General features: G+C 63.7%; 77 protein-coding genes, 3 pseudogenes and 1 riboswitch. Of the genes and pseudogenes, 37 read left to right on the top strand and 43 right to left on the bottom strand.

Going from position 1 to position 81,123, the window contains the following annotated elements; genetic code table 11:
• Both ACQ4MM_RS07005 and ACQ4MM_RS07000 read right to left on the bottom strand, forming a co-directional pair.
• Positions 1-556, bottom strand: a pseudogene (locus tag ACQ4MM_RS07005) (insulinase family protein); the annotation flags it as partial.
• Positions 523-1,689 carry a M16 family metallopeptidase gene (locus ACQ4MM_RS07000; RefSeq protein WP_431476717.1) on the bottom strand — a complete coding sequence of 389 codons (1,167 nt, stop codon included), beginning with the start codon at positions 1,687-1,689 and terminating at the stop codon, positions 523-525. The pseudogene ACQ4MM_RS07005 and the gene ACQ4MM_RS07000, both read right to left, overlap by 34 nt.
• 49 nt (positions 1,690-1,738) lie before the next feature.
• On the opposite strand from ACQ4MM_RS07000, the gene ACQ4MM_RS06995 reads away from it, so the two are divergent.
• The 3 genes from ACQ4MM_RS06995 to ACQ4MM_RS06985 are packed head-to-tail and all read left to right on the top strand — an operon-like array spanning position 1,739 to position 4,132.
• Positions 1,739-2,506 carry an ABC transporter permease gene (locus tag ACQ4MM_RS06995; RefSeq protein WP_431476716.1) on the top strand — a complete coding sequence of 256 codons (768 nt, stop codon included), beginning with the start codon at positions 1,739-1,741 and terminating at the stop codon, positions 2,504-2,506.
• A 4-nt stretch (positions 2,507-2,510) separates the two neighbouring features.
• A complete protein-coding gene (locus ACQ4MM_RS06990) occupies positions 2,511-3,476 on the top strand; it encodes an MlaD family protein (protein ID WP_431476715.1) in 966 nt (321 codons plus the stop codon).
• Positions 3,473-4,132: a hypothetical protein gene (locus ACQ4MM_RS06985; protein WP_431476714.1), complete on the top strand. Its 660-nt coding sequence runs from the start codon at positions 3,473-3,475 to the stop codon at positions 4,130-4,132. The genes ACQ4MM_RS06990 and ACQ4MM_RS06985 overlap by 4 nt, the downstream gene beginning before the upstream one ends.
• Before the next feature lie 125 nt (positions 4,133-4,257).
• Here ACQ4MM_RS06985 and ACQ4MM_RS06980 read toward each other — a convergent pair whose 3' ends face one another.
• Positions 4,258-5,514, bottom strand: coding sequence for a DEAD/DEAH box helicase (locus tag ACQ4MM_RS06980; RefSeq protein ID WP_431476713.1), 1,257 nt, complete (start codon positions 5,512-5,514; stop codon positions 4,258-4,260).
• A gap of 93 nt (positions 5,515-5,607) precedes the next feature.
• Between ACQ4MM_RS06980 and ACQ4MM_RS06975 the strand changes: the two genes are divergently transcribed.
• A complete protein-coding gene (locus tag ACQ4MM_RS06975) occupies positions 5,608-6,570 on the top strand; it encodes a dipeptidase (protein ID WP_431476712.1) in 963 nt (320 codons plus the stop codon).
• On the opposite strand, the gene ACQ4MM_RS06970 is transcribed toward ACQ4MM_RS06975, so the two are convergent.
• Positions 6,571-6,960, bottom strand: a complete 390-nt coding sequence (locus tag ACQ4MM_RS06970) for a VOC family protein (protein WP_431476711.1) — start codon at positions 6,958-6,960, stop codon at positions 6,571-6,573.
• An 18-nt stretch (positions 6,961-6,978) separates the two neighbouring features.
• On the bottom strand, positions 6,979-7,368 hold the full coding sequence (locus ACQ4MM_RS06965; protein ID WP_431476710.1) for a hypothetical protein: 390 nt from the start codon (positions 7,366-7,368) through the stop codon (positions 6,979-6,981).
• A gap of 60 nt (positions 7,369-7,428) precedes the next feature.
• Here ACQ4MM_RS06965 and ACQ4MM_RS06960 point away from each other — a divergent pair, with 60 nt between their 5' ends.
• Both ACQ4MM_RS06960 and ACQ4MM_RS06955 read left to right on the top strand, forming a co-directional pair.
• Positions 7,429-7,818 (top strand): MerR family transcriptional regulator, encoded by a 390-nt coding sequence (locus ACQ4MM_RS06960; RefSeq protein WP_431476709.1) that lies wholly within the window; start codon positions 7,429-7,431, stop codon positions 7,816-7,818.
• 3 nt (positions 7,819-7,821) lie between these two features.
• Positions 7,822-8,568, top strand: a complete 747-nt coding sequence (locus ACQ4MM_RS06955) for a Mut7-C RNAse domain-containing protein (RefSeq protein ID WP_431476708.1) — start codon at positions 7,822-7,824, stop codon at positions 8,566-8,568.
• On the opposite strand, the gene ACQ4MM_RS06950 is transcribed toward ACQ4MM_RS06955, so the two are convergent.
• Positions 8,565-10,388, bottom strand: a complete 1,824-nt coding sequence (locus tag ACQ4MM_RS06950; protein WP_431476707.1) for a DUF4153 domain-containing protein — start codon at positions 10,386-10,388, stop codon at positions 8,565-8,567. The genes ACQ4MM_RS06955 and ACQ4MM_RS06950 overlap by 4 nt on opposite strands.
• Positions 10,389-10,477: 89 nt before the next feature.
• Here ACQ4MM_RS06950 and dapC point away from each other — a divergent pair.
• The 11 genes and pseudogenes from dapC to ACQ4MM_RS06895 all read left to right on the top strand — a co-directional run bounded on the left by dapC (position 10,478) and on the right by ACQ4MM_RS06895 (position 21,577).
• Positions 10,478-11,696, top strand: a pseudogene (gene dapC, locus ACQ4MM_RS06945) (succinyldiaminopimelate transaminase).
• Positions 11,693-12,514 carry a 2,3,4,5-tetrahydropyridine-2,6-dicarboxylate N-succinyltransferase gene (gene dapD / locus ACQ4MM_RS06940; protein ID WP_431476706.1) on the top strand — a complete coding sequence of 274 codons (822 nt, stop codon included), beginning with the start codon at positions 11,693-11,695 and terminating at the stop codon, positions 12,512-12,514. Before dapC ends, dapD begins: the two are co-directional and overlap by 4 nt.
• 24 nt (positions 12,515-12,538) lie before the next feature.
• Positions 12,539-13,678, top strand: a complete 1,140-nt coding sequence (locus ACQ4MM_RS06935; RefSeq protein WP_431476705.1) for a PilT/PilU family type 4a pilus ATPase — start codon at positions 12,539-12,541, stop codon at positions 13,676-13,678.
• A 182-nt stretch (positions 13,679-13,860) separates the two neighbouring features.
• Complete coding sequence (locus tag ACQ4MM_RS06930; protein ID WP_431476704.1) at positions 13,861-14,631, top strand: PEP-CTERM sorting domain-containing protein; 771 nt, start codon at positions 13,861-13,863, stop codon at positions 14,629-14,631.
• Between the two features lie 42 nt (positions 14,632-14,673).
• On the top strand, positions 14,674-16,212 hold the full coding sequence (locus tag ACQ4MM_RS06925) for a helicase HerA-like C-terminal domain-containing protein (RefSeq protein ID WP_431476703.1): 1,539 nt from the start codon (positions 14,674-14,676) through the stop codon (positions 16,210-16,212).
• 2 nt (positions 16,213-16,214) lie between these two features.
• Positions 16,215-16,610, top strand: a complete 396-nt coding sequence (locus ACQ4MM_RS06920; RefSeq protein WP_431476702.1) for a hypothetical protein — start codon at positions 16,215-16,217, stop codon at positions 16,608-16,610.
• Positions 16,607-17,050, top strand: coding sequence for an acyl-CoA thioesterase (locus tag ACQ4MM_RS06915; protein ID WP_431476701.1), 444 nt, complete (start codon positions 16,607-16,609; stop codon positions 17,048-17,050). The genes ACQ4MM_RS06920 and ACQ4MM_RS06915 overlap by 4 nt, the downstream gene beginning before the upstream one ends.
• A gap of 104 nt (positions 17,051-17,154) precedes the next feature.
• Positions 17,155-17,508 (top strand): ArsC family reductase, encoded by a 354-nt coding sequence (locus ACQ4MM_RS06910; RefSeq protein ID WP_431476700.1) that lies wholly within the window; start codon positions 17,155-17,157, stop codon positions 17,506-17,508.
• Positions 17,505-18,638, top strand: a complete 1,134-nt coding sequence (gene dapE / locus ACQ4MM_RS06905) for a succinyl-diaminopimelate desuccinylase (RefSeq protein WP_431476699.1) — start codon at positions 17,505-17,507, stop codon at positions 18,636-18,638. Before ACQ4MM_RS06910 ends, dapE begins: the two co-directional genes overlap by 4 nt.
• Positions 18,639-18,648: 10 nt before the next feature.
• Positions 18,649-19,539 (top strand): 50S ribosomal protein L3 N(5)-glutamine methyltransferase, encoded by an 891-nt coding sequence (gene prmB, locus ACQ4MM_RS06900; protein WP_431476698.1) that lies wholly within the window; start codon positions 18,649-18,651, stop codon positions 19,537-19,539.
• A gap of 70 nt (positions 19,540-19,609) precedes the next feature.
• Entirely contained in the window at positions 19,610-21,577 is a 1,968-nt protein-coding gene (locus tag ACQ4MM_RS06895; protein WP_431476697.1) for an ATP-binding cassette domain-containing protein, read from the top strand.
• Here the strand turns inward: ACQ4MM_RS06895 and ACQ4MM_RS06890 are convergent.
• Positions 21,547-22,017: a chemotaxis protein CheW gene (locus tag ACQ4MM_RS06890; RefSeq protein ID WP_431476696.1), complete on the bottom strand. Its 471-nt coding sequence runs from the start codon at positions 22,015-22,017 to the stop codon at positions 21,547-21,549. The genes ACQ4MM_RS06895 and ACQ4MM_RS06890 overlap by 31 nt on opposite strands.
• Before the next feature lie 127 nt (positions 22,018-22,144).
• On the opposite strand from ACQ4MM_RS06890, the gene ACQ4MM_RS06885 reads away from it, so the two are divergent.
• Positions 22,145-23,170, top strand: a complete 1,026-nt coding sequence (locus tag ACQ4MM_RS06885; RefSeq protein WP_431476695.1) for an HDOD domain-containing protein — start codon at positions 22,145-22,147, stop codon at positions 23,168-23,170.
• On the opposite strand, the gene ACQ4MM_RS06880 is transcribed toward ACQ4MM_RS06885, so the two are convergent.
• The 3 genes from ACQ4MM_RS06880 to ACQ4MM_RS06870 form a co-directional block, all read right to left on the bottom strand.
• Positions 23,167-25,032, bottom strand: coding sequence for a flagellar assembly protein A (locus tag ACQ4MM_RS06880; RefSeq protein ID WP_431476694.1), 1,866 nt, complete (start codon positions 25,030-25,032; stop codon positions 23,167-23,169). The genes ACQ4MM_RS06885 and ACQ4MM_RS06880 overlap by 4 nt on opposite strands.
• A gap of 45 nt (positions 25,033-25,077) precedes the next feature.
• Positions 25,078-26,967 (bottom strand): flagellar assembly protein A, encoded by a 1,890-nt coding sequence (locus ACQ4MM_RS06875; RefSeq protein WP_431476693.1) that lies wholly within the window; start codon positions 26,965-26,967, stop codon positions 25,078-25,080.
• 139 nt (positions 26,968-27,106) lie between these two features.
• Positions 27,107-27,460 (bottom strand): hypothetical protein, encoded by a 354-nt coding sequence (locus ACQ4MM_RS06870; protein ID WP_431476692.1) that lies wholly within the window; start codon positions 27,458-27,460, stop codon positions 27,107-27,109.
• Between the two features lie 185 nt (positions 27,461-27,645).
• On the opposite strand from ACQ4MM_RS06870, the gene ompR reads away from it, so the two are divergent.
• The 6 genes from ompR to ACQ4MM_RS06840 all read left to right on the top strand — a co-directional run bounded on the left by ompR (position 27,646) and on the right by ACQ4MM_RS06840 (position 32,609).
• Positions 27,646-28,410, top strand: coding sequence for an osmolarity response regulator transcription factor OmpR (gene ompR / locus ACQ4MM_RS06865; protein ID WP_055935850.1), 765 nt, complete (start codon positions 27,646-27,648; stop codon positions 28,408-28,410).
• A gap of 13 nt (positions 28,411-28,423) precedes the next feature.
• Positions 28,424-29,770: an ATP-binding protein gene (locus ACQ4MM_RS06860; RefSeq protein ID WP_431476691.1), complete on the top strand. Its 1,347-nt coding sequence runs from the start codon at positions 28,424-28,426 to the stop codon at positions 29,768-29,770.
• A 158-nt stretch (positions 29,771-29,928) separates the two neighbouring features.
• On the top strand, positions 29,929-30,897 hold the full coding sequence (locus ACQ4MM_RS06855) for a cysteine synthase A (RefSeq protein ID WP_431476690.1): 969 nt from the start codon (positions 29,929-29,931) through the stop codon (positions 30,895-30,897).
• Between the two features lie 90 nt (positions 30,898-30,987).
• A complete protein-coding gene (locus ACQ4MM_RS06850; protein ID WP_431476689.1) occupies positions 30,988-31,467 on the top strand; it encodes a VOC family protein in 480 nt (159 codons plus the stop codon).
• Positions 31,468-31,479: 12 nt separating this feature from the next.
• On the top strand, positions 31,480-31,905 hold the full coding sequence (locus ACQ4MM_RS06845) for a YciI family protein (RefSeq protein WP_055935840.1): 426 nt from the start codon (positions 31,480-31,482) through the stop codon (positions 31,903-31,905).
• An 11-nt stretch (positions 31,906-31,916) separates the two neighbouring features.
• Entirely contained in the window at positions 31,917-32,609 is a 693-nt protein-coding gene (locus ACQ4MM_RS06840) for a YciI family protein (protein WP_431476688.1), read from the top strand.
• Here the strand turns inward: ACQ4MM_RS06840 and ACQ4MM_RS06835 are convergent.
• Positions 32,606-33,598: a LacI family DNA-binding transcriptional regulator gene (locus ACQ4MM_RS06835; RefSeq protein ID WP_431476687.1), complete on the bottom strand. Its 993-nt coding sequence runs from the start codon at positions 33,596-33,598 to the stop codon at positions 32,606-32,608. The two genes, ACQ4MM_RS06840 and ACQ4MM_RS06835, sit on opposite strands and share 4 nt — an antisense overlap.
• Positions 33,599-33,669: 71 nt before the next feature.
• Between ACQ4MM_RS06835 and ACQ4MM_RS06830 the strand changes: the two genes are divergently transcribed.
• The gene (locus ACQ4MM_RS06830) at positions 33,670-34,929 is read left to right on the top strand and encodes an RNA polymerase sigma factor (protein ID WP_431476686.1); all 1,260 of its coding nucleotides are present in this window, start codon (positions 33,670-33,672) and stop codon (positions 34,927-34,929) included.
• A gap of 21 nt (positions 34,930-34,950) precedes the next feature.
• Positions 34,951-35,502, top strand: a complete 552-nt coding sequence (locus ACQ4MM_RS06825; protein WP_431476685.1) for a hypothetical protein — start codon at positions 34,951-34,953, stop codon at positions 35,500-35,502.
• Positions 35,503-35,569: 67 nt separating this feature from the next.
• Here ACQ4MM_RS06825 and ACQ4MM_RS06820 read toward each other — a convergent pair whose 3' ends face one another.
• The 3 genes from ACQ4MM_RS06820 to ACQ4MM_RS06810 are packed head-to-tail and all read right to left on the bottom strand — an operon-like array spanning position 35,570 to position 36,788.
• On the bottom strand, positions 35,570-35,983 hold the full coding sequence (locus ACQ4MM_RS06820; protein WP_431476684.1) for a GFA family protein: 414 nt from the start codon (positions 35,981-35,983) through the stop codon (positions 35,570-35,572).
• 10 nt (positions 35,984-35,993) lie between these two features.
• Positions 35,994-36,452, bottom strand: coding sequence for an immunity 26/phosphotriesterase HocA family protein (locus ACQ4MM_RS06815; protein WP_431476683.1), 459 nt, complete (start codon positions 36,450-36,452; stop codon positions 35,994-35,996).
• A 36-nt stretch (positions 36,453-36,488) separates the two neighbouring features.
• A complete protein-coding gene (locus ACQ4MM_RS06810; RefSeq protein WP_431476682.1) occupies positions 36,489-36,788 on the bottom strand; it encodes a ferritin in 300 nt (99 codons plus the stop codon).
• 125 nt (positions 36,789-36,913) lie between these two features.
• On the opposite strand from ACQ4MM_RS06810, the gene ACQ4MM_RS06805 reads away from it, so the two are divergent.
• The gene (locus ACQ4MM_RS06805) at positions 36,914-38,077 is read left to right on the top strand and encodes an iron-containing alcohol dehydrogenase (protein ID WP_431476681.1); all 1,164 of its coding nucleotides are present in this window, start codon (positions 36,914-36,916) and stop codon (positions 38,075-38,077) included.
• Positions 38,078-38,084: 7 nt separating this feature from the next.
• A riboswitch (TPP riboswitch) is annotated at positions 38,085-38,183 on the top strand.
• Between the two features lie 72 nt (positions 38,184-38,255).
• Complete coding sequence (locus ACQ4MM_RS06800) at positions 38,256-40,349, top strand: TonB-dependent siderophore receptor (protein WP_431476680.1); 2,094 nt, start codon at positions 38,256-38,258, stop codon at positions 40,347-40,349.
• Here the strand turns inward: ACQ4MM_RS06800 and ACQ4MM_RS06795 are convergent.
• The 12 genes from ACQ4MM_RS06795 to ACQ4MM_RS06740 form a co-directional block, all read right to left on the bottom strand.
• Positions 40,346-41,050 carry a hypothetical protein gene (locus ACQ4MM_RS06795; RefSeq protein WP_431476679.1) on the bottom strand — a complete coding sequence of 235 codons (705 nt, stop codon included), beginning with the start codon at positions 41,048-41,050 and terminating at the stop codon, positions 40,346-40,348. The two genes, ACQ4MM_RS06800 and ACQ4MM_RS06795, sit on opposite strands and share 4 nt — an antisense overlap.
• Positions 41,051-41,054: 4 nt before the next feature.
• Positions 41,055-41,570, bottom strand: a complete 516-nt coding sequence (locus ACQ4MM_RS06790) for an AAA family ATPase (protein WP_431476678.1) — start codon at positions 41,568-41,570, stop codon at positions 41,055-41,057.
• On the bottom strand, positions 41,567-42,181 hold the full coding sequence (gene pnuC, locus ACQ4MM_RS06785; protein ID WP_431476677.1) for a nicotinamide riboside transporter PnuC: 615 nt from the start codon (positions 42,179-42,181) through the stop codon (positions 41,567-41,569). The genes ACQ4MM_RS06790 and pnuC overlap by 4 nt, the downstream gene beginning before the upstream one ends.
• Before the next feature lie 47 nt (positions 42,182-42,228).
• Positions 42,229-44,373: a S46 family peptidase gene (locus tag ACQ4MM_RS06780; protein WP_431476676.1), complete on the bottom strand. Its 2,145-nt coding sequence runs from the start codon at positions 44,371-44,373 to the stop codon at positions 42,229-42,231.
• A gap of 69 nt (positions 44,374-44,442) precedes the next feature.
• Entirely contained in the window at positions 44,443-45,975 is a 1,533-nt protein-coding gene (locus tag ACQ4MM_RS06775; RefSeq protein ID WP_431476675.1) for a PAS domain-containing sensor histidine kinase, read from the bottom strand.
• Positions 45,972-48,545, bottom strand: coding sequence for a chemotaxis protein CheB (locus ACQ4MM_RS06770; RefSeq protein ID WP_431476674.1), 2,574 nt, complete (start codon positions 48,543-48,545; stop codon positions 45,972-45,974). Before ACQ4MM_RS06770 ends, ACQ4MM_RS06775 begins: the two co-directional genes overlap by 4 nt.
• 47 nt (positions 48,546-48,592) lie before the next feature.
• Positions 48,593-49,966 (bottom strand): efflux transporter outer membrane subunit, encoded by a 1,374-nt coding sequence (locus ACQ4MM_RS06765; RefSeq protein WP_431476673.1) that lies wholly within the window; start codon positions 49,964-49,966, stop codon positions 48,593-48,595.
• Entirely contained in the window at positions 49,963-53,121 is a 3,159-nt protein-coding gene (locus ACQ4MM_RS06760) for an efflux RND transporter permease subunit (protein ID WP_431476672.1), read from the bottom strand. Before ACQ4MM_RS06760 ends, ACQ4MM_RS06765 begins: the two co-directional genes overlap by 4 nt.
• Positions 53,118-56,174: an efflux RND transporter permease subunit gene (locus ACQ4MM_RS06755; RefSeq protein WP_431476671.1), complete on the bottom strand. Its 3,057-nt coding sequence runs from the start codon at positions 56,172-56,174 to the stop codon at positions 53,118-53,120. The genes ACQ4MM_RS06760 and ACQ4MM_RS06755 overlap by 4 nt, the downstream gene beginning before the upstream one ends.
• Positions 56,171-57,571 carry an efflux RND transporter periplasmic adaptor subunit gene (locus ACQ4MM_RS06750; protein WP_431476670.1) on the bottom strand — a complete coding sequence of 467 codons (1,401 nt, stop codon included), beginning with the start codon at positions 57,569-57,571 and terminating at the stop codon, positions 56,171-56,173. The genes ACQ4MM_RS06755 and ACQ4MM_RS06750 overlap by 4 nt, the downstream gene beginning before the upstream one ends.
• A 180-nt stretch (positions 57,572-57,751) precedes the next feature.
• Positions 57,752-59,629: a signal peptide peptidase SppA gene (sppA, locus tag ACQ4MM_RS06745; RefSeq protein ID WP_431476669.1), complete on the bottom strand. Its 1,878-nt coding sequence runs from the start codon at positions 59,627-59,629 to the stop codon at positions 57,752-57,754.
• Positions 59,630-59,655: 26 nt separating this feature from the next.
• Positions 59,656-61,125 (bottom strand): sodium:solute symporter, encoded by a 1,470-nt coding sequence (locus ACQ4MM_RS06740; protein ID WP_431476668.1) that lies wholly within the window; start codon positions 61,123-61,125, stop codon positions 59,656-59,658.
• A gap of 89 nt (positions 61,126-61,214) precedes the next feature.
• Here ACQ4MM_RS06740 and dgt point away from each other — a divergent pair, with 89 nt between their 5' ends.
• From dgt to ACQ4MM_RS06725, 3 genes are read left to right on the top strand one after another with little or no spacing between them, the layout of a single operon-like run.
• The gene (dgt, locus tag ACQ4MM_RS06735; protein ID WP_431476667.1) at positions 61,215-62,438 is read left to right on the top strand and encodes a dGTP triphosphohydrolase; all 1,224 of its coding nucleotides are present in this window, start codon (positions 61,215-61,217) and stop codon (positions 62,436-62,438) included.
• The gene (locus ACQ4MM_RS06730; protein WP_431476666.1) at positions 62,435-63,373 is read left to right on the top strand and encodes an AraC family transcriptional regulator; all 939 of its coding nucleotides are present in this window, start codon (positions 62,435-62,437) and stop codon (positions 63,371-63,373) included. The genes dgt and ACQ4MM_RS06730 overlap by 4 nt, the downstream gene beginning before the upstream one ends.
• Before the next feature lie 4 nt (positions 63,374-63,377).
• Positions 63,378-63,596: a DUF3820 family protein gene (locus ACQ4MM_RS06725; RefSeq protein ID WP_090436981.1), complete on the top strand. Its 219-nt coding sequence runs from the start codon at positions 63,378-63,380 to the stop codon at positions 63,594-63,596.
• A 7-nt stretch (positions 63,597-63,603) separates the two neighbouring features.
• On the opposite strand, the gene ACQ4MM_RS06720 is transcribed toward ACQ4MM_RS06725, so the two are convergent.
• The gene (locus ACQ4MM_RS06720; RefSeq protein WP_431476665.1) at positions 63,604-64,152 is read right to left on the bottom strand and encodes a type II secretion system protein; all 549 of its coding nucleotides are present in this window, start codon (positions 64,150-64,152) and stop codon (positions 63,604-63,606) included.
• Between the two features lie 104 nt (positions 64,153-64,256).
• Here ACQ4MM_RS06720 and ACQ4MM_RS06715 point away from each other — a divergent pair, with 104 nt between their 5' ends.
• Entirely contained in the window at positions 64,257-65,504 is a 1,248-nt protein-coding gene (locus ACQ4MM_RS06715) for a dipeptidase (protein ID WP_431476664.1), read from the top strand.
• Here ACQ4MM_RS06715 and ACQ4MM_RS06710 read toward each other — a convergent pair.
• Together ACQ4MM_RS06710 and ACQ4MM_RS06705 are read right to left on the bottom strand one after the other, a co-directional pair.
• A pseudogene (locus ACQ4MM_RS06710) lies at positions 65,461-65,860 on the bottom strand (PPC domain-containing DNA-binding protein). The gene ACQ4MM_RS06715 and the pseudogene ACQ4MM_RS06710 overlap by 44 nt on opposite strands.
• Entirely contained in the window at positions 65,860-66,240 is a 381-nt protein-coding gene (locus ACQ4MM_RS06705) for a glutaredoxin domain-containing protein (protein ID WP_431476663.1), read from the bottom strand. The pseudogene ACQ4MM_RS06710 and the gene ACQ4MM_RS06705 overlap by 1 nt, the downstream one beginning before the upstream one ends.
• A gap of 311 nt (positions 66,241-66,551) precedes the next feature.
• Here ACQ4MM_RS06705 and ACQ4MM_RS06700 point away from each other — a divergent pair, with 311 nt between their 5' ends.
• Positions 66,552-66,932: a KGG domain-containing protein gene (locus ACQ4MM_RS06700; protein ID WP_431476662.1), complete on the top strand. Its 381-nt coding sequence runs from the start codon at positions 66,552-66,554 to the stop codon at positions 66,930-66,932.
• On the opposite strand, the gene ACQ4MM_RS06695 is transcribed toward ACQ4MM_RS06700, so the two are convergent.
• The 3 genes from ACQ4MM_RS06695 to ACQ4MM_RS06685 form a co-directional block, all read right to left on the bottom strand.
• The gene (locus tag ACQ4MM_RS06695) at positions 66,929-67,840 is read right to left on the bottom strand and encodes a DMT family transporter (protein ID WP_431476661.1); all 912 of its coding nucleotides are present in this window, start codon (positions 67,838-67,840) and stop codon (positions 66,929-66,931) included. The two genes, ACQ4MM_RS06700 and ACQ4MM_RS06695, sit on opposite strands and share 4 nt — an antisense overlap.
• A complete protein-coding gene (locus ACQ4MM_RS06690; RefSeq protein ID WP_431476660.1) occupies positions 67,837-68,445 on the bottom strand; it encodes a glutathione binding-like protein in 609 nt (202 codons plus the stop codon). Before ACQ4MM_RS06690 ends, ACQ4MM_RS06695 begins: the two co-directional genes overlap by 4 nt.
• Before the next feature lie 76 nt (positions 68,446-68,521).
• Positions 68,522-69,454: a LysR substrate-binding domain-containing protein gene (locus ACQ4MM_RS06685; protein ID WP_431476659.1), complete on the bottom strand. Its 933-nt coding sequence runs from the start codon at positions 69,452-69,454 to the stop codon at positions 68,522-68,524.
• Between the two features lie 105 nt (positions 69,455-69,559).
• On the opposite strand from ACQ4MM_RS06685, the gene ACQ4MM_RS06680 reads away from it, so the two are divergent.
• The 4 genes from ACQ4MM_RS06680 to ACQ4MM_RS06665 all read left to right on the top strand — a co-directional run bounded on the left by ACQ4MM_RS06680 (position 69,560) and on the right by ACQ4MM_RS06665 (position 73,335).
• Entirely contained in the window at positions 69,560-70,258 is a 699-nt protein-coding gene (locus ACQ4MM_RS06680; protein WP_431476658.1) for a pirin family protein, read from the top strand.
• 98 nt (positions 70,259-70,356) lie between these two features.
• A complete protein-coding gene (gene ribA, locus ACQ4MM_RS06675; RefSeq protein ID WP_431476657.1) occupies positions 70,357-71,010 on the top strand; it encodes a GTP cyclohydrolase II in 654 nt (217 codons plus the stop codon).
• Between the two features lie 33 nt (positions 71,011-71,043).
• A complete protein-coding gene (locus tag ACQ4MM_RS06670; RefSeq protein ID WP_431476656.1) occupies positions 71,044-72,300 on the top strand; it encodes a S1 family peptidase in 1,257 nt (418 codons plus the stop codon).
• A 57-nt stretch (positions 72,301-72,357) separates the two neighbouring features.
• Entirely contained in the window at positions 72,358-73,335 is a 978-nt protein-coding gene (locus tag ACQ4MM_RS06665) for an FHA domain-containing protein (RefSeq protein ID WP_431476655.1), read from the top strand.
• On the opposite strand, the gene ACQ4MM_RS06660 is transcribed toward ACQ4MM_RS06665, so the two are convergent.
• The 11 genes from ACQ4MM_RS06660 to ACQ4MM_RS06610 all read right to left on the bottom strand — a co-directional run.
• Entirely contained in the window at positions 73,336-73,746 is a 411-nt protein-coding gene (locus ACQ4MM_RS06660) for a VOC family protein (protein WP_431476654.1), read from the bottom strand.
• A 17-nt stretch (positions 73,747-73,763) separates the two neighbouring features.
• On the bottom strand, positions 73,764-74,624 hold the full coding sequence (locus ACQ4MM_RS06655) for a hypothetical protein (protein WP_431476653.1): 861 nt from the start codon (positions 74,622-74,624) through the stop codon (positions 73,764-73,766).
• A 10-nt stretch (positions 74,625-74,634) separates the two neighbouring features.
• Positions 74,635-74,937, bottom strand: a complete 303-nt coding sequence (locus ACQ4MM_RS06650; protein WP_431476652.1) for a hypothetical protein — start codon at positions 74,935-74,937, stop codon at positions 74,635-74,637.
• Positions 74,938-74,976: 39 nt separating this feature from the next.
• Complete coding sequence (locus ACQ4MM_RS06645; RefSeq protein ID WP_431476651.1) at positions 74,977-75,858, bottom strand: cupin-like domain-containing protein; 882 nt, start codon at positions 75,856-75,858, stop codon at positions 74,977-74,979.
• Between the two features lie 4 nt (positions 75,859-75,862).
• Positions 75,863-76,360, bottom strand: a complete 498-nt coding sequence (ispF, locus tag ACQ4MM_RS06640; RefSeq protein ID WP_057259361.1) for a 2-C-methyl-D-erythritol 2,4-cyclodiphosphate synthase — start codon at positions 76,358-76,360, stop codon at positions 75,863-75,865.
• Positions 76,357-77,040 (bottom strand): 2-C-methyl-D-erythritol 4-phosphate cytidylyltransferase, encoded by a 684-nt coding sequence (ispD, locus tag ACQ4MM_RS06635; RefSeq protein ID WP_431476650.1) that lies wholly within the window; start codon positions 77,038-77,040, stop codon positions 76,357-76,359. Before ispD ends, ispF begins: the two co-directional genes overlap by 4 nt.
• A complete protein-coding gene (locus ACQ4MM_RS06630; protein ID WP_431476649.1) occupies positions 77,037-77,744 on the bottom strand; it encodes a hypothetical protein in 708 nt (235 codons plus the stop codon). Before ACQ4MM_RS06630 ends, ispD begins: the two co-directional genes overlap by 4 nt.
• Before the next feature lie 4 nt (positions 77,745-77,748).
• Positions 77,749-78,306 carry an NUDIX domain-containing protein gene (locus ACQ4MM_RS06625; protein ID WP_431476648.1) on the bottom strand — a complete coding sequence of 186 codons (558 nt, stop codon included), beginning with the start codon at positions 78,304-78,306 and terminating at the stop codon, positions 77,749-77,751.
• A gap of 138 nt (positions 78,307-78,444) precedes the next feature.
• On the bottom strand, positions 78,445-78,747 hold the full coding sequence (locus ACQ4MM_RS06620; protein ID WP_431476647.1) for a DUF2818 family protein: 303 nt from the start codon (positions 78,745-78,747) through the stop codon (positions 78,445-78,447).
• Between the two features lie 3 nt (positions 78,748-78,750).
• Positions 78,751-80,238 carry an NADH-quinone oxidoreductase subunit NuoN gene (gene nuoN, locus ACQ4MM_RS06615; protein ID WP_431476646.1) on the bottom strand — a complete coding sequence of 496 codons (1,488 nt, stop codon included), beginning with the start codon at positions 80,236-80,238 and terminating at the stop codon, positions 78,751-78,753.
• Between the two features lie 22 nt (positions 80,239-80,260).
• Positions 80,261-81,123: NADH-quinone oxidoreductase subunit M (locus ACQ4MM_RS06610; protein ID WP_431476645.1), on the bottom strand; the 863-nt coding region annotated here is incomplete at its 5' end.

The raw sequence follows: 81,123 nt of genomic DNA, 5'->3' as shown, positions 1-81,123 counted from the left end.
TATCGCCCTCTTCCGCCAGCGACTGCCCGCCGAAGCGGGTAGACGTCATCAGGACCTGGTCGTTCTTGAAATCGGTCGGCTTCAGCACGACCTTCACGCCGTTCGACAGCAGCAGCTCAGTGGTGCCCAGCTGCTTGTCGGCGGTTTCCTTGACAATGCGGCCGGCTTTGGGCGGCTGCGCCATCAAGCTGGCAGCCAACGCCTTTTCCTCATGCGCCGACATGGTGGCCTTTTCGGCTTCATCCACAGTGGCCAGCATCTGCCCTGCCTGCGGCACCACGGTCCCCGACTTGTCGTTGCCCATGAAGATAACCAGTTTCTTCTGGCCGACCGGGATCGCGCTGCGCACCTGGGCGTTAACCTCCTCCAGCGTTACGCCCGGCAGCAAGTCCTTGTAATAGCCGTATTCGTTCTCGATGCCCGGCATCGATTCGCCATCCAGGAAATGGCGGGTGAACTCGCTCACATAGGCAGAAGACTCGGACTTGTCGCGCTCGTTGTACAGGTTCTCCATGAAGCGCATCATGTTCTTTTTGGCGCGCTCAAGCTCCACCATGTTGAAACCGAGTTGGCGCGCACGTTCGCCTTCCTCCACCAGGCGCGGATGGCAGGTAAGGCGCCAGCCTTGCCCACCACGGCGCTCGATACGAAAGCCTGGTAGCCATGCACCGCCTTGGCCATATTGCTATAGCCTTGCAGGAATGGCGGATTGGATTGCTGCGACAGTTCGGCGATGCGCTGGCTCAGCAACCCGGCCGACAGCAATTCCACCATGCGGGTGCGGTATTCGCCGACAGTTTTCGACTCTGTGCGCTCAATGAAGGGATAGCGGATCGTCACCAGGTTGGACGGCGCTTCGCGGTCGGTCACTACAATGGCTTCCGATTCCTTGCGCTCCGGGATCGGCTGGTAGATGCGCGGACGCGGCTTGGCAGGATTTACCAGCTTCGAGAAATGGCGGGCAACCAGGCTCTCCGCCTCGATCGGGTCGACGTCGCCCACCACAATCACCGCCATCAGGTCTGGGCGGTACCAGTCCTTGTAGAAGCGACGGATCGCGTCCGGCTTGAAGGACTTCAGGACTTCCTCCTTGCCGATCGGCAGCCGGCGCGCATACAGCGAACCGTTGAAGATCTTCGGCAGCAGCACCTTGTTCATGCGATCGGTCGCGCCTTTGCCCAGGCGCAGTTCTTCCAGCACGATGCCGCGCTCACTTTCGACGTCGGCATCGTTAAAGGTCACGCCCTGTGCCCAGTCTTCCAGCACCAGCAAGCCCTTGTCCAGGTTTTCCTTCTTGTCGACCGGGATCGGCAGCATGTACACCGTCTCGTCGAAACTGGTGTAGGCATTCAGGTCGGCGCCGAATTTCACGCCCACCGACTGCAGCCACGAAATCAGTTCGTGGCGCTTGAAATGGGTGGAACCGTTGAAGGCCATGTGTTCGGTGAAGTGGGCCAGGCCAAGCTGGTCCTCGTCTTCAAGCACCGAACCCGCCTTCACCACCAGGCGCAGCTCCACGCGTTTTTCCGGGCGGCGGTTGCGCTGGATATAGTAAGTAAGGCCGTTCGCCAGCTTGCCGGTCTTGATCTGGGGATCAAGCGGCAGCAGCGTAGCGGGATCGGGGGCGGCAAAAGCCGCAAAAGAGCAGCACACCAGGGTCGCTGCCAGCAGCAGTTTTAGTAGTTTCATAACATAGTACGATACACCATAGGTCATCCTTAATGCTAGTATGCCAACCATGAACGCTCACCGCTCTGCAATCGCATGGCTGACCAGCTGGTGGCAGCTGCTGCAGTTCGCCGCACTGCTGCTGACGCGCGCCATGGCGCCCTCCAGCTACCGGCGCGATAACCGGCGCATGCTGTCCGAACAGATCGTCGTTGCCACCACCGTCAACCTGGCCTGGTTCTCCGTGCTCTGGGCACTGATCAGCCTCGTCATCATCCGTATCGTTGTGGTCACGTCGGCCAGCTACGGCCTGTCGCGCTATGCATTGGAAATGGTGGTGCGGGTGCTGGTGCTGGAACTGGTGCCGCTGACGGCAGCGCTGTTCGTGGCGCTGCGCACTACCCTGCCGGCAGGCGTCGAATTCGCGCAACAAAGGCTGGCCGGCCATGCGCCCGATGCCCGCGCGGCCCTGCGCACCCAGTTTTATCCGCGTGCCGCAGCCGGCGTATTTGCGGTATGGATGCTGGCTGCAGTAAGCTGCCTGCTAACCCTGGTGCTGGCCTACCTGGTGATGTATGGCTTCACTCCATGGGCGCTGCCAGGTTATACGCGCGTAGTGGGACAGATTTTCAATCCGGCCGTGAGCCTGATCCTGGTGCTGAAGGTAGTGTTCTTCAGCTTGGCGGTGTCAGTGATCCCGCTGGCTTCTTCCTACTACACCGGCGCTTCCAGCCCGCTGCGGCGCATCGGCATCGCGCACGGCCTGGCCGATATGGTGCGCATGTTTTCCGTGATCCTGGTGGTCGAAGCGGCATCCCTGATGGGTAATTATTATTGACGATATGAGCGAAACGACTCCCCCAACTTCCGGCCCCGACCCAGCGCCGATCCATAACGCGGAAGCCAAGGCGGTGGCCCTGCTGGTGCTGCTGGTCGGCCTGGTGCTGGGCGCGATCATTTACCTGATGTACGCGCGCGGCGCTTTCGAGCCGACGCAAAGGCTGGTGCTGACTGCCGACGATTCCGAAGGCGTGACGGTCGGCATGGACGTGACCTTCGCCGGCTTCCCGATCGGGCGCGTGCAGCGCATCGAGCTGGCGCAGGACGGCAAGGCGCGCATCCTGGTCGACGTGCCGCGCAAGGACGCCCACTGGCTGCGTACCAGCAGTATCTTCACACTGGAAAAGAGCCTGGTGGGCGGCGCCAAGCTGCGCGCCTTTACCGGTATTCCGGCCGATCCGCCGCTGTCGCCGGATGCCGAACGCGCCCTGCTGGTAGGCGATATGGCGGCCGAGATCCCGCGCCTGCTGCAATCGGCCAAGGATTTGCTGAACAACCTGGCGGCGCTGACGGAGGAAGAATCCGCCCTGGGCACCAGCCTGCGCAACGTGCAGGGCGTGACCGAAAAACTGAATGGCCCGGGCGGCGCGCTCGGCGTGCTGGCCGGAGAAGACCAGAAAGCGCGCGAGCTGCTACGCAACGCCAATTCGCTGGTGATCAAGGCCGACAGCCTGGTGGGCAACGCCGACAAGCGCGTGTTCGGCGAAAAGGGCCTGGCCAACGATACCCAGGCAGCGGTGCAGCAGCTGAATGCCTTGCTGGCCGATGCGCGCAATTCGTTGAAGAAGCTCGATGCGGTGCTGGTGGAAGCGCAAGCCGTCGGCGCCAACACGCGCGAGGCCACCCAAGACCTCGGCGCCCTGCGCGCAGAGGTAGACGCCAACCTGCGCAAGGTGGAACAGATGATCAATGAGCTGAACCGCAAATGGCCGTTCAAGCGCAGCGAACCGGAGATCAAGCTCCCATGAGAACGACCATATTCGCCGCAGCACTGGCTGCCGTTTTGGTGACCGCATGCAGCAGCGGGCCGCGCGTGCCGGACTGGCAGTTGAACGCCGCCGGCGCCAGCGAGCGCGCCACGTCGGCCTACATGGAAGGCAAGACAGCAGTCGCCGAGCGCGAATTCAGCCTGGCGCGCAGCCAGGTCGGCAGCACCGCCCAGCCCGCGCTGGCGATCCGGATCGAGTTGCTGCGTTGCGCGGTGCAGGTGGCGGCGCTGGTGTTCGAGGAATGTCCCGGCTTCACGCCGCTACAGCCGGATGCTGCGGCGGCCGACCAGGCCTATGCGCGTTACCTGGCGGGACGCGCCACGCCATCCGATGCCGCCCTGCTGCCCGAGCCGCAACGCGCGGTTGCTGCCGCTACGAGCGACACCGCTGCCGCGTCGGCAGCAGCCGCCATCGGGGACCCGCTGTCCCGAATGGTCGCCGCAGGCGCCCTGATGCGCGCCAACCGCGCCACGCCGGATCTGCTGACAACGGCGATCAACACCGCCTCGGCCCAAGGCTGGCGCCGCGCAGTGCTGGCGTGGCTGAACGTCCAGCTGCAGCGCGCCGAACAAGCCGGCGACAGCACCGAAGCCGAGCGCCTGCGCCGCCGCATCAAGCTCGCCACCACCCCATAACAGCCGAGGCCGTGTCACACCGTGGGGTCACACCCCGAGTGTGACACGGCCTCAAGCATTTCCATGGATGAGAGCGTGTCACACTTCGGGTGTGACCCCAAGGTGTGACACGAGCGCGGCTGTTGTTAGCTGGCGGCTTTGGCGGCGGCTTCGCGCAGCTTGTCTTTTTTGCTCTTGCGCTTGCCCTTGATGCCGCCGGTGCCGTCGTTGGCGCCGGGCGGCAGCGGCGGCGATTCCTCGCTGGGTTCGAATCCGGCCAGGCGTTCGCGCGGGACGCGCACGTCCTGGCGCTTTTCGATCAGGCGGAAGTGCTGTTCGGCTTCGGGCGTGATGAAGCTGATTGCCAGGCCGGAGGCGCCGGCGCGGCCGGTGCGGCCGATGCGGTGGGTGTAGTCGGCCGGGGAGCGCGGCAGGTCGTAATTCACGACCACCGGCAATTGGGCGATGTCGATGCCGCGCGCGGCAACGTCGGTTGCGACCAGCACTTTCAGTTTGCCTTCGCGGAAGTCGTTCAGCACCGAAGTGCGGGCGCCCTGGCTGAAATCGCCATGGAAGGCTTCCGCTGCCACGCCGCCGCGCCGCAGCTTGTCGGCCAGGTGCTCGGAGGCGTACTTGGTGGCGACAAACACCAGCACCTGGCGCCAGCCCTGCTCTTTCAGCAGGATGCGCAGCAACGAGGTGCGCTGCGACTGGTCGACTTCAATTGCGCGCTGGGTGATATCGGGGGCGTGGGCGGCATCGTCCAGCGTGGCGACGCGCACCGGGTCGCGCAGCAGCTTGTCCGCCAGCGCCTGCACGGCCGGCGGGAAGGTGGCGGAGAAGAACAGGTTCTGGCGGCGCGCCGGCAGCAGTGCCATGATGCGGGCGATTTCGTCGGCGAAGCCCATGTCCAGCAGCTTGTCCGCTTCATCCAGCACCAGTACCGAGGTACCGTCCAGCTGGATGGCATTGTGTTCGACCAGGTCGAGCAGGCGGCCAGGCGTGGCAACCATGATGTCGGTGCCGCCGCGCAGCGTCATCATTTGCGGGTTGATCGATACGCCGCCAAAGGCTACCGAGACCTTGACCGGCGACGGCAAATGGGACGCCAGTCCGCGCAATGCCTCTCCAACCTGCGCGGCCAGTTCGCGCGTCGGCGCCAGCACCAGCGCGTACAGCTTGCGCGGGCCGGCACCGTGGCGGCCCGACTCCAGCAAGGCGTTCAGCAGCGGCAGCGCGAAGGCGGCCGTCTTGCCGGAACCGGTTTGCGCCTGCCCCAGCACGTCGGCGCCGCGCAAGGCGGGTGGAATGGCAGCGGACTGGATGGCGGTCGGCGTGCTGTAGCCGGTCTCGGTGATGGCGTTGAGCAGTGCGGGCGCGAGGCCCAGGTTGGAAAATGTCATGGCGTGCTTGGTTTGGAGAAGCCGGCAGTATACCTTGCGCCGGGTTTCGTGCGACTATACGTTTGCTATCAAACTACCAACATTTACAGAAGAATGATCAATTGGGACGCCCACCTCTGCCTGCCGCAGCATCCGCAGGCGGATTTTTCCCCGCTTAGCCAGCTTCATTCCGCTGGCGTGAACTATGTCTCGGTCAATGTGGGCGCCGACATGAATCCGGTTGCGCAGGTGATGTCGGTGATCGCCGGATTCCGCGCCACCATCGCCGCCAGTCCGGATCGCTATCGCCTGGTGTCCGGCGTGGATGAGGTGATCCAGGCCGCGGCCGATGGCGTGCTGGCCATCGGATTTGACCTTGAAGGGGCGATGCCGCTCATGGAGCAGCCGGAAATGGCCGAAGTGTATGCCCGCCTGGGCGTGCGGCAGATGCTGTTCTCCTATAACCGCAACAACAATGTGGCCGATGGCTGCCACGACACGGCGCGCGGCCTGACGCGTTTGGGCCATCGGGTACTGCAAGCGGTGAACGACGCGGGCATCATCGTCGATTGCTCGCACACCGGCCGCTTGTGCAGCCTGGAGATCATGGCCGCGTCCAACAAGCCGGTGGTGTTCAGCCATGCCAATCCTTTCGCGCTGGTGCCGCATGGGCGCAATGTGACCGATGAGCAGATCCAGGCTTGCGCTGCGACCGGCGGCGTAGTGTGCGTGTCGGGCCTGTCCTGGTTCCTGGGTACTGAGCAGCCGACCGCGGCCGACGTGGCACGCCATGTGGCCTATGTGGCGGACCTGGTGGGCGTGGCACACGCCGGGGTCGGCCTGGATCTCTGTTTCAGGGAAAAGGACCTGGACGATACGCCGCCTGGCGGCTTCAATCCGGCGTGGTGGTGGCCGGAGTCGGCCGGCTACCGCGCCGGCCGTTCGCCCTCGTTCGTGCCGATCTATGCCTGGCGCTCGCTGCCGCTGGAATTGCGCAAGCTGGGTATGGCACCCAATGAAATCGAGCAAGTCCTGGGCCGCAATATGCTGCGCGTGGCGCGCGACACCTGGCTGTAACTACATGCCGACGTCGCCGTAAGGCCCGGCCAGCACGACCACATAACCTTCCGGATCGCGCAGCCACAATTCCCTGTGCTGCGCATTGCTGTTTTCCTTCGGTCCTTCCAGCACCGTTGCGCCGGCCGCGCTGGCGCGCTCGACCGCGTCGTCGAAATCGTCGGTCCAGAACCACAGCAGCGCGCCGTTGCCGTAGGGGCGCTGTTCAGGGTTGCCGATGTGCGGATGGTGGTGGGCGTCCCAGCGGTGCAATTGCAACACCATGCGGCCGTCGTGCAGCAATTGCTCGTACTCGTTGCCGCCATGGCCGCTCGTGAGGCCCAGGGTGTTCTGGTACCAGCGGCTGGTCGCTTCGACGTTGCTGACAGCAATTAAAGGTTGCGCTTGCATGTCACTCTCCCCTTTTGCTCAACGGAGGAACAGCATACCACTGGCGACGCCCCATGCGAATTCGGGAACGATGAACAGCCACACCAGCGGCAGGCCGCCGCCGGCCAGCGTCCAGGCAAACCAGGTGCTGAACATGAAGCGTGCGCTGCCGTCATAGGTGGCGAACTGCGGTTGCGGGTCGCGCAGGCGCAGCCAGGACCACACCAGCACGATACTGCCCATCAGGCAGGCGAACAGCAGGTGCATGCTGCCGAAGGCTGGCAGCGGCGGGCCGCCAAGCGCCTGGTTAAGCGCCGACAGGTGGCCGTGGGCGATGGCAAAGGTCCATGGGGTGGCGAATGGTGCTGTGAGCAGCAGGTCGTAGGCGGCGCTGGCGCGCACCAGTTTCCGGATGTTTGGAGTTTTCATGCTGCGCAGCTTAAACCTTGGAGTACACTCCATGGTCAAGCACTTTTTGGGAGCAGCAGGATGCAGATCGGCGAACTGGCCGAGGCCACGGGCCTCAGCCGCGATACCTTGCGCTATTACGAAAGGCGCGGCTTGCTGGCCGCGCGCCGCAGCGACAACGGCTACCGCGACTATCCGGAGGAAGCAGCGGACTGGCTGCGCTATATCCGCATGGCGCAGGCGCTGGGCTTTACCTTGCAGGAAATCGAGGCCGACCTGCCGTTGCTGGCGGCGCCGGCGCGCGACAGCGCGGCCACCGCTGCTGCGCTGCGTGCGGCCCTGCAGGCCAAGCTGGCCGAGATTGACCGCCGCATCGGCGGCCTGCAGGAACTGCGCGGCGAGCTGGCACGCCGCCTCAGCGCACAGATGGAGGACTGCCCGCTGCGCGCCGGCGCGGCAGCCGTATACTGAGCCATGGTCAGCGCCACCTTCCGCTTCTACGAAGAACTGAACGACTTCCTGCCGCGCGCGCGCCGCAAGATCGAGTTCACGGTGCCGTGTGCGCGCGCCGCCACCACCAAGCACATGATCGAGGCGCTCGGCGTGCCGCATACCGAGGTGGAACTGATCCTGGTCAATGGCGAGTCTTCCGGCTTCGAGCGCATGCTGTGCGATGGCGACCGGGTGGCAGTCTATCCCAAGTTCGAGGCGTTCGACGTGCGGCCACTGCTGCGGGTGCGCGCCGAGCCTTTGCGCGTGATGCGCTTTGTGGCGGACGCCCATCTGGGCGGGCTGGCGCGGCTGCTGCGCATGGCGGGATTCGATACGCTGTACGACAACCGGATCGACGATCCTACCGTGGCCTCGCTGTCTGGAGACGAGGGCCGCGTCGCCCTCACCCGCGACCGCGATCTGTTGAAGCGGCGCGGCATCACGCACGGCTGTTATGTACGGGCCTTGAAGCCTGCTGCGCAGTTTGCCGAGCTTTTCCAGCGCCTCGACCTGGCGGCCAGCGCGCGGCCATTCACGCTGTGCCTGGCCTGCAACGCGCCGCTACGGCAGGTGTCGAAGGCCGCTGTGGCGGCGCAGTTGCCGCCATCGGTGCGCGCGTCGCAGGAGGAATTCCTGACCTGCGATGTGTGCCAGGGCATATTCTGGCGCGGCTCGCACTGGCGCCGCATGAAGACGCTGCTGGAGAGCCAGGGCGTGGACGGCGGCTAACGCTGCGCGCAATCGAGCAGCTCGGGTTCCGGCGGTAGCAGGACGATGCGTTGGCCGCCAATTTCGATATCGCGCAAGGCCGTGGTGGAGAGCTTGAACTGGCCAGTGCGCAAACGCTCCTGCAAACCCTGGCAACCGGCCAGCCACATTGGCGGCCGTCCAATGACCTGCCACTTGCCATTTCGCTTGGACAGCAGCGCAGCACCATCGCCGCTTTCCTCGCCCAGCAGCAGCACGTCCGGCCGGCCATCGCCATCGCCGTCAAGCACGATAGCGTCGCAGCGGGTGCCATTGCCGCGCATGCATCCCGGCGGCGGATACGGTTGCCACGTCTTCATCCAGTCCTGCTCGAGGAATCCAGCCGGCAATTGCGCGCCTTGCGGCCACACGCGCAGGCTGGGCGGCCCGCCGGCGGGGGCCGGTGACCGGGCTGCCGTCCTGTCCTCATAACGTTCCTTCAGAGCGTCGGCCGCGCGAATGCGCACCGCATCGGCTTTGGGGCCGGTGCCGCGCGCGGCCAGCGCCTGCAAGGCCTCCATGCCATAACGCGCGCCATGGTAGCGCAGGAATCCGTAATCGAACTTCTCGGCCGGCGTGGTGCCGCGCGCCAGGCGCGCCACCTGGTCGGCCACCGAAATGCGCGCCGGATCGGCCACCGGCGTGAACATGGCAAGCGACACCGCCAGCGCCAGGAATGCTGACGCAATATTCACCTGGCGCAGGCCATCGAGCCAGGGTCCGCCACGGCGCACGGCCGCACGCAGGTAGCCAGCGGCATAGAACAAGGCCACCACCAGGCAAGCCGCCGCAATGACGCGGTCCGGCGTCCAGCCGTAATCGGCCACGCGCAGGCCGAGCGCGTAGACGCCAAGCAGCGCCAGCGGCGGCAACAGGAAGCACGCCATCCGGGCAGCAGGCGCACGATGCGCGCCAGCCCGGCTGCCGCGTCGCCGGCCTGGAAGGCGGCATTCACCAACACCACCAGCACCGCGCAACTTGCCAGCAGCACAGCCGTGGCGTGGCGCGTCTGCCACAGCACTTCCAGGCCGGGTAAACGGCAATGAAGCCAGGAAGCCGCCAACCAGCAGCACGGCGATCGGCAGGATCCACGCTTTCAGCACCAGCAGCAGGCTACGGATGCCGCGCACGATGGCCGGCCGTACGTCGGTGGTGTGCATGGCGCTGGAAAAAGCCAGGCACACCAGCGGCACCGAGAACCAGGACTTCAGCAGCAGCGTCTCGAGGAAATCCAGCTTCAGCAGCCCGAACAGCGCCGCCCCCATCCACATCACCAGCCATACGCCAAGCACAAACAGGGCGGAAAACAAAAGCTGGATGGCGAGCTTCCAGGCGCTTTCAAAGCAGGTGGCGTAATGGGCGACCCAGCGCCGGTCGTGCGCCCCGGCCATCACCAGGCTGTGGGCGACGAAGAAAAAGCCTATACAAAATGGGAACAGCAGGAAGCTTGGCCGCAGCACTGGCGCATGGTCGAATGCGCTGCGCCACGCGTCGTGCATGCCGACCGCGGCAAGCACCACGGCGGCAGCGCCCAGCCACCAGGCCAACGGCCGTCGTTCCAGGTGGCCCAGGCTGGAAATCAGCAGCACCGGCAGCACGATCGCGGCCAGCACCAGCGGCAAATACAGCATTGGATGATTGGCCGGCCAAGCGCCTGATTGCCGGGAGTGATATAAAAAATACAACAGACCGCCTTGCAGCAGGCCGGTGATCAGGCGCAATTGCCCGACTCGGCGGGTTACGGCGGCGTCGCGTACAGCTTCCTGCGCCAACAGGTCGGATTCGGGGGTTGTGGCTTCCATGTATCGATCATATCCTCTTGTCAATTTTGCAGCAACGCCACTGTTGCCCAGTACGGCTATAATCGATGGCTCAACCAGCCGTATGCGCCATGAATCCACATCTCGACAAGCTGCAGTCCTACCCGTTCGAAAAACTGCGCCAGCTCTTCGCCGGCAGCACGCCCAACCCCGCTTTCAAGCCCATCAGCCTGGGCATGGGCGAGCCGAAGCACCCGACCCCGGCCTTCATCCGCCAGGCGCTGATCGATAACCTGGACGGCCTGGCCAATTACCCGGTGACCGCCGGCAGCGAGGCGCTGCGCAATGCGATCGCTTCCTGGCTGGAGCGCCGCTATGGCCTGCCGACGCTGGACCGCGCCACCCAGGTGCTGCCGGTGAACGGCTCGCGCGAGGCGCTGTTTTCGTTTGCACAGACGGTGATCGCACCCGATACCGGCGCGCTGGTGATGTGCCCCAACCCGTTCTACCAGATCTATGAAGGTGCGGCTTTCCTGGCCGGCGCCGAGCCGTATTTCGTCAATTCCGACCCGGACCGCAACTTCTCCCCGGATTACGACAGCGTGCCGGAGGAAGTCTGGCAGCGCGTGCGCCTGCTGTATCTGTGCTCGCCGGGCAACCCGACCGGCGCCGTGCTGACGCTGACCGATTGGGAGCACCTGTTCGCGCTGTCGGAACGTTATGACTTCATCATCGCCGCCGACGAGTGCTATTCGGAGATCTATCATAGCGACGAGCCGCCGCTGGGCGCCATGCAGGCCGCCAATATCCTTGGCCTGACCAAGGAAGGCGAACCATATGCGCGACTGGTGGTGTTTTCCAGCCTGTCCAAGCGCTCCAACGTGCCGGGCATGCGCTCCGGCTTCGTGGCCGGCGACGCGCAAGTACTGAAGAAATTCCTGCTGTACCGCACCTACCACGGCAGCGCCATGGGCCCGCATGTGCAGGCCGCCTCTGTCGCCGCCTGGTCCGACGAAACCCATGTCGAAGAAAACCGCGCGCAATACCGCGCCAAGTTCGCCGCCATCACGCCCCTTATCCAGGAGGTGCTGGACGTGCAAATGCCGGACGCCGGCTTCTACCTGTGGGCCGACGTGACCCGCAGCGGCCTGTCCGACACCGAATTCGCCCCGCCGCCTGCACGCCGAGTACAATGTCACCGTGCTGCCGGGGAGTTACCTGGCGCGCGACGCCCATGGCAGCAACCCGGGCCGCAACCGCATCCGCATGGCGCTGGTTGCCGAGACCGAGGAAGGCCTGGAAGCGGCGCGCCGTATCGTCCAATTCTGCAATCAACTGAAGAAATCATGAGCATCCAGCAAATTATTGAAACCGCGTGGGACAACCGCGCCGAGATCAACCCATCCAACGCCACTGCCGAAGTGCGCGACGCCGTCAACCACGTGCTGGCTGGCCTGGACAACGGCTCGCTGCGCGTCGCCCAGAAAGAGAACGGCGCCTGGGCAGTCAACCAGTGGGTCAAGAAGGCCGTGCTGCTGTCGTTCCGCCTGGAGAACAACGTGGTCATGCCTTCCGACGGCACCATGCAGTTCTATGACAAGGTTCCTACCAAGTTCGCCAACTACTCGGCCGAAGATTTCGCCAAGGGCGGTTTCCGCGTGGTGCCGCCAGCTGTGGCGCGCCGCGGCTCCTTCATCGGCAAGAACGTGGTGCTGATGCCTTCCTACGTGAACATCGGCGCCTATGTCGACGAAGGCGCGATGGTTGATACCTGGGCCACCGTGGGTTCCTGCGCACAGATCGGCAAGAACGTGCACCTGTCCGGCGGTGTGGGCATCGGCGGCGTGCTGGAGCCAATGCAAGCCAATCCGACCATCATCGAAGACAACTGCTTCATCGGCGCCCGTTCCGAGATCGTGGAAGGCGTGATCGTCGAAGAAAACTCGGTGATCTCGATGGGCGTGTACATCGGCCAGTCCACCAAGATTTACGACCGCACCACTGGCGAGGTATTCTACGGCCGTGTGCCGTCCGGCTCCGTGGTGGTTTCGGGCTCGTTGCCGTCGGCTGACGGCAAGTACAGCCTGTACTGCGCCGTGATCGTCAAGCGCGTCGATGCGCAAACCCGCGCCAAAACAGGCATTAACGAATTGCTGCGCGGCGTTTAACCGTAACAAGGAGATATCCAAAAAATGGCTATGGACCGCCTGTTCCAGCTAATGAAGGAAAAAAACGCCTCGGACATGTTTTTTGCCGTAGGCTCGCCGGTGCATCTGAAGATCAACGGTCTTCTGATCCCGATCAACCAGCAAAAGCTCGAGCCCGAGAACCTGGAGGCCTTGCTGGCCGAAGTCTGTTCGCCCGAGCAAGTGGAAGAGCTGGCCACGTCCAATGAGCTGAACATGGGTATCTCCGTGCCCAACCTGGGCCGCTTCCGTCTGTCGGCTTTCCGCCAGCGCGGCAGCATTTCCGCCGTCTTCCGTTTCGTTCCGGCCAGCATCCCGCCGCTGGGCGAACTGGGCCTGCCGCCGGTGCTGGCTGACCTGATCATGGAAAAACGCGGCCTGGTGCTGCTGGTGGGCGCCACCGGCTCCGGCAAGTCGACCACCATCGCGTCGATGCTGGACCACCGCAATGAACTGCGTTCGGGCCACATCCTGACGCTGGAAGACCCGATCGAGTACCTGTTCCGCAACAAGAAGTCAATCGTCAACCAGCGCGAAATCGGCAGCGATGCCAAGGACTTCTACACCGCGCTGCGCAACTCGATGCGCCAGGCGCCGGACTGCATCCTGATCGGTGAGATCCGCGACCGCGAGACCATGGCGTCGGCCATGGCGTATGCACAGTCGGGCCACCTGGTGCTGGCAACCCTGCACGCGAACAACTCGTACAACGCGCTGAACCGTATCATTTCCTTCTATCCGATCGAGAACCGCCCTGCCCTGCTGCAGGACTTGTCCTCGACGATCAAGGCTGTCGTGTCGCAGCGCCTGATCCGCTCGGCCGGCGGCGGCACCCGTACGCCAGCGGTCGAAATCATGGTCAACACCCGCTACATCTCGGACCTGATCGAGAAAGGCGAGATCGGCCAGATCAAGGAAGCGCTGGAGAAATCCCTGTCGCCCGGCTCGCAATCGTTCGAGCAGGCGCTGTACAAGCTGGTGATGGAAGGTGCCATCACCAAGGAAGAGGCGCTGGCCAATGCCGACTCCGCCACCAACTTGCTGTGGCTGCTGAACCACGGCATGGAAGCGCCACCTCCTGTCGAGGAAGAAGAACTGCAATCCCCGTCCGACGCCAACTTCACCGAGTTCACCCTGAACTCCTGAGCTTGGCCGGCGCATGCGGCGGGCATTATTTGCCCGCCGTGTCGCAAATCTTTACACCTACACCCCGTCCCAACAAAGCTGCAACCATAAGTAACTGAATTCATGGAATTTAGTTATTCTGGTGCATTTCTTGCGTCACCTCCAAAAAGCAATCGACTGTCGTGCCCGGACCGGAGGGGATCATGAAATCCTTGCTACGCCTATTCCTGCTGACCTCCTTGCTGTTGAGCGGATCCTTGGCCAAGGCGTCCTTACTGTCGAGTATTTCCTACTTCTCCTGCGGCGCAGCGTGTCCCACCGTCGTCAATGCAACTGGCCAGGACACAACGCCGCTCACCTTCAGCGACCAGTACGGGGCCATCTTTGCGCAAGCCGGCTACGGTGTGCTGAAAGCCAGCGTGGACAGTTCATATAGCGGTACGCCAGGTGGCGGCTTTATCAGCATGAGTACCGGCTCGTCGCTGGCCCAGTTCAGCGATACGGTCACTTTGGGCGGACTTAGCGGTCCGCAGGAAGTCACTGTAGTCCTGCATTTCGAAGGCACGCTGGGGGCCAGGGGGGAGGAAACGCAGGGCACTTCCGCCAGCATGACGGTTTCCCTGACCGTCAACGGGCAGAATACCGCCCTGGTCGCCGACTTTTTCGGCAACCTTCCCGAGCTTCAGGCAAGCGCCGGCGGACCCGCGCTGACGGCAACGTTCACGCTGGATTACGGCGTACCCATTTCGCTCGAAGCCCTGCTGCAAGTCAGCGGTACATTCGGCGGCTTTGCCCATTTCGGCAATACGGCAACGCTGGAATTCCTGGTCCCGGCAGGCACCACCATACTGTCCGGCGCCGGAGCGGAATACCAAGCCACGACGGTAGCGATCCCTGAACCCGCGACATTTGCGCTGCTAGTGCTTGGCCTCGCTGCACTGTCCGCTACCCGGAGTCGATATCGGCATGCCTGATGGTATGATCGGAATTTCATATCAACAAGAAATTCCGCCCCTATGAGCACCGCCCTGCCGATCGCCAAAACCGACGCCCTTTCCCTCGATTTGCTGTCCAGCCTGGTGAACCGCCACGGCTGCATTACCGGCGCCACCGGCACCGGTAAAACGGTCACGCTGCAGCGCATCGCGCAGTCGCTGTCCGACATCGGCGTGCCGGTCTTCATGGCCGACATCAAGGGCGACTTGTCCGGCATGGCGAAGCCCGGCGTGCTGGGCGAGAAAATGGCCAAGCGCCTGGAAGCGCTCAAGCTGGAAACCCCGCAGTGGGCTGGCTGCCCCGTCACCTTCTGGGACGTGTTCGGCGAACAAGGCCACCCGGTGCGCGCCACCATTTCCGACCTTGGCCCGACGCTGCTGGCGCGCATGCTGAACCTGAACGATACCCAGGAAGGCGTGCTGCAACTGGTGTTCAAGATCGCCGACGACAACGGCATGCTGCTGCTCGACACCAAGGACTTGCGCGCCATGCTGCAGCACGTGGGCGACAACGCCGCCGACTACAAGACCAGCTATGGCAACGTCAGCGCAGCCAGCATCGGCGCCATCCAGCGCGGCCTGCTGTCGATTGAAGAGCAAGGCGGCGAGCAGTTCTTCGGCGAGCCGATGCTGAACATCGACGACCTGATTCAAACCGATGCGGCAGGCAAAGGCGTGGTGAACATCCTCTCGGCCGACAAGCTGATGAACGCACCGCGCATCTACGCCGTGTTCCTGCTGTGGATGCTGTCCGAACTGTTCGAAAACCTGCCGGAGGTGGGCGACCTCGATAAGCCGAAGCTGGTGTTCTTCTTCGATGAAGCCCACCTGCTGTTTGCGGAAGCGCCCAAGCCCCTGCTGCAAAAGATCGAACAGGTGGTGCGCCTGATCCGCTCCAAAGGCGTTGGTGTATTCTTCATCACGCAGAACCCGCTCGACATTCCCGAAACTGTGCTGGGCCAGCTCGGCAACCGGGTGCAGCACGCGCTGCGCGCCTATACGCCACGCGACCAGAAGGCGGTCAAATCGGCAGCGGAGACCTTCCGCCCGAATCCTGCGATCGACGTGGCGCAGGTGATCACCGAACTTGGCGTGGGCGAAGCGCTGGTGTCCTTCCTCGACGAAAAAGGCACGCCGCAGATCGTGCAGCGCGCTTTCGTGCTGCCGCCGGCATCGCAGCTCGGCCCGATCACCCCTGCCGAACGCCAGGCAGCGCGCGCCAGTTCCGTTGTGGCCGGCGTGTACGAGAAAGCCGTCGACCGCGAGTCGGCGTATGAAAAACTGACTAGCCGCGTAGCCAACGCCGGCAGCGGCACGACTCCGGCCCCTGGCGGCCGCGCCCCGACCGGCCGCGGCACCGCTCAGGCGCCAGCCGAAGCCCCTGCCGACAGCGGCGGCGGCTCCATCTTCGGCGACGTGCTGGGCGGCCTGTTCGGCGGCAGCAGCAAGCGCGACACCGCCGTGCAGGCAATGGTCAAGTCGGCCGCCCGCAGCATCGGCTCGCAAGTGGGCCGCGAGATCATCCGCGGCGTGCTCGGTTCGATCCTGAAGAAGCGCTGATTGTGCGGGCTGCCGTTCTGCTGTTCGCACTCCTGCCGGCATTGCAGGCGCAAGCCTGCAATGCCGACGCAGCACGGCCTATCGTTTCACTAAGCGACTTGCCGAAGGACGTATTGTCCTTGCTGGGGCGCTTTGAAAAGCCCCAGCCCGCGATCGCCGACATTGGGGAAAAGTTCAATGCATCGGACGTGATTTATGCCAACAGCCCGCCCCACCGTCGCCTTGTGTCTGGAGTCGCTACGAAAGATTGCATTGAATTGAAGGTGGAATTCGGCGGCATCGCTCACTACACGGAGCAGATCGAATTCCAGGATACCTGGCGCGGCTGGGCCAAGACCAAGGGCGGTTACGACACCTACGTCATCAAGCCTGCACTTGTGCTGGCGCCCCGACCATGACGATGCCGCAATGGGACCGGCCGGCTCCCTTCATCTTGCCGGTCACACCGCGAGCCGGCGATATCGACGGACTCGATCACACCAATAACGCGGTCTACGTACGCTGGTGCGAGGAAGCTGGCTGGGCGCATTCCAACTCCCTGGGCCTGACGCTGGCCGATTACAAGCGGCTGGACCGCGGCATGGCGATCCGCCGCAGCGAGTTCGATTACATCTTCGCCACCAACGAGGGCGAAGAACTGCTACTCGGCACCTGGCTGCTCCCTGGCGACAGCCCGCTATCGATGCAGCGCTGCTTCCAACTGGTCCGCCAGCGCGATAACACAACTGTGCTGCGCGCCCGCTGGGACCTGGTATGTATCGAGCTTTCCAGCGGCCGCCCCAAACGGCTGCCGCCGGAATTCAGCGAGGTGTACGTGCCCGCTTTCAGCGCCGGGTAAGAGCAGGAAACATTGCCAAAAGAGACACGGTTTATCGCCCCTGCCGCACGATATAATGTCGTCCTCCGGCCGCAGCGCGGCCACAGCACAACAATATTTTCCGAATGATTACCCTCTACGGCATCCCCAACTGCGACACCGTCAAGAAAGCCCGCGTATGGCTGGCTGGCCAGCAGCGCGACTTCACCTTCCACGACTTCAAGAAACAAGGCCTGGACGAGGCCACCGTGCGCACCTGGCTGAAAACCCTGGACTGGGAAGTGCTGGTCAATAAGAAGGGCACCACCTGGCGCGCCCTGCCCGACGAGCGCAAGGCTGCCATCACCGGCGCCGATGCCGCTGTCGCCCTGATGCTGGAAAACCCGTCCGTGATCAAGCGCCCGGTGCTGGTTGGCGCCGGCCCGAAGGCCCACGTCGGCTTTAACGACGCCATGTACCAGGAAATCTTCGCAGCATGAGCGCGTCCCGCACCCTCGACCTGACCGAAAAGCTGCTGGGCCGCGAATCCGTTACGCCGGACGACAAGGGCTGCCAGGACCATTTGAAATCCTGGCTGGAGCCGCTTGGCTTCCAATGCGAGACCATCGTTTCCGGCGAAGTGACCAACCTGTGGGCGCGCAAGGGTAGCGAGAGCCCGGTGCTGGTGTTTGCCGGCCACACGGACGTGGTGCCAACCGGCCCGGTCGAAAAATGGTCGTCCGAGCCGTTCTACCCGACCCACCGCGACGGCAAGCTGTATGGCCGCGGCGCCGCCGACATGAAAACTTCGATTGCCGCGATGGTGGTCGCCTGCGAGGAGTTCCTCGCAGCGACCCCGAATCATAAAGGCTCGATCGCTTTCCTGATCACCTCCGACGAGGAAGGCCCGGCCACCGACGGCACCATCAAGGTGGTGGAAAAGCTGAAGGCGCGCAACGAGAGCATCGATTACTGCATCGTCGGCGAGCCGACCTCCGACCAGACCCTGGGCGACATGATCAAGAACGGCCGCCGCGGTTCGCTGTCGGGCAGCCTGACCATCAAGGGCGTGCAAGGTCATATCGCTTACCCGCAACTGGCGAAGAACCCTATCCACCTGGCCGCGCCCGCGCTGGCCGACCTGGTGGCGCAAGTCTGGGACCACGGCAATGAGTACTACCTGCCGACGTCCTGGCAGATGTCGAATATCAAGGCCGGCACCGGCGCCAACAACGTGATCCCGGGCGACATGCACATCGACTTCAATTTCCGCTTCTCGACTGCTTCCACGCACGAGAGCCTGCGCGAACGCGTGCACGCCATTCTCGACAAGCACGGCCTGGAATACCAGCTGGACTGGATCTTGTCGGGCCTGCCCTTCCTGACCCCGCGCGGCACGCTGTCTGAAGCACTGTGCCATGCGATCAAGGATGAAACGGGCGTCGACACCGAACTGTCCACCACCGGCGGCACTTCCGACGGGCGCTTCATCGCCCAGATCTGCCCCCAGGTGATAGAATTTGGCCCCCCGAACGCCAGCATCCACAAGATCGATGAGCACATCGAAGTGCGCTTTATCGATCCGCTGAAGAACATCTACCGCCGCACCCTGGAAAACCTCCTGCGCTAAGAAGAACACTATGGATACCACCCTGTACACCACCCCGCGCGACCTGATTCGCCACGCAGTCACCCGTTTCAACAAGGCCAAGCTGTTCTTCGGCCACGGCAGCGCCGAGGCTTACGATGAGGCGGCCTACCTGACCCTGCACACCCTGGCCCTGCCGCTGGACCGCCTGGAGCCGTTCATGGACGCGCGCCTGCAACCGGAAGAAATCGCCGAAGTGCTGGCCGTGATCGAGCGCCGCGCCAATGACCGCGTGCCGGCTGCCTACATCACCAATGAAGCCTGGCTGGGCACTTACAACTTCTACGTCGATGAACGCACCATCGTGCCACGCTCGTATATCGCGGAACTGATCCCGAACTATTTCGCGCCTTGGGTCAACGATGCCGAGAACGTTTCGAACATCCTGGAGCTGTGCACCGGCTCCGGCTGCCTGTCGATCATGATGGCCGATGCGTTCCCCGACGCTGAAGTCGATGCGGTCGACATCTCAGGCGATGCGCTGGAAGTGGCGCGCAAGAATGTCGAGACCTACAAGCTGGAAGACCGCGTGAAGCTGATCCAGTCGGACCTGTATGCCAACGTCCCGGCAGGTAAAAAGTACGACCTGATCATCACCAATCCACCGTACGTGAATTCTTCGTCGATGGCCAAGCTGCCGCAGGAGTACCTGCATGAGCCGCAAATCGCCCTGGACGGCGGCGCGGACGGCATGGACCTGGTACGCAAGATCGTGGCCGGCGCGGCTGAACGTTTGACCGACGATGGTTTGCTGATTGTTGAAATCGGCAACGAGAAAGAGTTTGCGGAAGCGGCTTTCGGTCACCTGGGGCTGACCTGGCTGACTACCAGCCAGGGCGACGATATGGTGTTCCTGCTCACCGCTGACCAACTCAAAATCTAAACCGGCAAGACGGTGTCTGACCCTGCGGGTCAGACACCGTCTTGCCGGTTTTAAAGAAACGACCAAAAAAATGATCCGCTTCATCAACGTCAGCCTTATGCGCGGCCTGAAGCCGCTGCTGGAATCCGCCGACCTGACCCTCAATCCGGGCGACAAGATCGGCCTGATCGGCGCCAATGGCGCCGGCAAATCCAGCCTGTTCGCAATGCTGCGCAACGAGCTGCACCCGGACGTGGGCGACATTGATTTCCCCAAGAGCTGGCGCATGGCCTACGTGGCGCAGGAAACTCCTGCCTTGCCGCGCACCGCCATCGACTACGCCATTGACGGCGACGCCCACCTGCGCCAACTGCAGGTCGAACTGGCGCGCCTGGAAACCTTGCCGGATTCGCAGGAGCACGGCATCGACATCGCCCACGTTCACGCCGAACTGGCCGATGCCGACGCCTACACCGTGCAGTCGCGCGCCGAACAGCTGCTGCTCGGCCTGGGCTTCTCGCTGGAACAGATGCAGCAACCGGTAGCCAGTTTCTCCGGCGGCTGGCGCATGCGCCTGAACCTGGCGCAGGCGCTGATGTGCCCTTCCGACCTGCTGCTGCTTGACGAACCGACCAACCACCTGGACCTGGACGCGATCATCTGGCTGGAAGACTGGCTGAAGCGCTATCCCGGCACCCTGATCATCATTTCCCACGACCGCGATTTCCTCGATGAGATCGTGAACGTGATCGTCCATATCGACGAGCGCAAGCTGAAACGTTACTCGGGCAACTACTCCGGCTTCGAGCGCCAGCGCGCCGCGCAACTGGTGCTGCAAGCTTCAGCCATCGAGAAGCAGCAGCGCGCCCGCTCCCACCTGCAGTCCTTCATCGACCGCTTCAAGGCCAAGGCCACCAAAGCCCGCCAGGCGCAAAGCCGCATGAAGCAACTGGCCAGGATGGAAGAACTGGCGCCGCTGCGCGCCGCTGCCGAATTCAGCTTCGAGTTCCGCGACCCGGTCAGCGCGCCGAACCCGCTGCTGGTAATGGAAGACGTGAACTGCGGCTACCACACCGAGCAAGGCGACAAGACCATCGTGCGCGGCGTGACCTTCTCGCTGGTACAAGGCCAGCGTATTGGCCTGCTGGGCGTGAACGGCGCCGGCAAATCGACCCTGATCAAGACCATCGCCGGCGACATCGACCCGCTGACAGGCACCGCCACCACCGGCAAAGGCCTGGTGATCGGCTACTTCGCCCAGCACCAGGTAGAAATGCTGCGCCACGACGAATCGCCGCTGTGGCACTTGCAGAAAATGGCGCCGACCGTGCGCGAACAGGAGCTGCGCAACTTCCTGGGCAGCTTCAACTTCCCTGGCGATATGGTGACCAGCAAGATCGCGCCGTTCTCCGGCGGCGAAAAGGCGCGCCTGGCACTGGCCCTGATCGTGTGGCAGCGCCCTAACCTGCTGCTGCTGGACGAACCGACCAACCACCTTGACCTGGAAACCCGCGAAGCGCTGACCGATGCGCTGGCCCAGTTCGAAGGCACGCTGCTGGTGGTTTCCCACGACCGCCACCTGCTGCGCGCCACCACCGAACAATTCATCATCGTCGAAAGCGGCCGCCTGCGCGAATTCGACGGCGACCTTGATGAATACAAGGACTGGCTGCTGCAAACCAAGATGGCCAAGCCTGCCGCTGCGGCACCGGCCGCCGCCAATGCCGCCCCGTCCACCGGCGCAGTGGAAGAAACGCCGCTTTCGGCCTCCGACCGCAAGGAACAAAAGCGCTTGGAAGCCGAGCAGCGCCAGCGCCTGTCGGCCCAGCGCAAGCCGTTGGAGAACCGCCTGAAGAAGGTGGAAACCGCCATGGCCCAGCGCAGCGAGCAGAAAGCCAAAATCGACGCTGCCCTCGCAGATCCGGCCATCTATGAAGCGGAAAACAAGCCGAAACTGAAAACCCTGCTGGCCGACCAGGTCGAATGCAGCAAGGAACTGGAGCAGCTCGAAGGCGAGTGGCTCGAGCTTCAGGAGCAGCTCGAAGCGCTGGCCGCCTGACGCGGGCGAGGCATGCCGCGTACCGCCATCAGGCGGTCGATATCGAGCATGATCAGCCGGCGTTCCCCGAGCTGGCCCATCCCCAACAGGTAATCCACCTCCTCGCCCGTATGCGGCAGGGGGTGGACGGCGCTAACCGGCAATGACACCAGGTCGGTGACACCGTCGGTCACCATCCCCATCACACAGGTCGAAAGCTGCAGGATGATCACGTCCGTGCGCGGATCGTGCAGCGGCGGGCGCGGACCGAATGCCACGCGCATGTCGACGATCGGCATGATGACACCGCGCGACAATGCCACGCCTTCGACGATTTCCCCGCCCGACGCGATGCGTTCGAGCGCGCTCAATGGGCGCAACTCCTGCACGCGGCGGTAGTCCAGCGCGTATTCAAGGCCGCCCAGGCGGAACGTCAGGTACTGTCGCAGGTCGGCTTCCATATTGCTCCTCTGATTCCGGTGTTACGCTGTTCCATCGTACCGTTACGCAACAGCAAGCAGTTTGACCATCCTCAAAGATTGCGGCCTGGGCTACAATGCTTTCATAACAATTGCTGGGAAAGCATCCATGTTCCAATGGCTGAAGCGATTGCTCGCCAAACCTGAAAGCCGGCCGCAGTCGGCCGCCCCCGCCGTGCCGGCACGGCCAGCGCCCACGCCGGCGCCGATCCCCATTCTGTCGCCCGCGCTCGAGGGCGGCCCCGATTTCGAACAGAAAGACCTGGTCAACTCCAACTTCCAGCGCTGGCTGTTCGGCTTGCGCGAGAACGAATCGCTCGATACCACGGCGCCCGAAGGCCGCGTGCTGCACGAATTGATCCTGGCCGCGCAAGCGGGCCACAATGCCGCCGACATGCTGCGCCGCATGCCAGGCGTGATCCCGCAACTGCTGCAAAGCCTGCGCAGCGAAAATTTTGCCGGCGCCGAGATCGCGCGCAAGATTTCCAACGACCTGGTGCTGGTGGGCTCCGTGCTGCGCCTGGCCAATGCCGCCATCCAGAACAGCGGCGAAGTCACCACCATCAACAGCGTCGAACACGCCGTGATCGTGGTGGGGCAGGAAGGCTTGCGGCAATTGATCACCACGGTCGCCTTCCGCCCCATCATCGACCTCAATTCGGGCCATTACACCAAGCTGCTCGCGCCGCGCATCTGGGAGCAGTCCGAGAAAAGCGCGGTGGCCTGCCGCATGCTGGCGCCGGAATTCGGCGTCGATCCGTTTGAGGCTTTCCTGGCGGGGCTGGTGCTGAATTCGGGCTTGCTGACGGCCTTGCGTGTAATGGACGGGGCCGGCGCCAAGCCCGGCGAGCTCGGTTCGGCCACCTTCCGTGCCCGCCTGGCGCACGAGTCGCTTGCGATTGCCGCCGGCATCTCGGAGGCGTGGAACTTCCCGCCCTCGATCACGCAGGCGATCCGCGAGCAGGAAACCATGCGCAAGGGCGAAGCGCGAACGCCGATGGCACGCGTGCTGGCGGTGGGCGATTACCTGTCCAAGATCCGGATGTTGCAGGTCAATGGCGAAATCAACGATACCGATCACAACCTGTTCCACGACCTGCCGCTGGGCGCCATGCCCTGCTACGCTGCAATTTAAGCTGCGCTGCCGCTCCAGTCGAACTGGCCGCCGCTGCCGACGAACAGCGGCTGTTGTGCGCCCAGAGGGGCTCGCACGCGCAGCTTGACTTCTTTCGGCGGCAGCAGGTAGGCCGGTCCCAGGTCGGGATTGAAGACCAGCTTGCGCACCACCATGTCGCCTGCCACCTGGCGTACCGTGCAGCGTGCGCCGCCGACCACCATCAGCTTCTGCTGGTAGACATGCGCGCCCAGTTCCTGCTCCTTCTGCTGGGCTGCCTGGGCTTCCTTCATCGCCACCTGCAGGCGCGCCACCATCTTCAGGGAAGGGCCGACTTTCAGCGCCATTTTCTGGAACAGGGCCAGCTGCTCCTGGTTCAGCGTGACTTCCTGCTTGCGCACCTTGCTGGCCAGCTGCAGGTAGTTGCGTACTTCCTGGTCGGCGGTGATGGCGTCCATCTGCGTCTTGCAGCGCTGCGCCTGCTGCTCGTGCCGTTCAGCGCGGGCGGCGCATTCGGCCAGCTTGTCGTCATATTTGCTGGTATCGGGCACCATCACGTGCAGCTGCATTTCGGCTTGCTTGCGCGGGCCGGCGCTGTCGATCTCGATGCGGCGCGCCGCGATGGCGCAGCCGGCGGACAGCTTGATCAGCACCTCGTCGGCCATGATCTCGCAGTTGTAAGCCTCGGTGATGATGACGCGGGAACCGGTGATCACGCAGTTCTGCGCCTTGCCCAGGACCACTTCGCCCGTCTTCGACTGCAGCAGTGCGCCGGAGGCAACGCCGGCCACGCGGATATTGCCGTCCGCATTGGTCGCGCTGCCGCCCATTAAATTCTTTTGCAGCGCAATGGTGCCGCCGCGCGAAACGATATTGCCGAAGACGTCGGCATGCACGGTGATATTGCCCCCTTCCACCGTACGCTGCTCCTGGACCTCGCCGAACTCCTCGTAATCGCCATCGAGCTTGAGGTTGCCGGTGGTGCGTGCGGAGACGCCTTCGCGGCTGACAATCTTGGGCCCGATGGAAATGCGCTTGCTCTTGCTGTCGACGTTGATGAAGCCTTCGCGCGAGGACACCAGGTAATCGACGCCGTCATGGTGCTCCACCAGGGTGCCCTCGCCGGCCACCGTGGTCAGCTCCAGGTCGCGCGCCGGCGGCGGTTCCAGCACGATGCCGGACAGCTCGAAGCCGCGCGTGCCGGCCTGCGGCGGCTCGCGACGCAGCAGCCGTACCTGGGCTTTCACCTGCGGGAAGCGGTTCTGGAAGCTGTGCAGGTCAAAGCGGCCATTGGCCAGCAGGCGCGGGGCATTGGAGCGGTGGATGCTTTCCGATACTTCCACGATGGCGGCATCGCGCCCAGGCACCGGCGGCAGCTTGCGCGCCACGATCAGGCGCGCCACCTTGCCGCTGGCGATGGCCTCGCGCACCACCGGCGCATCGATGCCGAAACGGATGCCCTTGGTCCACATGTCGGCCACGAATTCCCCGAAGTCGAGATATGCCGGCAGCGGCGCCTCGCCTTCGGTCTCGATAAATACGGGTTCGAAATAGTATTCGGCCTCGCCGCCGACGATGCGCACCGCCTTGTACAAATCGCGCCGCCCGACCGGGAATGGCACGATGTCGTCGGCAAAGCGCCACAGGGGCTGCCGCTCCATGCCTTCCGGTAGCCCGGGGCCGGCGCCATACAGGGCGCGAATGAAAATGCCGTAGTCAAGTCCGCGGAAGCAGGCGCCGGACAGGAATACCTGGTTGGCCGCCGCCTGCAGCAAAGCCGCAGGGGCTTCCGCCTTGAAATAGACGCCATCGGCGCGCTGGACCAGCGACGATGGCAGATCGCCAGCCGCCGCGGCGGCCGTGGCAGCATCTGCAGGCACCATGTCTCCCGGGTAGTCTTGTTGCGCCATTGTACGGCTATCGGCCCACTACGCTACGCTCGCCTCGGCCAGGGCCGCGCCATGCCAGTTAACGCCGCCGCTGGAGCCGGCGAAAATGGGCAGGCTGTCCAGCCTCGGGCCGCGCAGCATGGCTTTGTAATCCTTGGGCTGCCCCATGAAGTTGGCTGCCACCGCTTCGCCCAACGGCAAGGTACGCACCAGCACTTCGCCGTCGACCATGCTGATCCGCACCGAAGAACGGGAGGCGGCATCGCGCTTCAGCGCTTCCAGCTCGTCGCGCCGGGCACGGGCGCCGGCGATCGCTTCTTCCCCCACCTTGATCGACTGCAGCAGCTGGCCGATCGCCTTGATATGCGGCGCCACGGCCCCCGCCACTTTCTTCAGGTGCGGCACCTGGGCCGGCGTCAGGTGGATCTCGCCTTTGCGCAGTTTTTCGGCCAGCGTCAGGTAGCTGCGCACTTCGGCCAGGGCATTCAGGCGGTCATGTTCGGCGCGCCAGGCGGCAATCTCCACTTCGTGGACGGCGACCTGTTTCTGCAGCGTTTCCAGCTCGGCGTCGTGGCCGGCGACGTCCTTCACCACCACGTAGACGAACATTTCACTGCTCTTGCGCGGACCGGCGCTTTCCACCAGCACGCTGCGGCCGGCGACGGCGCAGCCGATGGCCAGCTCCATACTCACTTCGTCGGCAAAGATCTCGCAGTTGGACGCTTCCGCAATCACCACCTTGGGCGCGCTGATCACGCAGCTTTCGGCACGGCCGGTAATGGTGACCGTGCCGCTGGCGGTCTGGATGGTGGCGCCGGAAGCGACGCCCTCGATGCGGATATCGCCCTTGGCGTTGATGGCGCGGCCGCCCACCAGGTTGCGCCCGAGGACAATGGTGCCGCCGCTGGAATTGATGTTGCCAAACACGTCGCCGTGCACGGTGATGTCGCTGCCGTTCACGTCGCGCAGTTCCTGCACGTCGCCAAATTCCTCGAAAGCGCCCATCAGCTCCAGGTTGCCGGTGGTGCGGCCGGAGACGCCTTCGCGGCTGATGATCTTGTCGCTCAGCGCCACCTGGCCGCTTTTCGGGTCCACATTCAGGAAGCCCTCGCGTGCCGCCACCAGGAATTCGCCGTCCGGCTCGCGCGCGATGATCGTGCCCTCGCCTGCCAGGCGGCCAAGGTCCACATCGTTCGGCGCCAGCGCCACCAGCGGCTGGCCGGCGATATTGCGGCCCGGTTCACCCGGCACGCCAGGCAGTTTTTGCAGCAGGCGCATGCCTTGCTTGATCTGCGGGAAGCGGTTCTGGAAGCTGGTCAGGTCGACCGTGCCGTCGGCGCGCTGGCGCGGCGCATCGCTGCGGTGCAGCTCGGACGCCACTTCCACCACGCGCGCATCCTGGGCCGGCGTCGGCTCCAGGTCGAGCGCTGCGGCCACGCGTTCGCCCTTCGGCGCAGCCAGGGCGGCGCGCACGGCCGCCACCTGGATGCCGAAGCGCACATTCTTCAGCCACATATCGGCGACGAATTCGTCGAAGTCGAGCTGGGCCAGGCGCTCCGGCAGCAAGGTGCCGTCCGGCAGCTCCTCGGCCGGCAGGTAGATCGGTTCAAAGAAGTATTCCGCCTCGCCGTCGCGGATCTTGACGTTGCGGTACAAGGACTTGCGCCCGGTGGGGAACGGCTCCAGCCGCTCGCCCACGCGCACCAGCAGCTCGGGATTGGGCGCCAGCTCCGGTCCCACGCCATACAGGACACGCGCCAGCACCGGGTAGTCCAGGCCGCGCAGCACATAGCCGCTGCGGAACAGTGCGTCGACCGCTGCGCTCAATTCAGGCGCGAGCAGGCGCACGTCCAGATAGACTCCATCGGGCCGCTGGGCTACGCCGGCCGGCAGGCTGCCGGCGTTCTCCTGTTGTGCAATTTGGGACAAAGCTCTTCCTCCAGTGCCCTGATCATGGGCGCGCCGGGGCGCGTTGTCTTGCGGGCAATCAATATTACACGCAAAACATCAAATTCCGGAGGTTTTTAGGGCTGAAAGTTTTCCTGGCGTTACGTAAACGTCACAAACGTCACCGCTTGCGCGGCAGGGAGTACACTTGCTGGCCCGCTTCATTGATCTGGCGCCGCAGGTCGCGCCGCTCATCGGGGGTCATGCGCCCCCCCATGCGGCGTGCATCTGCATTGTCCCGGTCGTCCATCATGCGCGGCGCATCGTCCATGCGCCCTTCATACTGGCGTGGATAGCGCGCTTCACGGGCATCGTTCATGCGATTGTCGCGGAAGTCGCGCGGCGCTTCACGGCGTTCTTGCTGACGGTTGCGCTGGTCGGACTGCGCTTGCGCGCTGGCCATCATGGCGCAACACAGGCCGGCGCACAGCGCCAAAGCCGCTTTGCCCAATCCTGTTTTCGCACCAAGTTTCATCGCAGTCCTCGTCGTACTTGCCGTATCCATGCCCGCAGTGTATGCGCTCCAACTTCCTATAGTAAGAGCGACCGGGTAAAGTTTGTAAGAATTTGTAATGAGTTTTCACCGGTATGGCACCGGCCATCAATATGACGTTACCATAGCGACATGCATCTGACAATTCAACAAGATCAAACCTCCCTATGAATACCACCACTACCCCTCCAGCCGCGACCGGCGGCCAGCAAGGCCACCAGGCCAAGATCATGGTGGTGGACGATGACGTCCGCCTGCGCGACCTGCTGCGCCGCTACCTGACCGAGCAAGGCTTCAACGTCGTCACCGCTGAAAACGCCACCGCCATGAACAAGCTGTGGCTGCGCGAGCGCTACGACCTGCTGGTGCTGGACCTGATGCTGCCCGGCGAAGACGGCCTGTCGATCTGCCGCCGCCTGCGCGGCGCCGGCGACCAGACCCCGATCATCATGCTGACCGCCAAGGGCGAGGACGTGGACCGCATCGTGGGCCTGGAAATGGGCGCCGACGATTACCTGCCGAAACCGTTCAACCCGCGCGAGCTGGTGGCCCGTATCGGCGCCGTGCTGCGCCGCAAGCAGCCCGACGAAATCCCGGGCGCGCCTTCCGAGCACCCGCAAACGTTCGAATTCGGCCAGTTCGTGCTGGACCTGGGCACGCGCACGCTGAAGAAAAATGGCGAAACCGTGCCGTTGACCACCGGCGAATTCTCGGTGCTGAAAGTGTTTGCGCGCCATGCGCGCCAGCCGCTGTCGCGCGAGAAGCTGATGGAACTGGCACGCGGCCGCGAGTACGAGGTGTTCGACCGCAGCCTGGACGTGCAGATTTCCCGCCTGCGCAAGCTGATCGAGCCTGACCCGTCCAGTCCGCTGTACATCCAGACCGTGTGGGGCCTGGGCTACGTCTTCATCCCTGAAGGCCAGCCACGCTGATTTTGGGCTGTCGATGAAATTCCGCCTGCCGCGCCCGGCGTCGCTGACCAGCGGCCTGTTCTGGCGCACTTTCCTCTTGCTGAGCGTGCTGACCACGCTCTCCATGTCGGCCTGGTTCGGCATGGTCAACTACGTCCAGCGCGAACCGCTGGCGCAGCAGACTGCGGCCCAGGTGGTGTCGGTGGTGACCATCACCCGCGCCGCCCTGACCCACTCGGCCACCGACTTGCGGCGCGAGCTGCTGTTCGAACTGGTGTCGAACGAGGGCATCCGCGTATTCACCATGGAGGATGACGACGAGGTGGCGCCACCGCCAAGCTCGGGGCTGATGGCCGATATCCAGTCCCTGGTGCGCGCCAAGCTGGGCGCCGATACCCGTTTTTCCTCGGAGGTAAACGGCGTGCCCGGCTACTGGGTCAGCTTCAAGATTGCCGACGACCGATACTGGCTGATGCTGGAGCGCGAACGCCTGCCGGGCCCGGTCGAGTGGCTGGGCTGGGCAGGTGTGGTGGCGCTGGTCTCGCTGCTTGGCGCCGCATTGATTTCCAGCCTGATCAACCTGCCGCTGAAGCGCCTGACTGCTGCAGCGCGCGAGATCGCCCAGGGCCGCCAACCAGACCCGCTGCCGGAAGCCGGTCCACAGGAAGTGCGCCAGGCCAACCGCAGCTTCAACCAGATGGTAGATGACTTGCGGCAAGTCGAATCGGACCGCGCGGTGATCCTGGCCGGCATTTCGCACGACTTGCGCACGCCATTGGCGCGCATGCAGCTCGAAGTGGAAATGGCCAACTTGTCGCAGGAGGCGCGCGAAGGCATGCAGTCCGATATTGCGCAGATGGACGCGATCATTGCGCAGTTCCTCGATTACGCCAAGCCGACCGAGGCCTCCAGCTTCATCAACGTGGACATGGCGGCACTGCTGGCCGATTGCGCGCACGAGGCGGGGCGGCATGCGGATATGAAGGTTACGGCTGAGCTGCCAGAACAGGCGCAAGTGCTGGGGAATGCGACCGACCTCAAACGCGTGATTGCCAACCTGGTCGAGAATGCGCGGCGCTATGGCAAGACGCCGGATTCGGAGGTGACCGAGATCGACATCAAGTGCACTGTACGGGGCATGCATACGGCCAAGCGGGTGGTGATCGAGGTGCAGGACCATGGCGTGGGTGTGCCGGAGGGGCAGATTGCACAGCTGTTGAAGCCGTTTACGCGCCTGGATACGGCGCGCGGGCAGGCCAACGGGGCCGGGCTGGGGCTGGCGATTGTGGATCGGGTGCTGTCGCGGCATGAGGCGGAGCTGGAGGTTTCCAATCGTGAGGGTGGCGGGCTGAAGTTCACTATTTCGCTGCGCGCGCTTTAGAACCGGTAAACCGGGGTCTGACCCAAGGGTCAGACCCCGTCTGCTCGACCGCTGGTGGTTTTGGTGGTACGCCTTTGGTCTTCGTCGAAAGTCAACAGCCTCGAACCCACCCCAAGCCGTCAGACCCAGACTTACCGGTTTTAGACTACATTGAAGCCATGACCATCCGCCAAGGCTTCGCCGACACCATCGGCCACACGCCCCTGATCCGTCTCGCCCGCCTCTCGGCCGAGACCGGCTGCGAGATCTTGGCCAAGGCTGAGTTCATGAACCCCGGCGGCTCCGTCAAAGACCGTGCCGCGCTCGCCATCATCCTTGACGCCGAACGCTCAGGCCGCCTGAAACCCGGTGGCACCGTGGTCGAAGGCACGGCCGGCAACACCGGCATCGGCCTGGCCCATCTGTGCGCCGCGCGCGGCTACAAATGCGTGATCGTCATCCCCGAAACCCAGTCCGAAGAAAAATTCGCCACCCTGCGCACGCTGGGCGCTGAAGTACGTCCGGTCAAAGCCGTCCCCTACGCCGACGACAACAATTACCAGAAAGTCGCCGGCCGCCTGGCGCAAGAGTTGCCCAACGCCATCTGGGCCCAGCAGTTCGACAACCTCGCCAACCGCCAGGCCCACTACGAACACACCGGCCCCGAAATCTGGCACGACACGCAAGGCCGCATCGACGCCTTTACCTGCGCCACCGGCACCGGCGGCACCTTGGCCGGCGTGGCCCGCTACCTGAAAGAGCAAAAGCCGGATGTCAAAATAGTTCTGACCGATCCCTACGGCAGCGCCCTCTACCACTGGATCAAGCATGGTGAACTGAAGAGCGAAGGCAGTTCAATCTCGGAAGGCATCGGCAACAGCCGCGTCACCGCCAACCTGCAAGGCACGCCGATCGACGACGCCCTCCGCATCGACGACAAGGCTTGCGTGGACATGGTCTACCGCCTGCTGCGCGAAGAAGGCCTGTACGTGGGCGGCTCCAGCGGCATCAATGTCGCTGCCGCGGTTGAGCTTGCAAAACAGATGGGCCCCGGCCACACCATCGTCACCCTGCTGTGCGACCGCGGCGCCACTTACGCGGCGCGCCTGTTCAACCCGCAATGGCTGGCTCAAAAAAATCTTTTGTAATCGTGTCGATCTGGCGCATCGCCGTTCGTCGTGGGAATATGGAGGCCGCAAAAAGTGTCCTCTTTCCTCAACCATGAATGGAGAACGACCATGACTGTCAAAGCGATTCCAGAAGGCATGCACACTGTAACCCCGCACCTGGTGTGTGAAGGCGCAGCTGCCGCCATCGATTTCTACAAGAAGGCTTTCAACGCGGTAGAGAATGCCCGCATGCCGGGACCGGGCGGCAAGATCATGCACGCCCAGATCAGCATCGGCGATTCGCACATCATGCTGGTCGACGATTTCCCTGACGCCGGCTGCTTCGGCCCGAAACACTATAAGGGCACGCCAGTCACCCTGCACATTTACGTGGAAGACGTCGACGCCGCCTACAAGCGCGCCATCGACGCCGGCGGCACCGCCAAAATGCCACCGGAAGACATGTTCTGGGGCGACCGTTACGGCGTGCTGGTCGACCCATTCGGCCATAGCTGGTCGATCGCCACCCATAAGCGCGACCTGACTCCCGAACAGATGCAGGAAGGAATGAAGGAAATGATGGCCAATTCGCCTGAGTGCAAAGCCTGAGGAGACGACAACATGCGATTCATGCTCATCGTAAAAGCCACTCCGGATTCCGAAGCCGGCAAGATGCCCAAGACCGAACTGCTCGAAGCGATGGGCAAGTTCAACGAGGAACTGGTGAATGCCGGCGTGCTGCTGGCAGGCGAAGGCTTGCACCCGAGTTCGCGCGGCGCCCGCGTGCACTTTTCCGGCAGCAAGCGCACCGTCGTCGACGGTCCGTTCCAGGAAACCAAGGAGCTGATTGCCGGCTTCTGGCTGATTCAGGTAAAGTCGCTGGCTGAAGCCATCGAATGGGTCAAGCGCTGCCCCAATCCGATGGAAAGCGACTCAGATATCGAAATCCGCCAAGTTTTCGAGGCCGAGGATTTCGGCGCCGAATTCACGCCGGAACTGCGTGAACAGGAAGCGCGCATCGCCAGCAAGATCGCAGCGCCAGTCTAAAGGAGGCAGTGATGCAGTACATGGTAATTCGGAAGGCCGACGCCACGTCGGAAAAGGACAACTTCCCGTCCGCTGAACTGGTACAGGCCGTACCGGGTGCCAAATGGCTGCGTTCCAGTGCCGACGGCGGCTTGCGCATGCGGCGCCGCGACGGCCAATGGCTGTACGAAGAAGGCCCGTTCGACGATGTGAGCGTGGCCGGCTTCACCTTCATCGAGGCCGAAGACCGCCGCGCCGCCAGCGAAGTCGCTGCGCGCTGGCCATCGGCCGATGCCGAAGGTAGTGCCGTGGTCGAGGTGCGCGAAGCCGGTTGCCCCGGCGGCTGCGTCGGCTTCGACACCGGCGAGGCGCCCAAGCACGCTGCCTGGGCCATCCTGCTGCGTTCCGATCCTGTGGCGGAGCAGGATGTCGAGCCACCGGCCGTTGTGATCGACATCATGAACCGCGCCAACAATGCCGGTATCGCGGCTGGCATTGCGCTGTCGGGAGAAGGCTTGAAGTCCACCGCCCGCGGTGCGCGCGTCAAGTTCAGCGGCGGCAAGCCCTTCATCACCGACGGTCCTTTCGCCGAGGTGAAGGAACTGATCGCCGGTTATTGGGCGGTGGATGCGGCTTCGCGCGATGACGTCATCGCCTGGGTCAAGTCCTACCCCTACCCTAATCCGGGCGATATGGAAGTGGAACTGCGCAAGATCGCGACTTAAGGCCGTATTGCGGTGGAGGCGCGCAGCACCAGCTGCGCGTTGATTACGGTGAGCGGCTCGACCTCCTGGCCTTCAATCGAGGCCAGGAGTTTCTCCATTGCCGCGGAGCCCATTTGCTCGCTATTCAGGTCAACGCTGGTGAGCGCTGGCGAGGCAAAATTCCCGAACTGGATATTGTCGAAGCCGACCACGGATATATCGTTCGGCACGCGGAAACCCAAGGTTTGCGCGGCTTTCATGAAACCCAGCGCCAGCAGGTCGTTAAAGCAGACCAGCGCGTCGAGCGGCTGGCGGCCCAGCATGATCGCGGAGCACAGCTTCTCGCCCGCGTCCGAGGTGGGCGCTTCGGCTTCGAATGCAGTCAGCTCCAGGCCTTGCGCCGCGAGAGCCTCCCGTACGCCAGCCATGCGCTCGGGATTGCGGCGCGAATTGGCAAAGCCCATATAGCCGACCCGCTTGTGCCCTTGCGCCAGCAGGTGACGCGTGACCATGAAGGCGCCCAACTGGTCGTCGCTTGCAACGGAAGGCAGATCGATGGCGTCGGGCCGGCCAAAAAATACCGAAGGGCGGTCCAGCGCCAGCAGCCAACCCAATTCCTCTTCGGGCGTGCGGGAATAGACGATCATGCCGTCCACGCGCCGGCTCAGGGCTTCCAGCAGCTGCCGTTCGCGTTCCGGCGTTTCTTCGGTGTCGACCAGCAGCAAGGTGTAGCCGTGGGCCTGGGCCACCCGGTTGGCACCTTTCACCACGCTGGCGTAGTGAGGATTGGTGATGTCGAGCACCGACAGGCCAATCGCTTTGGTACGGCCGGTGATCATCGACTGCGCCATCGGGTTGGAGCGGTAGCCCAGCTCCCCAATGATGCTGGTGAGACGAGCCTCGACCGCAGGCGAGAAGCGCTGCGCGCCGTTGACGAACTTGGAAACCGTGGCGGTGGAAACGCCGGCGGCGGCGGCTACATCACGGATTGTCGCTACGTTCTTCTTCATCGCCCCGGTTCTAAATTGGAAAAGTTGCCGAGTTTATCACGCGGCCACGGCCTTGATGGTAAAGTAGCTGCATGAACGACAACAGCATCCACCGCGCCATCGACGCTGTCTGGCGCATTGAAGAAGCGAAGATCATTGCGGTCCTGACACGCATGCTGCGCGACGTCGCGCTGGCGGAAGAAATGGCGCAGGACGCATTGGTCAGCGCGCTCGAAACCTGGCCGGAAAACGGTACGCCCGACCGGCCCGCCGCGTGGCTGATGCAGGCGGCGAAGAACAAGGCGCTCGACTACCTGCGCCACCAAAAGCTGGTGCACGAAAAAGAGCCGGAGCTGACTTACGAGATCGAAGGCTTGCTGCAGGATGCCGCGCCTGACCTGGAGCGCGAACTCGACGACAATATCGGTGACGACCTGCTGCGCCTGATCTTCATTTCCTGCCACCCAGTGCTGACCATGGAGGCGCGCGTGGCGCTGACCCTGCGCCTGCTGGGTGGCCTGACGACAGACGAAATCGCGCGCGCCTTCCTGGCCTCTGAAGCGACCGTGGCACAGCGCATCGTGCGCGCCAAACGCACGCTGGGCGATGCCAAGGTACCGTTCGAAGTGCCGCGCGGCGCGGAGCTGGAAGAGCGCCTGGCCGCCGTGCTGCAAGTGATCTACCTGGTCTACAACGAGGGCTATTCGGCCAGCGCGGGTGCTGACCTGATGCGCCCGGCCCTGTGCAATGAAGCCCTGCGCCTCGGCCGCATCCTGGCCGAACTGGTGCCGGGTGAGCCGGAGGTGCATGGCCTGGTGGCGCTGATGGAAATCCAGTCATCACGTTCACGGGCCCGCACCGATGCGGAGGGCAAGCCGGTGCTGCTGCTCGAGCAGGACCGCACGCGTTGGGACCAGTTGCTGATCCGGCGAGGGCTGGCGGCCTTGCAGCGCGCGCAGGCCCTGGACCGCGTGCCTGGGCCCTATTTGCTGCAGGCGGCCATCGCTTCCTGCCACGCCCGCGCGCGCCGGCCTGAAGACACCGACTGGCAGCAGATCGCTGACCTCTATCTCGCGCTGGCGACGCGCGCTCCGTCGCCAGTGGTGGAGCTGAATCGCGCCGTCGCACTGTCGATGGCTTATGGCCCCGCCGTGGGCCTGGAGCTGGTCGACCAACTGCTCGATGAACCCGCGCTCAAGCAGTACCACCTGCTGCCAAGTGTGCGCGGCGACTTCCTGTTCAAGTTGAACCGCCTGCCCGAAGCACGTTTCGAATTCGAACGCGCCGCCGCGCTGACGCAGAATGAGCAGGAGCGCCAGCTATTGCACACGCGAGCTGCCGCCTGCAGCTAACAAGTAGGCTGGACTAAACCCATGCACCTGAAGACACTATTCGCACTCATCATTCTTATGGTTGGCACGCCAGCGTTTGCCGAGCCGCCGCCGACCGAGTTCGTCATGCAGAGTCTTGAACCTACCGGTGGCAAGATGCTCCGGCCGAAGTCCTGGTTCTATTCTGAAGGCCATCGCGGCTCGATGTATATGTGGACGCTCTCGCGCGAAGACATTACCGGAAATCGTCCGTACACGACTGGGGTCCGGGTCCAAACTTTTGTGGGAGTCAAGAAAGGCACGGGCAAGACCGCCAAGGAATTCATCCTTGATTTTGTCGCGGCAAAGAAGAAGAGCGCCCAGGTGATTCACACTTGCGCAGAGCAAGATCAAGGGCTGTTCAACCGCGTCTGCCTGGAAACCGTGGAAGGCCCACATCACATCCTCTACTCACTTTTCTGGGGAAGCGACGGCATGGACATCGCAGTCGTCTCTATAGCAGGCACGACGAAGGAGTTATGGGAAACATTCGCTCCGACTTTTCAGAAAATGGGCGACTTCGAGCTTATTGATATGGATCGCTTCCCGAAATAGGCCAGGCTTCCCGAATGACACCTTCCCCTGGTACGTCATTAGCGGCTGCACCGCGGATTACGCAACGCTAGGCGCGTTCGAGGGCGCCGTCGCGGCGCGTGCGGCGGTAGCGCGGGAGGTCGTCGCAAATTTTCTCCCAGTGCAGCCGGTTGTCGGCGAAGGTGTGGTCTTGCGGCGGCAGGGCTTCCGGGTCGTCCAGGCTGGCGGTGGTGACGTCCATTTCACCGGGTGAGCTGTCGTCGGCAAAGCTGAGGTGGGTGCCGCATGCGCCGCAGAATTCGCGCGTCACGCCGGGGCTGGAGTGAAAGATGGCGGGTTTGCCGCGCACATAGCGAAACTGGGAGCGCAGGACGCTGAACCAGGCTACGCTGGGCGCGCCGGACAGGCGGCGGCACATCGAGCAATGGCACCAGGTACTCACCAACGCCGGCGCATCCGCTTCATACTGCACCGCGCCGCAAAAACAGCCGCCCGTGTACATAGGGATCTCCCTATTCCAGCAATTTGGTCATGAGCAGTTCCGCCGAGCCATAGCCAAACAGCGAATCGCTCTCCAACCCCTCCGTGTCGTATGGCACGGACACTTCGCGTTCCGGCTTGGCCGGGTCGTCGCCGTAAGTGGCTTGCCAGGCGCGCTTCAAGGCGTCGGCACGGCGGATGAACATCGGCACCGGCCAGTCGCTGCGCTGGAAGCCGATGGTGTTGCCGATCACGGGCCAGCGCCCGTTGGCCACCGCAATGTCGCCGGTGCGGATCACTTTCAGCGCCACGTTCGCGGTCAGCGGCTGCACGTCGGCCAGGGTCGGCAGCGTCCAGTGGGTCGGCCCGAACAGATAGGCCAGCATGACCTTTCCTTGCGGTGACAGGCGGGCCACCAATCCGGTGGCAAAGCCGCCATTTCTAAGCGGGATGGCAAACCAGCTGCCCTCCCGGTACGGCTGCAACTTCATCGACTTCCTTTCTGTTTGCAGCGCGATACCAGGACATTACTCGTAGTGGTATTGCGCGGCGATCGGTCCCGCCTTGAACAGCGCGTCCTTCATTTCCTTGTCCATTTTCGGGTCGCGCCGGCGCACCCATTCCAGCAGCATCGCGATCTGCTTGCGCGTCGCATCACGATGGCTGGCCATGACCAGCTTCAGCTCGGGATCGGTGCACGTTTCGATACGCTGGTTATACGTATCCAGCATCTCGATCTTCTCGCTCAACGACGTTAGCGCCCGGTGCATGTCCAGCACCTGGGCATTGAGGTAGTCGCGCGGCTCGACCACGTGTTCCTGTGTCATCTCACTCTCCTAAGGCATGCGGGTACACGCATTGTCAGCCTGCGGCGCGGATTTCTCAAGTGTAGCAAGGCGCCAGGCGGGCTGTCGCACGGATGGGCCAGATTTGCGCGATAATCCGCGGCACTATGCAAAATTTCGAATTCCACAATCCAACCCGCGTCATTTTCGGTACGGGCCAAATTGCCTCCTTGGCAAAACATATTCCTTCCAATGCAAAAGTGCTGATGCTGTATGGCGGCGGCAGTATCAAAGCCAACGGCACCTATGACGAAGTGCGTGCGGCACTGGCCGAGCACAGCGTGCTGGAGTTTGCCGGGATCGAACCGAATCCGCGCTACGAAACGCTGATGAAGGCAGTCGAGCTGATCCACCGCGAAAACATCGACTTCCTGCTGGCGGTGGGCGGCGGCTCTGTTGTCGACGGTACAAAATTTGTTGCCGCCGCGGCGGCATACGACGGCGACGCCTGGGACATCCTGAAAATCGGCGGCAAGGTGGTGAAGGCTGCCCTGCCCTTTGGCGCCGTACTGACGCTGCCGGCGACCGGTTCCGAAATGAACAGCGCCAGTGTGATCAGCCGCGCCGCGACGCAGGAAAAGCGCGCTTTCATGAGCCCCCACGTTTACCCGCGTTTCTCGGTGCTGGACCCGGCCAAGACGCTGACGCTGCCGCTGCGCCAGGTCGGCAACGGCGTGGTCGATGCCTTCGTCCACACCACCGAGCAGTACCTGACCTACCCTGCCAACGCGCCGGTGCAGGACCGCTTTGCCGAGGGCTTGCTGCAAACCCTGCTTGAGCTGGGCCCGCAAGTGCTGGCGCGTCCGGAAGACGTGGAAGTGCGCGCCAACATCATGTGGACTGCCACCATGGCGCTAAATGGCCTGATCGGCGTCGGCGTGCCGCAGGACTGGGCCACCCACGGCATCGGCCACGAGCTGACCGCGCTGTTTGGCCTGGACCATGCGCAGACGCTGGCGATTGCGCTGCCGGGCATCCTGCAGATTCGCCGTGAAGCAAAACGCGGCAAGCTGCTGCAGTACGCCGAACGCGTATGGGGCCTGCACGAAGGCAAAGGCACCGACGATGAACGCATCGATGCGGCGATCGGCAACACGCGCGCCTTCTTCGAGCAGATGGGCGTACCAACCCGCTTGTCGGGCTACGGCCTGGGATCGGAAGCGATCGACGCGGTTGTCGCAGCCATGGAAGCGGCCGGGGTGAGCGGCCTTGGCGAACGCCGCGATATCACGCCGGCCGACGTGCGCAAGGCGCTGCAACTGAGCCTGTAGTACAATACCGCCTCGCTAGGGGTCCTCGCGCATATGCGCGGGGTGAGAAATACCCTCCGAACCTGATCTGGATAATGCCAGCGAAGGAAAGCGTAGATGGTTGAAGGCCCGCGGTTCCGGGCCCTGCTCTCACCTCTCGTGCTCTCCCGCTGGCGCAACGTACAGCAAGAGCACAAAAATGACTCAATACCGCCTCACCCTGGCCGCACTGGCCGTCGCCTCCACCTTCGCCCCTGCCGCCTACGCGCAGGACCAGAAAATGACCGAAGTGGTCGTCTCCGCCAACCGCATTGCGGCCGAACGTGCTTCCGTGGCCGGTTTCAGCGAACAGCCTTTGCTGCAGACCCCTGCGTCCGTCAGCGTGCTGACCCGCGAACAGATTCAAGAACTGAACATCCGCAGCACCACCGACGCTGCCAAGTACGACGCCAGCATCGGCGACGCCTACAACGCGGTCGGCTATGCCGAACAGTTTTCGATCCGCGGCTTCAAGCTGAACAATGCCAACTCCTACCGCAAGGATGGCCATGCGATTTCCGGCGATACCCAGATCCCGCTGGAAAACAAGGAAAGCATCGAAGTGCTGCGCGGCCTGGCCGGCTTGCAGGCTGGCGTTGCGGCGCCGGGCGGCGTGGTCAATTACGTGACCAAGCGTCCGACCGACAACAACCTGCGTTCGGTGCTGTTTGAAGTGAGCGAGCGCGGCTCCGTACTGGGTACCGTGGACCTGGGCGGCCGCTTCGAAGACCGCCGCTTCGGCTACCGCTTCAACGCTGCGGGTGAACGCATGCGTTCCATCATCAAGGGCGCTGACGGCCACCGCAGCTTCGTGTCCGGCGCGTTCGACTTCCGCATCAGCCCACAGGCGCTGCTGCAGATCGACGCCGACTACCAGAAGAAATCGCAGAAGTCGGCGCCTGGCTTCCAGCTGATTGGCGGCACCAGCCTGCCGGTGGTCGATGCTGCCACCTTCCTGAACGACCAACCGTGGGCCAAGCCGGTGGAAACCGAATCGAGCAATATCGGCGTGAACTTCCAGTACCAGCTTTCGCCGGAATGGAAAGCAACTTTGAGCGCCAACCAGCACCGCTTCAAGCGCGATGACTATACCGCCTTCCCTTACGGCTGCTCCAGCGAGTCGCTGTGGCCGGGCTACTGCGCCAATGGCGACTACGATGTGTACGACTACCGCAGCCTGGGCGAAGAGAAGAAGCCGTTGTCCGCCAAGGCGCTGCTGAATGGCCGCTTTGCGACCGGTTCGATTCGCCATGAACTGGCTGCCGGCCTGTCCTTCTTCAGCAACCGTGAGAGCTGGGGCGACTACGTGTATGAATACGCTGGCGTGAGCAACATCTATCGCCCGGTCGCGGTAGCGATGACGGACAAACAAGTAGGACCGGTTTCCGAACGCCGCAACGACCATGAACGCTCGGCCTTCGTGCAGGACATCATCGGCCTGACCGATCAACTGGCGCTGCATACGGGCGTGCGCTATGCCTCCCTGCGCCGCAATGAACTGGGCCAGGCCGCGCCGGTGCGCGAGAATTTCTGGCTGCCGAATGTGGCGCTGGTCTTCACCCCCACCACCAAACTGTCCTACTACGCGAACTACGCACAGGGCCTGCAGTACGGCAGCGTGGCGCCGATGGGCACCACCAACCAGGCACGTGCGCTGGCGCCGGGCAAATCAAAGCAGGTGGAACTGGGCGCCAAGGCTGAAATCAACGGCATCACCCTGTCGACCGCGCTGTACCAGATCGACCAGGGCCTCGAGTTCACGGACCTGACCTCCAACACCTTCGTGCGCAATGGCCAGGAACGCCACCGCGGGCTGGAGTTCAGCGCGCAAGGCAAGGTGACGCGCGAGCTGCTGCTGGGCGCATCGATGGCTGCAATCCACACCGAGCAGGAAGGCACCGGCCTGGCGGACGTGGACGGCAAGCGCGTGACCAACGTGCCGAACTTCAAGTCGACCGTGTGGGCTGATTACGCTGTGACCGAAGTGCCAGGCCTGAAGCTGAATGCAAACTGGCAGTTCGCCGGCAAAAAGGCATTCGACAAAGAGAACAAGACCATGGTGCCGTCGTACCACGTGGTGAACCTGGGCGGCTCTTACGCAACCCGCGTGGGCGGTTCGGCCGTGATCCTGCGCGCGCAGGTGAAGAATGCCTTCGACAAGTTCTATTGGCGCGATGTGACGCCGGAACTGGGCGGCTACCTGTTCCCAGGCTCGCCACGCACCTTCCAGCTCTCGGCGCAGGTGGACTTCTAAAAGATGTACTGGGCGCGCATCGAGAAAGAGTTTGCTGCGCGCCCTGAGTTTTTGCCGAACAGGTAGGCTGCTTCGTATTTGAAGTGGCCCGCTTCACCGAAAAATGCCGGGCCGGCCCGGTGCGATTGTTTCTTCGACGGCAGCCAGTCATTCCACTTCCCTACTTCACCAAAGCCCTGCAGGCCAGGCGAGAACCAGTGCTTCCAGCGTTGCTTGACCTGCCATTGGTAGGCCAGCTCGGTTTCGTTGCGCTCGCCGTTGTCCATTTCGCGCTGGAAGAACAGGTTGAAGTTCAACTGCGTGCGCCAGATCTGCGCCTGCAGCACCGGGCCGATTTCGACGGCATAGCCATCTTCACGGCGCCGCGAGCGCTCCACCAGGGTGTGCAGCGCCAGGTCCACGTCGTATTGTCCCTGCGTCAGGAGGAAGTCGTTCTGCCATTCGATGCCGGTGTTGCGCGTTTGGCGGCCATCGCGCTGGAACCATTGCGTGGTGAGTTCGGTGTACCAGCGCGAAGTCACGCCGTAGCCGATACCGATTTCCGGGCTGGCGGTGTTGCGTGAGTTTTTGTAGTGCGCGTTCCAGTACTTGTAGTCGATTGAAGCCTGGCCTTCCACGTTATAGGTGGTGACCATGTAATAACCCGTCTCGCCAAACGCCGCCATGGGGAGCATGGCGGCCAACGCGAGCAGTTTTTTCATCGCTTCAATCTCCCAGGAGTTCGGCCACTTGCTTCAGTCGCTCTTCGAGCTCGCCCGCGATGCGCGTGTAAGGTACGCCGCGCCGGGCCAGTTCGCCGAGCAGGATCGCATCAATAATACCGCTGACATCCTGCTCTTCGTGATGAAGGCCGTCAGGTATCCATGCAAATTCAGGCTTGCAGACCAGAGTAATGTCGTATTGGCGCGACGATGCGAGGCTTTCGAGCTGCTGGTCGATGCCGCCGAAGTAGTGGATGCTATAGACCGCCGTCATCAACGGGGTGGTATCGCAAAACAGGAAGCGGCCCCCTTGCGCGGCTAGTGCGTCTTCCCGCGCCACCTGGGTAGTGGCGATGTGGAACTGGTCGGTCGATACGGGTACGCTCTGGCGCGTGTCGCAGAACTCGCGCAGGTATTCCGGCACCCATACGGCGCCGTAGCGCTGCGCCAGCGCTTGCGCCAGGGTGGTCTTGCCGGAGGATGCGGCGCCGATGATGGCGACGCGGTAAGGCTGCTTCATTTCCAGACGACTGCTTCTTCCGGCTCGTCGCTGCTGCCGTGCCAGGCCAGCAGGCCGGCAATCGCCATGGCGACGAACATGCCATACAGGACGGCCGTCAGCATCAGGCCTTTGTGGACATACAGGCCGACATAAAGCACGTCGACAATGATCCAGACGTGCCAGTTTTCGATCTTCTTGCGCGACAGGAGGGCTTGCCCCACCAGGCTGCCGGCAGTCAGGAAGGCGTCTGCATTGGGCACGTCGGTGTCGGTGAAGCGGCGCAGGAACCAGGCCAGGACACCGAAGCCCGCCAGCCAGGCCACGCCTGACCATACGCGGCCGCGCGCATTGAGCGTCGACACGGCCAGCTCCTTGCCGTGATTCCCATGCAGCCATTGGTACCAGCCCCAGAACGAAACCGCCATGAACACGCCCTGCAGCGCCATGTCGCCATACAGCTTGGCGCCGAAGAACACCACGCCGTAAGTTGCAGACGACAGGATCGCGAACAGCCAGGCCCAGTGGTTCTGGCGGATATTCAGCCACACGGTCAGCACGGCCAGCACGAACGACACCAGCTCCAGCGGAGTAGTGGCGGCAAGGCCGAACAGGGAGATGGTTTCGTTCATTTAGTTGCGCTTGGATGAAGGGGCTCATAGCGAGCCCCTTGTTTTGCTTACTTCTGCGGATACTTGATCGTCATTTCCTTCAGCAGGTTGTCCGCGTGGTCAACCTCCTTCATCACCCACAGCATGTAGCGTACATCCAGGTGGATGGCGCGCGTGATGTCGCGGTCGAAGTACCAGTCCTTGGTGATGGACTCGTAAGTGGAGTCGAAGTTCAGGCCCACCAGTTCGCCGCGCTTGTTGACGACCGCGGAGCCGGAATTACCGCCGGTGGTATCTGCCGAAGACAGGAAGTCGACCGGCACGGTGCCCAGCACCGGATCCTTGAACTGGCCGTAGCGCTTGGCCTTGACCGCATCGATCAGCGCTTTCGGCGCGTCGAACGGCTCCTTGCCGGTGTGCTTCTCGAGGATCCCTTCCACCGTGGTGAATGGACCTTTGGTGATGCCGTCGCGGCCCGGATAGGCCGACACGGTGCCGTAGGTCACGCGCAGGGTGGAGTTGGCGTCAGGGTAGACCGGCTTGCCCTGCGACTTCTTCCACGCAATCACGGCGCCCATGTACTGCGGGATGATCTTTTCCAGGTTGCCGTCCACTTCCTTGCGGCTCTCTTCCAGCGTCATGGCCACGCCATGCATGCGCACGGCCAGCTTGATGAACGGGTCGGTGGAGCGCTCGAAATCGGCCGGTGCCTTGTCCATCCAGGCCAGGCGCGTTGCGGTATCGGCCAGGCCGGTCTTCTGGTACATGCCTGGCACGTCGGCCAGCGCCGGGGTCAGGTTGTCCAGCCACTGCGGATGCGCCTTGGTCGGCAGCTTGACGTAGCGCTGCAGGCCGGCGACGTAGCGCGCCTGGTCGACCGAAGGCACCAGCGACTGCTCCAGGCGGCTCAGGCGGGCCTTGATATTGGCCAGGTCACGCTCCTGGAAGCCCGGTTCGCGGTCGGCGTCGGCCTTTTGCTTTTCCAGCGCCAGGCGGTACAGGGTGCGCGCGGATTTCAGCAAGTCGCTGTAGGTTGCCACGCCATAGGCAAACTCATCGTCGCCCAGGTCCATGTCGGCGGCGATGGCGGCATCCAGTTCCGCCAGCATCGCCGGCGAGGACTTGGGCTGCTTGCCGTACCAGCTGCGGAATTCCGCATCCTGCTTGTCCTTGATGGCAGCCAGGTCCTTGCGGGCGAAGCCGTCCAGCAGGCCCTGGGTTTTCTTCATGCGGTTGTTGATCGACTTGACCACGCTGGCGTAGCGCACCACGTCGTTGTCCTTGCCCTTGGTGGCGGCGGCAATGGCGTCGAGGTCGGCCTGGTAATCAGCCACCATGAGCGGGTAGCTGAGGTCACGCGCGTAGCGGATTTCCACCGGCAGCTTGTAGCGGCTGGTGCGGCCAGGGTAGCCCGCCAGCAGGATAGGATCGCCGTTCTTGAGGCCTTCGGCGGAAACCACCAGGAAGTCCTTCGATTTGTACGGCACGTTGTCGGGCGACGGATCGGCCGGCTTGCCGTCCTTGCCGACATAGGCGCGCAGGAAGGAATAGTCGCCGGTGTGGCGCGGCCACTCGTAGTTGTCGATGTCGCCGCCGTAGTTTCCGATCGATTCAGGTGGCGCGTACACCAGGCGCACGTCCTTGATCATCATCTGGCGGATGCGGTAATACTCGGCGCCGCGGTGGAAGGCCGGCACCGAGCAGCGGTAGTTCTTGTCGCTCTCGCAGTCGGCAATCAGCGCCTTGATGCGTTTTTTCACCTCGGCGTGGCGGTCCTTGCCGGCCAGCTTGTCGAGGCCGCCGTTTACGCGCTCGGTCACGTTGTCCACCTTGTCGGTCACGTAGACGCGGGTGGTCGGGCCGCCCGCCAGTTCTTCGGCGCGGGTCTTGGCCAGGAAGCCGTTGGCGATGTAATTCTTGTCGGCGGTCGAATTGCGCTGGATGGCGCCGTAGGCGCAGTGGTGGTTGGTGACCACCAGGCCCTCAGGGGACACGAACGACGCGGAGCAGCCGTCCAGCGACACCATGGCGCTCATCGGATGCTTGGACAGGTCGGCCAGGCGCTCGGCAGGGATGGTGATGCCGATGCGTTTCAGTTCCGCCCTCAGTTGCGGCAGTTGGTGCGGCTGCCACTGGCCTTCGTCGGCCTGGGCAGGTGCGAAAGCGGCCATGGCAGACACGATAGCTGCCGAAAGTGCGAGTTTTTTAGTCAAAACAGTCCCCTGATCGTATAAAAGCACCGGCAGTATATGCGTTCCGGGGCCCCAGGGCTATTGACTTTTTTACAACGGAAGCCGCACCGCCACGCGGCATCCCGCGCCCGGCTCATATTCGTTCAGCGCGAAGCTGCCGTGCAGCGCGTCGACGCGCTCCTGCATGCCGATCAGGCCGAAGGAGCCGGGCCGTTCGCGGCAGGCGGGCACGATGCCGATGCCGTTGTCCTCCACCTCCAGCAGCACCGCGCCCTCCGCCATCCCAAGCCGCACTGCCACCTGGGTGGCGCGCGAGTGGCGCAGCACGTTGACCAGCGCTTCCTGCACGATGCGGAACAGTACCAGGCTGGTTTCGCTGTCGATGCTCGCCAGCTCCGCGTCGCCCGGCAGGGCCAGTTCGTAATGCAGGCTGCTGCGGTGGCGGAAATCGTTCACCAGCCATTCCAGGGCCGCCGCCAGGCCCAGGTCCAGCACCGATGGGCGCAATTCGTTCATGATGCCGCGCACACTGCGCAGCGTGGCGTCGATGTTCTCCAGCGCTGCCGCCACGCGCCGCGCAAAGCGGGTCTGGCGGCCGCTCATGCGCTCGTTGAGCTGGGCGATGTCCAGCTTCAGCGCCAGCAGGTTCTGGCCCAGTTCATCGTGGATTTCGCGCGCGATACGCTTGCGTTCCTCTTCCTTGACCGCCGCCATGTGGGCCGACAGCTGGCGCAGCTGGCCATTGGCGTGCAGCAGTTCGGCGGTGCGCTGCACCACCCGCGTTTCGAGGTTGCGGTGCAGGTCCTGCAGGGCCGATTCGGCGTATTTGCGGCGGCTGATATCGGACAGCACAGCCACCACGCCGGCGACGCTGCCGTCCGGCCCGGCCAGGGTGCGCAGCGACAAAGTAGCCTGGTAGTCGCCGCCATCCGGGCGACGCCCGCAAAGTTCACCCTGCCAGGTGCCGCCATCCAGCACCATGATTGCCGCTTCCGCCCCGCATACGAGCGCCAGCTCGCTGCCGATGGCTTGCGCTTCGGTATAGCCGCTGATGGCGGAGAAGGCGGGATTGACGGCCACGATGGCGCCGTTGGCGTCGGCCACCGCCACGCCCTCGCCCAAGTAATCCAGCACCGCAAAGGCGCGGCGCAGCGCGATGTCGTTCTGTTCATGCGAGCGGATGTCGCTGACCACCATGCGGATCGCCTCGCCGGCGTGATCGAGGTTGGCTTCGATGCGCACCCGCCCGCCGCCGATGGCGTCAAACAGCTGCGCCTCCATGGTGGCGCTGGCGCCGTCGGCGTGCAGGGCAGCCAGCAGATGGCGCAAGCCCGGCTGGCAGGCCGGCGCCAGGAAGCGCTCCACCGGCTGCCCCGGCAGGTCCCGCAGCGGCATGGAAAACAAGGCTGCCGCCGCGCGGTTGGCGCCGGCGATCATGCCGTCGCGCGCCAGCGCCAGGTAGCATACCGGCGCCTGGTCGAACAGGCCTGCATAGCGCAGCAAGCCCTGCTCCACCTCCCGTTTCTGACGCTCGAGCTCCGCCAGTGCGGCACTCTGGACTTCAAGCTCCAGCTGGTTCACTTGCAGCTCATGCCATTGGCGCAGAGCGTCGGTTCGGGTCATTTCAGGCTGCCTCCTTCAGGCGTTAGTCGCGCTTCCAGCAGTTTGAGTTCGGTGACATTGACAAAGGTCAGCACCAGGCCGTCGATCACATTGTTGACGGTGCGGTAAGGCATGATGCGCACCATGAACCAGCGGCCGTCGCGGGTCGGGATCTGGCGCTCGCAGAACACCAGGGAGCGCAGAACTTCGGCCGCATCGTCACCCATGTCAGGATACACCAAGTCGTTGGCGATATCGCTCAGCGGACGATTCAGGTCGGTGGCGATCAGCTTGTACAACTGGGTGGCCTGGTTGGTGTAGCGCCGGATGTTCATCTGGCTATCCAGGAAGATGACGGCAATATCGGTGCTGTTCAGCAGGTTCTTCATGTCGCTGTTGACCAGCGACAGGTCGTCCACCTTGGACTGCAGTTCGGCGTTGACGGTGTACAGCTCTTCGTTGAGCGACTGCATTTCCTCCTTCGAGGTGGTCAGCTCCTCGTTGGTCGACTGCAGTTCTTCGTTGGTCGACTGCAGTTCCTCGTTGGCCGCCTTCAGTTCCTCGCGCGAGGTCTGCATTTCTTCGCGCACGGACTGCAGTTCCAGGCGCGACATGGTCAGTTGCTGCTCCAGTTCCTGCGGCCGGGTATCGGCGCCGCGGCTGCCGCGCTTGCGGGCCGGCATCTGCGCGGCGTTGAACGTCACCAGCAGGCTATGGCCGCCCTGGTTGTCTTCGCACACGATTTCGGCCGACATGTCCACCAGCAGCGATTGCGCGCCGTCCTTGAACAGCAGCTCGCGCACGGTTTCCTGGTTTTCGCTGCGGCTGGCGCGCTCGATCAGGTCGGCCAGCTCGTAGCGCAGGCCATCGCGCGCCATGGCGTGGATGTTCCAGTTGGCGCGGCCGGCGGCCGGCTCCAGGAAGGTGCCGGTGCGGCCGTGGATATACAGGATATCGCCTTCGGCATTGATCATGACAGCTGCCGGAGTGTGTGCCTTGAGCAGCAGGTGCTCTACTTGTGTCTGGATATTGCCATTCATGGTGATGGTGGTAACTTCGGTGGAACTCGGTTGCGCCGCCTTGGCGATCTTGGTCGGGAAATAGTTCGCCACGCGCTGTGTGCTCGCGTCCAGGCGGCGGTAGATGCGGCCGCAGCCGGGCACCGGTGTAAACAATTCGTTATAGCTTCCCGGCGTATCCGCGCTGCCCAGGACCAGCAATCCTTCCGGCTTCAAAGCGTAGTGGAACAACGGTATCAATTGCTCCTGCAGCTTTGGATTGAAATAGATTAGCAGATTGCGGCAGCTAAGAATATCGAGTTTGGTGAACGGCGGATCGGAGATGATGTTCTGCTGCGCGAAGATGATCATATTGCGCAGTTCCTTGCGGATGCGATAGCCGCCGCCGTCCGCCACGAAATAGCGCAGCAGCCTTTCATGCGACATCGCGTCTTCCACCCCGCGCCCGAATATGCCCTGGCGCGCCTTGTCGATGGCGTCGCCATGCAGGTCGGTGGCAAAGATTTGCAGCGAGTACTTGCCGCTGTCCTTGCCCGCTTCAATGGTCCGGCTGACCGCCTCATCGAACACCATGGCCAGGGTATATGCCTCCTCGCCGGTCGAACAGGCCGGCACCCAGGCCTTGAAATCGGCGCCGTTCGGATGCATTGCCAGCAACTCGGGAATCGAGATCCTGGACAAGTGATCCCACACGGCAGGATCGCGGAAGAAGCTGGTGACGCCGATCAGCATTTCGCGGAACAGCAGCTGCACTTCGGCAGGGTTTTCGCGCAGGTAGCCGACATACGATTCCATCGAGTCGAGCTGGTGCAGTTTCATGCGGCGCTCGATACGGCGCAGCACGGTGCTCATCTTGTACTCGGTGAAGTTGTTGCCGGTATGGCGCTGCAGCAGCGACATCAGCTCGCGCAAGGCCTGGCGCCGGGTTCGTGCCGCGCCATGCGCGCCACTATGCGGCACCGAACGCACCTGGCACAGCCACATCGGCATGGCCCCGGGCGGCGCGACAAAATCGGCCACGCCGGCCGTGATGGCGCTGCGCGGCATCGAATCGAATTTGGCGGAACTAGGTTCCTGTGCCAGCGTCACGCCGCCCGCTTCCTGGATCGCGCGCAGGCCGGCGGTGCCGTCGGTGCCCATGCCGGAGAACACCACGCCGGCCGCGGCCTGGCCCTTTTCCGCCGCCAGTGCGCGGAAAAAGGAATCGATCGGGTAACGCCCGTGCGGGTCGGCCGTTTCGACCGCCATCAGCCGGCCGTTGGAAAAAGCCAGGTCGAAACTCGGCGGCGCCACGTAGACATAGTCCGGCCGCACTTCGGTCGACTCGGAAATCTCGCACACCTCCATCGACGTGATACGGCGCAGCAGTTCGGGCAGCAGGCCGCGCCGCGATGGGTCCTGGTGCTGCAGCACGATGAATGCCATGCCGGTACGGGACGGCATGGAAGCGAGAAACTCGGAGATGGCGTCCAGCCCGCCGGCCGATGCGCCCATGCCGACAATCTGCACCGCATGGCGCTGGCGCGGCGCCTCGCTGGATTCCGTTTCAGCTGACACTAATGGGTTAGTCATCCCGCCATCATGCCAGTGCCTTATACAAATGGCAAACCACTTGTCGGTTACCGCGCACGCCAGCCGCCGCCCAGTGCCTGCACCAGCGCCACCGCGGTGGACTGGCGGTCCGCCTGCGCCTGCAGCAGGGCACGACGGGCGTTGAGCGCCGTCACCTGCGCCGTCACCACCTCGGTATAGCCGACCTGGCCGGCGCGGTAGCGGTTGAGCATTTGCTGCTCGACCTGGCTGGCGGCGGCGGCCGATGTCTCGCGCAGCGCTTGCTGCTGCGCCAGCGCCTTGCTGGCCGCCAGCTGGTTTTCCACATCGCCCAGCGCGTCCAGCACCGACTGGCGGTAATTGGCCACCGCCACGTCGCGCGCGGCGCTGGCCTGGTCGACCCGGGCACCGGTGGCGCCGGCATGGAACACGGCCTGCGCGGCGGACAGGCCGAGCGACCACAGTGTGTTGGAGGCACTGAACAAGCCGCCCAACTGGCTGCCGGCCACGCCGTAGCTGCCGCCCAGGCTGAGGCTCGGGAAATAGGCGCTGCGGGCGATGCCGATCTGCGCGTTGGCCGCCGCCACCCGGCGTTCGGCGGCGGCGATGTCGGGGCGCCGTTCCAATAGCGTCGAAGGCAGGCCGGCCGGAATGTCCGGCACTTGCAGCGCCCATGGCGCAGGCTGGAGAGTGAAATCGGCCGGCGCCTTGCCAAGCAGGATGGCGACGGCGTGTTCGAGCTGGGCGCGCTGGCGCTGCAAGGTCAGGCGGTCGGCGCTGGCGTCGGCAAGCTGGGTCTGGGCCTGCAGCAGGTCGGAGCTGGGCGCTACGCCGGCATTCACGCGGTTCTGGGTGATTTGCAGCACGCGCTGGTAGCCCTCCACCGTTTCGTCCAGCAGCCCCAGTTGGGCGTCCGACAAGCGCAGGCCGATGTAGTTGGCGGCCAGTTCGCCCTGCGCCGCCAGCCGCGCAGCCGCCACGTCGGCCTCGCTGGCCTGCGCGCTGGCCTGGGCGCCGCTGACGCCCGCGCGCAGCCGGCCCCACACGTCCGGCTCCCAGCTGGCGCCGATATTCACCCGGTACTGGCTGGCGCTGCGGGTGTCGCCACCGCCGCCGCTGCGGTTGGCGCTGGCGTCCAGCGTCACCACCGGGAACAGCTCAGCGCGCTGCTCGGCCACGGCGGCGCGCGCCTGCGCGTAGCGCGCCGCGGCCGCCGCCACGTTCTGGTTGTTCACTTCCACCTGCCGGGCCAGGTCGTTGAGCGTGGCGTCGCCGAACAACTCCCACCACGCGCCTTTTTCCAGCAGGTCGGCCGGCGCGGCGGGCTGCCAGCCTTGCGCCTCCTTGAATTCGGCGGACAGCGGCGCTGTCGGCACCTTGTATGCCGGGCCGGTGGCGCAGCCGGCCAGTGCCAGGGTGAACGCGCCGAGAATTTTTTTCATGATGTGGCCTTTGCGCCACGCAGGCGCAGCTTGTCGAGCAGCAGGTAGACCACAGGCGTGGTCAGTAAAGTGAGCAACTGGCTGGCGATCAGGCCGCCGATGATGGCGATGCCGAGCGGCTGGCGCAGCTCCGAGCCTTCGCCAAAACCGATCGCCAGCGGCAGCGCACCCAGGGCCGCCGCCATGGTCGTCATCAGGATCGGACGGAAGCGCAGCAGGCAGGCTTCCCGCACGGCGCTGTACGAATCCAGCCCGCGCGTGCGCTCCGCCTCCAGCGCAAAGTCGATGATCAGGATGGCGTTCTTCTTCACGATGCCGATCAGCAGGAACACGCCAATCAGGGCGATCAGCGAGAACTCCATGCGGAACAGCAGCAGCGCCAGCACCGCGCCTACGCCGGCCGAAGGCAGCGTCGACAGCACCGTGATCGGGTGCACCAGGCTTTCGTACAGCATGCCGAGGACGATGTAGATCACCACCAGTGCTGCCGCAATCAGCAGCGGCTGCTGCTGATTGGTTTCCTGCGCCGCGCGCGCCGTACCCTGGAAGCTGCCGCGCACATTGTTCGGCATGCCGATGGCGTTTTCCGCCTCTTTCACGGCTTGCTGCGCCTCGCCCAGGCTGGCGCCGTCGGCCAGGTTGAAGGAAACCGTGGTCGCCAGTTCGCCATCCTGATGGTTCACCGAGGCCGGGGTCGAGCGTTCGGAAAACGTGGCCAGCGCCGAGAGCGGCACCATCGCATCGGCCTGCGTGCTCAGCGCCGAACCGCCGGAAGGGTCGCGCATCCCGGCCCCGACCACCGAGGCGCCCGTGCTTACGGCCGCGCGCCGCCCTACGTAGACGTCGGCCAGCGCTTCAGGACTGCGCGCATATTCCGGCGCCACCTCCATCACCACCTTGTACTGGTTCAGCTCATCGTAAATCGTCGCCACCTGGCGCTGACCGAACGCGTTGTACAGCGCGTTGTCGACATCCTTCATGGAGAGGCCCATGCGCGACACCATGTCCTTGTCGGCCGCCACGAAGGTCTCTACGCCGTTGTCCGCCTGATCGGTATCCACGTCCACCAGCGCCTTCTGGCGCTTCATTTCATCGGCCAGGCGCGCCGCCCAGCGTTTCAGATCGGCGCGGTTATCGCTTTTCAGCGTGTACTGGTATGTGGAATTGCTCTGCCGCCCGCCCATGCGCAAGTCTTGCACGGTGTTCAGGAACAGCGACACGCCAGTCACCCGCGCCAGTTTGGGCCGCAAGCGCGCAATCACCTGCTGCCCTGTCGCGTCCCGCTCAGCCGCCGGCTTCAGGCTGACGAACATGAAGCCGCCGCCCGCCCGCGAGCCGCCGGTAAAGCCAACCACCGTCGCCACCGCCGGATCGTCGCGAATGATGTTCACCAGTTGCCGCAGCTTGCCCTGCATGGCCTGGAACGAGATGCTCTGGTCGGCGCGGATGCCGCCGTTGATCTGGCCGGTGTCCTGCTGCGGAAAGAAACCCTTCGGCGCCGCCGCATACAGGTAGACATTCAGCCCCACCACGAACACCAGTATCAGCATCACCAGCCACGCGCTGGAGAGTGCCCAGTCGAGCGACTTCTCGTACATGCGCAGCATCATGTCGAAGCCGCGCTCAAAGCAGCGCGACACGCGCCCCGGCGCCTGGTGCCCGGCGCCCGGGCGCAGCAGCCAGGCGCACAGCATCGGCGTGGTGGTCAGCGAGATCACCAGCGAGATCATCACCGCCGCCGACAAGGTGACGGCAAATTCGCGGAACAGCCGTCCCACCTGTCCGCCCATGAACAGCAGCGGAATGAACACCGCCACCAGCGACACGCTGATCGACAGCACGGTAAAGCCGACTTCCTTGGCTCCCTGCAGCGCGGCCGCGAAACGCTCCATGCCCTGCTCCATGTGGCGCGCGGTGTTCTCCAGCACCACGATGGCATCGTCCACCACGAAGCCGGTGGCCACCGTGAGCGCCATCAGGCTAAGGTTGTTCAGGCTGAAACCCAGCAAATACATCACGCCAAAGGTGCCCAGCAGCGACACCACGGTCGCAATGGCCGGGATCACGGTCGCGCGGGCGCTGCGCAGGAAGGCGCTCACCACCAGCACCACCAGCACGATCGAGATCAGCAGCGTGAATTCGATTTCCAGCAGCGACGAGCGGATCGAATTGGTACTGTCCGACGCCACTTGCAGCTTCACGTCCGGCGGCAACTGGGCCTGCAACTGCGGCAGCAAGGCACGCACCGCATCCACCGTTTCGATCACGTTGGCGCCCGGCTGGCGCGTCACCAGCACGATCACGGCCGGCTCGCCGTTGAACAGGCCAAGCGTGTTACGGTTCTCGGCGCCGTCCGTCACCTCCGCCACGTCGTCGAGCCGGATCGCAGCGCCGTTGCGCCACGCCACCACCAGGTCGCGGTAATCGGCCGCGCTGCGGCCACCGCTGGCGGTCGATGCCGCCGAATAGATCTGCAGGCGCCGCCCTTCCACCTCGATCGTCCCTTTGGGCCGGTTGGCATTGGTGGCCTGGATCGCCGCCCGCACGTCTTCCGACGCGACACCATAACGGTTCAGCGCAAACGGCAGCAGTTCGACACGCACTGCAGGCAGCGAGCCGCCGCCGATCTCCACGTCGCCAACGCCCTTCACCTGCGCCAGCTTCTGCTGCACGATGTTCGACACCGACTCATACACCTGCCCCGGGCTGCGCGTTGCCGATGTCAGTGCCAGGATGATCACCGGCGCATCGGAAGGATTGGCCTTGCGGTAGGTAGGGTTGCTGCGCAGCGTGGCCGGCAGGTCGGCACGCGAGGCATTGATGGCCGCCTGCACTTCGCGCGCCGCCGCGTCGATCTTGCGGTTCAACTCAAACTGCAGGTTGACGCGCGTCGAGCCGCTGCCGGACGAGGAAGTCACTTCGTTTACACCGGCGATCACCGCCAGGCGCCGCTCCAGCGGCGTGGCCACACTGCTTGCCATGGTATCCGGACTGGCGCCGGGCAGGCTGGCGCTGACCGAGATCGAAGGGTAATCCACCTGCGGCAGCGGCGACACCGGCAGCACGAAAAAGGCCGCGATGCCGGCCAGCGCCAGCCCGATCGTCAGCAGCACCGTGGCGATCGGACGGCGGACAAAGGGCTCGGACAGGTTCATGCCGGCTCCTCGCGGCCCCGGCGCCTGCGCTGCGCCAGGCGGTCGAAGGCCAGGTAAATCACTGGCGTGGTGTACAAGGTGAGCAACTGGCTGACAATCAGGCCGCCAAAGATCGACAAGCCCAGCGGCCGGCGCAACTCGGCGCCTTCGCCCCAACCGAGCATCAGCGGTACCGCCGCAAACAGCGCCGCCATGGTGGTCATCAGGATAGGCCGCAACCGCAGCAGCGCCGCCTGGTGGATCGCCTCGCGCGGCGCCATGCCCTGCTCGCGCTCGGCCTCGATGGCGAAGTCGATCATCATGATGGCGTTTTTCTTGACGATGCCGATCAGCAGGATGATGCCGATAATGCCGATCACGCCCAGCTCCTGCCCTGTCAGCATCAGCGCCAGCAACGCACCGACGCCGGCCGACGGCAGCGTGGACAGGATGGTCAGCGGGTGGATATAGCTTTCGTACAGCACCCCCAGCACGATGTAGACGCACACCACCGCCGCCAGGATCAGCCACAGCTGGTTGCTCAGCGAAGCCTGGTAGGCGCCCGCCGCGCCGAGGAAGGTCAGGCTGACCGATTGCGGCAAGCCCACTTCCTTCGCAGCTTCGCGGATCGCGTCCACCGCCTGCCCCAGCGCCACGCCCGGCGCGGCATCGAAACCGATGGTGGTGGCGGGGTATTGCGCCACATGGGTGACCTGCAGCGGCGCCGGGCGCTCCTGCACGCTGGCGATGGCCGACAAAGGTGTCGGCTTGCCGCTGCCGGTGCGCAGCTGCAGGTTGCCCAGCGCTTCCGGCGTGTCCATGCGGTCCTGGTCGGCTTCCAGGATCACGCGGTACTGGTTGGTCTCGGTGAAAATGGTGGAGACAATGCGCTGGCCGAAGGCGCTGTACAGCGCATCGTCGACGGCGGCGGCAGTGATCGACAGCCGCGACGCCGTATCGCGGTCGATGCTGACGTAAGCGCCGGCACCGGTGGCGCCTACGTCGGACACCACGTTGCGCAGGCGCTCCTTGCCCGCCATGCGCTCCGACAGTTTGGTCGCCCATTCGGATACGCTGGCGCTATCGGCGCCTTCCAGCGAGACGCGGTACTGGGTCGGGCCGCTTTCGGCATCGATGGTCAGGTCCTGCGTTGGCTGCAGGTAAAGCTTGACGCCCGCCACCTGTGACACGCGCTTGCGCAGGCGTTCCATCACAACCTGCAGCTTGTCGCGCTCCGGTTTCAGGTTGACCAGCATGCTGCCGGTATGCAGCATGGTATTGTTGCCGGCGTCGACGCCGACCACGGAGCTGAGCGAGGCCACAGAGGGGTCGTCCAGGATGGCACGCGCGGCTTGCTGCTGCAGTTGCGCCATGCGCTCGTAAGAAACGGTCTGCGCCGCTTCGATGCGCGCTTGCAGTTGCCCGGTGTCTTGCGTTGGGAACAAGCCTTTCGGAATCCACAGGTAGAGCAGCACCGTCAGCACCAGCGTTGCCAGCGCCACCAGCAGGGTCAGGCCTTGCCGCTCCAGCACCCATTGCAGGGTGCCGTCGTAACGTTTGACCAGGCGGTCGAATAGGGTCGCCTCATGCTCCTTATGCTCGGCCAGCCAGCGGCCCGACATCATCGGCACCAGCGTCAGCGACACCACCGCAGAAATGAGGATGGTGATGGCCAGCGTGACGGCGAATTCACGGAACAGGCGTCCCACCACATCGCCCATGAACAGCAGCGGGATCAGCACGGCGATCAGCGACACCGTCAGGGAGATGATGGTGAAGCCGATCTGCTGCGCGCCTTTCAGGGCGGCGCTCATCGGGCTTTCGCCCTGCTCGATATGGCGCGCGATGTTCTCGATCATCACGATGGCGTCGTCCACCACGAAACCGGTGGCGATGGTGAGCGCCATCAGGCTGAGGTTATTCAGGCTATAGCCAAGCAGGTACATGACGCCGAAGGTGCCGACCAGCGAGATCGGCACCGCCAGGCTGGCGATCACCGTGGCGCGCGGGCTGCGCAGGAAGGCGAAGATCACCAGCACCACCAGCACCACCGCCAGCAGCAGCTCAAGTTCCACGTGCAGCACCGAGGCGCGGATGCCGTGGGTGCGGTCGCTCAGCACCGCTACTTCAATGGCGCCGGGCAGGCTGGCCTGCAGCTCCGGCAGGCGCTCCTTGATCGCATCCACCGTGGCGATCACGTTGGCGCCCGGCTGGCGTTGCACGTCGAGGATGATGGCGGGCGTCAGGCCGGCCCAGGCGCCGAGCTTGACGTTTTCCGCGCTGTCCACCACGCGCGCCACGTCCTGCAGCCGGACCGGCGCGCCGTTGCGGTAGGAGACAATCAGCTGGCGGTAATCATCGGCCGCCAGCAACTGGTCATTGGCGTTGATGGTAAAGGCGCGCGCTGGCCCGTCGAAACTTCCCTTGGCGCTGTTCGCGTTGGCCGCCGTGATGGCGGTGCGCAGCGTGTCCAGGCCAAGGCCGTAGCTGGCCAGCGCTTGCGTGTCGGCCTGGATGCGCACGGCGGGGCGCTGGCCGCCGCCCAGCGTGACCAGGCCGACGCCGTTGACCTGGCTGATTTTCAGCGCCAGCCGCGTGTTAACGATGTTCTGCACTTCCGTTAGCGGCATGGTTTTGGAGGTGATGGCCAGCGTCAGCACCGGCGCATCGGCCGGGTTCACCTTGGCGTACACAGGCGGCGCCGGCAGGTCGGTCGGCAGCAGCGAACCGCCGGCGTTGATGGCTGCCTGCACTTCCTGCTCCGCCACGTCCAGCGTCTGGCCCAGGCCGAATTGCAGCGTGATGATGGAGACGCCGGCGGCGCTGGTGGAACTCATGCGCTGCAGCCCGGACATCTGCCCGAACTGGCGCTCCAGCGGCGCCGTGACCGTGCGGCCCATCACTTCCGGGCTGGCGCCAGGGTACAGGGTCCGTACCTGGATGGTTGGAAAATCGACCTGCGGCAGCGCCGACAGCGGCAGGAAGCGATAGCCAAGCAGGCCGGCCAGCACGATGGCCAGCATGAACAGCGCCGTCGCCACCGGCCGCTGGATGAATGGCGCCGATGGACTCATCGCGTCGCGCCGTCCGGCACCGCGGCAGGAGCGCCAGAAGCGCCAGAAGCGGCGGCGCCGGCTGCCGCGTCGCCACGATTCCGCCCTGCCCGTCCCTCGCGGCGCGAGCGTCCGGAATGTTCGCCGTCCGCCCCCGCCCGCTGCGAAGGCAATGTTACGCGCGCCCCGTCCTTGATGCGGTCCGCCCCCTCGGTAATCACCTGCTCGCCCGCCGCCAGGCCGCTCTCGATCTGCACCTTGTCCACGGTGGCAATCCCGCGCTTGACCGGCCGCAGCGAGGCGGTCTGCCCATCCTGCAGCACGTACACGTAATCGCCCGAAGAACCATGCCGCAACGCCGTCACCGGCACCACCACCGCATCCTTGATGGTACGCAGCTCGAGCCGCACGTTCACGAACTGGCTCGGGAACAAGGAAGAACCTGCATTGGCAAAGCGCGCCTTGGCCATCACGGTGCCGGTCTGGGTATCGACCTGGTTATCCAGCGCGTAAAACTCCCCCTTCTCCAGCACCGTGCTGCGCGTGCGGTCATACGCCAGCGCCGCCATGCGGCCACCCGCACCATCGCCGGCGCGCGGCGCCAGTTCCGAAACCCGATCCTGTGGAACGGCAAACTCCACATCGATCGGCGCCAACTGCGTGATCACCGCAATCCCGGCGGCGTCGCTGGAGCCAACCAGGTTGCCGATATCGACCACCCGCAAGCCGACCCGCCCGCTGATCGGTGCCACGACCTTGGTATAGCCAAGGTTCAGGCGCGCCGTACCTTCATTCGCGCGATCGGTGGTGACCGTGCCCTGCAGCTGCTTGACCAGCGCCGCCTGCGTATCGACATCCTGCCGCGCAATCGAATCCTGCGACAACAAGGTGCGGTAGCGTTCAAGCGTCAGGCGCGCGTTCTCAAGTTGCGCCTCGTCCCGCTCGCGCTGGCCGGAGGCCTGCATCAGCTGCAGCTCGAACTGGCGCGGGTCGATTTGTGCCAGCACCTGGCCAGCCTTTACCATCTGGCCTTCCTTGAAGAGGACTTTCTGCAGGATGCCGGAGACTTGCGGACGGACGGTCGTGGTGGCAGCGGCGGTCACCGTGCCAAGTGCGTCCAGGGTCACCGGCAAATCGGCCTTTTCGGCAGTCGCCACGCCAACCGTGGCGGCGGGGCCGCGGCCGCTGCGCCCACCCCGGCCGCCGGCACCCTGGCCGGCCGCGCCGCCACCCGCTCCAGCAGCAGCCCGGGTACCCGAACCACCCGGCCCGCCCTCGGCAGGGCCGCGGTGGGTCAGGTACCAGGCCAGGCCGCCCAGGGCCAGCATCCCGAGCAGGGCGACAACTCCCCCAATCCAGCGCGCCCGCTTGCTGGCGCGAGGTTTCGACGGGGCATTGGGTGTTGTTGGAGTCTCCATAAGGCGACCCTTTCTTCTTTTGGGTGATGTTCGAATTGACTCTAGCACACGGTCCTTGCCCAAATGCGTTAGGCAAGAAACATGGGAAACAATTCAGACGCCCTGGCGCCCCAAAAGAAAAGCCGCCAGACTGGCTGGCGGCTTGGTTCCTGTAATAACTGCTTACAAAGATGCTACAAACTAATCAGGCGAACTGCAGAGGCAATGGGTCAGCGCCATGAACGGTTTGCGCTGGGCAGTCATTTCGTTCAGCCAGTTCAGGTCCTGCACCACTTCGGTGGCTACGCCAGCCGGCACGCCGGCAGGCAGCAGCGAAGTGCGCGCCTGGTCGCCGAAGGCCTTGGCGGCAGCCGCTTTCGCGGTCGAAGCGCCGAAGAACTCCAGCACCTTGTCGAAGCGCGAGACCTCACGCTCGATGTAGACGATGCGCGGTTCGCCGCTCAGCTTGGCGCGCTGCGCCGCCGCTTTCAAGGCGTCGGTGTAGCCGCCCAGCGTATCGACCAGGCCGCGCTCTTTTGCCTGTGCACCAGTCCAGACACGGCCCTGGCCCACGGCATCGATCTTGTCAGCCGTGGTATTGCGAGCCTTGGCTGCCTTGGCAGTGAATTCCTGGTAGGTATGGCCAATCACGCCCTGGATCAACTGGCCGAAACGCGGGTCCATCGGGCGCAGCGGATTGCCCGCATCGCCCAGCCAGGTGGTGGTCTGGCCCGCAGTATGGATGCCAAGCTTGTCGATCACCTTGTCCACGGTCGGGAACAGCGCGAACACGCCGATAGAACCGGTGATGGTGGCCGGATCGGCAAACACCTCGTCCGATGCCATCGAGATCCAGTAGCCGCCGGAAGCAGCCACATTGCCCATCGAGACGATCACCGGCTTGCCGGCTGCGCGGGTCAGTTCCAGTTCGCGGCGGATCAGCTCCGAGCCGAATGCGCTGCCGCCAGGCGAGTCAACGCGCAGCACTACCGCCTTGATCGCGCTGTCTTCGCGCGCCATGCGCACCAGGCGTGCCGTCGACGCGCCGCCGATCTGGCCGGCCGGCGCATCGCCGTCGCTGATCTCGCCAACTGCCATCACCACGCCGATCGCGTCGCCGGTCAGTTTCGGGAACACGCGCGCCAGGTAATCGTGATAGCCGACCTGGCGGAAAGACTTGGCAGCTGGATCGTCGACGCCGCGCTTGGTCATCAGCACGCGCAGTTCATCCTTGGTTTTCAAGCCGTCGACCAGCTTGGCGTTCAGCGCCACTTGCGCCAGGTTGCCCTTGGTCTCGGCAACCAGCGCCGGCAGGTTGTCGATCGCCTTCATCAGCGAGCCTTCCGGCATCTTGCGCGACTTCTCCACCTGGGCGGTGTAGCGCGCCCACAGGTCGTTGTACAGGAAGGCATCGGCTTCCGCAGCGGCCGGCGAAGGGCCGTTGGCGATGAACGGTTCGGCAAAGCTCTTGTAGGTGCCGACCTTCATCAGGTTGACGGTCACGCCCACCTTGTCCAGCGCATCGCGGTAGTAATTGCGGTACTTGCCGAAACCATCGAGGAACACCGCGCCCATCGGGTGCAGGTAGACTTCATCGGCATGGATCGCGATCTGGTACTGGCGCTGGTTATAGCTGGAACCCCAGGCCACCACCTTCTTGCCGCTGGCCTTGAAACGGTCCACCGCCGAGCCGATTTCGCGCAGCATGGCCTGGCCGCCGCCTTGCATCTCGTCCAGCACCAGCACGGCGCCGCCGATTTGCGGATCCTTGGCGGCCGCATCGAGCACGTTCAACACATCGCGCAGTTGCACCGATTTGTGCACTTCGCCGCCGGCCAGGCCGGCCATCAGCGCGTCGCGGCTGCTGCCGGACGATTGCTCCACCAAAGCGCCTTCCAGGTTCAGGACCAGCATGGTCTTGTCGCCCAAAGGCTTGACGCCGCCGCCGAAAATGGCGGCGATCAGCAGCACCACGATCAGCAGGAACAGGAAGTTCATGGTGGCGCGGCGGCTCTTATCCACTGCGCCCCAGAACCAGGCAAATCCACCACGGACATACGAGAAAACAGGGCGGGACATCTCTACTCCTAATGCAAAAAATGTAACTACCTCACACTATAAGCGACATTCGCCTTGCAGGGTGAAGAAATCAAATACAGCCCAGCCATGACCAGCAGGCCGTTGAGGACCAGCAGCTCCAGCCCAATGCGGTAGCTGCCGAACAGGTTTTGCTGGTTGAAGTCGACCAGGGCGCACAGCAGCGGCCCGGCCAGCGCAACCCAGGGCACCAGCTTGTCGTTCACGGCCCGCTTGCTGAGCAGGCCGAAGGCGAACAGGCCGAGCAGCGGGCCGTAAGTGTAGCCGGCCAGTTTCAGGATCATGCCGATCATGCTGGCGCTGTCGATCCATTTGAACACCATCACCAGCAGCAGGAACAGTGCGCAGAACGCCAGGTGCACCCGGTGGCGGATGCGCAGTTGCGCGCCCTCGCCCAGGTCATCGCGCCGTTTCAGGCCCAGGATGTCGATGCAGAAGGACGACGTCAGTGCCGTGATCGCGCCGTCCGCGCTCGGGAACAAGGCGCTGATCAGGGCAATGATGAACACCAGTTGCAGCAGCGCCGGCAGATGGCCCATGACCACGGCCGGGAAAATTTTGTCGCCGGTGGCCGCCACGCCAACCTGCGGCGCATACAGATACAGCAGGCCTCCGAGGAACAGGAACAGCGTGAGCACCCCGGCCAGGATGGCGTTCAGCGCCAGCATGTTTTTCTGCGAATCGCCCAGCGTCTTCACCGAGATATTCTTCTGCATCATCTCCTGGTCCATGCCGGTCATGGTGATGACGATGAAAAAGCCGGCCACGATCTGCTTCCAGTAGTGGCCCGGGCTGTCGATATCCGTCGTGAAAACGCGCGCCAGGCCGGCCGAGCGCATGCGCTCCAGGCTGTCCAGCAAGCCCAGGTCCATCTCGTTCATCAGGAACACCGTGCAGGCCACCAGGCCAAACAGCATGCCCGTGGTTTGCAGCGTATCGGTCCAGACAATGGTCTTCACGCCGCCTTCATATGTATACAGCAGGATCATCGCCAGGATCACCAGGTTGGTCAGCCAGAACGGCACGCCAAGGCTGTCCAGGATCACGGCCTGCAGGATATTCACCACCAGGTACAGGCGCGCCGTCGCACCCAGGGTGCGCGACAAGATGAAGAAAGCCGCCCCGCTCTGGTAAGAGCGGCGGCCCAGCCGCACATCGAGGTAGTGATAGATGGACGTCAGCTTGAGCCGGTAGTACAGCGGCAGCAGCACATAGGCCACGGCGATATAGCCCAGCACATAGCCGAGCATGATCTGCATATAGCCAAAGCCGTCGCGCCCCACCGCGCCCGGCACGCTGATGAACGTCACGCCGCTCAGCGTGGTGCCCACCATGCCGAAGGCCACCAGCATCCAGTTCGAACTCTTGTTCCCGATGAAGAAGCTGTCGTTGTCGGCATTGCGCGAAGTGGCCCAGGCCACGCCAAGCAGCAGGCCGAAATAGGCCAGCACCACGAGGAACAGTGAAACAGGTGACATTTTATTATCCAGCCATGAAACAATTTGGGCTGCAATATACACTGGAATGCCGAAGCGCCTTAGAATCGCCTGCAAACCTGAGGAAAACCATGTACCACCAACAGACCATCGATTTCGCCCGCGCCCAGGAGGCGCTGGTGCTGCCGCTCGAATACCGGGTCCACGCCCAGGCCGACGGCCGCGGCGAGGGCCGCGAAGAGTGCATGCGCGATTATGCGCGCGTACTGTATTCATCCTCCTTCCGACGCCTGCAGGGCAAGATGCAACTGCTCGGCGTGGATGCCAACCGCTTCAACCGCAACCGCCTGACCCACAGCCTGGAGGTGGCGCAGATCGCCCGCTCCATCGCCGCCGACCTGGGCCTGGAGCGCTGCGTGGTGTCCGAAACCTGCTCGCTGGCGCACGATATCGGCAACCCGCCCTTCGGCCATTACGGCGAAAAGATCCTGGACCAGCTGGTGGCCGATGCCGGCGGCTTCGAAGGCAATGCGCAGGCCTTCCGCACCCTGCGTACGCTGGAGAAGAAGCACCACGCTTACGCCGGCCTGAACCTGACCGTGCGCTCCCTGCTCGGCATCACCAAGTACTTCCAGCGCCGCGCCGACAATCCAAAGAAATTCCTGTACGACGACGATTACGACTTCCTCATCGAGCAGTTGAATGCCCGCGGCGTCGCGCTGAGCAAGAGCATCGACGCCCAGATCATGGACCTGGCCGACGAAATCGCCTACGCCGCGCACGATGTCGAGGACGCTCTGAGCTTCGGCATCATCACCTGGGGCGAGATCGTCCACGAATTCAAGATCAGCAAGGATTATTCGGGAGCCTACGAGCAATTCGCCAGCATTGCCAACCACGCCCACGAGGAAGCGCTGAAATGCGATATGCAGGAAAGCTCGGAGGAATACTCCATCGTGCTGCGCAAGGAACTGACCTCGCAGATCGTGCATGAACTGTGCCGCGACATCGCCGTGGTGGAAGGCAAGCACGGTCCGGAACTGGGCTACCGCACCAAAGGCCTGCTGGCGCGCGGCCTGAAAAGCCTGCTGTGGCGTGCCATCCTGCGCAAGAAGGACGTGCAGCTGTATGAAAAGCGCGGCGAGAAAATCATCCGCGGCCTGTTCGAGGTCCTGACCGACAAGAACTACAACAAGGGCGGCATCCTGCTGCCGCCGGCCATCCGCAGCCTGAAGGATTCGCGCGAACGGCTGGTGGTGGACTACATTTCCGGCATGATGGATTCCTACGCTGCCAAGGAGTATGAAAAATACTTCGGCCCCGGCAGCCTCGATCGCATCTACCCACTGGCATGAACGATCCGCGCAGCGAATACGAGCGCCGCATGAACCGGGTGCTCGACCACATCGACCGCAACCTGGACGCGCAGCTGGACCTGCCCGGCCTGGCCGACATCGCCAACTTCTCGCGCTACCACTTCCACCGCTTGTTCGCGGCGTGGATGGGCGAAACGCTGGGCGATTACGTGCGTCGGCGCCGGCTGGAAGTCGCCGCGCACAAGCTGGCAGCCGGCGGCACGGTGCTGGACGTCGCGCTGTCGACCGGTTTCGGCTCGGGCGAAGCGTTTGCCCGCGCTTTCAAGACCCGCTTCGGCAGCACCCCGACCGAGTGGCGCCAAAACACTCCCGCGCGCATCGCCGCCTTCCTGGCTGAGATGGACGCGCAAAATAGCAATCCTGATCAGGCGAACAGCAAGCACGGTCAGGCCGGCAACGGCGCAACGAACGAACATGATGGCTCCAACAACCACAATGGAGCACGAAAAATGGACGTCAACGTTATCGACCTGCCGCCGGCCCGCATCGCCTACCGCCGCCATATCGGACCTTACGGTCCGGCCGTCGGCCAGTTCTGGGCCCAGGCTGTGATGCCCTGGATGCTCGGCCATGGCCTGGCCGCAGCCACCTGTTATGGCATCGGCCACGACGACCCGAGCGTCACCCCGGCCGACAAATGCCGCTACGACGCCTGTGTCGAAATCCCGGAGGGCTTCGAACCCGGCGGACAATTCAGCGTTGCCAACCTTCCCGGCGGGCGCTACGCTGTCACCCGTTACACCGGCTCGCCGCGCGATATCGGTCCGGTGTGGAGCCGCCTGATGAAGGAATGGCTGCCCTCCAGCGGCTTGCAATGCGACGAGCGCCCATGCTTCGAGCGCTACGAAAACCTCGCGACGCAAACCGACGGCAGCTTTACCTGCGAGATCTGCATACCTGTGAAAGCACTGTAAGACGATGAACCCGGAATACCTGGCAATGCTGGTGGCGCGCGATATGCCCTATGGGAAGTACAAGGGCCGCAAGCTGGCCGACTTGCCAGGTCATTACCTGGGTTGGATGGCGCGCGAAGGCTTCCCGAAAGGGGAGCTGGGCGCGCTGCTGGCATTGATGTACGAGATCGACCACAACAACCTGCGCGCCCTGCTCGACCCGCTGCGCGCACGCAGGAATTGAGCCGGCTTCAGCAGCCGCTGGTATTGGCCCTGATGACCGGGGCTGCGCTGCCGTTATAGGTATATTGGACTGAGCACTGCATCGGCGTGGGCGCGCTTTCGATCCGCCAGCCAGCATCGCCGCCTGGAATCTGGCTGTTGCCATAGCCATAGAACGTGTATTCGCCGGAAGGGACCGCGCTCGGCGAAAGGTAGCATCCGCCAGCGGGGACTTTTGAGCCTTGCAGCGCTACGCCGATTCCGTCGCACCAGCGGTCCGGGTAGCCGCTCCAGACGCGCATTGAAGTCCCGCTATCGATGTCGACGAAAGTGATGTTGGCGATACTGCTGGCAGTCCCCTCGCCTCGCAGCGCTGTCAGCGAGCGCACCAGGCCGATGGAAGTCTTGACGGTGCCGGCCAGCGCCATGATCGACGCGGTCCGGGCCGACTGCCCGAAGTTGACGAAACGCGGAAGTGCCACCGCAGCTAGAATCCCGAGTATGACCAATACGACAATTAATTCGACGAGCGTAAAGCCTTTGGCCGGGGCTTTGCGCGCTTGGGACTGGCGGAGCATGGGGAATTTATCCTGAACAAGTTCTTTCAAGTATACCGTCGTTTTTGCGTTAATGCATGATATGGTGCTTTTTTAATAACACCACCCAACCGCCACGGAGACAAATGAAATATCTTTACCCAGCAATCATTAGCGGGCTCCTGTTCAGCGCGCCGGCCTTCGCCCAAGACGCGGCCTTGCAGCACGCCCGCGCCCTGCTCGACAAAGTCCCGCTGATCGACGGCCACAACGACCTGCCCTGGACCATCCGCGAAGACGCCACCCACCCGATGGATGTGGAGCGCTACGACCTGCGCCAGCGCACCCCGCACGAAACCGACCTGGCGCGCCTGAAGCAAGGCAAGCTGTCGGCCCAGTTCTGGAGCGTCTATGTGCCGGGCGAAATGAAAAGCGGCTGGGCCGTCGCGCAGCTGGAGCAAATCGACCTGGCGCGCCGCATGATCGCCAAGTATCCGGAAAGCCTGGTGCTGGCCACCCGCAGCAGCGACATCGCCAAGGCCAAGCGCGAAGGCAAGATCGCCAGCTTCATCGGCATGGAAGGCGGCCACGTGATCGAGAACAGCCTGGGCGCCCTGCGCGCCTACTACGACCTTGGCGCCCGCTACATGACGCTGACCCACAACACCACGCTGGACTGGGTCGACGCAGCCATGGGGGAGCGCAAGCACGGCGGCCTGGCGCCCTTCGGCAGGGAAGTGGTGCGCGAAATGAACCGCCTCGGCATGCTGGTCGACTTGAGCCACGTCAGCGCGGAAGCGATGCAGCAGGCACTCGACACCAGCGAGGCGCCGGTGATCTTTTCGCATTCCAGCGCGCGCGCCCTGGACGACCACCTGCGCAATGTGCCGGACGAAGTATTGAAACGCCTGCCCGCCAACGGCGGCGTGGTGATGGTGACCTTCGTGCCGGCCTTCATCTCGCCGCAAGTGGCAGCCTGGCACAAAGGGCTGGGCGAGGCCTTGCGCGGCGTCGGCGCCGCGCAAGGCAGCCCTGAATTCAATGCCGTCAAGGACGCCTACATCGCCAAGGCTGGCGCGGCGCCGAAAGCCACCCTCTCCATGGTGGCCGACCACATCGAACATGTGGCGCGCGTGGCAGGCAGGGATCATGTCGGCATCGCCGGCGACTATTACGGCTCCGTCAATCCGGAAGGCCTGGAAGACGTGTCGACCTACCCCGCCCTGTTCGCGGAATTGATACGCCGCGGCTGGAGCGACAAGGACCTGGCCAAGCTGGCCGGCGGCAACCTGGTGCGCGCCTTCGCCAGCGCGGAGCAGGTCGCGGCCCGCCTGCAGAAGGAACGCAAGCCTAGCCTGGCGCGGGCCGGATCGCCAACTCCGCAAAGCCCGTAAGCGGATCGTGCTGGCGCGAGAACTGGTGCGCGGGCAGCAGCACCAGCAGCAGTTCGGCCGTGGTGCGCACGATGCAGCCGCGGCCCACATGCCCGCCAAAAACGCGGCCGCGCGCGTCGGATAGCATCATGTGCAGGTGGGCGCCGTCCGGCGCCACCGAACCGGCCAAGGTCAGGATTTCCAGGTCGCCCAGCAACTCGGTCGGCTGCGCCAATCCGGCATAGCGGATCTGCGCCACCGACAAGCTGCCGATACCCTGCACCAGGTAGCCCGCGGCGGCACCGGCATCGCGCAGCCTGTTCCACTGCGCCGCGCAAATCGTCGCCCGGATTCAGGCGCAAAGGCAGCGCGTCCATCATCCCTGCAGGCGCGGCGCCACCAGCGAAGTAAAGTCACCCTTTTCGATCAGGCGCTCCAGGTCGTTATAACCGCCGATCAAAACACCGTCGATGAAAATCATCGGGAAGGTCGGCCAGCCGGTCCACATTTTCAGCGCCGTGCGGCGGCGCCATTGGCTGAAATAGCTGCCGTATTCGAGGTAGGCGTACTTGGTCCCTTGCGCATCGAGCAGGCGGCAGGTCTTTTTCGGAAACGGGTTCTGGCGCATGCCGACAACTACCACGCGGTTGGCCGCAATGGCCGCCTGCACTTCCGTCACGATGTCGGCGTGGTTCTTTGCCACGCGTTCGCGAATGGCCGGGTGCAGGTGGGCGTCGTCGAGGATGATACGGGTCATTGTTTTTCCTTGTGCAGTAAGTCCGGCGTGGCCTGGTCGGCCGCGCCGCAAAAATCGTTGTCGAGGCAATCGCGCAACAGCGCTTGGCCTGAAGATACCATGTACTGTGGCTCCCTGAACATCCAGTGGCCACTTGTGGGTCGTGGCCGCCCCGCGCTGCGACAAAGCGAGCCAGCCGGCACATGGCCTGCCTCGAAAACGTTACTTTTCAATGAGCCATTGTCCTACAACGTCTGGTAGCGTGTTCTGATTAAGTGGTGCCCCTGCCACGCCTACCATGACGACTCCTCGAACCGAAATGGGAGATGATCATGGCATCCAGCAATCAAGACAATCGCGGCGGCTCCAAACAGTCGGGCAACCAGGGCGGCAATCGCCAAAGCGGCGACACCAGCAACCGTGGCTTCGCCTCGATGGATCCAGAGCGCCAGCGTGAAATCGCCAGCGAAGGCGGCAAGGCAGCCCATGCATCCGGCAATGCGCACGAGTTCACCTCGGAAGAAGCACGCAAGGCCGGCAGCATGAGCCACAAAAATGACGGCAACCGCCAGTCGGGTTCCGAATCCGATGGCGGCAGCCGCCAAAGCGGCAGCGGTGGTAGCGGTGGTAGCGGAGCCGGCACCCGTGGCGGCACCCCTGAGCAGCATGCCGAAGCCGGCCGTCAGAGCCACAAAAACGATGACAAGCGCTAAGCGCGCCCCGTCGTGAACGGAACCGTCCAGCGCGACGGTTCAACCAGCCCGGTGGTCAGCGCGCAACCCGCGAGGATCACCAGGCAGCTCAATCCCATCTGCAGCGAGAAAGCCTCTCCCAGCAACAGGCAGCCCCACAGCACGCCGAAGGCAGGAATCAGGAACAGCGCACTCATCGCCTTGCTGGCACCCAGCCGAGCAATCAAGCCGAAGAACAACACGTAAGCAAAGGTCGTGCACAGTGCAGCCAGCGCCAACACCGCGCCCCAGGCCTTGGCCGAAGGTGGTGCAGTTGGCCACCACACCAGTGCCGGACCAGCCAGGAGGACGGCCGCCACCATCTGGCTGCCGGTTGCCACCGCCAGCGGCGGCGCCTCGGCCAGGTAGCGCTTGCTGAAATTGCCCGAGATCCCATACAACAGCGTCGCCGCCAAGCACGCCAGCGCAGCCAGCACCGTGCGCAACATATCTTGCTGCGGCAGGAAATGCAGCTTTCCAGCTACCAGCAACACCACCCCACCAAAGCCCAGCGACAAGCCGGCCATGCGCGTCAAAGTCAGCCGTTCACCAAGCCAGATAGCGCCGATCAGCGCCGCAAACAAAGGCGTGGTCGCGCTCAGGATGGACGACAGGCCGGCCGGAATCGTCAGCGCCGCGAAATTGAACAGCAGGAACGGCAGCGCCGCATTCGTCACCCCGACAAAGCCGATGCCGCGCCAATGCTTGCGCAGTGTTCCCATCTGGCCGCACCACACCAGCAGCGGCAACAACAGCAGCGCCGCCGCCACCGCCCGCACCCCACCCATCGCCGCAGCGCCGAACTCCGGCGCCCCGACGCGGATGAACAGATAAGACGCACCCCAGATCGCCGCCACCGACAGCATGCTCCCCGCATCCCCCCGCCTCATGGCAACACCCCCGCCAGCGCAGAAATGTCCACCTCGGGGTCAGGAACGAAAGTGGACATTTCGCCAGAGGCAAAAATGTCCACTTTCGTTCCTGACCCCAAAGTGGACATTTCGCGGCCTTCGCGGCCGTAGGCGCGCTGTGTGGCGGGGCGTTGGCTGATGGCATGGAACCAGCGCGCCAGGTTGGGATAGGCCGCAAGGTGGGCGCCGCGCGAACTGACCCAGGGGAAGCATGCGATATCGGCCACCGAGTATTGCGCGCCGCACAGATAGGCCTGCTCAGCAAGCTGCCTGTCGAGCGTACTGAACAGCTCAGCAGTCACATTGCCATGACATTCGAACGACTTCTGCCAGAACAGCCACTGGCGCGCCTCAGTTCGCGCGCGCATGCCGGCCGGCACGCCGAATCCCGCCTTTTCGGCCAGGTAGAGCAGCATGGCGCCCGATTCCAGCAGCGGCAGCGGCTCGCCGGCATCCATCGGCCAATGGTCGACCATCGCCAGCGACTTTGCCTTGGGAATGCGGCGAAATGGTAGCCCGGTCTCTTCCAGCAACATCAGCAATTGCTGCCCTTGGGGTGTCGCGACGTAGTAGAAGTCCAGCATGGCTATCCCTTTCGATTTTGTCAGGGATAGTGTGCACCGCAACCTGGCCCCAACAAAGGTCCAGGAACGATGAATTCTATAGGGCCAGCGCGATGCTTGGCAGGTGGGAACATAGCCGGTCGAACAAGCCCGCTTCCGCCATGCGCTGCCGCCACCAGTGCAGCGCCGCTCCGGACTCGCCACTGCGCCATGCCAGGTAGAAGGTTTCGTCCGGTTTCGGTTCTTCCACTTCCTTCTCGACCAGAAGGCCGGCGGCAATCGCCGCGCGCGCGCAGCGCTCCGGCAGGAAACCGAAGCCCACGCCAGCCAACTGGTAATCGAATTTGGCTTGCATGGTCGGCACGGTCAGGGTGTCCTGCCCCAGCACCAGGCCGACCGTGCGCGGCGCCAGCAGGCGTGCCGAATCAGCGGTGGCAATCGCGCGATGGTGCTGCAAGTCGTTGCGTCCCAGGCGTCCCGGCACCTGCGCCAGCGCATGCTGCGGCGCGACCGCGAACACCCATTTCAACCGGCCGATCGGCTGCGACACATAGCCCCCGCCAGGCGGACCATCGCCCGGTGCGCCGACCACAATATCGATACGCCGATCCAGCAAGGCTTCCCAACTGCCGCCCAGTGTTTCCTGCACCAGGCGCAGGCGGGTTTGCTGCGTCACTTCGTAGAAGGCGCGCACGTCCGGCGCCAGCACGGCGGCGCCGAACATGGAATCGAGGCCGACAGCCAGTTCCGTTTCCCAGCCCGACGCCACGCGCCGCACGCGCTGTTCCAGGTCGGCCGCCGCCTTCAGCAGGTAGCGCCCCTCCTTCAACAGTTCATGGCCGGCCGGCGTCAGTTCGACGCGCGGCCCGAAACGTTCGAACACCTGCACGCCAAGCTCCTCTTCCAGCTTGCCCACTGTGTAGGAAATTGTAGACGGCACGCGGTACAACTCACGTGCCGCCGCGGCGAAGGAGCCGCCACGGTCGATGGCGTCCACGATTTGCAAGGCTTCAAGGCTTAATCTGAGCATTCGATTTTTTCGATCATAGAGAGGCAAATTATTCGCTTTTTAACACGATTGTTCACGCCTATACTGTGAAACATCTGATCGAAATTATCGCACAAGGAGCTAATTATGTTGCAAGTACGTAAATCTGAAGACCGCGGTGTTGCCAACTTTGGCTGGCTGGATTCCCGCCACAGCTTCTCCTTCGGCCACTACCACGATCCGAAACACGTCGGTTTCGGACCGCTTCTGGTGATTAACGAAGACAAAGTGTCGCCAGGCCAGGGGTTCGGCACCCACGGCCACCGCGACATGGAGATCATCTCCTATGTGCTGAGCGGCGCGCTGGAACACAAGGACAGCATGGGCAACGGCTCGGTCCTGCATTACGGCGACGTGCAGCGCATGACGGCGGGTACCGGCGTGCGCCACTCCGAGTACAACCACTCGAACCAGGAAGGCGTGCACTTCCTGCAGATCTGGATCCAGCCTTCGCAAGGCGGCATCGAGCCAGGTTACGAGGAAAAGCACTTCACGCCAGAGAGCAAAACCGGCGCCCTGCGCCTGATTGCCTCGCCGGATGGGCGAGACGGGTCGGTGCTGGTGCACCAGGATGCCTTTATCTACGCCTCCATCCTGAATGGCGGCGAAGGTGCGGTGCATACGCTGGGCACTGGGCGCCAGGCTTATGTCCACGTCATCCGCGGCGCCATTAGCGTCAACGGCTGCGCGCTGAAAGGTGGTGATGCTGTCAAGATTACTGGCGAGGAGTCGGTGACGCTGTCCGGTGCCGATAATGTTGAAGTCTTGCTGTTCGACCTGCCTTAAACCGGTAACCCGGGGTCTGACCCGCAGGGTCAGACCCAGATTTACCGGGTTTTTGTTATGATTGCAGGGTTCCACAATACAAAGATTGAAAGAGCATCATGCAGCCCGTAGCAGAACAACCGGTAAAAGAAGACCTGGACTACGTCACCTCGTGCGCCCTGCCGACGCCGTGGGCTCAGTTCACGCTGCATGCCTTCGTCGAACATGCCACCGGCAAGGAACACCTGGCCATGGTGCTGGGCGATATCGGCAATGGCGAGCCGGTGCTGGCACGCGTCCACTCCGAATGCCTGACCGGCGACGTGCTGTTCTCGCAGCGCTGCGACTGCGGCGCCCAGCTTGAAGGCGCGCTGAAACGCATCGCCGAAGAAGGCCGCGGCGTGCTGCTCTACCTGCGCCAGGAAGGCCGCGGCATTGGCCTGATCAACAAGATGCGCGCCTATCGCCTGCAGGAGCAAGGCGCCGACACCGTGCAAGCCAACGAACAACTGGGCTTCAAGCCCGACCAGCGCAACTACGCCCTGGTGGAGCCGATGCTCAAGCAGTTCGGTGTGAAAAGCCTGAAGCTGATGACCAACAACCCGCGCAAGATCGCGGCCATGGGCGCCCTCGGCGTCGATGTGGCCGAACGGGTGCCGCTGCTGGTCAACCGCAACGCCTTCAACCAGCACTACCTGAATACCAAGGCGCTCAAACTGGGACATATGATGACCCCAGTCACCCCGCCTGCCGCCGAAGACGGCGAGCTGTAATCCCCGCCTCACTGCCCCCGGTCGAAGGATTAGATGAAATTCACTAAACTTGCTTTACTACTGACTTTGACCTGGGGCTGTGCAGCAGTCAACGCCCAGCAAGCTCCCGCCACCGCTCCCGATGCAGTCGCGCTGCCGACACCATCGAGCACCGCGCAAAAACTCTATTCCGCCGCCAAGGCCGACCTGCTGCAAGTTCGCTCGCTGCTGAAAACCGGCCGCACCCAATCCTCGGTCGGTTCCGGTTTCCTGGTCGGCACCTCCAACCTGGTGCTAACCAACTACCACGTGGTCTCCCAGTTCGCGCTCGACCCGGACACCTACACCGGCGAATGGGTCGATACCGCCGGCCAGCGCGGCAACATTGAATTGCTGGCGGTGGACGTGCTGCACGACCTGGCCGTGGTACGCGTCAACCGCTACGGCACCGGCTACTTCAAGCTGGGCGACAAGCCGGTCGCGCTGACGCAGGGCCAATACCTTTACTCGCTGGGCAATCCGCTCGACCTGGGCTTTGCCATCTCCGAGGGCTCGTTCAACGGCGTGATCGCGCGCAGCTTCTACGAACAACTGATGTTCACCGGTCCGATCAACGCCGGCATGAGCGGCGGCCCGAGCGTGACCGTGGATGGCGCGGTGGCCGGCATCAACGTCTCCAAGCGCCTGGATGGCGAGCTGGTGTCCTTCCTGGTCCCGGCCCGCTACGCGCAGGAACTGCTGAAGAAAGTCGATCCGGAAGCCAAGCCGCCGAAAGATTTCACCGCCATCGTCGCCCAGCAACTGCTGGTGCACCAGAAGGCCATGATCGACCAGTTGCTGGGCAAACCGCTGACTGCCAAGGCCATGGGCCCGTACTCGGTGCCGGTGCGCGAATCGGAGCAGATGCGCTGCTGGGGACGATCCAACGACCGCGATTCATTCTCGGTCGAGGTCACCAATTGCCAGATGGAGTCCTCGCTGTTCGTTTCGGGCTCGCTGCAAACCGGCCAGGTGCAGATCCAGCACCAGTACATGAAGAGCACCGGCCTGGATGAAGTGCGCTTCGCTGTCCTGTCCAGCAACTCGTTCAAGAACGAGAACTTCGGCAGCCACAAGGACAAGCGCCTGACCGGCCCGATGTGCACCCGAACAATTCGTCAAGAACAGCACCTTGCCGATGCGCGCCGTGATGTGCGTGCGCGCCTACCGCAAGTTCGACGGCCTGTACGACTTCGCCCTGCTGACCTCCAGCACCGACGAAGGCAAGATGAACCTGCAAAGCCGCCTCGATGCACGCGGCGTATCGTATGAAAACGGCCTGCGTGCCTCGCGTGCCTTCCTCGAATCGCTGGCGCGCGGGGGCAAGAAATGAACGGCCCGTTCTTCATCGAGACCCTGGCGCGCAATGGCGATGTGCTGCACCGCCACCGCGTCGACAAGCTGCCGCTCACCATCGGCCGCGGCTACAACAACGATTTCATCCTCGACGATGCGCATACCGCGGCTACCCACGCCGTAGTGGAACTGGCTGAAGATGGCGCGCTGGTGATGCGCGACCTGGGCAGCCAGAACGGCATCGTCGTGCACGGCAAACGCCTGGCCTCGGTGCCGATCAACGGCACCACCGTGGTTCGCCTCGGCCACACCCGCCTGCGCGTGCGCGACGCGGCCTTCCCGGTGGAAGCCGAAGTCACCGACACTACCATGCACGCGTGGGAAGGCGGCGTACCAGCCCTGGCAGGCATGGCCTTGATCGCGCTGTTCGTCGGGGTCACCGAAGCGCTGTCCGATACCGGCGCCTTCCAGGCCATCCGCTACTTGCTGGTGATTGTCACCGGGATTGGCGCCGGCATGGTGTGGAGCGGCGTCTGGGCATTGGCCAATCGCCTGTTCGGCGGCCATGCACGCCTGGGGCGCCACCTGTTCATCCTCGGCAGCGGCCTGGTGGCAATCGGAGCATGGAAGGCCCTGAGCAGCGTGCTGGCCTATGCCTGGTCAGCCGAGGCGTTCACACGCTATGGCAACCACGTGGTGATGCTGATCCTGGTGGCGATGATCTATCACCACCTGCGCACCGTCAAACCACTCAAGCCGCGTGCCTTCATTTCTTCCTGCGCGGTGTTCCTGGCCTTGGGCTCGGGCCTGATCCTGATGCGCAATCATGAGAATGCCGGCCGCCTGCGCGATGAACTGTACATGTCGGTGATCTTGCCGCCGGAAGTGCGCCGCAGCCAGGACCACAGCGTGGATGAATTCATGGGCGATGCGGCCAAGCTGAAAGCGGCGGCCGACGAAGCGCGCAAGTCCTCGAAGCTCAAGAAAGACGACGAGGACGACGACGAGTAATCAGCTCGCGTAAGGCGCGCCGCGCAGTTCGACGGTGTTGCCTTCAGGGTCGTTGACGTAGATCGACGGCCCCTCGCCCTCCGCGCCATAGCGCGACTCGGACGGACCGTTCGCCACGTCGTGTGCACTTAAATGGGCGCGCATCGCTGCTTCGTCAAACGGCTCCACGCGGAAACAGAAATGGTCGACATTGCGGCCTTCCTTGCCCGGCGCGGCGCCGCCCATCTTGCCCAGCTTCTTGTCGATCGGCACCAGGTCCACCAGCGAACTGCCGGCGCGCAGCTGGATCAGTCCGATTTCGTCCTGGCGGCGCTCGATGGTGCACCCAAGTACCTCGGTGTAGAAGCGGATCATGCGGTCGGCATCGACGACGCGCAATACGATATGGTCAATCTCGCGGATCTTGATCAACGTAAGTCTCCTTGGGTTTATGCATCTGGAATCGGATTGCTGCCTGAGACGGGCACGTAACGCCCGCCACGCAGTTCGAATTTCATCGCCTGGTCGATACGCTGTGCCGGCGCATTGCCTTGCTTGCCCGCCTTGCTCATGGCACCGGTGAAGCGCAGCGTCAGTGCGCCTGGGCCAGTGATGTCCCAATGGCCTTCGATGGCATAACATTGGCCCGGCGGTACTTTATCATCGGCGTACGCCGGATCAGCCGGGGGCAAGCCCTGCGCCACGCCGGCCAACCGGTCGACGCAATCGGGGCGAGAGTAAACATTGCCGCCCTTGATCTTCTGCAGCACCAGCGGCTTCGGTTTAACGCCGTCGGCGCCGATTGCATACAGCGCGAAGACGTCCACACATCGCCCTTGCCAGCAGCTTCCCCAAGTGACTTGAAGCACCTGCGCCATCGCCGGCGATGGCGCCAATGCCATCTGCGCCCGTCCTTCAAAACCCTGCAGGTCAAACGGCTCCTGTCGCTTGGCGGTCGTCCATCCATCCTTGCCGGGCTTGAAGGTATAGGCGGCAAGGCCCACCGGCGTACCGTGCGCCACTTGCGGCTCACCGCCATCACCGGCCGGCATCAGGGTTGCCAGCAGCACGATGCGGTCCGGAGCAACGCGCACCGCTTGGCGCGGCAGCACGATCACATTACGCTTCTTGCCCTGCTTTGCATTCCAGCTGCGCGTTACGGCGCTGGTCGGGATTGACTGCACGCGGCCGCCCTCCTCATCCTTCCACTTCGGAAAAGCGATTTGCAGCAACTCGTCAGGCTGCGGATCGGCCGCCTGCGCCAAAGCCAGCGCAGGCATCGCCAGCAAAGCGGCAAAAGCAAGCTTCATCGAAGTTCTCCTAAATCCGCAAGCGGCGGCGGTCATTGAGGAAGGTCTCCAACTGCGCCGGCGACAGCACCTTGACCGGATCGCCATGGAAGACATACAGGTACGGCTCACCGCCCAGGCGGTCAGTCATCTTCGCCAGTACAAGGAAGCAAGTACCAAGCGGATAGACGGCCGTATCGCGCAATTGCCGCGAACACTCCACCCGCATCTCCGGGCTGAACGCCTGCCCATTTACCGGCCGCACCACTACCCGGCCATATTCCTCGACCGACTCCACCGCCACGTCGCGGTAATCAAAAGTATCCCTTGTCATCCCGCGATCTTACCTGATCCATCTCAACACCGCCCAGCGCTATGCGCCTTCACCCAGCGCAAACGGTTTTCCACGCGCCCAGCGGTTGGATGAAAGTGAGAATGTCAGCGCGCGGACCTGGTGGTACCAGCCGGCGGGAACGTACAGCATGTCGCCCGGTTGCACGATCACCTCGACCAGCGTGGCTTGACGCGCCAGTGGATAGCGATCGAAGTCCGGCGCTTCGGGGTCGAATGGGCTGCCGAACAGGACCGGATTCGCTTCGCGGGTGTAAAGGAATTCGTCGTGGTGCGGCGGCGCCAGGAAGATGCGCTTGGTGCCCCACACTTGCGCGAAGATGTTGTCGTCGAAGTCGCAGTGCAGCGGCGTGACGGTTCCTGCGGGGCCGATCCAGAAGCGCGGCGGCCCCATCTTTTCGAAATATGTCGGCCAGTGGCACAGGCTGTTCAACTCGCGCAGCTCCAGGTTGCCCAGGTATGGCGGCAAGCCTTCGGTCGCATCGGCAATGTCGAGGTATTCGCGCATGGTCGTGTCCAACATCGCACGGTCAGGCGCGAAGGCGGTGCCGATGTAGTCGCCAACCCGGGCGCGTACATGCACATCGCCGAAACGCTCGCGCAGTACTTCCGGACCGAGTGCGCAGATCGGCCAGCGCGCGACGGCACCAGGAATCAGGAATGGCAATCCCTCGCGCGCACGGGCGCGGAATGCTGTTGCGCTCATAGCTCGGACACGCGGCACCGCATCGATGGCCGGCAAAGCGCGGGCCGCAATGCGGATTGCTTCGCGCATTTCCTGCATCGACGAAACGCCGCGCACCGCTGCATCGCGCCGCTCGCGTGCTTCGGCTTTGGCGGCTTGCGCCGACTCTTCGGCCGGGACGCTGCGCGAGGCTTCAAGCGGCGGCAGGCGTGACGTCATGGCCTCAAGCCCCCTGGCGCAGCACCAGCAGCGCCACAGCTTCGGCGTTGATGCCTTCCTCGCGGCCGAGATAGCCTAACTTCTCATTGGTCTTGGCCTTGACGTTCACGTGGCCGACCGGCACCCCCAGGTCAGCGGCGATGTTGGCCGCCATGGTGGCGATATGCGGCGCCATCTTCGGGCGCTGCGCGATGATGGTGCAATCCACATTGCCGATATCGTAGCCGGTGGCGCGCACACGCTTGGCTGCCTCGCGCAGCAGCACGCGCGAATCGGCACCGCGGAATTCTTCGGCGGTATCCGGGAAATGTTTGCCGATATCGCCAAGCGCCGCCGCACCGAGGATGGCGTCGGTGATCGCGTGCAGCAGCGCGTCGGCATCCGAGTGTCCGAGCAAGCCGCGTTCGTGCGGGATCTCGACCCCGCCGAGTATCAGCTTGCGGCCCTCAACCAGGCGGTGCGAGTCATAGCCCTGGCCAATACGGAATGGGAGTTGCGTCATTTTGAATCCTGTCCTAAATACATTTCTGCGATCGCGATATCGCTCGGCAGCGTCACCTTCATATTGCGCGGGTGGCCTTCCACCAGCTTGGGCGAGAAGCCCAGCATCTCGACCGCGCTGGCATCATCGGTAATCGCGTTCGGATCCGGCGCCAGCGCCAGCGCCCGCAGCAGCAGCGCGTACGAAAACATCTGCGGCGTCTGTGCCAGCCACAGGCCATCGCGCGGCGTGGTCTGCACTGCGCCGGTACGCGTGGACTTTACAGTGTCCACCACCGGCAGTGCTAGCAGTCCGCCGCCTTCATGTTCACCCACTGCTGCGATCAGCTTGGCGATCAGGGCCGGTGTCAGGCCGGGGCGCGCCGCATCGTGCACCAGCACCAGGTCGTCATCGCCCACAGCGGCGCGGATGGCGCGCAGGCCGTTCAGGATCGACTCCATGCGCGTGGCGCCGCCGCAGCGCAAGACAGTCACGCCGAGTTCGGGCGTGATGGAATCAATGTAGCCGTCGCCGGCGCTCACCACCACATAGGTGTGGGCGATCAGTGCGCTGTGGCGGAATGCGTCCAGCGTGTGCTGCAGCATCGGCACGCCGTTAATCGGCAGATACTGCTTGGGACTGGAGGCTGCCATGCGCGCGCCAACGCCGGCTGCGGGAATCAGTGCGAAGTATCGCTTCATTTTTTGTTACGTGACTTCCTTAAAATTGTTTGTATCTCGCCGTTGCACGCCTTGCTCAAGCGGGCATATTCAGCCGGCGAGTCGATCAATGCCTGCTGCACTTCCACCTTGGCCATTTCGGCCTTGATATAGGGCAGCCAGCCGCTATCGATTTCGTGCGCCAGCGCCGAGCGCGCGGTGCCGGCCGGCGCGTACAGCGGCTTGGCCTCGAAACGCCGCGCAAGTGCCGTGCGCACGACCTCCTCAACCTTGACCAGATGGTCCATATAGGCGTTCATGTGGCGCAGTTCGTGCGTCAGGATTTCGGCATAGCCGCAAGTGCCGGGCGGGAACTCGTTGCCGACGTAGATGCGTACTGGCGCGTACGTCAGCTGCACCTTGATCTGCGGCGCCACGCATTCATAGCCGCTGGCCGGATCCATGAGCATCGGGCCGTCAAGGCCGATCTGCACGCGCGACTCGGTGCGGGTCAGGCCCAGCACATAACCGGTGGCCGGCATCTTTTCGGTGCGCATGGCGGAGAGCTGCCTGTACGAGAGCTGCGTATTGACCGTGTAGCCGTTCTGGCGCGCCGACAATACCGAGACTGTCTTGCTGATCGTGTCCTCGCAGCGGATCTGGAATGGCGTACGGTGTACCTGCGCCGCCTGCACCTGGTTTGCCGCAAGGGCCCCAACCAACAGCAGGCTGCACGCGGCATTCATCGCCTCAGTCCAGCTTCCAGGCGCCTGCGCGCAGCTTGTCGAGCCAGAAGGCGCCGATCACGGTCTTGACGTCAGTGATCTTGCCGCTGCGGACCCAGTCCAGCATTTCGTCGACGCTGACGGTGATGGTTTCGATGAACTCGCCGTCGTCCAGCTTAACTTCGCCTGCGGTCAGGCCGCGCGCCAGGAAGATGTCCAGGTGCTCGTCCGAATAAGCGATGGCATTGTGGATGGTGCTGACGAATTGCCAGTCGGTGGCGGTGTAGCCGGTCTCTTCTTCCAGCTCGCGCATGGCGCAGGCCAGCGGATCCTCGCCCGGGTCGATCTTGCCGGCCGGGAGTTCGATGAAGACGCGGTCGTTCGGGTAGCGGTATTGCCGCTCCAGCAGCACCTTGCCGTTGTCCAGCACGGGGATGATCACTACGGCGCCGGGGTGGCGGATGTATTCGCGCTTGGTGTGCTTGCCGTCGGGCAGGCTGACCGTGTCGCGGTGGACTTTGAGGAAGCCGCCGTCGTAGGCGATGCTGCCGTCTATTTTGGTTTCTTTGAGGTGTTTGTCCATGGTTGCTTTCTAAAACCGGTAAACCAGGGTCTGACCCGCAGGGTCAGACCCTCAACGGTTTTACGGCTTAGGGGTGGTTTAGGGCTTTTGACTTATTGAGAAGATCAAAGCCGCACAACCCTACCCTTGCCGGTTTTATCAGTGGTGTTTCCGCAGGTAGCGTACCACGAAGCCAGGAAAAGCAAACACCAGGAAAGCGAAAGCCGCGACCCAGTAGAACTCCCAGTTCTGCGGAAACGCGGTGCCGATGCGGGATTCGAGCGCGATGCCGATGCCGCCGACGACGACATACAGCACTGCCAGTTCCGCCAGCCGCACCAGGAATGGCTTGCGCGCGGCTTTCAGCGGAACCAGGGCAAATACCTTATCGTTCAGAAAAGGCAGGTTGGCGGCCACCACTGCAAGCAGGATGACCAGCCAGGATGATGCATTGACGTCCATCTATCAGGAAGCCAGGGTTTTCTGCATGGCCGCCATGCACGCGTTCAGCAGCGGGCCTGGAATCATGCCCAGCACCACGACGGCCAGGCCGTTCAGTGCCAGCACAATGCCCTTGTCGCTGCTGACGGACAGCGGGGTGCTGTCGGCCGGCTCGTCAAACCACATCACTTTCACCAGGCGGATGTAGTAGAACGCGCCCACCAGCGAGAACATCACGGCGAACACGGTCAGCCACACGGCGCCGGTCGCCAGCACCGATTGCAGCACGGCGAACTTGGCGGCGAAGCCCATCATCGGAGGCACGCCGGCCAGCGAGAACATCAGCACGGACATCAGCAGCGCGTAGGCCGGGCTGCGTTTGGACAGGCCTTTGAAGTCGTCGATTTCTTCCGCTTCGAAGCCCTGGCGCGCCAGTACCATGATCAGGCCGAACGAACCGACGGTGGTCAGCACATAGGTGATCGAGTAGTACATGGCAGCCGAGTAGGCCGCGGCAGCGTTGGCGCTATCGTGGCCGCCAACCACGCCAGCCATCAGGCCCAGCAGCACGAAGCCCATTTGCGCGATGGTGGAGTAAGCCAGCATGCGCTTCAGGTTGGTCTGTGCAATCGCGGTCAGGTTACCGATCGCGAGCGACAGCACGGCCAGGATCATCAGCATCTGCTGCCAGTCGAATGCCATTGGCAGCATGCCTTCCACCAGCAGGCGCACGCAGATAGCGAAGGTCGCCAGCTTCGGTGCACCGCCCAGCAGCAGGGTCACGCCGGTTGGCGCGCCCTGGTAGACGTCAGGTACCCACATATGGAACGGCACGGCGCCCAGTTTGAAGGCCAGGCCAGCCACCACGAACACCAGGCCAAAGACCAGGATCGACTTGTCGACGGTGCCGGAGCCGATGGCGGTCGCCACGCGGGAAATATCCAGCGTGCCGGTCGCACCGTACAGCATGGACATGCCATACAGCAGGAAGCCGGACGCCAGCGCGCCCAGGATGAAGTACTTCATCGCAGCTTCGGTCGCGCGGGCATCGTCGCGGCGCAGGGCCACCAGGGCGTACAGCGACAGCGACATCAGTTCCAGGCCCAGGTAAATGGTCAGGAAGTTGTTGGCCGAGATCATCACCATCTGGCCCAGCAGGGAGAACAGCGCCAGGACGTAGAACTCGCCGCCCAGGTTGCCGCCCAACATGCCGCGGTCGGTGGAGTACTGGCGCGCATACACCAGCGTCATCGCCATGGTCAGGTAGGAGAACAGTTTCAGCAGGTTGCCCATCGGGTCGCTGATGAACATGTTCGAGAACGCATACACCGTGCTGCCGGACGTGTAGTCGGCAAAGCTGAAGAAGGCGGCGCCCACCAGGGCGGCCAGCGTCAGCATGTAGGTGATCGCACGTTTGCTCTGGTCCAGGAACATGTCGATCAGCAGGATCGCCGAAGCGGCGATCAGCAGAAAGACTTCTGCGTAGAGCGGGATCAGGTTAGTGGTATTCATGAAAACTTGGTCCTATTTGCAATCAAGGGGCCACGACGGCTGGCAGCTTGCTTTGAGCGGCATGCGCCAGCAGGTCAGCCACGGAAACCTGCATCACGTCCGTGAATGGCGCTGGGTACAGGCCCATCACCAGCACAGCGATCGCCAGGATGCCCAGCATCAGGAACTCGCGGTTGTTAACATCAGTCAGTTCTTCCACGTGCGGGTTGGTGATAGCGCCGAAGATCACGCGCTTGGCCATCCACAGCGAGTAAGCCGCGCCGAAGATCAGGGCGGTGGCCGCCAGGATGCCGGTCACGAAGTTGAACTGCACGGCGCCCAGGATCACCATGAACTCGCCGACGAAGCCGGAAGTGGCCGGCAGGCCGCAGTTGGCCATGGAGAACAGGATGAACAGTGCTGCGAACTTAGGCATCTTGTTCACGACACCACCGTAGTCGGCGATCTGGCGCGAATGCATGCGGTCGTACAGCACGCCGAATGGCATCAGGAACATTGCGCCGGAGATGAAGCCGTGCGACACCATCTGCACGATACCGCCCTGCACTGCCATGTCGTTGAACATGAAGAAGCCCAGGGTCACGAAGCCCATGTGCGCGATGGACGAATACGCCACCAGTTTCTTCATGTCTTTCTGCACCAGGGCCACCAGACCGATGTAGATCACGGCGATCAGGGACAGCACGATGACGAACGGCGCCATCTTGTGCGAAGCGTCAGGCACGATCGGCAGCGAGAATCGCAGGAAGCCGTAAGCACCCAGTTTCAGCATGATCGCGGCCAGCACGGCGGAACCGCCGGTCGGCGCTTCCACGTGGACGTCCGGCAGCCAGGTGTGGACCGGGAACATCGGCACCTTCACGGCAAACGCCATGAAGAAGGCGA

Origin of the sequence: Massilia eburnea, from assembly GCF_050709955.1 — a bacterium.
Taxonomy (GTDB): Bacteria; Pseudomonadota; Gammaproteobacteria; order Burkholderiales; family Burkholderiaceae_D; genus Rugamonas; species Rugamonas eburnea_A.
The sequence above is the reverse complement of the archived record's forward strand: the minus strand, read 5'-3'. Positions and strand labels throughout refer to the sequence as shown.

Coding starts and splice junctions, on each gene's coding strand:
- ACQ4MM_RS07000 (WP_431476717.1), bottom strand. CDS start 1,689: ATGAAACTACTAAAACTGCTGCTGGCAGCGACCCTGGTGTGCTGCTCT.
- ACQ4MM_RS06995 (WP_431476716.1), top strand. CDS start 1,739: ATGAACGCTCACCGCTCTGCAATCGCATGGCTGACCAGCTGGTGGCAG.
- ACQ4MM_RS06990 (WP_431476715.1), top strand. CDS start 2,511: ATGAGCGAAACGACTCCCCCAACTTCCGGCCCCGACCCAGCGCCGATC.
- ACQ4MM_RS06985 (WP_431476714.1), top strand. CDS start 3,473: ATGAGAACGACCATATTCGCCGCAGCACTGGCTGCCGTTTTGGTGACC.
- ACQ4MM_RS06980 (WP_431476713.1), bottom strand. CDS start 5,514: ATGACATTTTCCAACCTGGGCCTCGCGCCCGCACTGCTCAACGCCATC.
- ACQ4MM_RS06975 (WP_431476712.1), top strand. CDS start 5,608: ATGATCAATTGGGACGCCCACCTCTGCCTGCCGCAGCATCCGCAGGCG.
- ACQ4MM_RS06970 (WP_431476711.1), bottom strand. CDS start 6,960: ATGCAAGCGCAACCTTTAATTGCTGTCAGCAACGTCGAAGCGACCAGC.
- ACQ4MM_RS06965 (WP_431476710.1), bottom strand. CDS start 7,368: ATGAAAACTCCAAACATCCGGAAACTGGTGCGCGCCAGCGCCGCCTAC.
- ACQ4MM_RS06960 (WP_431476709.1), top strand. CDS start 7,429: ATGCAGATCGGCGAACTGGCCGAGGCCACGGGCCTCAGCCGCGATACC.
- ACQ4MM_RS06955 (WP_431476708.1), top strand. CDS start 7,822: ATGGTCAGCGCCACCTTCCGCTTCTACGAAGAACTGAACGACTTCCTG.
- ACQ4MM_RS06950 (WP_431476707.1), bottom strand. CDS start 10,388: ATGGAAGCCACAACCCCCGAATCCGACCTGTTGGCGCAGGAAGCTGTA.
- dapD (WP_431476706.1), top strand. CDS start 11,693: ATGAGCATCCAGCAAATTATTGAAACCGCGTGGGACAACCGCGCCGAG.
- ACQ4MM_RS06935 (WP_431476705.1), top strand. CDS start 12,539: ATGGCTATGGACCGCCTGTTCCAGCTAATGAAGGAAAAAAACGCCTCG.
- ACQ4MM_RS06930 (WP_431476704.1), top strand. CDS start 13,861: ATGAAATCCTTGCTACGCCTATTCCTGCTGACCTCCTTGCTGTTGAGC.
- ACQ4MM_RS06925 (WP_431476703.1), top strand. CDS start 14,674: ATGAGCACCGCCCTGCCGATCGCCAAAACCGACGCCCTTTCCCTCGAT.
- ACQ4MM_RS06915 (WP_431476701.1), top strand. CDS start 16,607: ATGACGATGCCGCAATGGGACCGGCCGGCTCCCTTCATCTTGCCGGTC.
- ACQ4MM_RS06910 (WP_431476700.1), top strand. CDS start 17,155: ATGATTACCCTCTACGGCATCCCCAACTGCGACACCGTCAAGAAAGCC.
- dapE (WP_431476699.1), top strand. CDS start 17,505: ATGAGCGCGTCCCGCACCCTCGACCTGACCGAAAAGCTGCTGGGCCGC.
- prmB (WP_431476698.1), top strand. CDS start 18,649: ATGGATACCACCCTGTACACCACCCCGCGCGACCTGATTCGCCACGCA.
- ACQ4MM_RS06895 (WP_431476697.1), top strand. CDS start 19,610: ATGATCCGCTTCATCAACGTCAGCCTTATGCGCGGCCTGAAGCCGCTG.
- ACQ4MM_RS06890 (WP_431476696.1), bottom strand. CDS start 22,017: ATGGAAGCCGACCTGCGACAGTACCTGACGTTCCGCCTGGGCGGCCTT.
- ACQ4MM_RS06885 (WP_431476695.1), top strand. CDS start 22,145: ATGTTCCAATGGCTGAAGCGATTGCTCGCCAAACCTGAAAGCCGGCCG.
- ACQ4MM_RS06880 (WP_431476694.1), bottom strand. CDS start 25,032: ATGGTGCCTGCAGATGCTGCCACGGCCGCCGCGGCGGCTGGCGATCTG.
- ACQ4MM_RS06870 (WP_431476692.1), bottom strand. CDS start 27,460: ATGAAACTTGGTGCGAAAACAGGATTGGGCAAAGCGGCTTTGGCGCTG.
- ompR (WP_055935850.1), top strand. CDS start 27,646: ATGAATACCACCACTACCCCTCCAGCCGCGACCGGCGGCCAGCAAGGC.
- ACQ4MM_RS06860 (WP_431476691.1), top strand. CDS start 28,424: ATGAAATTCCGCCTGCCGCGCCCGGCGTCGCTGACCAGCGGCCTGTTC.
- ACQ4MM_RS06855 (WP_431476690.1), top strand. CDS start 29,929: ATGACCATCCGCCAAGGCTTCGCCGACACCATCGGCCACACGCCCCTG.
- ACQ4MM_RS06850 (WP_431476689.1), top strand. CDS start 30,988: ATGACTGTCAAAGCGATTCCAGAAGGCATGCACACTGTAACCCCGCAC.
- ACQ4MM_RS06845 (WP_055935840.1), top strand. CDS start 31,480: ATGCGATTCATGCTCATCGTAAAAGCCACTCCGGATTCCGAAGCCGGC.
- ACQ4MM_RS06840 (WP_431476688.1), top strand. CDS start 31,917: ATGCAGTACATGGTAATTCGGAAGGCCGACGCCACGTCGGAAAAGGAC.
- ACQ4MM_RS06835 (WP_431476687.1), bottom strand. CDS start 33,598: ATGAAGAAGAACGTAGCGACAATCCGTGATGTAGCCGCCGCCGCCGGC.
- ACQ4MM_RS06830 (WP_431476686.1), top strand. CDS start 33,670: ATGAACGACAACAGCATCCACCGCGCCATCGACGCTGTCTGGCGCATT.
- ACQ4MM_RS06825 (WP_431476685.1), top strand. CDS start 34,951: ATGCACCTGAAGACACTATTCGCACTCATCATTCTTATGGTTGGCACG.
- ACQ4MM_RS06820 (WP_431476684.1), bottom strand. CDS start 35,983: ATGTACACGGGCGGCTGTTTTTGCGGCGCGGTGCAGTATGAAGCGGAT.
- ACQ4MM_RS06815 (WP_431476683.1), bottom strand. CDS start 36,452: ATGAAGTTGCAGCCGTACCGGGAGGGCAGCTGGTTTGCCATCCCGCTT.
- ACQ4MM_RS06810 (WP_431476682.1), bottom strand. CDS start 36,788: ATGACACAGGAACACGTGGTCGAGCCGCGCGACTACCTCAATGCCCAG.
- ACQ4MM_RS06805 (WP_431476681.1), top strand. CDS start 36,914: ATGCAAAATTTCGAATTCCACAATCCAACCCGCGTCATTTTCGGTACG.
- ACQ4MM_RS06800 (WP_431476680.1), top strand. CDS start 38,256: ATGACTCAATACCGCCTCACCCTGGCCGCACTGGCCGTCGCCTCCACC.
- ACQ4MM_RS06795 (WP_431476679.1), bottom strand. CDS start 41,050: ATGAAAAAACTGCTCGCGTTGGCCGCCATGCTCCCCATGGCGGCGTTT.
- ACQ4MM_RS06790 (WP_431476678.1), bottom strand. CDS start 41,570: ATGAAGCAGCCTTACCGCGTCGCCATCATCGGCGCCGCATCCTCCGGC.
- pnuC (WP_431476677.1), bottom strand. CDS start 42,181: ATGAACGAAACCATCTCCCTGTTCGGCCTTGCCGCCACTACTCCGCTG.
- ACQ4MM_RS06775 (WP_431476675.1), bottom strand. CDS start 45,975: ATGACCCGAACCGACGCTCTGCGCCAATGGCATGAGCTGCAAGTGAAC.
- ACQ4MM_RS06770 (WP_431476674.1), bottom strand. CDS start 48,545: ATGACTAACCCATTAGTGTCAGCTGAAACGGAATCCAGCGAGGCGCCG.
- ACQ4MM_RS06765 (WP_431476673.1), bottom strand. CDS start 49,966: ATGAAAAAAATTCTCGGCGCGTTCACCCTGGCACTGGCCGGCTGCGCC.
- ACQ4MM_RS06760 (WP_431476672.1), bottom strand. CDS start 53,121: ATGAACCTGTCCGAGCCCTTTGTCCGCCGTCCGATCGCCACGGTGCTG.
- ACQ4MM_RS06755 (WP_431476671.1), bottom strand. CDS start 56,174: ATGAGTCCATCGGCGCCATTCATCCAGCGGCCGGTGGCGACGGCGCTG.
- ACQ4MM_RS06750 (WP_431476670.1), bottom strand. CDS start 57,571: ATGGAGACTCCAACAACACCCAATGCCCCGTCGAAACCTCGCGCCAGC.
- sppA (WP_431476669.1), bottom strand. CDS start 59,629: ATGTCCCGCCCTGTTTTCTCGTATGTCCGTGGTGGATTTGCCTGGTTC.
- ACQ4MM_RS06740 (WP_431476668.1), bottom strand. CDS start 61,125: ATGTCACCTGTTTCACTGTTCCTCGTGGTGCTGGCCTATTTCGGCCTG.
- dgt (WP_431476667.1), top strand. CDS start 61,215: ATGTACCACCAACAGACCATCGATTTCGCCCGCGCCCAGGAGGCGCTG.
- ACQ4MM_RS06730 (WP_431476666.1), top strand. CDS start 62,435: ATGAACGATCCGCGCAGCGAATACGAGCGCCGCATGAACCGGGTGCTC.
- ACQ4MM_RS06725 (WP_090436981.1), top strand. CDS start 63,378: ATGAACCCGGAATACCTGGCAATGCTGGTGGCGCGCGATATGCCCTAT.
- ACQ4MM_RS06720 (WP_431476665.1), bottom strand. CDS start 64,152: ATGCTCCGCCAGTCCCAAGCGCGCAAAGCCCCGGCCAAAGGCTTTACG.
- ACQ4MM_RS06715 (WP_431476664.1), top strand. CDS start 64,257: ATGAAATATCTTTACCCAGCAATCATTAGCGGGCTCCTGTTCAGCGCG.
- ACQ4MM_RS06705 (WP_431476663.1), bottom strand. CDS start 66,240: ATGACCCGTATCATCCTCGACGACGCCCACCTGCACCCGGCCATTCGC.
- ACQ4MM_RS06700 (WP_431476662.1), top strand. CDS start 66,552: ATGGCATCCAGCAATCAAGACAATCGCGGCGGCTCCAAACAGTCGGGC.
- ACQ4MM_RS06695 (WP_431476661.1), bottom strand. CDS start 67,840: ATGAGGCGGGGGGATGCGGGGAGCATGCTGTCGGTGGCGGCGATCTGG.
- ACQ4MM_RS06690 (WP_431476660.1), bottom strand. CDS start 68,445: ATGCTGGACTTCTACTACGTCGCGACACCCCAAGGGCAGCAATTGCTG.
- ACQ4MM_RS06685 (WP_431476659.1), bottom strand. CDS start 69,454: ATGCTCAGATTAAGCCTTGAAGCCTTGCAAATCGTGGACGCCATCGAC.
- ACQ4MM_RS06680 (WP_431476658.1), top strand. CDS start 69,560: ATGTTGCAAGTACGTAAATCTGAAGACCGCGGTGTTGCCAACTTTGGC.
- ribA (WP_431476657.1), top strand. CDS start 70,357: ATGCAGCCCGTAGCAGAACAACCGGTAAAAGAAGACCTGGACTACGTC.
- ACQ4MM_RS06670 (WP_431476656.1), top strand. CDS start 71,044: ATGAAATTCACTAAACTTGCTTTACTACTGACTTTGACCTGGGGCTGT.
- ACQ4MM_RS06665 (WP_431476655.1), top strand. CDS start 72,358: ATGAACGGCCCGTTCTTCATCGAGACCCTGGCGCGCAATGGCGATGTG.
- ACQ4MM_RS06655 (WP_431476653.1), bottom strand. CDS start 74,624: ATGAAGCTTGCTTTTGCCGCTTTGCTGGCGATGCCTGCGCTGGCTTTG.
- ACQ4MM_RS06650 (WP_431476652.1), bottom strand. CDS start 74,937: ATGACAAGGGATACTTTTGATTACCGCGACGTGGCGGTGGAGTCGGTC.
- ACQ4MM_RS06645 (WP_431476651.1), bottom strand. CDS start 75,858: ATGACGTCACGCCTGCCGCCGCTTGAAGCCTCGCGCAGCGTCCCGGCC.
- ispF (WP_057259361.1), bottom strand. CDS start 76,360: ATGACGCAACTCCCATTCCGTATTGGCCAGGGCTATGACTCGCACCGC.
- ispD (WP_431476650.1), bottom strand. CDS start 77,040: ATGAAGCGATACTTCGCACTGATTCCCGCAGCCGGCGTTGGCGCGCGC.
- ACQ4MM_RS06630 (WP_431476649.1), bottom strand. CDS start 77,744: ATGAATGCCGCGTGCAGCCTGCTGTTGGTTGGGGCCCTTGCGGCAAAC.
- ACQ4MM_RS06625 (WP_431476648.1), bottom strand. CDS start 78,306: ATGGACAAACACCTCAAAGAAACCAAAATAGACGGCAGCATCGCCTAC.
- ACQ4MM_RS06620 (WP_431476647.1), bottom strand. CDS start 78,747: ATGGACGTCAATGCATCATCCTGGCTGGTCATCCTGCTTGCAGTGGTG.
- nuoN (WP_431476646.1), bottom strand. CDS start 80,238: ATGAATACCACTAACCTGATCCCGCTCTACGCAGAAGTCTTTCTGCTG.